Source organism: Roseovarius sp. MBR-154, assembly GCF_053628595.1.
This window is the reverse complement of the sequence record NZ_JBRJGR010000008.1, coordinates 1-110,347: the sequence shown is the minus strand read 5'-3', so window position 1 is coordinate 110,347 and position 110,347 is coordinate 1. Positions and strand designations below refer to the sequence as shown.

109 protein-coding genes, 1 tRNA gene and 1 other annotated feature (1 of these 111 cut by a window edge) are annotated in these 110,347 nt (G+C 65.4%); of the genes, 52 read left to right on the top strand and 58 right to left on the bottom strand.

Features of this window, described 5'->3' with window-relative positions; translation table 11 throughout:
* On the bottom strand, positions 1 to 960 hold the 5' portion of the coding sequence (locus ACSSV4_RS12175) for a DNA polymerase IV (RefSeq protein ID WP_454275442.1). Its footprint begins 294 nt before the window's first position; 960 of the gene's 1,254 nt are visible here — the first part of the coding sequence; its start codon is at positions 958 to 960; the stop codon falls past the left edge of the window.
* Positions 961 to 1,065: 105 nt separating this feature from the next.
* Between ACSSV4_RS12175 and ybgC the strand changes: the two genes are divergently transcribed.
* The 11 genes from ybgC (at position 1,066) to ACSSV4_RS12120 (ending at position 11,349) form a co-directional block, all read left to right on the top strand.
* Entirely contained in the window at positions 1,066 to 1,455 is a 390-nt protein-coding gene (ybgC, locus tag ACSSV4_RS12170) for a tol-pal system-associated acyl-CoA thioesterase (RefSeq protein ID WP_454275440.1), read from the top strand.
* 113 nt (positions 1,456 to 1,568) lie between these two features.
* The gene (gene tolQ / locus ACSSV4_RS12165) at positions 1,569 to 2,264 is read left to right on the top strand and encodes a protein TolQ (RefSeq protein ID WP_454275439.1); all 696 of its coding nucleotides are present in this window, start codon (positions 1,569 to 1,571) and stop codon (positions 2,262 to 2,264) included.
* A 3-nt stretch (positions 2,265 to 2,267) separates the two neighbouring features.
* Complete coding sequence (gene tolR / locus ACSSV4_RS12160) at positions 2,268 to 2,741, top strand: protein TolR (RefSeq protein WP_454275438.1); 474 nt, start codon at positions 2,268 to 2,270, stop codon at positions 2,739 to 2,741.
* 13 nt (positions 2,742 to 2,754) lie between these two features.
* Positions 2,755 to 3,903 carry an energy transducer TonB gene (locus ACSSV4_RS12155; protein ID WP_454275436.1) on the top strand — a complete coding sequence of 383 codons (1,149 nt, stop codon included), beginning with the start codon at positions 2,755 to 2,757 and terminating at the stop codon, positions 3,901 to 3,903.
* A complete protein-coding gene (gene tolB, locus ACSSV4_RS12150) occupies positions 3,900 to 5,225 on the top strand; it encodes a Tol-Pal system beta propeller repeat protein TolB (RefSeq protein ID WP_454275434.1) in 1,326 nt (441 codons plus the stop codon). The genes ACSSV4_RS12155 and tolB overlap by 4 nt, the downstream gene beginning before the upstream one ends.
* Before the next feature lie 77 nt (positions 5,226 to 5,302).
* Positions 5,303 to 5,818: a peptidoglycan-associated lipoprotein Pal gene (gene pal, locus ACSSV4_RS12145; protein WP_454275433.1), complete on the top strand. Its 516-nt coding sequence runs from the start codon at positions 5,303 to 5,305 to the stop codon at positions 5,816 to 5,818.
* 20 nt (positions 5,819 to 5,838) lie between these two features.
* Entirely contained in the window at positions 5,839 to 6,678 is an 840-nt protein-coding gene (ybgF, locus tag ACSSV4_RS12140) for a tol-pal system protein YbgF (RefSeq protein ID WP_454275431.1), read from the top strand.
* Positions 6,675 to 7,928, top strand: a complete 1,254-nt coding sequence (gene tilS / locus ACSSV4_RS12135) for a tRNA lysidine(34) synthetase TilS (RefSeq protein ID WP_454275430.1) — start codon at positions 6,675 to 6,677, stop codon at positions 7,926 to 7,928. Before ybgF ends, tilS begins: the two co-directional genes overlap by 4 nt.
* A gap of 78 nt (positions 7,929 to 8,006) precedes the next feature.
* Complete coding sequence (gene ftsH / locus ACSSV4_RS12130) at positions 8,007 to 9,929, top strand: ATP-dependent zinc metalloprotease FtsH (protein ID WP_454275429.1); 1,923 nt, start codon at positions 8,007 to 8,009, stop codon at positions 9,927 to 9,929.
* Between the two features lie 62 nt (positions 9,930 to 9,991).
* On the top strand, positions 9,992 to 10,711 hold the full coding sequence (locus ACSSV4_RS12125) for a methyltransferase domain-containing protein (protein ID WP_454275493.1): 720 nt from the start codon (positions 9,992 to 9,994) through the stop codon (positions 10,709 to 10,711).
* A 53-nt stretch (positions 10,712 to 10,764) separates the two neighbouring features.
* A complete protein-coding gene (locus tag ACSSV4_RS12120; RefSeq protein ID WP_454275427.1) occupies positions 10,765 to 11,349 on the top strand; it encodes an MOSC domain-containing protein in 585 nt (194 codons plus the stop codon).
* Between the two features lie 60 nt (positions 11,350 to 11,409).
* Here ACSSV4_RS12120 and ACSSV4_RS12115 read toward each other — a convergent pair whose 3' ends face one another.
* The gene (locus ACSSV4_RS12115; RefSeq protein WP_454275425.1) at positions 11,410 to 12,183 is read right to left on the bottom strand and encodes a hypothetical protein; all 774 of its coding nucleotides are present in this window, start codon (positions 12,181 to 12,183) and stop codon (positions 11,410 to 11,412) included.
* Between the two features lie 320 nt (positions 12,184 to 12,503).
* Here ACSSV4_RS12115 and ACSSV4_RS12110 point away from each other — a divergent pair, with 320 nt between their 5' ends.
* Both ACSSV4_RS12110 and folD read left to right on the top strand, forming a co-directional pair.
* Positions 12,504 to 14,180, top strand: a complete 1,677-nt coding sequence (locus ACSSV4_RS12110; protein ID WP_454275423.1) for a formate--tetrahydrofolate ligase — start codon at positions 12,504 to 12,506, stop codon at positions 14,178 to 14,180.
* 67 nt (positions 14,181 to 14,247) lie between these two features.
* A complete protein-coding gene (gene folD / locus ACSSV4_RS12105) occupies positions 14,248 to 15,138 on the top strand; it encodes a bifunctional methylenetetrahydrofolate dehydrogenase/methenyltetrahydrofolate cyclohydrolase FolD (protein ID WP_454275422.1) in 891 nt (296 codons plus the stop codon).
* Between the two features lie 12 nt (positions 15,139 to 15,150).
* Here the strand turns inward: folD and ACSSV4_RS12100 are convergent, their stop codons facing one another.
* The 3 genes from ACSSV4_RS12100 to ACSSV4_RS12090 form a co-directional block, all read right to left on the bottom strand.
* The gene (locus ACSSV4_RS12100; RefSeq protein ID WP_454275492.1) at positions 15,151 to 16,284 is read right to left on the bottom strand and encodes a carboxylate-amine ligase; all 1,134 of its coding nucleotides are present in this window, start codon (positions 16,282 to 16,284) and stop codon (positions 15,151 to 15,153) included.
* A gap of 87 nt (positions 16,285 to 16,371) precedes the next feature.
* Positions 16,372 to 17,601, bottom strand: coding sequence for a HAMP domain-containing protein (locus ACSSV4_RS12095; RefSeq protein ID WP_454275420.1), 1,230 nt, complete (start codon positions 17,599 to 17,601; stop codon positions 16,372 to 16,374).
* A 107-nt stretch (positions 17,602 to 17,708) separates the two neighbouring features.
* Positions 17,709 to 18,164 (bottom strand): iron-sulfur cluster assembly scaffold protein, encoded by a 456-nt coding sequence (locus ACSSV4_RS12090; RefSeq protein WP_454275491.1) that lies wholly within the window; start codon positions 18,162 to 18,164, stop codon positions 17,709 to 17,711.
* Between the two features lie 67 nt (positions 18,165 to 18,231).
* Between ACSSV4_RS12090 and hisI the strand changes: the two genes are divergently transcribed.
* A complete protein-coding gene (hisI, locus tag ACSSV4_RS12085) occupies positions 18,232 to 18,600 on the top strand; it encodes a phosphoribosyl-AMP cyclohydrolase (protein ID WP_454275419.1) in 369 nt (122 codons plus the stop codon).
* A gap of 82 nt (positions 18,601 to 18,682) precedes the next feature.
* On the opposite strand, the gene gluQRS is transcribed toward hisI, so the two are convergent.
* The 3 genes from gluQRS to ACSSV4_RS12070 are packed head-to-tail and all read right to left on the bottom strand — an operon-like array spanning position 18,683 to position 21,715.
* The gene (gene gluQRS / locus ACSSV4_RS12080; protein ID WP_454275418.1) at positions 18,683 to 19,516 is read right to left on the bottom strand and encodes a tRNA glutamyl-Q(34) synthetase GluQRS; all 834 of its coding nucleotides are present in this window, start codon (positions 19,514 to 19,516) and stop codon (positions 18,683 to 18,685) included.
* Between the two features lie 12 nt (positions 19,517 to 19,528).
* Positions 19,529 to 20,887 carry a methylenetetrahydrofolate--tRNA-(uracil(54)-C(5))-methyltransferase (FADH(2)-oxidizing) TrmFO gene (gene trmFO / locus ACSSV4_RS12075; protein WP_454275417.1) on the bottom strand — a complete coding sequence of 453 codons (1,359 nt, stop codon included), beginning with the start codon at positions 20,885 to 20,887 and terminating at the stop codon, positions 19,529 to 19,531.
* A 42-nt stretch (positions 20,888 to 20,929) separates the two neighbouring features.
* The gene (locus ACSSV4_RS12070; RefSeq protein WP_454275415.1) at positions 20,930 to 21,715 is read right to left on the bottom strand and encodes an enoyl-CoA hydratase; all 786 of its coding nucleotides are present in this window, start codon (positions 21,713 to 21,715) and stop codon (positions 20,930 to 20,932) included.
* Positions 21,716 to 21,773: 58 nt separating this feature from the next.
* On the opposite strand from ACSSV4_RS12070, the gene ACSSV4_RS12065 reads away from it, so the two are divergent.
* Positions 21,774 to 22,193, top strand: coding sequence for a PaaI family thioesterase (locus tag ACSSV4_RS12065; RefSeq protein ID WP_454275413.1), 420 nt, complete (start codon positions 21,774 to 21,776; stop codon positions 22,191 to 22,193).
* A gap of 58 nt (positions 22,194 to 22,251) precedes the next feature.
* On the opposite strand, the gene speE is transcribed toward ACSSV4_RS12065, so the two are convergent.
* A complete protein-coding gene (gene speE, locus ACSSV4_RS12060) occupies positions 22,252 to 23,097 on the bottom strand; it encodes a polyamine aminopropyltransferase (protein WP_454275412.1) in 846 nt (281 codons plus the stop codon).
* A complete protein-coding gene (gene speD, locus ACSSV4_RS12055) occupies positions 23,094 to 23,618 on the bottom strand; it encodes an adenosylmethionine decarboxylase (protein WP_454275411.1) in 525 nt (174 codons plus the stop codon). The genes speE and speD overlap by 4 nt, the downstream gene beginning before the upstream one ends.
* A 358-nt stretch (positions 23,619 to 23,976) precedes the next feature.
* Here speD and rplM point away from each other — a divergent pair, with 358 nt between their 5' ends.
* Both rplM and rpsI read left to right on the top strand, forming a co-directional pair.
* Positions 23,977 to 24,441, top strand: coding sequence for a 50S ribosomal protein L13 (gene rplM / locus ACSSV4_RS12050; protein ID WP_454275410.1), 465 nt, complete (start codon positions 23,977 to 23,979; stop codon positions 24,439 to 24,441).
* Positions 24,441 to 24,932, top strand: a complete 492-nt coding sequence (gene rpsI / locus ACSSV4_RS12045; RefSeq protein WP_454275409.1) for a 30S ribosomal protein S9 — start codon at positions 24,441 to 24,443, stop codon at positions 24,930 to 24,932. The genes rplM and rpsI overlap by 1 nt, the downstream gene beginning before the upstream one ends.
* A 67-nt stretch (positions 24,933 to 24,999) precedes the next feature.
* Here rpsI and ACSSV4_RS12040 read toward each other — a convergent pair whose 3' ends face one another.
* The 12 genes from ACSSV4_RS12040 to ACSSV4_RS11985 form a co-directional block, all read right to left on the bottom strand.
* Positions 25,000 to 25,368, bottom strand: coding sequence for a DUF2852 domain-containing protein (locus ACSSV4_RS12040; protein ID WP_454275407.1), 369 nt, complete (start codon positions 25,366 to 25,368; stop codon positions 25,000 to 25,002).
* A gap of 86 nt (positions 25,369 to 25,454) precedes the next feature.
* Positions 25,455 to 26,081, bottom strand: a complete 627-nt coding sequence (locus ACSSV4_RS12035; RefSeq protein WP_454275405.1) for a TetR/AcrR family transcriptional regulator — start codon at positions 26,079 to 26,081, stop codon at positions 25,455 to 25,457.
* Positions 26,074 to 26,943: a polyphosphate kinase 2 gene (gene ppk2, locus ACSSV4_RS12030; RefSeq protein WP_454275403.1), complete on the bottom strand. Its 870-nt coding sequence runs from the start codon at positions 26,941 to 26,943 to the stop codon at positions 26,074 to 26,076. The genes ACSSV4_RS12035 and ppk2 overlap by 8 nt, the downstream gene beginning before the upstream one ends.
* A gap of 36 nt (positions 26,944 to 26,979) precedes the next feature.
* Positions 26,980 to 27,954 carry an alpha/beta fold hydrolase gene (locus tag ACSSV4_RS12025; RefSeq protein WP_454275401.1) on the bottom strand — a complete coding sequence of 325 codons (975 nt, stop codon included), beginning with the start codon at positions 27,952 to 27,954 and terminating at the stop codon, positions 26,980 to 26,982.
* Positions 27,944 to 28,867 (bottom strand): homoserine O-acetyltransferase MetA, encoded by a 924-nt coding sequence (gene metA, locus ACSSV4_RS12020; protein WP_454275399.1) that lies wholly within the window; start codon positions 28,865 to 28,867, stop codon positions 27,944 to 27,946. The genes ACSSV4_RS12025 and metA overlap by 11 nt, the downstream gene beginning before the upstream one ends.
* Before the next feature lie 27 nt (positions 28,868 to 28,894).
* Complete coding sequence (locus ACSSV4_RS12015; protein ID WP_454275398.1) at positions 28,895 to 29,767, bottom strand: ATPase; 873 nt, start codon at positions 29,765 to 29,767, stop codon at positions 28,895 to 28,897.
* Positions 29,768 to 29,889: 122 nt separating this feature from the next.
* On the bottom strand, positions 29,890 to 31,008 hold the full coding sequence (locus ACSSV4_RS12010) for an OmpP1/FadL family transporter (protein ID WP_454275396.1): 1,119 nt from the start codon (positions 31,006 to 31,008) through the stop codon (positions 29,890 to 29,892).
* A 132-nt stretch (positions 31,009 to 31,140) separates the two neighbouring features.
* Complete coding sequence (locus ACSSV4_RS12005) at positions 31,141 to 32,049, bottom strand: DMT family transporter (protein WP_454275394.1); 909 nt, start codon at positions 32,047 to 32,049, stop codon at positions 31,141 to 31,143.
* On the bottom strand, positions 32,037 to 32,726 hold the full coding sequence (locus ACSSV4_RS12000; protein ID WP_454275393.1) for a hypothetical protein: 690 nt from the start codon (positions 32,724 to 32,726) through the stop codon (positions 32,037 to 32,039). The genes ACSSV4_RS12005 and ACSSV4_RS12000 overlap by 13 nt, the downstream gene beginning before the upstream one ends.
* Positions 32,726 to 32,998, bottom strand: coding sequence for a putative quinol monooxygenase (locus tag ACSSV4_RS11995; RefSeq protein ID WP_454275391.1), 273 nt, complete (start codon positions 32,996 to 32,998; stop codon positions 32,726 to 32,728). Before ACSSV4_RS11995 ends, ACSSV4_RS12000 begins: the two co-directional genes overlap by 1 nt.
* Positions 32,989 to 34,560, bottom strand: coding sequence for a glutamine-hydrolyzing GMP synthase (gene guaA, locus ACSSV4_RS11990; protein WP_454275390.1), 1,572 nt, complete (start codon positions 34,558 to 34,560; stop codon positions 32,989 to 32,991). Before guaA ends, ACSSV4_RS11995 begins: the two co-directional genes overlap by 10 nt.
* Before the next feature lie 60 nt (positions 34,561 to 34,620).
* The gene (locus tag ACSSV4_RS11985) at positions 34,621 to 35,883 is read right to left on the bottom strand and encodes an OmpP1/FadL family transporter (protein WP_454275388.1); all 1,263 of its coding nucleotides are present in this window, start codon (positions 35,881 to 35,883) and stop codon (positions 34,621 to 34,623) included.
* Between the two features lie 323 nt (positions 35,884 to 36,206).
* On the opposite strand from ACSSV4_RS11985, the gene ACSSV4_RS11980 reads away from it, so the two are divergent.
* Entirely contained in the window at positions 36,207 to 37,754 is a 1,548-nt protein-coding gene (locus ACSSV4_RS11980; protein ID WP_454275387.1) for a trimethylamine methyltransferase family protein, read from the top strand.
* Positions 37,755 to 37,775: 21 nt separating this feature from the next.
* Here the strand turns inward: ACSSV4_RS11980 and ACSSV4_RS11975 are convergent, their stop codons facing one another.
* Positions 37,776 to 38,072: a DUF6477 family protein gene (locus ACSSV4_RS11975; protein ID WP_454275386.1), complete on the bottom strand. Its 297-nt coding sequence runs from the start codon at positions 38,070 to 38,072 to the stop codon at positions 37,776 to 37,778.
* Between the two features lie 238 nt (positions 38,073 to 38,310).
* Here ACSSV4_RS11975 and ACSSV4_RS11970 point away from each other — a divergent pair, with 238 nt between their 5' ends.
* The 4 genes from ACSSV4_RS11970 (at position 38,311) to pgi (ending at position 43,300) form a co-directional block, all read left to right on the top strand.
* Positions 38,311 to 39,426, top strand: a complete 1,116-nt coding sequence (locus ACSSV4_RS11970) for a DUF6456 domain-containing protein (RefSeq protein WP_454275385.1) — start codon at positions 38,311 to 38,313, stop codon at positions 39,424 to 39,426.
* A gap of 153 nt (positions 39,427 to 39,579) precedes the next feature.
* Positions 39,580 to 41,034 (top strand): glucose-6-phosphate dehydrogenase, encoded by a 1,455-nt coding sequence (zwf, locus tag ACSSV4_RS11965; RefSeq protein WP_454275383.1) that lies wholly within the window; start codon positions 39,580 to 39,582, stop codon positions 41,032 to 41,034.
* Positions 41,031 to 41,702 carry a 6-phosphogluconolactonase gene (gene pgl / locus ACSSV4_RS11960; RefSeq protein WP_454275381.1) on the top strand — a complete coding sequence of 224 codons (672 nt, stop codon included), beginning with the start codon at positions 41,031 to 41,033 and terminating at the stop codon, positions 41,700 to 41,702. The genes zwf and pgl overlap by 4 nt, the downstream gene beginning before the upstream one ends.
* A 14-nt stretch (positions 41,703 to 41,716) precedes the next feature.
* Entirely contained in the window at positions 41,717 to 43,300 is a 1,584-nt protein-coding gene (gene pgi, locus ACSSV4_RS11955) for a glucose-6-phosphate isomerase (protein ID WP_454275490.1), read from the top strand.
* Between the two features lie 70 nt (positions 43,301 to 43,370).
* Here the strand turns inward: pgi and ACSSV4_RS11950 are convergent, their stop codons facing one another.
* Positions 43,371 to 43,535, bottom strand: a complete 165-nt coding sequence (locus ACSSV4_RS11950) for a hypothetical protein (RefSeq protein WP_454275379.1) — start codon at positions 43,533 to 43,535, stop codon at positions 43,371 to 43,373.
* Between the two features lie 272 nt (positions 43,536 to 43,807).
* On the opposite strand from ACSSV4_RS11950, the gene ACSSV4_RS11945 reads away from it, so the two are divergent.
* On the top strand, positions 43,808 to 44,086 hold the full coding sequence (locus ACSSV4_RS11945; protein WP_454275378.1) for a glycine zipper 2TM domain-containing protein: 279 nt from the start codon (positions 43,808 to 43,810) through the stop codon (positions 44,084 to 44,086).
* 61 nt (positions 44,087 to 44,147) lie between these two features.
* Here ACSSV4_RS11945 and eno read toward each other — a convergent pair whose 3' ends face one another.
* The 6 genes from eno to ACSSV4_RS11915 all read right to left on the bottom strand — a co-directional run bounded on the left by eno (position 44,148) and on the right by ACSSV4_RS11915 (position 49,026).
* Positions 44,148 to 45,425, bottom strand: a complete 1,278-nt coding sequence (eno, locus tag ACSSV4_RS11940) for a phosphopyruvate hydratase (RefSeq protein WP_454275376.1) — start codon at positions 45,423 to 45,425, stop codon at positions 44,148 to 44,150.
* A 75-nt stretch (positions 45,426 to 45,500) separates the two neighbouring features.
* On the bottom strand, positions 45,501 to 46,400 hold the full coding sequence (locus ACSSV4_RS11935; protein WP_454275374.1) for a DMT family transporter: 900 nt from the start codon (positions 46,398 to 46,400) through the stop codon (positions 45,501 to 45,503).
* Positions 46,401 to 46,470: 70 nt separating this feature from the next.
* Positions 46,471 to 47,355, bottom strand: a complete 885-nt coding sequence (locus tag ACSSV4_RS11930) for a cation diffusion facilitator family transporter (RefSeq protein ID WP_454275372.1) — start codon at positions 47,353 to 47,355, stop codon at positions 46,471 to 46,473.
* 36 nt (positions 47,356 to 47,391) lie between these two features.
* On the bottom strand, positions 47,392 to 47,808 hold the full coding sequence (locus tag ACSSV4_RS11925; protein WP_074784207.1) for a Fur family transcriptional regulator: 417 nt from the start codon (positions 47,806 to 47,808) through the stop codon (positions 47,392 to 47,394).
* Between the two features lie 82 nt (positions 47,809 to 47,890).
* Positions 47,891 to 48,229, bottom strand: a complete 339-nt coding sequence (locus ACSSV4_RS11920; protein ID WP_454275371.1) for a DMT family transporter — start codon at positions 48,227 to 48,229, stop codon at positions 47,891 to 47,893.
* A gap of 329 nt (positions 48,230 to 48,558) precedes the next feature.
* The gene (locus ACSSV4_RS11915) at positions 48,559 to 49,026 is read right to left on the bottom strand and encodes an Lrp/AsnC family transcriptional regulator (RefSeq protein ID WP_454275370.1); all 468 of its coding nucleotides are present in this window, start codon (positions 49,024 to 49,026) and stop codon (positions 48,559 to 48,561) included.
* Between the two features lie 122 nt (positions 49,027 to 49,148).
* Here ACSSV4_RS11915 and ACSSV4_RS11910 point away from each other — a divergent pair, with 122 nt between their 5' ends.
* The 6 genes from ACSSV4_RS11910 to ACSSV4_RS11885 all read left to right on the top strand — a co-directional run bounded on the left by ACSSV4_RS11910 (position 49,149) and on the right by ACSSV4_RS11885 (position 54,701).
* Positions 49,149 to 49,352, top strand: a complete 204-nt coding sequence (locus ACSSV4_RS11910; protein ID WP_454275369.1) for a DUF6356 family protein — start codon at positions 49,149 to 49,151, stop codon at positions 49,350 to 49,352.
* 109 nt (positions 49,353 to 49,461) lie between these two features.
* The gene (locus ACSSV4_RS11905; protein WP_454275368.1) at positions 49,462 to 50,178 is read left to right on the top strand and encodes a response regulator; all 717 of its coding nucleotides are present in this window, start codon (positions 49,462 to 49,464) and stop codon (positions 50,176 to 50,178) included.
* Positions 50,179 to 50,182: 4 nt separating this feature from the next.
* Positions 50,183 to 51,340 (top strand): FIST N-terminal domain-containing protein, encoded by a 1,158-nt coding sequence (locus ACSSV4_RS11900; protein ID WP_454275367.1) that lies wholly within the window; start codon positions 50,183 to 50,185, stop codon positions 51,338 to 51,340.
* Positions 51,337 to 53,580 carry a PAS-domain containing protein gene (locus ACSSV4_RS11895; RefSeq protein WP_454275366.1) on the top strand — a complete coding sequence of 748 codons (2,244 nt, stop codon included), beginning with the start codon at positions 51,337 to 51,339 and terminating at the stop codon, positions 53,578 to 53,580. The genes ACSSV4_RS11900 and ACSSV4_RS11895 overlap by 4 nt, the downstream gene beginning before the upstream one ends.
* A 78-nt stretch (positions 53,581 to 53,658) precedes the next feature.
* The gene (locus ACSSV4_RS11890; protein ID WP_454275365.1) at positions 53,659 to 54,339 is read left to right on the top strand and encodes a hypothetical protein; all 681 of its coding nucleotides are present in this window, start codon (positions 53,659 to 53,661) and stop codon (positions 54,337 to 54,339) included.
* The gene (locus ACSSV4_RS11885; RefSeq protein WP_454275364.1) at positions 54,336 to 54,701 is read left to right on the top strand and encodes a hypothetical protein; all 366 of its coding nucleotides are present in this window, start codon (positions 54,336 to 54,338) and stop codon (positions 54,699 to 54,701) included. Before ACSSV4_RS11890 ends, ACSSV4_RS11885 begins: the two co-directional genes overlap by 4 nt.
* 18 nt (positions 54,702 to 54,719) lie before the next feature.
* On the opposite strand, the gene ACSSV4_RS11880 is transcribed toward ACSSV4_RS11885, so the two are convergent.
* Entirely contained in the window at positions 54,720 to 55,445 is a 726-nt protein-coding gene (locus tag ACSSV4_RS11880) for a hypothetical protein (protein ID WP_454275363.1), read from the bottom strand.
* A gap of 137 nt (positions 55,446 to 55,582) precedes the next feature.
* Between ACSSV4_RS11880 and ACSSV4_RS11875 the strand changes: the two genes are divergently transcribed.
* A complete protein-coding gene (locus tag ACSSV4_RS11875; protein WP_454275362.1) occupies positions 55,583 to 56,614 on the top strand; it encodes a fatty acid desaturase in 1,032 nt (343 codons plus the stop codon).
* Between the two features lie 12 nt (positions 56,615 to 56,626).
* Here ACSSV4_RS11875 and ACSSV4_RS11870 read toward each other — a convergent pair whose 3' ends face one another.
* The gene (locus ACSSV4_RS11870) at positions 56,627 to 59,095 is read right to left on the bottom strand and encodes a penicillin acylase family protein (RefSeq protein ID WP_454275489.1); all 2,469 of its coding nucleotides are present in this window, start codon (positions 59,093 to 59,095) and stop codon (positions 56,627 to 56,629) included.
* A 107-nt stretch (positions 59,096 to 59,202) separates the two neighbouring features.
* Between ACSSV4_RS11870 and ACSSV4_RS11865 the strand changes: the two genes are divergently transcribed.
* Positions 59,203 to 60,075 (top strand): NAD(P)-dependent oxidoreductase, encoded by an 873-nt coding sequence (locus tag ACSSV4_RS11865; protein WP_454275361.1) that lies wholly within the window; start codon positions 59,203 to 59,205, stop codon positions 60,073 to 60,075.
* 10 nt (positions 60,076 to 60,085) lie between these two features.
* On the opposite strand, the gene ACSSV4_RS11860 is transcribed toward ACSSV4_RS11865, so the two are convergent.
* The 3 genes from ACSSV4_RS11860 to ACSSV4_RS11850 all read right to left on the bottom strand — a co-directional run bounded on the left by ACSSV4_RS11860 (position 60,086) and on the right by ACSSV4_RS11850 (position 62,896).
* Positions 60,086 to 60,472, bottom strand: coding sequence for a hypothetical protein (locus ACSSV4_RS11860; RefSeq protein ID WP_454275360.1), 387 nt, complete (start codon positions 60,470 to 60,472; stop codon positions 60,086 to 60,088).
* Between the two features lie 61 nt (positions 60,473 to 60,533).
* A complete protein-coding gene (locus tag ACSSV4_RS11855; RefSeq protein WP_454275359.1) occupies positions 60,534 to 61,751 on the bottom strand; it encodes an MFS transporter in 1,218 nt (405 codons plus the stop codon).
* A gap of 62 nt (positions 61,752 to 61,813) precedes the next feature.
* Positions 61,814 to 62,896, bottom strand: a complete 1,083-nt coding sequence (locus ACSSV4_RS11850) for an acyltransferase family protein (protein WP_454275358.1) — start codon at positions 62,894 to 62,896, stop codon at positions 61,814 to 61,816.
* Between the two features lie 153 nt (positions 62,897 to 63,049).
* Positions 63,050 to 63,109 (top strand) — a sequence feature (sul1 is cis-regulatory element that is thought to sense ions involved in sulfur or methionine metabolism; They are found in Alphaproteobacteria).
* Between the two features lie 63 nt (positions 63,110 to 63,172).
* Between ACSSV4_RS11850 and ACSSV4_RS11845 the strand changes: the two genes are divergently transcribed.
* Together ACSSV4_RS11845 and ACSSV4_RS11840 are read left to right on the top strand one after the other, a co-directional pair.
* Complete coding sequence (locus ACSSV4_RS11845) at positions 63,173 to 64,663, top strand: SulP family inorganic anion transporter (RefSeq protein ID WP_454275357.1); 1,491 nt, start codon at positions 63,173 to 63,175, stop codon at positions 64,661 to 64,663.
* Between the two features lie 13 nt (positions 64,664 to 64,676).
* Positions 64,677 to 65,531: a universal stress protein gene (locus ACSSV4_RS11840; RefSeq protein WP_454275356.1), complete on the top strand. Its 855-nt coding sequence runs from the start codon at positions 64,677 to 64,679 to the stop codon at positions 65,529 to 65,531.
* Between the two features lie 13 nt (positions 65,532 to 65,544).
* On the opposite strand, the gene ACSSV4_RS11835 is transcribed toward ACSSV4_RS11840, so the two are convergent.
* Positions 65,545 to 66,726: an alpha/beta hydrolase gene (locus ACSSV4_RS11835; RefSeq protein WP_454275355.1), complete on the bottom strand. Its 1,182-nt coding sequence runs from the start codon at positions 66,724 to 66,726 to the stop codon at positions 65,545 to 65,547.
* Positions 66,727 to 66,913: 187 nt separating this feature from the next.
* On the opposite strand from ACSSV4_RS11835, the gene ettA reads away from it, so the two are divergent.
* Positions 66,914 to 68,569 (top strand): energy-dependent translational throttle protein EttA, encoded by a 1,656-nt coding sequence (gene ettA / locus ACSSV4_RS11830; RefSeq protein WP_454275354.1) that lies wholly within the window; start codon positions 66,914 to 66,916, stop codon positions 68,567 to 68,569.
* A gap of 213 nt (positions 68,570 to 68,782) precedes the next feature.
* Positions 68,783 to 68,971: a hypothetical protein gene (locus ACSSV4_RS11825; RefSeq protein WP_454275353.1), complete on the top strand. Its 189-nt coding sequence runs from the start codon at positions 68,783 to 68,785 to the stop codon at positions 68,969 to 68,971.
* Positions 68,972 to 69,070: 99 nt separating this feature from the next.
* On the opposite strand, the gene ACSSV4_RS11820 is transcribed toward ACSSV4_RS11825, so the two are convergent.
* Both ACSSV4_RS11820 and ACSSV4_RS11815 read right to left on the bottom strand, forming a co-directional pair.
* Entirely contained in the window at positions 69,071 to 69,529 is a 459-nt protein-coding gene (locus tag ACSSV4_RS11820) for a DNA polymerase III subunit chi (protein WP_454275352.1), read from the bottom strand.
* A complete protein-coding gene (locus tag ACSSV4_RS11815) occupies positions 69,529 to 71,001 on the bottom strand; it encodes a leucyl aminopeptidase (protein WP_454275351.1) in 1,473 nt (490 codons plus the stop codon). Before ACSSV4_RS11815 ends, ACSSV4_RS11820 begins: the two co-directional genes overlap by 1 nt.
* Positions 71,002 to 71,148: 147 nt before the next feature.
* Between ACSSV4_RS11815 and ACSSV4_RS11810 the strand changes: the two genes are divergently transcribed.
* From ACSSV4_RS11810 to rsmA, 6 genes are read left to right on the top strand one after another with little or no spacing between them, the layout of a single operon-like run.
* Positions 71,149 to 72,276 (top strand): LptF/LptG family permease, encoded by a 1,128-nt coding sequence (locus ACSSV4_RS11810; RefSeq protein WP_454275488.1) that lies wholly within the window; start codon positions 71,149 to 71,151, stop codon positions 72,274 to 72,276.
* Entirely contained in the window at positions 72,273 to 73,364 is a 1,092-nt protein-coding gene (gene lptG / locus ACSSV4_RS11805; protein ID WP_454275350.1) for an LPS export ABC transporter permease LptG, read from the top strand. Before ACSSV4_RS11810 ends, lptG begins: the two co-directional genes overlap by 4 nt.
* Positions 73,361 to 75,538 carry an LPS-assembly protein LptD gene (locus ACSSV4_RS11800; RefSeq protein WP_454275349.1) on the top strand — a complete coding sequence of 726 codons (2,178 nt, stop codon included), beginning with the start codon at positions 73,361 to 73,363 and terminating at the stop codon, positions 75,536 to 75,538. Before lptG ends, ACSSV4_RS11800 begins: the two co-directional genes overlap by 4 nt.
* Positions 75,526 to 76,791, top strand: a complete 1,266-nt coding sequence (locus ACSSV4_RS11795; RefSeq protein ID WP_454275348.1) for a peptidylprolyl isomerase — start codon at positions 75,526 to 75,528, stop codon at positions 76,789 to 76,791. Before ACSSV4_RS11800 ends, ACSSV4_RS11795 begins: the two co-directional genes overlap by 13 nt.
* Entirely contained in the window at positions 76,788 to 77,759 is a 972-nt protein-coding gene (gene pdxA, locus ACSSV4_RS11790; protein WP_454275347.1) for a 4-hydroxythreonine-4-phosphate dehydrogenase PdxA, read from the top strand. The genes ACSSV4_RS11795 and pdxA overlap by 4 nt, the downstream gene beginning before the upstream one ends.
* Entirely contained in the window at positions 77,756 to 78,607 is an 852-nt protein-coding gene (gene rsmA, locus ACSSV4_RS11785; RefSeq protein WP_454275346.1) for a 16S rRNA (adenine(1518)-N(6)/adenine(1519)-N(6))-dimethyltransferase RsmA, read from the top strand. Before pdxA ends, rsmA begins: the two co-directional genes overlap by 4 nt.
* A gap of 18 nt (positions 78,608 to 78,625) precedes the next feature.
* Here rsmA and ACSSV4_RS11780 read toward each other — a convergent pair whose 3' ends face one another.
* The 5 genes from ACSSV4_RS11780 to ACSSV4_RS11760 all read right to left on the bottom strand — a co-directional run bounded on the left by ACSSV4_RS11780 (position 78,626) and on the right by ACSSV4_RS11760 (position 83,406).
* Positions 78,626 to 79,192 (bottom strand): PqiC family protein, encoded by a 567-nt coding sequence (locus tag ACSSV4_RS11780; protein WP_454275345.1) that lies wholly within the window; start codon positions 79,190 to 79,192, stop codon positions 78,626 to 78,628.
* A gap of 3 nt (positions 79,193 to 79,195) precedes the next feature.
* Positions 79,196 to 81,262, bottom strand: a complete 2,067-nt coding sequence (locus ACSSV4_RS11775) for a PqiB family protein (protein ID WP_454275344.1) — start codon at positions 81,260 to 81,262, stop codon at positions 79,196 to 79,198.
* Complete coding sequence (locus tag ACSSV4_RS11770; RefSeq protein ID WP_454275343.1) at positions 81,259 to 81,912, bottom strand: paraquat-inducible protein A; 654 nt, start codon at positions 81,910 to 81,912, stop codon at positions 81,259 to 81,261. Before ACSSV4_RS11770 ends, ACSSV4_RS11775 begins: the two co-directional genes overlap by 4 nt.
* On the bottom strand, positions 81,891 to 82,508 hold the full coding sequence (locus ACSSV4_RS11765) for a paraquat-inducible protein A (RefSeq protein ID WP_454275342.1): 618 nt from the start codon (positions 82,506 to 82,508) through the stop codon (positions 81,891 to 81,893). The genes ACSSV4_RS11770 and ACSSV4_RS11765 overlap by 22 nt, the downstream gene beginning before the upstream one ends.
* 601 nt (positions 82,509 to 83,109) lie before the next feature.
* Positions 83,110 to 83,406, bottom strand: coding sequence for an FtsB family cell division protein (locus ACSSV4_RS11760; protein WP_454275341.1), 297 nt, complete (start codon positions 83,404 to 83,406; stop codon positions 83,110 to 83,112).
* A 133-nt stretch (positions 83,407 to 83,539) separates the two neighbouring features.
* On the opposite strand from ACSSV4_RS11760, the gene ACSSV4_RS11755 reads away from it, so the two are divergent.
* Both ACSSV4_RS11755 and ACSSV4_RS11750 read left to right on the top strand, forming a co-directional pair.
* Positions 83,540 to 85,162, top strand: a complete 1,623-nt coding sequence (locus tag ACSSV4_RS11755) for an acyl-CoA dehydrogenase family protein (protein WP_454275340.1) — start codon at positions 83,540 to 83,542, stop codon at positions 85,160 to 85,162.
* Positions 85,163 to 85,280: 118 nt separating this feature from the next.
* A complete protein-coding gene (locus tag ACSSV4_RS11750) occupies positions 85,281 to 85,718 on the top strand; it encodes a hypothetical protein (protein ID WP_454275339.1) in 438 nt (145 codons plus the stop codon).
* 30 nt (positions 85,719 to 85,748) lie between these two features.
* Here ACSSV4_RS11750 and hemA read toward each other — a convergent pair whose 3' ends face one another.
* The 14 genes from hemA to bchF all read right to left on the bottom strand — a co-directional run bounded on the left by hemA (position 85,749) and on the right by bchF (position 101,210).
* A complete protein-coding gene (gene hemA, locus ACSSV4_RS11745) occupies positions 85,749 to 86,963 on the bottom strand; it encodes a 5-aminolevulinate synthase (RefSeq protein WP_454275338.1) in 1,215 nt (404 codons plus the stop codon).
* Positions 86,953 to 87,765, bottom strand: coding sequence for a putative photosynthetic complex assembly protein PuhE (gene puhE / locus ACSSV4_RS11740; RefSeq protein ID WP_454275337.1), 813 nt, complete (start codon positions 87,763 to 87,765; stop codon positions 86,953 to 86,955). The genes hemA and puhE overlap by 11 nt, the downstream gene beginning before the upstream one ends.
* Before the next feature lie 64 nt (positions 87,766 to 87,829).
* Complete coding sequence (acsF, locus tag ACSSV4_RS11735) at positions 87,830 to 88,954, bottom strand: magnesium-protoporphyrin IX monomethyl ester (oxidative) cyclase (protein ID WP_454275336.1); 1,125 nt, start codon at positions 88,952 to 88,954, stop codon at positions 87,830 to 87,832.
* Complete coding sequence (locus ACSSV4_RS11730) at positions 88,951 to 89,247, bottom strand: hypothetical protein (protein WP_454275335.1); 297 nt, start codon at positions 89,245 to 89,247, stop codon at positions 88,951 to 88,953. Before ACSSV4_RS11730 ends, acsF begins: the two co-directional genes overlap by 4 nt.
* A gap of 15 nt (positions 89,248 to 89,262) precedes the next feature.
* Complete coding sequence (gene puhC / locus ACSSV4_RS11725) at positions 89,263 to 89,730, bottom strand: photosynthetic complex assembly protein PuhC (protein WP_454275334.1); 468 nt, start codon at positions 89,728 to 89,730, stop codon at positions 89,263 to 89,265.
* 17 nt (positions 89,731 to 89,747) lie between these two features.
* A complete protein-coding gene (gene puhB, locus ACSSV4_RS11720) occupies positions 89,748 to 90,380 on the bottom strand; it encodes a photosynthetic complex putative assembly protein PuhB (RefSeq protein ID WP_454275333.1) in 633 nt (210 codons plus the stop codon).
* Positions 90,381 to 90,391: 11 nt separating this feature from the next.
* Entirely contained in the window at positions 90,392 to 91,165 is a 774-nt protein-coding gene (gene puhA / locus ACSSV4_RS11715; protein ID WP_454275332.1) for a photosynthetic reaction center subunit H, read from the bottom strand.
* A 27-nt stretch (positions 91,166 to 91,192) separates the two neighbouring features.
* A complete protein-coding gene (locus ACSSV4_RS11710; protein WP_454275331.1) occupies positions 91,193 to 92,647 on the bottom strand; it encodes a PucC family protein in 1,455 nt (484 codons plus the stop codon).
* Positions 92,644 to 93,324, bottom strand: a complete 681-nt coding sequence (gene bchM, locus ACSSV4_RS11705) for a magnesium protoporphyrin IX methyltransferase (RefSeq protein WP_454275330.1) — start codon at positions 93,322 to 93,324, stop codon at positions 92,644 to 92,646. The genes ACSSV4_RS11710 and bchM overlap by 4 nt, the downstream gene beginning before the upstream one ends.
* Positions 93,324 to 94,220 (bottom strand): ferredoxin:protochlorophyllide reductase (ATP-dependent) iron-sulfur ATP-binding protein, encoded by an 897-nt coding sequence (gene bchL / locus ACSSV4_RS11700; protein ID WP_454275329.1) that lies wholly within the window; start codon positions 94,218 to 94,220, stop codon positions 93,324 to 93,326. The genes bchM and bchL overlap by 1 nt, the downstream gene beginning before the upstream one ends.
* Positions 94,221 to 94,332: 112 nt before the next feature.
* The gene (locus tag ACSSV4_RS11695; protein WP_454275328.1) at positions 94,333 to 97,902 is read right to left on the bottom strand and encodes a magnesium chelatase subunit H; all 3,570 of its coding nucleotides are present in this window, start codon (positions 97,900 to 97,902) and stop codon (positions 94,333 to 94,335) included.
* Positions 97,892 to 99,442 carry a ferredoxin:protochlorophyllide reductase (ATP-dependent) subunit B gene (gene bchB / locus ACSSV4_RS11690; RefSeq protein ID WP_454275327.1) on the bottom strand — a complete coding sequence of 517 codons (1,551 nt, stop codon included), beginning with the start codon at positions 99,440 to 99,442 and terminating at the stop codon, positions 97,892 to 97,894. Before bchB ends, ACSSV4_RS11695 begins: the two co-directional genes overlap by 11 nt.
* The gene (locus ACSSV4_RS11685) at positions 99,439 to 100,725 is read right to left on the bottom strand and encodes a ferredoxin:protochlorophyllide reductase (ATP-dependent) subunit N (RefSeq protein ID WP_454275326.1); all 1,287 of its coding nucleotides are present in this window, start codon (positions 100,723 to 100,725) and stop codon (positions 99,439 to 99,441) included. The genes bchB and ACSSV4_RS11685 overlap by 4 nt, the downstream gene beginning before the upstream one ends.
* The gene (gene bchF, locus ACSSV4_RS11680; RefSeq protein WP_454275325.1) at positions 100,722 to 101,210 is read right to left on the bottom strand and encodes a 2-vinyl bacteriochlorophyllide hydratase; all 489 of its coding nucleotides are present in this window, start codon (positions 101,208 to 101,210) and stop codon (positions 100,722 to 100,724) included. Before bchF ends, ACSSV4_RS11685 begins: the two co-directional genes overlap by 4 nt.
* 405 nt (positions 101,211 to 101,615) lie before the next feature.
* On the opposite strand from bchF, the gene ACSSV4_RS11675 reads away from it, so the two are divergent.
* From ACSSV4_RS11675 to idi, 6 genes are all read left to right on the top strand, one after another.
* Positions 101,616 to 102,353: a cobalamin B12-binding domain-containing protein gene (locus ACSSV4_RS11675; protein WP_454275324.1), complete on the top strand. Its 738-nt coding sequence runs from the start codon at positions 101,616 to 101,618 to the stop codon at positions 102,351 to 102,353.
* A gap of 30 nt (positions 102,354 to 102,383) precedes the next feature.
* Positions 102,384 to 103,808, top strand: a complete 1,425-nt coding sequence (gene ppsR, locus ACSSV4_RS11670; RefSeq protein WP_454275323.1) for a transcriptional regulator PpsR — start codon at positions 102,384 to 102,386, stop codon at positions 103,806 to 103,808.
* A gap of 182 nt (positions 103,809 to 103,990) precedes the next feature.
* Complete coding sequence (gene chlG / locus ACSSV4_RS11665; protein WP_454275322.1) at positions 103,991 to 104,902, top strand: chlorophyll synthase ChlG; 912 nt, start codon at positions 103,991 to 103,993, stop codon at positions 104,900 to 104,902.
* The gene (locus tag ACSSV4_RS11660; RefSeq protein ID WP_454275321.1) at positions 104,899 to 106,194 is read left to right on the top strand and encodes a BCD family MFS transporter; all 1,296 of its coding nucleotides are present in this window, start codon (positions 104,899 to 104,901) and stop codon (positions 106,192 to 106,194) included. The genes chlG and ACSSV4_RS11660 overlap by 4 nt, the downstream gene beginning before the upstream one ends.
* A 2-nt stretch (positions 106,195 to 106,196) precedes the next feature.
* A complete protein-coding gene (locus ACSSV4_RS11655; RefSeq protein ID WP_454275320.1) occupies positions 106,197 to 107,375 on the top strand; it encodes a geranylgeranyl diphosphate reductase in 1,179 nt (392 codons plus the stop codon).
* Positions 107,372 to 107,887: an isopentenyl-diphosphate Delta-isomerase gene (gene idi, locus ACSSV4_RS11650; RefSeq protein WP_454275319.1), complete on the top strand. Its 516-nt coding sequence runs from the start codon at positions 107,372 to 107,374 to the stop codon at positions 107,885 to 107,887. The genes ACSSV4_RS11655 and idi overlap by 4 nt, the downstream gene beginning before the upstream one ends.
* 108 nt (positions 107,888 to 107,995) lie before the next feature.
* Here idi and ACSSV4_RS11645 read toward each other — a convergent pair whose 3' ends face one another.
* A complete protein-coding gene (locus ACSSV4_RS11645; protein ID WP_454275487.1) occupies positions 107,996 to 109,066 on the bottom strand; it encodes an AI-2E family transporter in 1,071 nt (356 codons plus the stop codon).
* 214 nt (positions 109,067 to 109,280) lie between these two features.
* On the opposite strand from ACSSV4_RS11645, the gene ACSSV4_RS11640 reads away from it, so the two are divergent.
* The 3 genes from ACSSV4_RS11640 to ACSSV4_RS11630 all read left to right on the top strand — a co-directional run bounded on the left by ACSSV4_RS11640 (position 109,281) and on the right by ACSSV4_RS11630 (position 110,230).
* A tRNA-Ser gene (locus ACSSV4_RS11640) sits at positions 109,281 to 109,370 on the top strand.
* 183 nt (positions 109,371 to 109,553) lie between these two features.
* Complete coding sequence (locus ACSSV4_RS11635; protein ID WP_454275486.1) at positions 109,554 to 109,883, top strand: helix-turn-helix transcriptional regulator; 330 nt, start codon at positions 109,554 to 109,556, stop codon at positions 109,881 to 109,883.
* A 50-nt stretch (positions 109,884 to 109,933) separates the two neighbouring features.
* Positions 109,934 to 110,230: a hypothetical protein gene (locus ACSSV4_RS11630; RefSeq protein ID WP_454275318.1), complete on the top strand. Its 297-nt coding sequence runs from the start codon at positions 109,934 to 109,936 to the stop codon at positions 110,228 to 110,230.
* Positions 110,231 to 110,347: the final 117 nt, after the last annotated feature.

Sequence of the window (110,347 nt, the reverse complement as noted above, 5' to 3'; positions counted from 1 at the left end):
GAGCTTGAGCGTGGCGACGCGGCCCGCGATGCCCTTGGCCTTGGCGCGGTCCGCGACTTTTTCCGACAGCCGCCAAAGATGCCCGTCGAGCAGGTCGAGATCGGCGGTGTCGTCGGAAAACGTGGTCTCGTTGGAGATCGACTTGACCGGCGCGTTGGCGGCGACGCGGCGGCGGTCCTGCCCGCGCGCGAGATGCCAGAGCCGGTCGCCCATTGACCCGAAGCGCGCGATCAGGTCGCGCTGTTCCCACCGCAGCAGATCGGCGAAGCTATGGATGCCCGCGCCGTTCAGTGCCTTCAAGGTCGATTGGCCGACGCCCCAGATCAGGCTCACGGGCTTGTCGCGCAGGAAATCATCCGTTTCCCCCGCGCCGATCACCGAAAAACCCTGCGGTTTGTCGAGATCCGAGGCGATTTTGGCGAGAAACTTGTTATGGCTGAGGCCGATGGAGCCGGTCAGCCCCAACTCATCGCGCATCCGCCGCACGAGACGGGCGAGCATCACGGCAGGCGGCGCGCCGTGCAGCCGCGCGGTGCCGGTGAGATCTAGAAACGCCTCGTCGAGCGAGAGCGGTTCCACCGCGGGCGTGAGGTCGAGCATCATCGCGCGGATGGCGCGCGATACCTCCGCATAGACCTCCATCCGGGGGCGGATCACCACCGCCTCGGGGCAGAGCCGCAGCGCCTGGAACATCGGCATGGCCGAGCGCACACCGCGAATGCGGGCGATGTAACAGGCGGTCGAGACCACGCCGCGTCGCCCGCCGCCGATGATCAGCGGCTTGTCGGCGAGATCCGGGTTGTCGCGTTTCTCGACGCTGGCATAGAAGGCGTCGCAATCCATATGCGCGATCGACAGATCCCAGAGTTCGGGATGCGCCACGATGCGCGGGCTGCCGCAGGCGGGGCAGCGGCGGGCAGCGTCGAATCGGGTCAGGCAATCGCGGCAGAGGCTGGGCATGATGGGGACAGGATATCTCAGTTCGGTCGGCTTGGCAGCCATTTGATGATGCTTGTCAGTCCTGGATGCGCGGCCTAGGGTCCGCGCGACCAAGGAGCGCCCGCCATGACCCACCGTTTCCCCGTCCGCGTCTATTACGAGGATACCGATATGGGCGGTATCGTCTATCACGCCAATTACCTCAAGTTCATCGAGCGCGCCCGCAGCGCCTGGGTGCGCGATCTGGGGGTAGACCAGAACGCGATGCGCGAGCGCGACGGGGTGATCTTTGCCGTGCGCCGCATCGAGGCGGATTATCTGGGGCCAGCGAAGTTCGACGACGCGCTCGAGGTCGAGACGAGCACGGTGCAGGTGACCGGCGCGCGGCTGGTGATGGAACAGGTGGTGATGCGCGGAACCGTGCGGCTGTTTCAGGCGCTGGTGACGGTGGTCTGCGTGACCGAGGCGGGGCAGCCGGCGCGGCTTCCGGCGAATATCCGCCTGCAACTTCACTGATCGGGGCTTTCACGCCTGTTTTGATCGGGATATGTTGGCTTTCCCTCTGGAAATAGGGTAGGTTCTCCCGCAATAAGGCGGGTAAACCGGCCAAACCTATAAAGAGCAGGCAGATGGAAGCAGAAACCCTGGCATTGGCACAGGAGATGGATTTCTCCATGTGGGCGTTGTTCGCGCGCTCCACCCTCGTTGTGAAACTCGTGATGTTGTTGCTGATCGTGGCCTCGTTCTGGGCCTGGTCGATCATCATCCAGAAACTCATTACATATCGCAAGGCCCGGCGCGAGGCCGAAAACTTCGACCGGCGGTTCTGGTCGGGTGAGCCGCTCGATGGCCTCTTTGACGAGATCGGGCCGGAGCCTGCCGGGCATTTCGAGCGGATTTTCGCGGCGGGCATGATGGAATGGCGGCGCAGTCACCGCACCGATGGCGCGCTGATCCCCGGAGCTACGGCGCGGATCGACCGCAGCATGGATGTGGCCATCGCCAAGGAATCCGAGAGCCTGCAAAGCGGCTTGCAGGTGCTGGCGACAGTAGGGTCCACCGCACCGTTCATCGGGCTCTTTGGCACGGTCTGGGGGATCATGCATTCCTTTATCAATATCGCCGAGCAGCAGAACACCAATCTGGCCGTGGTGGCGCCGGGCATCGCCGAGGCGCTGCTGGCGACCGGTCTGGGCCTGCTCGCGGCGATTCCGGCGGTGATCTTCTACAACAAGCTGAGTGCGGATGCCGACCGGATCGTGGCCAGCTATGAGGCCTTTGCCGACGAGTTTGCCACCATCCTCAGCCGTCAGCTGGACAGCTAGGCCATGGGGGCGGGGGTCGTTCAGAAATCCGGCGGTCAGGGGCGGCGCAGGCGCGGGCGGGGACGCTCGCGGCCGATGGCCGAGATCAACGTCACGCCGTTTGTCGACGTGATGCTGGTGCTGTTGATCATCTTCATGGTGGCCGCCCCGCTGATGGTGGTGGGCGTGCCGGTGGAATTGCCCAAGACCGCCGCCAATTCGCTGCCGGGCGAGGATGAAGAGCCGCTGACGGTGACGGTCACGGCGGATGGCACGGTGATGATCCAGACCACCGAGGTGCCGCGCGGCGATCTGGTGGCGCGGCTGCGCGCCATCGCGACCGAGCGTGACAGCACGCGGGTGTTTCTGCGGGCCGATGGTGCAGTGCCCTATTCCGACGTGATGCAGGTGATGGGCGCGCTCAATCGCGGCGGTTTCGGCAATATCGGGCTGGTGACGGAAGCTGGCGGGCCCGCGCTTGACGGGCAGGGCGGCTAGGGGCGCGGCTGGTGTGAATACCGGGCAGATCATATCGGGGGCGGGTCATCTGGCATTGATCGGATGGGCCCTCATCGGAGGTGTGTTCCAATCCGCGCCGCCGCCTTTCGAGGTGGTGCAGGCGACGGCCATTTCCGAAGAGGAATTCGCGGTCATCATGGACCGGGAGCGCGCACCGGAGGCGGTGGCCGATGTCGACACGCCGGAGCCGCCGGCACCCGGCGAGGCGGCACCGAGCCTGAGTTCCGAGGCCGATACGCCGCCCGAAGCGGCACAGCCCGATGCCAATGAGGCCTCGCCGCCCGATCCCGCGCCGGATGTGTCGCAAATCACGCCGCCCGCGCCCGCCGAGGTCGAGGATGCGCCCCCGGTGATGGAGGTTCCGCAGGAGGATATGGCTGTGATGGTGCCCGAGGTCTCGCCCCGCCCGCAGCCGCGCCCGGCGCCGCGCGTCGCCCCCGAAGCGGTGGAGCGCCCCGAGCCGGATGTGCGCGTGGATGACGTGGCAAGCCCCGAGGTGACACCCGACGAGGGCGCCGAGACCGTTGAGGAGCCGTCGGAGGCCACGGCACCGGAAGAGGCCGCGACCGAGATCGTGACCGAGGCCGAGGAACCGGCGCAGGCCGCGCCCTCGGCCTCGGTCCGGCCCCGGTCGCGTCCGGCGCGCCCGGCGGCGACCGCCGAGGCCCCTGTCAAACCCGAGGCCCCCGCCAAGCCAGAGGCCCAGCCCGACACCAAGCCCAAGCCTGAAACCCCCGCGACCGATCAGAGCGCCGTCAACGACGCCCTCGCGGCGGCCCTGGGGCAGGCGCAGCAAAGCACCGAGGCCCCGAGCGGCCCGCCGCTGACGGGGGGCGAGAAGGACGCGCTGCGCGTCGCCGTGCAGCGCTGCTGGAACGTCGGCAGCCTGAGCTCCGAGGCGCTGGGCACAACGGTTGTGGTGGGCGTGAAAATGGCGGAGAATGGCACGCCCGAGATCGGCACCATCCGGATGCTGAGTGCCTCGGGCGGTGGCGATGCGGCGGCGAAACAGGCGTTCGAGGCCGCCCGGAGGGCGATCATCCGCTGTGGGAATGACGGGTTTGATCTGCCGGTCGAGAAATACGATCACTGGCGTGATATCGAGATGACATTCAATCCGGAGAAAATGAGGATCAAATGATGCGGTATATGATGAGCCTCCTTGCGGCGCTGATGCTTTGGGCGGTGCCCGCCCTTGCGCAGGATGGCGGCCCGCTTCGGATCGAGATCACCGAGGGTGTGATCGAGCCGATGCCCTATGCAGTGCCCGATTTCGTGGGAGAGAGCGCCGAGGCCTCCGAGATGGGGCGCAATCTGGCACGCGTCATCGCCTCGGATCTGAGCGGCACGGGTCTGTTCCGGGAAATACCGGCGGAGGCGCATATCAGTCGGATCACCAGCTTTCAGAGCCCGGTGCAGTATGCCGACTGGCGCGCGGTCAAGGCGCAGGCGCTGATCACCGGTGCGGTCAGCGTCGAGAGCTCGGGTCGGCTGGTGGTGAAGTTCCGCATCTATGATGTCTTTGCGGGTCAGGAGCTGGGCAACGGGCTGCAATTCGTGGGCACGCGGGACGGCTGGCGGCGGATCGCGCATAAGGTGGCCGATCAGGTCTATTCCCGGATCACCGGCGAGGGCGGGTATTTCGACAGTCGGGTGGTCTATGTGGCCGAGAGCGGCCCCAAGGATCAGCGCGCCAAGCGGCTGGCGATCATGGATTACGACGGCGCGAATGTGCAGTATCTGACCGACAGTTCCAGCCTCGTCCTTGCACCGCGCTTTTCGCCCACCGGCGACCGGGTGCTTTATACCAGCTACGAGTCGGGCTTTCCGCGCATCTATGTGCTCGACGTGGCCAATGTGGGCCGCCGTGTGCTGCCGACGATGGATGGCACGATGAGTTTCGCGCCGCGTTTCGCGCCGGATGGGCGCACGGTGGTCTATTCCATCTCGCAGGGCGGCAATACCGATCTTTACCGCATGGATATCGGCACGGGGGAGAGCACGCGGCTGACCACTGCGCCCTCGATCGAGACCGCCCCCAGCTATAGCCCGGATGGCCGTCAGATCGTGTTCGAGAGCGACCGCTCGGGCACGCCGCAGCTTTATATCATGTCCGCAGGCGGCGGCGATGCGCAGCGCATCAGCTTCGGGCAGGGCCGCTATGGCACGCCGGTGTGGTCGCCGCGCGGTGATCTGATCGCCTTTACCAAGCAATCCAAGGGCCGCTTTCATATCGGCGTGATGCGCGTGGATGGCAGCGAAGAGCGGTTGCTGACCGCCTCGTTCCTCGATGAGGGGCCGACATGGGCCCCGAACGGCCGGGTGATCATGTTCACCCGCGAAACCCAAGGCGCGCAGGGGCAGTCGCGGCTTTATTCCGTCGATATCTCGGGCCGCAACCTCAAGCAGGTGCAGACCAGCGGCGGCGCGAGCGACCCGGCCTGGTCGCCGCTTCAGGACTGACGATGCACGGCCTGCGTTTCCTTGGGGCGCGGGCTGTGGTAAACAAGACCCGAGGCCATGAAACGAATGGGGCAAGAATGACCTATCTGAGCAAGACACTGATCCTGTGTGCGGGGCTGGCGCTGGCCGCCTGTACCAATCCCGACCGGTTTGAAGACCAGAATTCCGCCGGCCTTGATGGCGCGGGCGCAGGCGCGGGCCTGTCGGGCTCGGCGCAGGACCCGAGATCGCCGGCTTATTTTCAACAGGCGATCGGCGACCGGGTTCTCTTTGCGGTCGATCAATCCACCCTGAGCAACGAAGCACAGGCGACGCTGGACGGGCAGGCGAACTGGTTGATGACCAATTCCGATTACATCGCGACGATCGAGGGCCATGCCGATGAACAGGGCACGCGGGAATACAACCTCGCGCTGGGCGCGCGCCGGGCCAATGCCGTGCAGGAATATCTGGTCAGCCAAGGCGTCGCGTCGAACCGTCTCAAGGTCGTGAGCTACGGCAAGGAGCGCCCGATCGAGATTTGCAGCGCCGAGAGCTGTTACGCGAAAAACCGCCGCGCCGTGACGGTGCTTGCCGCCGGTCTGGGTAGCTGATCCGACCTCGGGAGGGCCATATGCGCTATCTTGCTGTAACACTCGCGCTCACGCTTGCCCTCGCCCCCGCCGGGGCGGGGGCGCAGAATACCGAGACGCTGGCCGATATCCGGCAGGAGCTGTCGGTGCTGTTTGTCGAGCTCAAGAAGCTGCGGCGCGAGCTGAGCACCACGGGCGGGGCTGGACAGCTATCGAGCGGTGGCTCGATCCTCGACCGGGTGAACGCCATCGAGAGCGAGGTGCAGCGCCTGACCGCCAAGACCGAGGAGCTTGAATTCCGCATCGACCGGGTGGTGAGCGACGGCACCAACCGGGTCGGCGATCTGGAATTCCGGCTGTGTGAACTGGAGCCCGATTGCGATATTTCCGGGCTAGAGCCGGGTGATACGCTGGGTGGAGTGGCGCCTGCCACGGGCAGCGGCGGGGCGATTGCCGCCGCGCCCGACGAGGGCAGCGACGACGGTGGCCCGCAGCTTGCCGTGGGCGAGCGCGACGATTTCGAGCGCGCGCGGGCGGCGCTGGACGCGGGCGAGTACGCGGCGGCGGCAGAGCAGTTCGCGGCCTTTCGACAGGCCTATCCCGGTAGTCCGCTGAGCGGGCGGGCGGGGCTTTTGCGGGGGGAGGCGCTGGATGGCGCGGGCCGCAAGAGCGATGCCGCGCGGGCCTATCTGGAGACCTTCAGCGCGGCCCCCGGTGGCGAGGATGCAGCCGAGGCGCTGTTTCGTCTGGGCCGTGCGCTAGGGCAGCTTGGCCAGACCGAGGAGGCCTGCGTGACGCTCGGGCAGGTTGGCGCGCGCTATCCCGATGCGGCGGTGGTGTCGGACGCGCAGGCGGAAATCAACCGGCTCGGCTGTTCGTGACGACGGACGGGTCGGACAGTCTTTACAGCCTCAAGCGCCATTTCGCGCCCCCTCTGCCGGGGGTGATCGGCGTGGCCGTGTCGGGCGGCAGTGATTCCCTTGCCTTGTTATACCTGCTGCATGACTGGCAGCGCGATGGCGGCCCGGATGTACGGGCGGCGACGGTCGATCACGGGCTGCGGGCCGGGGCCGCGGCGGAGGCGGCAGAGGTCGCGCGGCTTTGTTCGGGGCTGGGGATCGTCCATGACACACTGGCATGGCGGGGCTGGGACGGCGCAGGCAACATGGCCGACCGCGCCCGGCGCGCGCGCTATGCGCTGCTGGCCGAGTGGGCGCGGGATCAGGACATCGCGGATATTGCCGTGGGCCATACCGAGGATGATCTGGCCGAGACCTTCCTGATGCGGCTGGCGCGCGGCGCCGGGGTGGACGGGCTGGCGGCGATGCGGGATCGTTGGTCGCAAGCCGGTGTGACCTTTCATCGCCCTCTGCTCGCGCTCCGACGCGAGCATCTCAGGGAATTACTGCGCGCTCGCGGTGTGACCTGGCTAGAGGACCCGACCAACAGCGACACTGCCTATGAGCGCGCGCGCACCCGTGCCGCGCTGGGCGCGCTGGCCCCGCTCGGCATCGACACGGCAACGTTGGCCGCAGCGGCGCGGAAAATGGCCGGGGTGCGCGCGGCGCTGTATCATCACGCGCATGCCTTGGCGCAGACGCATGTGCGGATCGAGGCGGGCGATGTGCTGATCGCGCGCGCCGCGGTGCAGGCGATGCCGGACGAGGCGGCGCGGCGCATCCTTCAGACCGCGCTGCGCTGGATCAACGGGGCGGAGTATCCGCCGCGCGGGCCCGCCATGACGCAGTTTCTGGCGGCGGCGCGGGGGGGCGAGGCGATGACCCTGCAAGGCTGTTACATGCAGGCGCAGGGCGAGGCGCTGCGCATCGGGCGGGAATATAATACGGTGGCCGGGCTGCGCGTCCCGCAGGGGCAGGTCTGGGACGGGCGCTGGCGCATCGACGGGCCGGAGGTGGCGGGGGCGGAGGTTGCGGCACTTGGCCCCGAAGGACTGCGCGCCTGTCCCGAGTGGCGCGCGGGCGGGCTGCCGCATGGGGCCGCCATGGCGAGCCCGGCGCTCTGGCGCGGGCCGGAATTGCTGGCCGCGCCGCTGGCGGGACGGCCCGATGGATATGCCTGCCACCTTGCCCGCGACGCGGAGCATTATCACGCCGCGTTATTATCTCATTGAACATGGGGGCGTGATGTCTATTTTAGACCGGTGCGCCCCGTGCTATGAGCCGGGCAACCGATTTTTGGGAGAAAACTCTTGGGCAACGCAAGAAATATCGCCTTCTGGCTGGTTCTGTTCCTGTTGATCCTCGCGCTGTTCAATCTGTTCAGTGGCTCGGGCAACACGCTGCAAAGCCGCTCTGTCCCCTATTCCGAGTTCGTGGCGGCGGTTGACGACGGCGCGGTGAGCCAGGTCACGCTGGATGGCGAGACGGTGCGCTATCGCGGCGCCGACGGGCAGGATTACACCACCATCCGGCCCGAGGATGCCGAGATCACGCAACAGCTGATCGACCAGGGCATTCCGGTCAAGGCCGAGAGCCAGGAGCAATCCGGGTTTCAGACCTTCCTCGTGTCGCTGCTGCCCTTCCTGCTGCTGATCGGGGTGTGGATCTATTTCATGAACCGCATGCAGGGCGGCGGCAAGGGCGGGGCCATGGGCTTTGGCAAGTCCAAGGCCAAGATGCTGACCGAGAAGCATGGCCGTGTCACCTTTGACGACGTGGCGGGCATCGACGAGGCCAAGGAAGAGCTGGAAGAGATCGTCGAGTTCCTGCGCAACCCGCAGAAATTTTCGCGTCTGGGCGGCAAGATCCCCAAGGGTGCGCTGCTGGTGGGCCCGCCGGGCACCGGCAAGACGCTGCTGGCGCGTGCCATCGCGGGCGAGGCCGGTGTGCCGTTCTTCACGATCTCCGGCTCGGACTTTGTCGAGATGTTCGTGGGGGTCGGTGCCAGCCGTGTGCGCGACATGTTCGAGCAGGCCAAGAAGAACGCGCCCTGCATCGTCTTCATCGACGAGATTGACGCCGTGGGCCGCCATCGTGGCGCGGGCTATGGCGGTGGCAATGACGAACGCGAGCAGACGCTGAACCAGTTGCTTGTGGAAATGGACGGGTTCGAGGCCAATGAAGGCGTGATCATCATCGCGGCGACCAACCGCAAGGATGTGCTTGACCCCGCGCTTCTGCGCCCCGGCCGGTTCGACCGTCAGGTGACGGTGCCCAACCCCGACATCAAGGGCCGTGAGAAGATCCTCAACGTCCATGCCCGCAAGACGCCGCTTGGTCCCGATGTGGACCTGCGCCTGATCGCGCGTGGCACGCCCGGCTTTTCCGGTGCGGACCTTGCCAATCTCGTCAACGAGGCGGCGCTGATGGCGGCGCGCGTCGGCCGTCGCTTTGTCACCATGGTCGATTTCGAGAATGCCAAGGACAAGGTGATGATGGGGGCCGAGCGCCGCTCGATGGTGCTGACCGACGACCAGAAGGAAAAGACCGCCTTTCACGAGGCCGGGCATGCGGTGGTGGGTCTTGCCCTGCCGAAATGCGATCCGGTCTACAAGGCCACGATCATCCCGCGCGGCGGCGCGCTGGGCATGGTGGTCAGCCTGCCGGAGATCGACCGGCTGAACTGGCACAAGGCCGAATGCGAGCAGAAGCTGACCATGACCATGGCGGGCAAGGCGGCGGAGATCCTCAAATACGGCGAGGGCGATGTGTCGAACGGGCCGGCGGGCGACATTCAGCAGGCCAGCGGGCTGGCGCGCGCGATGGTGATGCGCTGGGGCATGTCCGACAAGGTTGGCAATGTCGATTACGAGCAGGCGCATGAAGGTTACATGGGCAACGGCGCGGGTGGCTTTTCGATCTCGGCCCATACCAAGGAACTGATCGAGGAAGAGGTGAAGCGCCTGATCGACGAGGCCTATCAGAACGCCAAACGCATCCTCGAGGAGCGTCGCGACGAATGGGAGCGGCTGGCCGAGGGTCTGCTCGAATACGAGACGCTGACCGGAGAGGAGATCAGCCGTGTGATCCGCGGCGAGCCGCCCGAGGCCGGTGACGGCGATGGCGGGGCCGCAGAGGCGGCAAAACCGTCGGTCACCGCGATTCCCAAGACCAAGCCCAAATCCTCGCCCGGGTCGGGCAAGGGCGGGCTGGAGCCCGAGCCCTCGACGTGAGCGCGACGCTGACAAAAGCAGACTGGAATCCCGGGGCCTATGCGAGGTTCCGGGATCAGCGTTTGCGCCCCGCGCTCGACCTGCTGAATGCGGTCGGGCAGATGGGGGCCGGGGAGGTGGTCGATCTGGGCTGCGGCAACGGGGTGATGGCCGAGGCGCTGCGCGCGCGCGCCAGCGGGCGCGGGTTGACGGGGGTGGATGCCAGCCCCGCGATGCTGGAGAAGGCGCGTGCCAGCGGGGCCTATGACGCGATCCAGCAGGCCGATATCGCCGACTGGCACCCGCGACAGGCGCCGGGGCTGATCTATTCCAACGCGGCCCTGCATTGGGTGGGAGATCACGAACGCCTGATGCCGCGGCTTGCCGCGATGCTGAGCAAGGGCGGCACCCTCGCGGTGCAGATGCCGCATCAGAACAAGGCGCCCTCGCACCGCGTCTGGCTGACGCTGGCCGAGGAGCTTTATCCCGGACGGGTCGAGACGATGGGTACGCCCGGTGTCATGGCCCCGGTGAAATACGAGGAATTGCTGGCGCCCCTGGGGCAGTTCCGCCTGTGGGAAACCGATTACTACCAGCGCCTGACCGCCGAACCGGGCAGCCATCCGGTGCGCCGCTATACCGAGAGCACCTATGCGCGCCCGGTGCTGGCGATGCTGGATGCGGAGGAGAAGGCCGATATCATCCGGCGATACGAGGAGGTGATGCACACCGCCTATCCGGTGCGCGCCGATGGCACCGTGCTGTTCCCGTTCCGGCGGATGTTCTTTACCCTCACGGTCTGAGCCTGTGGCCGCCGTTGCATGGATATTTATGGCAAGATGAAGCGGGGGCGGGCATGCCGGCATTGAGACCGACGGACTATGCGGGGCGGATCACCTGGATCGGGCGCGTCGCGGACCGGGCGAGCAGCCTTGCGGCGGAGCGGTTGAGCGAGGTCGCCGTCAGTTTTGCCGGGATCGCGGGGGAAGAGCATGCCGGGCTGACGCGCCCGTCGTGCAGCCGGGTGGTGGCGCAGCATCCCAAGGGCACCGAGATCCGCAACGTGCGGCAGTTCTCGATCCTGTCGGTCGAAGAGCTTGACAAGATTGCCGAGAAGATGGGCGTTGAGCGGATTGAGCCGGCCTGGCTCGGGGCGTCGCTGGTGATCGAGGGCATTCCGGATTTCAGCCATCTGCCGCCCGCGTCGCGGTTGCAGGGGCCGGACGGTGTGACGCTGGTGGTGGATATGGAAAACCGCCCCTGTCATCTGCCCGCCAAGGTGATCGACGCATACTTGCCCGGGGCCGGCGGGCGGTTCAAGGCGGCGGCAAAGGGTCGGCGCGGCGTGACCGCCTGGGTCGAGCGTGAAGGTCGACTGGCGCTGGGGGAGACGCTGAGGTTGCATGTTCCGGACCAACCCGACTGGCGACCGCACCTCTGACATGCCCGCGCACCGCCACGACACGACGCGGCGATGCGCAGGCCCTAGAGCGCCTCGGATTCAGAGGACTTCGATATAATAGTAGAAGACTGGCACAGCGACCGTGCCGCCTGCGTCAGCGCCTTCGTTCTCGGTTGTTCCGGTATCACTGGCTTGCGTGTCAGCCTGCCCCGGCTGGGGTGCCCAAGTGCCGGCCCCGCGAAATTCTGTCGGGGAAATACCGCCTGAGCCGTCGGCGTCCAGGTCGTCGAACCGGGCATTCAGGGCCTCTTCGCTCCACCGGCCCTCTGTCACGACATGATTCTCATATTCGCTCTTGGTGAGAATTCCATCGTCATCGGCATCAAACGCGCGGAAGCGGTCCACTGCGGCCTTGGCGAAGGATTCGCGGCTGCCATCCTGCTGGCCGGAACTCAGCGCGGCCTGCATCTCGGTATCCTTGTTGGTCCACGCGCGCTCGGCCAGTTCGGCGAATTCCTGGGCACTCAGCTGGTCTTTCTGCGGGATCTTCAGGTCGCTCCACTTGCCGACGGTGAAGCGGCCATCTTTCCTGGCCTCCTGCATGTCCTGCGCCGATTTCGATTCCTTGGCGCCGACGCAGTTGACGTATTCCTCGCGGTCGATCGAGCCGTCCTTGTTGGCGTCAAGCTGTTCGTAGACCGCATCGCGGTGGTTCTTGATTTCGGTCTTGGTCAGCGTCCCGTCATTGTCCTTGTCGGCGGGGTAGAAGGCGTTCTGGCAGATCGTCGCCGGTTCGGCCTCTGACTGTGCGAGCGCCGGGGCTGCGACAAGAAGTGACGTGCTGGCAAGAAGCGTTGCGTAGAAGCGTTTCATCGGAATGCTCTCCCTTGGTCTGTGCCGACGGCATCGGCGGTTTCAGGGGCAGGGCATGGGCCGCACGGTCAGGCCGCGCGGATCAGATGCCGCCCCCTCGTACAGGGATTCAACGCCGTCTGCCGACAACTGTTCCAAAGCCGGGTCCGCGGCGGCGTGGCGGAGCCTCCGCGCGGGCTGTTTCCGATGTGAAACCGTGCCGCGACATGCCGCCGCAAGCGGGGCGGGATGTGTCGGATTTGCATGCTGCGGGATGCCGCAAACTGGATATAGCCGGTTCAGACCCACCCCTTGCCCTGCGCAATGCAAAAGGACCGATCATGAGCTACAAATCCGATATCGAGATCGCACGCGAGGCGCAGAAGCGCCCGATTCAGGAGATCGGTGAAAAGCTGGGGATTTCCAGCGATCACCTGCTGCCCTACGGCCATGACAAGGCCAAGGTGAGCCAGGCGTTCATCAACTCGGTTCAGGGCAACAAGAGCGGCAAGCTGATCCTGGTGACCGCGATCAACCCGACGCCTGCGGGCGAGGGCAAGACCACCACCACCGTGGGTCTGGGCGACGGTCTGAACCGGATTGGCAAGAAGGCCACGGTCTGTATCCGCGAGGCGAGCCTGGGGCCGAATTTCGGCATGAAGGGCGGGGCCGCGGGCGGTGGCTATGCGCAGGTCGTGCCGATGGAGGACATGAACCTGCATTTCACCGGCGATTTCCACGCCATCACCAGCGCGCACAGCCTGCTGTCGGCGATGATCGACAACCATATCTACTGGGGCAACGAGCTTGATATCGACGTGCGCCGGGTGCAGTGGCGGCGGGTCGTGGACATGAACGACCGGGCGCTTCGTCAGGTCAACGTGAGCCTTGGCGGCGTCGCCAACGGCTTTCCGCGCGAGGGCGGGTTTGACATCACGGTGGCCTCGGAGGTCATGGCGATCCTGTGTCTGGCCCGCGATCTCAAGGATCTCGAAGAGCGGCTTGGCGCGATGATCGTCGCCTATCGCCGCGACAAGACGCCGGTGTTCTGCCGCGACATCAAGGCCGAGGGCGCGATGACGGTGCTCCTCAAGGATGCGATGCAGCCCAACCTCGTGCAGACGCTGGAGAACAACCCGGCCTTCGTGCATGGCGGGCCGTTCGCCAATATCGCGCATGGCTGCAACTCGGTCATCGCGACCACCACCGCGCTCAAGCTGAGCGAGTATGTGGTGACGGAAGCCGGGTTTGGGGCAGACCTCGGGGCCGAGAAATTCATGAACATCAAGTGCCGCAAGGCCGGGCTCGCGCCGGATTGCGTGGTGCTGGTCGCGACCGTGCGCGCGATGAAGATGAATGGCGGCGTGGCCAAGGCCGATCTGGGGGCGGAGAACGTGGATGCCGTCAAGGCGGGTTGTCCGAACCTCGGGCGGCATATCGAGAACGTCAAATCGTTCGGCGTGCCGGTGGTCGTGGCGATCAACCATTTCGTCACCGATACCGAGGCCGAGGTTGCGGCGGTCAAGGACTATGTGGCCAGCCACGGTGCCGAGGCGGTGCTGTCGCGGCATTGGGAACTGGGCTCGGAAGGTTCGGAGCCGCTGGCCAGGAAGGTGGTCGAGATGGCCGAGGCCGGCACCGGCAATTTCGCCCCGCTCTACGCGGACGAGATGCCGCTGATGGAAAAGATCGAGACCATCGCCAAGCGCATCTACCGCGCCGACGAGGTGCTGGCCGATCAGAAGATCCGCAACCAGCTGAAGGATTGGGAAGAGCAGGGCTATGGCCATCTGCCGGTCTGCATGGCGAAAACCCAGTACAGCTTTACCACAGACCCGACCCGGCGCGGCGCGCCGACGGGCCATTCGGTGCCGGTGCGCGAGGTGCGGATTTCGGCCGGTGCGGGCTTTATCGTGGTGGTTTGCGGTGAGATCATGACCATGCCCGGACTGCCCAGCAGACCGGCGGCCGAGACGATCCGCCTCAACGATGCGGGCCAGATCGAAGGCTTGTTCTGAGCCAGGAAGCGGTGACCTGCCCGGTGCGCGCCGGGCGGGTCGATCCGTTGTCAGGAAAGGGAAAGACATGACGGCAGATATCATCGACGGCAAGGCCTTTGCCGCGTCGATCCGCGACAAGGTGGCCGGTCACGTGACGCGGCTCAGGGAGGAGCACGGGATCACGCCGGGCCTTGCGGTGGTGCTGGTGGGCGAGGACCCGGCGAGCCAGGTCTATGTGCGATCCAAGGGCAAGCAGACGGTCGAGGTGGGGATGAACTCCTACGAGCACAAGCTCGAGCCGGACACCTCGGAGGCGGATCTGCTGGCGTTGATCGAACAGCTCAATACCGACCCTGCCGTGCATGGCATTCTGGTGCAGTTGCCGCTGCCCGGGCATCTCGATTCCGATCTGGTCATCAACAGCATCGACCCGGCCAAGGATGTCGACGGCTTTCATATTTCCAACGTGGGCCTGCTGGGCACCGGGCAAAAGAGCATGGTGCCCTGCACGCCCTTGGGCTGTCTGATGATGCTGCGCGACAAGCTGGGCAATCTCAGCGGCATGGATGCCGTGGTGCTGGGCCGCTCGAATATCGTGGGCAAGCCGATGGCGCAGCTTTTGCTGGGTGACAGCTGCACCGTGACGATCGCGCATAGCCGCACCAGGGATCTGCCTGAGGTGGTCCGCCGGGCCGATATCGTGGTGGCGGCCGTGGGCCGCCCCGAGATGGTGCCGGGTGACTGGATCAAGCCGGGGGCGACGGTGATCGACGTGGGCATCAACCGGATCGAGCGGGACGGCAAGGTCAAGCTGGTGGGCGACGTGGATTTCCAGTCGGTTCAAGCGGTTGCGGGTGCGGTGACGCCGGTGCCGGGGGGGGTGGGGCCGATGACCATCGCCTGCCTGCTGGCCAATACCGTGACCGCCTGCTGCCGCGCGAACGGGCTGGCGGAACCCGAGGGGCTGACGGCCTGATCGGCTGGGGGGCTAGAGGTCGGCGTGATACTCCTCGATCAGGTGGCGCACCACAGATTGCAACGCCTCGGCCTCGGTCTGGCCGGTGTCGCGCGCGGCGATGAAGACCGCGCGCTGCCGCTCTGAACTGGTGCCGCGCGCGAGCATGTCGCGCGCGTGCTCGACCTCGGCCACCGCGTCGAAGAATTGCGCGTCTTCGGCGATCAGGTCGAGAATTTCCTCGACCAGCGTGGCCATGTCCACGATCTCGTTGCGGCCAAAATCTATCAGCCCCTCGCTGGTGCCGTAACGCTGCGCGCGCCAGCGGTTTTCCGAGACCAGAAACCCGTCATAGATCCGCCAGCGCTGATTGTGGATCGCGAGCCGCCACAGCATCCGCGCCAGCGATTGCGTCAATGCTGCCAGCGTCAGCGCATCCTCGAGCCGGGGCTGCACGTCGCAGATCCGCGATTCCAGCGTCGGAAAGCGCGACGAGGGGCGCAGATCCCACCAGATCTTGCTGGCGTCCTCGATCACCCCCAGATCGACCAGCGCCTGCACCGAGCGGTCGAACTCGCCAAAGCTCTCCATGCGCGGCGGCGGGCCGGTGCGGGGCAGGTTGTCGAAGACGGTGAGCCGGTAGCAACTGAGCCCGGTATCCTGCCCCTGCCAGAACGGCGATGAACAGCTGAGCGCCAGCAGATGCGGCAGGAAATAGCTCAGTTGATTCATCAGGTCGATGCGCCGGTCAGGCGGCTCGATGCCGACATGCACATGCATGCCGCAGATCAGCATGCGGCGCACCACGCCCGCGAGATCGTGCTGCAAGTCGTTATAGCGCTGCTTGTCGGTATGGGTCTGGCTGCGCCAGTCGGAGAACGGGTGGCACGAGGCGGCGATGGGGGCGAGATTATGCGCCTTGGCATGTTTTGCGACCGTGCTGCGCAGGCGCTTGAGATCGTCGCGCGCCTCGCCGATGGTGCGGCAGACGCGGGTGCCGATCTCGATCTGGCAATTGAGGAATTCGGGGCTGACCTGATCCTGCAAGTCCTGCTCGCAGGCCGTCATCAAGGCCTCGGGCGCATTGGCAAGTGCGAGGCTGTCGAGATCGACGAGGAGATATTCCTCCTCTACGCCGATGGTGAACTCGGGGCTGATATAGGCCATGCGCGTCGCTCTCCCGCCGTGATCGGTGCCGTTGAGGTACTTCAGCACGGTTTTCCGCGCGCGGGCAAGAAGAACGGGCGGGGCCTGCTATTCGGCGCGGTCCGTCGGCCGGATGCGTTGCACCAGCACGCTGCCGGTCTCGACAATGCCTTCCATGCGCTCCTCCAGCCGGATCATCTCGGCCATGGCGCGTTTGAGCTTTTCGCTCTCGTCGCCCAACTCTCCCAGATCGGCAAAGACCCGCTCGCTGGTTTCGATCTGCGCCTCGGCATTGGTGACCACGGCGCGCAGATCCTCGACGATGCCGCCGATATCCTCCTCTCCGGGGCCCGCGCGGCGGCGCGTCTCGAGGTCGCTGACCGCGCGGCGGGCGGCGTCGAACCAGGCCTGCGAGAGGCGCGGCTCGGCCTTGGCGCTGAGCATGGCGGAACGTTCCAGCCGCCGGATGCGGCCGGTCAGGCTGTCGATCCGGTCGCGCAGGTCGCTCTGGATCTTGACGATATCGGCATTGACCGAGACCACCCGACCGAGCACGGCATCAAGTTCCTCGATCAGGCGGCAGATGCGGTCGAGAAAGAGGTTGAGATCACGCGCCAGCACGCCGAATTCATCCGCCGTGCGGATCTCGGCCCGGTGGGTCAGCCCGCCATAGGCGCGCGCGAGGTTGCTGACCACGGCACGCAAGCCCAGAAGCGGCTCCAGCCGGGCGCGCAGGATCAGGAACAGCAGAAAGGAATGCAGCACGATCTTGCCGAGCGAGAGCATTCCGGTCAGGCGCATGTCCTCGGCCCATTGGGTGAAATCGGTGGCGAGATCGCGGCGCACGGTGACCTCGCCCAGCACGTCGCCGACATCGGCCTCGGTATGACAGGCCAGGCAGAACGGCTCGGCGGTGATGGCGACATGGCCGAGATTGTGGGTCCTGTCGGGCCAGTCGCCTTGCGGGATGCCCTCGGGGGTGAAGTCGAACCCCTCCTCGATCGAGCGGATGGTGACGGGGGAGGGCGTGATCGCGATGCGGTAGCCCAGATCGTCCCAGTTGCGCCTCAGGATCGGGTAAACCGTCCGCGCCGCCACCGGCCCACCCTCGTTGCGCATGATCGAGCGGACATTGTCGGCGATGCCCTCGGCCACCTCCTGCGTGCGGTCGGGGCCCGAAACGCGGAAGCTGTAATAGACCAGCCCGGCCTTGAGGGTGAATTCCAGCACGGTGACGGCGACGAGGATCACGAAGAAATCGCGGATCATGTGGATGAGAAAGGACTGATCGAAACGCCCGATCAGGGGGCTGTTCTGGTCGAGTTTCTGGCGTGCCATGAGCGCTGTCCCTGCGGTTCATCCCCGCAAGATAGGGCGTTTTGTCGCGATGGATAGGGGGCAGGCCCTCACGACCCTTCGCTTTGGCGCGACGGGGCTGTCACATGTCACGCGCAGGAGGTCTGCGCCTGCACCTCTTCCATGGCCTCGACCAGTGCCTCGAGCGTGAGCAGGATCGAGGCATGCCGGTTCTTGTAGTCGCGCGCCGGGCGCAGCACCTCGAGCCCGTCGAACGGCGCGGGCGGCGTCGGGCCGTCGGATTTGAGCATGTCTTTCAGCGCGTCGCGCGCCGCGCGGACCTGCGCCAGATCGCAGCCGATGATATTGGCGCCCACCACGCTGGCCGCCGCTTGCCCAAGCGCGCAGGCCTTGACCTCGGCGGCATAGTCGGAAATCCGGCCCTGATCGCAGGCGATATCCACCGTCACGGTCGAGCCGCAAAGCGGCGCGCGGCGCTTGACGCTGGCCTGTGGCGCATCGAGCCGCCCGTGATGCGGGATGTCGGCCGCGAGTTCGAGGATGCGCGCGGAATAGAGCTTGATCAGGTCGGTCTCGCCGGACATGGCTTTCCCTTTCGTGTCGTTCTCCATAAATAGGCTCGCACGCGCCAGATGCAAAAGGAAATCCGTCATGGAATTCGACCCAAGCCGACTAAAGTATGATGCCAACGGGCTGATCCCGGCGATCGCGCAGGACGCGGAGACCGGCGAGGTGCTGATGATGGCCTGGATGACTGCCGAGGCCGTCGCGCGCACGCTGGAGACGGGCCGCGTGACCTATTGGAGCCGCTCGCGGCAGGCGTTCTGGATCAAGGGCGAGACCTCGGGCCATGTGCAGGACCTGGTCGAGATGCGCATCGATTGCGACAGCGATTGCCTGCTGTTGCTGATCCGTCAGACGGGGCCCGCCTGTCACACCAACCGGCGGTCGTGCTTTTACCGGGCGGTGCGCGAGGGCGCGGAGATCGAGATCATGGCGCCGATGTCGGTGTCGGAATGAGTATTTTTGGCAAGATGAAACGCTCAAGCATGTTGCTCAAAAGTGGGAACCGGTTTTGAGCTCCTCGAACATGCGACATACCCTAGAGTCCGACGAGCCTGCGGATGTCCTGCGGGCTGGCCCCGTCGGCGCGATAGGTGGCGATGGCGCGGGCGTCGTCGCGTTTGGCAAGGCGCTTGCCGTGGTCGTCGCGGATCAGCCGGTGGTGGTGATAGGCGGGGGTGGGCAGGCCGAGCAGGCGTTGCAGCAGGACGTGGATTTGCGTGGCGTCCTGCAGATCCTGCCCGCGGATCACATGGGTAATGGCCTGATCGGCGTCGTCGAGCACGACCGAGAGGTGATAGGAGGCGCCCATGTCGCGGCGGGCAAGGACCACGTCGCCAACGGTGGCGGGCAGGTTCTGCGGCGTGATGGTTTCACCTTTTTCATTGTATGTCAGATGGTTGGCGAGTGTTTTGCAGGCGCGGGCGATGTCGAGGCGCAGGGCGCTGTCCTGCGGCATCGGGCCCGTGGGCGGCGTCGCGGGGCGGCAGGTGCCGGGATAGATCACCCCGTCTGGGCCGTTGAGCGGCGCCCCTTCCTGCGGGGCGGAGGCGGCGGCGCGGATATCGCTGCGACTGCATGAACATGGGTAGAGAAAGCCCTGATCCCAAAGGAAATTCAGGGCGGATTGGTACTGAGGCAGGCGGGTGGATTGATGCAGGACAGGCATAGGCCAGGACAGGCCGAGCCAGGTCAGATCGTCATAGATCTGAGCCTCCCATTCGGTTCGGCTGCGGCTTTGGTCAAGATCGTCGATGCGCAGAAGGAACGTGCCGTTCGCGGCCCGCGCCATGTCATGCGCCAGCATCGCCGAGAAGGCATGCCCCAGATGCAGCGGGCCGGTCGGTGAAGGGGCAAAGCGCGTTATGAACATGGATACAATGAGTTACGAGGCGCAGCTCATGTCTTGAGTGGCAAGCCAGTCGGACCATGCCGCCTTGGCGCGGTCGGTATAGGCCTTGTAACGGTGCACGCGCCCGCGCCGCCCGCCCTTGAGCCCCTCGACCGGGCGGAAGAGGCCGAAATTGACGTTCATCGGCTGAAAGGTCTTCGCCTCTGCGCCGCCGGTGATGTGATGGATGAGCGCGCCCATGGCGCTGTCTTGCGGCATGGGGGGCAGCGGGTGCCCCATGATCTCGGCGGCGGCGAGGCGGCCTGCAATCAGGCCCATGGCCGCCGATTCGACATAGCCTTCGACCCCGGTGATCTGCCCGGCAAAGCGGATGTGCGGGCGCGAGCGCAGGCGCATCTGCTCGTCGAGCAACGTAGGTGAGTTGAGAAAGGTGTTGCGGTGGATGCCGCCAAGGCGCGCGAACTGTGCATTCTCCAACCCGGGAATCGTCCGAAAAACAGCAGCCTGCGCGCCGTATTTCATCTTGGTCTGGAACCCTACCATGTTGTAGAGCGTGCCGAGTGCGTTGTCGCGGCGCAGTTGCACCACTGCATGCGCCTTGATGTCGGGCTGATGCGGGTTGGTGAGGCCAACAGGCTTCATCGGGCCGTGGCGCAGGGTTTCGCGGCCACGCTCCGCCATCACCTCTATGGGCAGGCAGCCGTCGAAATAACTGGCGGTTTCGCCGTCGTGAAACTCGGTCTTGTCGGCGGCGAGCAGCGCGTCGATGAACGCCTCGTATTGGTCGCGGTCCATCGGGCAGTTGAGATAGGCGGTGCGTTCGGCCTCGGTCTCGCCCTTGTCGTAGCGCGATTGCATCCACGCCTTCGACATGTCGATGCTGTCGTAATAGACGATGGGGGCGATGGCGTCGAAGAAGGCGAGCGCGTCGCTGCCGGTCTCGCGTGCGATGGCCTGGCCGAGCCCTTCGGAGGTCAGCGGGCCGGTTGCGATGATCCAGTGGCCCTCGGTGGGAAGCTGCGTGATTTCAGCATGTTGCACGGTGATCTTCGGGTGATCTGTGAGGTGCTGCGTGACCGATTGCGCGAAGGGGTCACGATCCACGGCAAGCGCACCACCGGCGGGCAGGCGGTGGCGGTCGGCCATGGCCATGATCAGGCCGTTTGCGGCGCGCATTTCCCAATGCAGGAGGCCCACGGCGTTTTGTTCGTCATCATCCGAGCGGAACGAATTGGAGCAGACCATTTCGCCGAGATCGCCGGTACGATGCGCGAAGGTTTTAACCTTCGGGCGCATCTCGTGGATCACCACGTCGATGCCCAGATTGGCGGCCTGCCATGCCGCCTCGGACCCGGCCATGCCGCCGCCGATGATGTGCAAACTCTGTGTCATGGGCTGCGATCTAGGCGATTGCGCGGGGTTTGGAAAGGGGTGTCACTGCTGCCAGTCCGGCGGGCGCTTGGCGAGAAAGGCGTTGATGCCCTCGTCGGTGTCGCGGTCGAGCATGTTCTCGACCATCACCGCGCCGGTATGGGCGTAGGCGGCATCGAGCCCCAGTTCAAGCTGTTCGTAGAAGGCGCGCTTGCCGATGCGCACCGCCGAGCCAAGCTTGGCGGCGACGGTTTCGGCGAGCGCCATCGTCTCCGCCTCCAGATCCTCCATCGGGACGGCGCGGTTGATCAGGCCCAATTCCTGCGCGCGGTCGGTTTCGATGAACTGGCCGGTGGTCAGCATCTCGAACGCCTGTTTGCGCGGGATGTTGCGGCTGAGCGCCACCATGGGGGTGGAGCAGAAGAGCCCGATATTGACGCCGTTGACACCGAAGCGCGTGCCATGGGCGGCGACGGCCATGTCGCAGGAGGCCACAAGCTGGCACCCGGCGGCGGTGGCGATGCCGTGGGGGGCGGCGATCACCGGCTGCGGCAGGTCGCGGACCGCGGTCATCACTTCTGTGCAGCGCGAAAAGAGATCGGCGAAATAGGCGCGGCCATTGTCGGGCGATTGCCGGGCGGCCTGCATTTCCTTGAGATCGTGGCCCGCGCAGAATGCCTTGCCTGTCCCTGCCAGCGTGACCACGCGAATGCCGCGATCCTCGCTCAGTCGCGCGAATTCGGATTTGAGCGCGGCCAGCATCGCGTCGGAGAGCGCGTTGAGATTGTCGGGCGAGTTGAGCGTGAGGCGCGCGATCGCGCCCTCGTCTGTGCGGTCGAGAATTGCCATCTTGTAACCCCTTTTGCGTTATGGCCATTCTGGCACGGAAGAGGGCAGGGAGGGAAGCATGAGACTGAAGATGAGTGCCGATGAATTGATGGAGTTTCTCGAACGGGAGTTTCCGCAGGTCATGGGCGAATTCGCCATCGAGGAGCTGGGCGAGTTGCGCATCCGCACCCGGCTTTTGGTGGGAGAGCGGCATTTGCGGCCCGGTGGCACGGTGTCGGGCCCGTCGATATTCTCGCTGGCGGATGTGTCTGTCTACCTGGCCGTGCTGGCGATGATCGGGCCGCAGGGGCTGGCGGTGACCACCAATTGCAGCATTGATTTCATGCGCAAGCCGGCGGCGCGGACCGATCTGATCGCGGAATGCCGGTTGTTGAAGCTGGGGCGGGTGCTGGCCGTGGGCGAGGTGCTGGTGTTTTCCGACGGCGTGACGCAGCCGGTGGCGCGGGCGAGCCTGACCTATTCGATCCCGCCCGCCTGAGCGCCGGGGGGCTGTCTGCCCCCCGGACCCCCCGAGAGTATTTGTCGAACGATGAAGTTCAGGGCAGGAGTTTGGCGACATAGCCGGGCAGGGCGAAGGCTGCCTGATGGACCTGTGGTGTGTAGTATCCCGGCGTGATTCCGGCGGCGTCGAACCGGCCTTGCAGCACCTCCAGCAGCGTGTTGCGCGCCGGGCCGTCGGTGCCCCAGCCAAAGGCCATCGGCCCGCCCGCATAGGTGGGGATGGTCGCGAGATAGCAGGTGGCATCGACGAAGAGCGCGGTGAAGGCGCGCATGGTGTTGTGCAGCTCTTGGCCTTGCAGGAACGGCACGCCGTTTTGCGTCACAAGTATGCCATCCTCGGTAAGGGCGCGCTTGGCGTGCCCGTAGAACGTGTCGGAAAAGAGCACCTCGCCGGGGCCGATGGGGTCGGTCGAATCGACGATGATGACGTCGTAGCCGCCCGCGGTCTGGCGGATGAACTCGGCCCCGTCGGCGATGACGAGATCGAGGCGCGGGTCGTCAAAAGCGCCATCGCTCAGCATCGGCAGGTATTCCCTGGAGAACTCCACCACGCCCGCGTCGATCTCGACCATGGTCACCTGCGCGACGCTTTCGTGACGCAGCACCTCGCGGGCCATGCCGCCATCGCCGCCGCCTATGATGAGCACGCGTTTTGCAGCGCCATGCGCCAGGATCGGCACATGGGTCAGCATCTCGTGATAGATGAAATTGTCGCCCTCGGTGGTCTGCACCACGTCGTCGAGTGTCAGCACCCGACCGAAGGTGCCGTTCTGGAACACCTTCAGCCGCTGATGGGCGGTCTTGCTGTCATAGAGCATCTCGTCCACGCGCAGCGATTGCGCGTAGTCGGGATGCAGGCTCTCGCGGGTCCAGTCATTCATGCTGCGATACCGGCCTCGGTCACGACATCCTCGCCGCGCAAAAGCTCCTTGACGCGGACATCCGTGGTGCCAAAGGCGGCTTTCAGCACATCGACGGCCAGCCAGGGCCGGGCCTCGCCGCACATGAACACATCGAAGGCCCCGTAGCCGATCTCGGGCCAGGTGTGGACCGAGATATGGCTTTCGGCCAGCACGGCCACGCCCGACACGCCCTGCGGGCTGAACTTGTGGGTGTGGATATGCAGCAGCGTCGCGCCACAGGTGTCGACGCAATCGCGAAACGCCTGTTGGATGCGGGCCTCGTCATCGAGCCCGTGGCCGTTGACCACCTCGATGATCAGATGGGTGCCCGCGAACACGGCGCCGTCGCGCCGGATGAAGTGATCATCGCGGCTCTCGTCCAGCACATCGCGGGGCAAAATGGTGTCGTCGTTCGCGGGGGTGATCCCGCGGGCGGTGTCTTCCTCTTGGGCGCCTGTCTCCAGACCGATCCCCAGTTGGAAGAGGTTGGCGTCTTTCATGGCGCTCCCCTTCGTTCCAGCAGATTGAATCCAGTCGGTCCCTTAGCGCCCCCCCAGAAAGACATCCGAAGTTGGGATCGGTCCCGATCAAGTGAGGCGCAGATAGGGGTGGATATCGAGTCGTGCAAGGCAATTCTGCGGCGCAGAGGGATTTTTCGGCGGAAATGCCACGAATTGCGCGGCATTCAATGGGGTAAAATAATACCTAATTTACAAGCCATTGAATATGCTTGCTTTATTCGGAGTAAGACCTGTTGACCCGGACGCGCCACTGACTATAACCCGTCCATCGCATCGGCGTGCCATGACCGGCCCGCCGGGACCAAGACCAAAGACCAAGCACAAGGTTTTGCCTGACATGAAAACATTCTCTGCAACGCCTGCAGATATCGACAAGAAATGGATCCTGATCGACGCCGAGGGCGTTGTTCTGGGCCGTCTCGCCTCGATCATCGCAATGCGCCTGCGCGGCAAGCACAAGCCGAGCTTTACGCCCCATATGGACACTGGTGACAACGTGATCGTCATCAATGCCGACAAGGTGCAGCTCACCGGCAACAAGCGCAACAAGCCGAACTACTGGCATACCGGCCATCCGGGCGGCATCAAGTCGCGCACCACCGGCGAGATCCTCGAGGGCAAGTACCCCGAGCGCGTCGTGATGCAGGCCGTCAAGCGGATGCTGCCAGGCAACCGCCTGAGCCGCACGCTGATGACCAATCTGCGCGTCTATGCCGGCGGCGAGCACCCCCACGAGGCCCAGAGCCCCGAGGTGCTGGACGTCAAATCCATGAACTCCAAGAATACGCGGGTGGCTTACTGATGGCTGAAGAAATCAAATCCCTCGAAGGTCTGGAAGCCGTCGCAGGTGACGTGGGTGGTGCCCCCGAGGCGATGGAAGCCCCGCGCGAGCCGGTTCGTGACGCGCTTGGCCGCGCCTATGCCACCGGCAAGCGCAAGGACGCGGTCGCCCGTGTCTGGATCAAGCCCGGCTCGGGCAAGGTTGTCGTCAACGGCAAGCCGATCAACGAGTATTTCGCGCGCCCCGTGCTTCAGATGATCCTGAAGCAGCCCTTCACCGTGTCGGGCACCGAAGGCGAGTTCGACGTGATGGCGACGGTCAAGGGCGGTGGTCTCTCGGGGCAGGCGGGAGCGGTCAAGCACGGCGTGTCCAAGGCGCTGCAGCTTTATGATCCCAGCTTGCGCGGTGCGCTCAAGGCCGCCGGGTTCCTGACCCGCGACAGCCGCGTGGTGGAACGCAAGAAATACGGCAAGGCCAAGGCGCGCAAGAGCTTCCAGTTCTCCAAGCGCTAAGCCTCGACCCGTTCGACATGCCGAAGGGCCGCTCGGTTGGGCGGCCCTTCGGCGTTTGCGTGGCGCGTCATCCGGTGGCCCGATCCGGGTCCGGGGTGCGGCGTTCGTCCATGAACTGATCGAATTCCGCCTTGTCGCGCGCATCGCGCAGGCGTTGCAGGAAGGCCTCGAACTGTTCCTGCTCTTCCTCCAGACGGCGCAGCGTGTCGGCCTTGTAGGCGTCAAAGGCGCTGTTGCCCGAGGGCGCGTGGCGGGTGAGGCGGGTGGATGTGCTGCGGCAGGACATGCGATTGCTCCAGATCATGTAGCCCAGGATGGCGAGGCCGATGGGCCAGAAGACGATGAAGCCCAGAACCATGGCGATGATCCAGGCGGGTTTGCCCTGCCGGTCGAGCCAGGTTTCGGCCCGTGCGGGCCATGCGGCGATGGTGGACATGGGAGCTCCTTTGCGGTGTGAATGTTTCTTACATTTACATAGATGGGAGCACTGGCCCGTCGCGCAAGAGGGCGCGGGAGAATTTTTCAGGTCTCCGGATCGTCAGGCGGGATGAGGCCGAGGCCGCGCAGATAGACCGCGATGCCCGATTCCAGCAGATCCTCGGGCGGGAAGGGCGCGCGCGCGCCGGGATTGCCGCGCGCGAAAAGCTCGACCACGCCGTGGCTCATGGCCCAGACATGGGCGGCGAACATCGCCGCCGGGGGGCGGCGGTCGGGCGGCAGATGGGCCGAGAGCGCCTCGGCCGCGCGGATGAGAATGGCCTGCGCGCGCCCGGCGGCATCCGCCAGTTCCGGGCTTGTATTCACCGACAGGCCGGATTCGAACATCGCCACGTAATGTCCGGCATTGCTGCGCGCGAAGTCCAGATAGGCGCGGCCCGTCGCCAGGAAGGCGGCGAGCGGATTGGGCTGGCCACCGTCAAAGGCCGTCTCCATGCGCGTCACGAAAATCTCGTAGCCCTGGCGCGCGGCCTCGGCAATCAGCGCCTCGCGCCCCGAGAAATGCCGGTAGGGGGCAGCGGGCGAGACGCCGGCCAGCTTGGCGGCCTCGGCCATGGTAAAGCCCTGCGGCCCGCGCTCGGCAATCAGGTCGAGCGTCGCCTCGACCAGCGCCTGGCGGAGGTTGCCGTGGTGATAGCCCTGTTTAGCCATTCCATATCTCGGGTCCGCCCGCGATGGCGGCGTCGCGTTCTCCGACGGCGCGGGGCTGCTTTCGGGTGTAATCGAGATGGCTGAGGACGTGCCGGATGGCGGCGAGCCGGGCGCGGCGCTTGTCATCGCTGCGAATGACGGTCCAGGGGGCGTGGGTGGTGTGGCTGCGGGCCAGTGTTTCCTCGATGGCGGCGCTGTAGGCGTCCCATTTATGCAGCCCGTCGACGTCGATATGGCTGAGTTTCCACTGTTTGAGCGGGCTTTGCTCGCGCTTGAGAAAGCGACGCAGTTGCTCGGCGCGGCCCACATTGAGCCAGAACTTGAAGAGGTGGATGCCCTCATCGACCAGCATGCGCTCGAAATCCGGCACCTGGTTGAAGAACGACTCGCGCTCGGCTTCGGTGCAAAAGCCGAAGACATGCTCGATCACCCCGCGATTGTACCAGCTGCGGTCATAGAAGACCATCTGGCCGCCGGCGGGCAGGTGGTCGATGTAGCGCTGGAAATACCATTGCGTGGCCTCGGTATCGGAGGGTTTGGGCAGCGCCACGACCCGCGCGCCCCGCGGATTGAGATGCTCGCGGAACCGCTTGATGGTGCCACCCTTGCCCGCCGCATCGCGCCCCTCGAAGACGATGGCCACCCGCGCGCCGGTCTCGCGCGCCCAGTGCTGCAACTTTACGAGTTCGATCTGGAGGTTTTCCAGCTCTTTCTCATAGGTCTTTCTGGCCATGCTTTCGGAGTAGGGAAAGCCGGGGTCGAGGATGTCGTCCTTGTCGGCCCGGCGGATGGCGTCGCGCACCTCGCGCGGGGCGTGGTTTTCGAAAAAGGTGCTTATCGCGCCGTCAAAGGGGAGCTCCATGCCGGGCCTCTTGGTGGTTTGCCCCACTATGGCCGCTCACTCCGGCGGGCGCAATCCGGCGCGGGCGGCGGCGCGGTGGATGGCGGCGATGACCGCATCGGTGGCGGCGTGGTGGGGCATGTGGCCGATGCCGTCGAGCGTGGTGAGGGTCGCGCCCTCGACTTGATCGGCGAGGGGCCGGGAGTGGATCGAGATCCCGACGGTGGTGTCGGCGGTGCCGTGGACGATCTCGACCGGCACCGTGATTTCGTCGTAACGGGGGTGCAGCGTCTCGATCTCCGAGAGCAGGTTGGCGCGTTGCAGGGCGTTGGCGCGCATGCTGTGACGCCGCAGGGTCAGCCCCGCGCCGATATGATCGAGATAGCCGTCGGGGGGCGCTTGCGGGGTGAAGATTTCCGACACCGCCTGTTCCACGCGGGCATCATCGACATAGGCCGTGATGAACGGGATCACCAGCGGCCCGAGCACGGGGTGCGAGAGCACGCGGTAATAGGTGGAAAGGCCGGTGTCCCAGGGTTTGGCTGCGCCGGAGACATCGACAAGCGCGGCGATATGATCGGGCTTTGTGACCGCCCAGGCGAGGGCGACCGCGCCGCCATAGCTGTGGCCGAGCACGAGGGGCCGATCTGCCCCGAACTGCGCGGCGGCCTTTTGCAGAAGTGCTGCCTGTTGGGTGATCGTGGCCCCTGTCCGGTTGATCCGCTCGGTATAGCCCAGACCGGGCCGGTCGAGCACGATGACGCGGTAGTCGTTTGCCAAGCGCGGGGCCAGATCAAAGGTCATGTCGCGGGTGTTGCCCGAGGCCCCGTGAATGAGCACCAGATCGGGGACCGAGCCGTCATCGGGGCCCATCACCACGCCATGCACTCGGGTGCCGTCCACCTCGATGATCCGGCCCTCGGGGGGAAAGGCGGCCTCGGCCCTGGCCTCGTGCAGGCGGGCGCGATGCTGTGTCCAGCCCCAGAGCGCGGCCAGGACAATCGCAATGACTATCAGGGATTTAACAGCCAATGTTCATCTGATCGAACGGGGTGGTCTGGTAGATCTGGTTGATCCAGTTGCCATAGAGCAGATGCGCATGGCTGCGCCAGCGGTTCTGCGGCGGGCGCGCGGGATCGTCGCCGGGATAGTAGTTGCCGGGCACGTTGATCGGGGCGCCGCCCGCCACGTCGCGGTCATATTCCTGTTTCAGCGTGTCGCTGTCATATTCGAAATGATTGAAGATATAGAGCGCGCGTCGGCCCGTATCCTCGACCAGACAGGGGCCGACCTCGTCGCTGTCGAGCAGGATGCGAAGCCCCGGCACGGCCTCGATCTCGGCGCGCTTCATCTCGGTCCAGCGGCTGACGGGAATCACGCACTCATCCGAGAAGCCGCGCAGATAGGGCGAGGCGGGATCGGTGTTGCGATGCCGGAAGCAGCCGAACGCCTTGTGGCCCAGCATATGTTTGCGCACGCCGTGGAAATGGTTGATCATCGCCATGCCGCCCCAGCAGACGCCGAAGGTGGAATGCACATGGGTCTGGGTCCAATCGAAGACGCGGCGCAATTCGTCCCAATAAGTGACGGCGTCGAATTCCAGATGTTCGATCGGCGCGCCGGTGATGATCAGCCCGTCATATTTGTCGCCCGAGGCGGCGACCTCCTCGAAGGGGCGGTAGAAGCTTTCCATATGCTCGGCAGCGGTGTTCTTGGTCTGGTGCTCGCTCATCCGGATCAGATCAAGCTCGATCTGCAGGGGCGTCGCCCCGATCAGCCGCGCGAACTGGGTCTCGGTCTGGATCTTCTTGGGCATCAGGTTCAACAGACCGATGCGCAGGGGCCGGATATCCTGCCGGGCCGCCTGATCCGGGTCCATCACCATCACCCCCTCGCGCGTGAGCACGGCATAGGCGGGCAGATCGGCGGGCATCTTGATGGGCATGGGGCAGGGGTCCTTGGTTGACTGGCCTCAGATAGGGGTATCGGTCCGGCGCTCAAGGGCGGTCGCGATCAGGTGTTCGAAATCGGCGCCATTGCGGACTTGCGCCACCTCGTCGGCGCTGACTGAAATGCCCCACTTGACCATTCGTTCGTAGCGTGGCTGACGGTGAGCGAGGGCGCGGGCATAGGTCCAGCGGATGAAGCTGTCTGGATCAACTTCGTCTGCCTGGCACTTGTTTTCCTTCAGGTATTCACTCCACGCGGCGCTGAGGAATTCGGGCTGGTAGGCCATCGGTTTGGGCGCGCGGTCGAAGCGGCGGATCAGTTCAGCGGTATGCGCCTCGGTGCCTTCGATATAGATCAGCAGGCAGTGGCGCGCGAGTTCCGTCAGCAATGGATCGTATGGGTCGTCACCATTCACCCATTCGCAGATCGACCCGCCGGTGTCGCAGATGAAATTCGGATAACCATAGAGCCGCTCGGCGCGCTCGATGAAATAGCCGGTATCCATCAGCGCGTTGATCTCGGCCTGACGGAACTGTTCCTGTCGGCGGCGGTAGTCCTCGATGGGCATGCCGCCCTTCTCGGGGTCGCCCGGCTTGCCCAGATAGGTCGAGACCGGGGCGAGATTGTGAAAGGTGATGTTGGAGCCGATATAGATCGAATCCGACAAGAGCAGGTCGCGCAGGAACGGCACCTGCATGGCATGCGCCTTGGCGTTGTCGACAATGAGCTCGCCCATGTAGCGGGTGCCGATGCGGTAGTCGATGGAGTAGTGGAACCACCCGCCCTGATCGCGCAGCAGGTTGGAGACATGGGTCTTGCCCAGACCCGACATGCCGTAGAACAGCACCCGTTTATGCGTGGCCTCTCGCCAGTCCTGCGCGGTCTGATAGATCATCGCCTGTCCCCTTTGGTCACGGTGCTACAAAGCGCGCGCGGGGGCGTCAAATGGCAAAATGCAACGCCTAAAGAAAAACCCCGCCCAAATGGGCGGGGCCTTGTCGTGACGGGTCGTTCCGCTCAGAACCGGAACGCGACTTTCGTGCCAAACGCGATGGCGTCGTTCCCGGTAAAGGTGGTGACGTTGGAGTTCGTGTTGCCGATGTCGAAATACTTGAAACCGGCCGTGATCTCCCATTCTTCGGTCTCATAGGTTGCGGCCACCCCGTAGCTGATGAAACCGTCCTTGCCGGAAAGGTTGCCGACCACATCGCCCCGGTCTTCCTCATAGCCAAGGATGAGCGCGCCGCTCCAGTTTTCGTTGAACCGACGACCGACCCCCAGCTCATAGGTCCAGATATCGCTCGGGCCGCTGGCGATCGGCACGTTGACCGGCGCGCCAGTGGCGAGCGAGAAGAAATCGAGCGGCTGCACATCGAACTGCGACCATTCGCGCCACCTGACCGAGCCGAAGAGCAGCGTATCCGCGGCAATGCCGGTTTGTGCGTGCAGCGTCACAGCCTGCGGCAGCTCGACCTTGAAGGGGTTGCCATTGTTATCGTCGAATTCATGCTCGGTCTTGGATTCGTAGGTCAGCGCCACGCGCAGCGCGATGTCGGGGATTTCATACGCGGCCCCGAGCAGGTAGCCGAGCCGGAAATCCTTGTCGACACTGAGCGCGTAAGGTGCCGGCCCGGCCAGCGGATTGCCGGTCGTGGCGGGCGACAACACGAAGATATCGCCGGAAAGGCCGATGTACCGCAGCCCGCCATAGACGCTCACGCGGTCGGTCGCCTTGTAGCGCACAAGTCCGGTGAAGGCGATTGAATTCACGTCGGCGTTTGACGTGCCGAAAAAGGACCCGCCCCCGAAAGCGGACGGCCCCTGGTAATCGACAGACGCACCGACCGGCTCGTCTATCACCAGGGCGAGGGTAAATCTGTCGTTCAGGTCATGCTTGTAGCCGCCCGCGTAAGACCGGTAGCTGCCCTGGATGTTTCCGGTCGCACCGACCGGCGGCGTGCCCGCGCGCGGCACGCCCGAGACCGACGGATCGACGTGAGAGGCCGAGAACTCCAGATAGTTCTTGCCTTTCTCGAACAGGATCATTGACGGGTCGCCGCGCCGTTCTATTTCACCAGCATGGGCGGCACCTGTCGCGATGGCCGTGACGACCGCAGCGCGTGCGAGATTTTTCATGATTTTTCTCTCCTCCAGAGTTATTGGAGGTCACATTACTGTTACAGGAAGATCGGTCAATATTTGACGCCGCGTCACAGCTGGCCAAGGATCCGGCGGTGGCGTGGGGGACACACTTTTGACGGGAAAGGGCTAGGTTTTGGGTCTCTTGCGGGTTTCGTGCCATAGATTGAGGTAATTCCCGCTGAAGATCACCGCCGCGCCGATCAGCACAAGCGCGTCCACAGACTCGCCATAGACCATGAGGCCGATCACCGCGATCAGCGGCAAGCGCAGGAAATCCACAGGCGTGATCACCGTGGCGGGCGCGATGGAGAGCGCGGTGGTGAGGCACAGATGCGCCATCAGCCCGGCGCAGCCGATCAAGAAGAGCCAGGGCAGGGACGCGGCTGACGGCAGGGCGATATCGCCGTCGAACCCGGCGCATATGAGGCCAAAGACGATCTGCGTGCCGGTCATCCAGAAGAGGATGCAGGTCAGCGTCTCGGTGCGCGTGAGCCGCTTGGTGGCAAGGATCGACCCGGCAAAACCGATGGCGGCAGCGGCAGCGGCGAGGGTGCCTGCGTTCAACGTCTCGGGGCTGGGCCGCGCGACGATCAGGATACCGGAAAAGCCAATGATCGCGGCGAGAGCGCGCACCTTCGTCATCCGCTCGCCCAGCACCAGCGGCGACAGCACCAGCACCCACAGCGGCGCGGTGAATTCCAGCGCGAAGACCTGCGCCAGCGGGATCATGGTGATGGCGTAGAACCACAGGTTCTGGCCGGTGAAATGGCTGATGTTGCGGATCAGGTGCAGGCCCGGAGAGCGTGTTGTGATGCCGCTTATATGCCCGGTCAGCCGCGCCACGGTGACCACGAGCACGAAGCCCACGATGCTGCGATACATCATGATCTCGAAGGTATCGAGCTCGAAACTGACCGCCCGGCCCGCCACCGCCATCGACGAGAACGACACCACCGCCCCCAGCATCCAGAGCGCGGCGCGCAGCACCATGGCGCCCGAGGGTGCGGGTGTTCCGGGCGGGGTCAGGACAGACATGCGCGCGCCTCGGGCGAAAAGGCCGGGTCGTCGGGGATGTCGCGGACATGCGCGTGCATCTCGGGGCCCGCGACAAAGGCATCGGGCAGCCGGTCGATGATCGCGTCGAGCGGGCGGTAAACCGCCTCGGCCCTCTGTCTCAGGCTCTCGGGCAGATCGGGGGCGGCGCGCGGCGTTCTCGGGGGCAGGCGGAGCGGGTAGCCGGTGAACCGGGCGATCCGGGGCAGGTTGTCCCAGAGCGCCCCATAGCGCAGGCACAGCACCGGCAGCGCCTCGGTGACCGCCCAGGCCTTGACCTGTTGCGCCATGCCGAGCGCGTCACGGTCATAGAGATCGTCGGGGCTGGCCGTGCTTTGGCAATTGGCAAAATGCTCTGCCACCCAGGCCGCGCCGTCGCGCGCCCGGCAGGCATGGACCGAGAGCGCCGCCGCATAGGTGGAGCCGAAGATAAACAGAGCCTTGGCGGGCGCGCGCCGCGCGGGCAGCGCGTCGGGGTAATCATGGGTCTTGACGATCTGGCCCCGGCGCAGGCGGGTGCGGGCAAGGCTTGGTGCGAACGACGCCGGATCCCGCCCGAATCGCCCCATCGCCGCCTCACGCAGCGCCGCGTAGCACAGCGTGCTGCCCGAACGCCCCATGCTCGCGACGATGATGGCCGGTTTGCGCCGCCAGAGCATCACGCCTCGCTCAGCTCGAAATCCCGCGTCATGTGGGCGGTGACCTGCCACCAGTCGGACGCGCGGGTGCGGCTCTGATGGGCGTCAAAGGCGGCGCGGTCGGCAAAGCATTCGGCGACGGTGAAGACGCCCGGCGCGGTTTCGGTCACGTCAAAGGACAAACAGCCCGGCTCCGCCCGCGTCAACCTGACATGCGCGGGCAGGGCGGCGCGCACGCCTTCCGCCTCCTCGGGGGCGCAGGCGAGCGTGCCGGTGAGACGGATCACTCCCATTCGATGGTGCCCGGCGGTTTCGAGGTGATGTCATAAGTGACGCGGTTGATGCCCTTGACCTCGTTGATGATGCGGGTCGCGGTCTCGCCGAGGAAGTCGTGGCTGAACGGGTAGTAATCCGCCGTCATCCCGTCGACGGAGGTTACCGCGCGCAGGGCGCAGGCGAAATCATAGGTGCGCCCGTCGCCCATCACGCCGACGGTGCGCACCGGCAGGATGGCGACGAACGCCTGCCAGATTTCATCGTAAAGCCCGTGCTTGCGAATCTGGTCGATATAGACCGCGTCGGCCTTGCGCAGGATCTCCAGCTTTTCCCGGGTGATCTCACCGGGGCAGCGGATGGCGAGGCCGGGGCCGGGGAAGGGGTGACGCCCGATGAAACGCTCGGGCAGGCCCAGTTCGCGGCCCAATGCGCGGACCTCGTCCTTGAAGAGCTCGCGCAGCGGCTCGACCAGTTTCAGGCCCATCTTTTCGGGCAGGCCGCCGACATTGTGGTGGCTTTTGATCGTGACCGAGGGGCCGCCCGAAAAGCTGACGCTTTCGATCACGTCCGGGTAGAGCGTGCCCTGCGCCAGAAACTCTGCGCCCTCGATCTCGTTGGCGTGGTTCTGGAATACGTCGATGAACAGACGCCCGATGATCTTTCTCTTTGTCTCAGGATCGCTTACGCCGTCAAGCTCACCCAGGAACAGCTCTGATTCATCGGCATGGATCAGCGGGATGTTGTAATGGTCGCGGAACATCGAGACCACTTCCACCGCCTCGTTCTGGCGCAAGAGGCCGTGATCGACGAAGACGCAGGTCAACTGATCGCCGATCGCTTCGTGCAGCAGCATCGCCGCGACCGAACTGTCTACGCCGCCCGAAAGGCCGCAGATCACCTTGCGGTCGCCGACCTCAGCACGGATCTTGGCGATGGCCTCCTCGCGATAGGCGCCCATTGTCCAATCGCCCTTGAACCCCGCCAGTTTCACGAAATTCTCATAGAGCCGCTTGCCGTCGGGCGTGTGGTGCACCTCGGGGTGGAACTGCACCGCGTAGTAGCGGCGCGCGCGATCGGCGGTGATGGCGAAGGGGGCGCCGGGCGAGGTGCCCAGCACCTCGAATCCCGGCGCGATTTCAGAGACATGATCGCCATGGCTCATCCAGACCTGCGCGCGGCCCGCGCCATCGGTGAACCAGCCCTCGATCAATTCGCTTTGCAGCCCCGAGGGCGTGACCCAGGCGCGGCCGAATTCGGCGGTGGCATGCTCGCCCGCCTCGACGCGGCCGCCCAGATCCTGCATCATCACCTGCTGGCCGTAGCAGATGCCGAGGATCGGCACGCCCAGATCGTAGACCGCGCGCGGCGGGCGGGGCGAACCCTCGCGCGTGACGCTGTCGGGGCCGCCCGAAAAGATCACCGCGCGGGGCCGCATCTCGGCGAGCAGCGCCTCGGTCACCTTCTGATAGGGATGGATTTCGCAATAGACGTTCAACTCGCGCAGGCGGCGGGCGATCAGCTGCGTCACCTGGCTGCCGAAGTCGATGATCAGGAGGCGGTCATGGGATATCTGGCTCATGCGCTGCCTAGTAGAACGCGCGCCGCATCGGCGCAAGAGAAAGCGGCGCGCGCCGCGCCGCTACCAGCGATAGCTGACGCCGGTGACAACCTCGTTCTGATGCATGCGGATGCGCACCTGCTGCGGCACGCCTGTCAGTGTCGGGTTGACGCCGGTGAAGCCGCTGGAAAAGGCGTGTGTGTAGGCAAAGGTCAGCTCCCACCGGTCGTTGATCGCATAGCTGGCCCCAGCCGAGAGATGCCATTGCGGGGTGCCGGGGGCGATGGTGTTGATCACCACATCGCCGGTGTTGCCGATGAAATCGCTGGAATAGCTGACACCCGTGCGCAAGGTCAGTTGTTCGGATTTACGCCAGATGGCTGCGAGGCGCAGAATATCGACATCGTCCCAGCCAAAGCCGATGCCCCCTGCCGAGCCGAGCGGGCCGCCGGGGGTGACGCTGGAATTGGCGATGGCGTCGATATTGCTATAGAAAATCCGCTGATATTCGCCGGTGATCGTCCAGTCCGGAGCGGCGCGGGGGGTGAAGGCCGCACCAAGCGTCACCATCGCCGGAATGTCGAAATCGCCGCCCTGCGCGAAGAGGCCGCGATACTTGTCGAAGTTGGACATCTGGATGCGGCTGCGGAACGCCGCGCCCAGGGTCCATTCCGGGCTCGCGTCATAAAGCAGGCCGAGATTGACGCCGAATCCGGTGGACCAGTCATGCCCCCGATTGGTCACGTTGCCCGGGCTGACCGAAAGCGGCGCGAAAGCCTCGAGCCCCTCGGCCTTGAAGCGCTGCACCGCGAGGATGGGCGAGATCCCGATGCTGAGCCGGTCACTGACCTGACGCGCGTAGTTGAGGGAAAAGAACGCCTGTTCGAGATTGACCCCGAGCGGGGCGGATCCGGCGCCGAATCCGGCAAAGAAATTGCTGTCGAATTCGGTATTCATGCCGCCATTGCCAAAGACGAAAAGCCCGAGCGACGAGCGGTCGTCCAACTGCCAGTTGGCGCCGCCACAGGGAATGAAGAACACGTCGTTGTCACTTTTGAATTTGCCGGGGGTCAGCGGGCCGCCGGGCTGGATGGTCACGTCGCGATTGGGGGCGAAGGTGGTCAGGCAGAACGCTGCCCGGTTGCCGACCTTGACGCCGGTGGCGGGGTTCTGTGCCATGCCGAGAACGCCGGTCGGCACCGCCACGCCCGCGCCCGCCATGCCCTTGGATTTTCCGCCGTAGCCGTTGGCAAAATAGCCGTTCGTGGCCTGCGCCGGGTTGGCCAGCAGGCTGGCCCCGACAAGGGCGCAGACCGCCGCGCGGCGCGTCCATGAATTGATCATGCAAATGTCCCTTTTCAATTCACGCGGTTTGCCCGCTATTGTCTGATAAAGGTGGCCCGGGCCAGACCCGGGAGCGTGTTTCGGGACGGCTGCAGCATTAAATCCACAGATTAGCTTTTGAGAATATCAGGCGTCAGTCACATTTTCGTGTGTTCCGGGCGGTCAGCACCCGCCGCGAGACGGGAAGGGACATGTCGCTTTTACCCCCCATGCGACGGAATCCGCGCCTGTCCTGTTGGCGTGAGACGTTAAAACGACGCAAATGCCCGCCGGACTGCGGGCGAAAAGGCGACTCAGAAACCACGCAATCAAAGGGTGCATCCATGGCAGAAGCAGCAGAGCGCAGCAGACGGGCCCGGGGCGGCGGCGGGGCCGCACGCCGTGCGGAACGCACCGCCGTCAGCGTCGAGACCGCGCGCTATATCGAGCGCAACATCCCGAATTTCGAGATCCTCAGCGAAGAGGCGCTCGACATCATCGAGACCAATGCCGAGACGATTCTCGAAGAGATCGGGGTGAATTTCGTGGAGAACCCCGCCGCGCTGGAGCGTTGGCGCGAGGCCGGCGCAGAGGTCACCGGCGAGCGGGTGCGCATCCCGCGCGGTCTGGCGCGCAAGCTGATTTCCACGGCACCGTCGCGGATCACGCAGCACGCCCGCAACCCCGAGCGCACCGTCGAGATCGGTGGCAAGTCGCTCGTGCTGGCCCCGGTCTACGGCCCGCCCTTCGTGCATGACATGGAGAAGGGCCGCCGTTATGCGACGCTGGAGGATTTCCACAATTTCGTGAAACTGGGCTACATGTCAAAGTGGCTGCACCATTCGGGCGGCACGGTGTGCGAGCCGACCGACGTGCCGGTCAACAAGCGCCATCTGGACATGCTGCTGGCGCATATGACGCTGTCGGACAAGCCGTTCATGGGCTCGGTGACGGAGCCAAGCCGTGCGCAGGACAGTGTCGACATGTGCGGCATCCTGTTCGGCGAAGAGTTCGTGCAGCAGAACACGGTGATGACCTCGCTGATTAACGTCAACTCGCCGATGACCTTCGACGATGTGATGATGGGATCCCTGGAGGTTTACGCGAAGAATAATCAGGCCTGCATCCTGTCGCCCTTCATCGTTGGCGGTGCGATGGCCCCGACCACGGTGGCGGGCACGCTGACGCAGGTGCTGGTCGAGGTGCTGGCGGGCATCGCCTATTCGCAGATCGTGCGCCCCGGCGCGCCGATGATCTTTGGCGCGTTCGTGACCTCGATCGACATGAATTCCGGCGCGCCCACGTTCGGGACGCCGGAGGCGGCGCATATCACCTATGGCGCGGGGCAACTGGCCCGGCGTCTGGGGCTGCCCTATCGCTCTGCGGGGTCGTTCAACGGCTCCAAGCTGCCCGACGCGCAGGCCGCCTACGAGACCGCCAACAGCCTCAATGTCGGCCTTCTGGCCGGGGTGAACTTCATGCTGCATTCCTGCGGCTGGATGGAGGGCGGTCTGGTCGCCTCGTTCGAGAAATTCGTGATGGATGCCGATCAGTTGGGGACGCTGCATCACCTGGCAAAAGGCGTCTACATGGACGAGAACGGCCAGGCGATGGATGCTATCCGCGAGGTCGGTCCGGGCGGGCACTACCTGGGCTGCGCGCATACCCAGGCCAATTTCAAGAGTGCCTTCTGGCGCTCGGATCTGTTCGACTACAAACCCTACGAGACCTGGTCGGAAGAGGGCGGGCGCGATACCATGTCGCTGGCCAACACACGCTACAAGAAGCTGCTCAACGACTATCAGCAGCCCGCGCTCGACCCCGGCATTCACGAGGCGCTCAAGGCCTATGTCGCCAAGCGCAAAGCCGAAATGCCGGACGCCTTCAGCTGACGTGATCCACACCGCGCCCGTTCAGGCGGGCGCGGTCTGACCGGCGCGCAACAGCCGGGCCTCGCCGAGAATGGCGATCAGCACGTCCACGTGACGCGCCGCCCGGTAGCCGGTGGCGCGTTCGCTGCGGCCCCGCTCCAGCCCCGCCTCGATCTCCATCAGCCGCAGCAGCGCCTCGCCCGGGCGGGGATATGCCGCGTGGCCAAGGTGGCGCGGCAGGTGTACCGCTCTGTTGTAATCGCCGACCCCGATCCGCGCCGCGCGGATCAGGAGGGGCGGGCGGCGCAAGGCATCGAGGGCGCTGAGAATATCCTGCATCATGAAACTCCTGTCGGTTGTGCAATGCCGGTTCTTGCACGGCTTTGGCCCCGTTGCGCGCTGCGCCGGTCTTGCGCACGCAGCACGTTGAAATTGTTTACCATTTGTCAACAAAGGTTGATTTTGTGGAAACAGTTAACGAACCGGTAATCTTTGCACGCCTAAGTTGTGGATAACTCTGTGGATAAAAAGCACCGATGGGACCGGTGCCCTGTTCACGGCAAAGTGGGGGTTGGTGATGCGCGATCAGATCATGAGCAAACCGGACATGCAGATGGTGCCGTCATGGGTGCCCGAAGCGGCGCTGCATTATCTTGCCCATATCGAGAGCGGCATGCCGATCCGGGCCTTGGCGCGGCGGTCGGGGCGGCATGCCTCGACCGTGCTGCGCCAGATCCGGGCCTGCGAGACGCGGCGCGACGATCTTCTCGTCGACGAGGCGCTGCGTCGGCTTGGGCAACGTGTTGGCGGTGCGAAGGCGATCGGTTCTCCTGCCAAGGAGGCCCAGATGACAGTTCAGACCAATTCCGAGAGGACCGACGATCACGGCACGCTGAGCAATGCGCGCCTGCAGGCCGAGGCCCGGCGCGTGCTGCGGCGGCTGTGCGAGACCGGCGCGCTGCTGGCGGTGTCGGTGGACATGGACAAGGCGGTGGTGGTGCGCGATGGCGGCGCCGGTCAGCCCTCGCGCACGGCGGTGGTGGATCGCGAGGTGGCCGAGGCGCTGGCGCTCAAGGGCTGGATCGCCTGCGACAATCCGGGCCGGATCGCGCGCTATCACATCACCGGCAAGGGGCGGGCGGCGCTGGGCGAAATGCTGGCTGCCGCCGAGAACCTGGCCAGCGGCCTGCGCGAGCCGCCGGTTGTGCTGCGCGGCACCGAGGATGTCGAGGGCCCCGAGGCGCGCCGACGGATGCGCTACGGGCTGGCCGAAAGCCCGCTGATCGCGCTCGCCCGGCGGCGCGACAGGGACGGCAGCCGCTTTCTGTCAGCCGATCTGGTGCGCGCGGGCGAACGGCTGCGCGAGGATTTCGAACTGGCGCAGATGGGGTCGCGCGTCACCCAGAACTGGGACCGGTTTCTCAGCCATGTGGATGACAGCGGCCCCGCCCCCGGCCCGCTGGCCTACAATGCCGAGGCCGCGCGCGCCCGCGTCATCGCCGCGCTGCGCGATCTGGGGCCCGGTCTGGGCGATGTGGCGCTGCGCTGCTGCTGCTATCTCGAAGGGTTGGAGCGCGCCGAGAAGAAAATGGGCTGGTCGGCGCGGTCGGGCAAGATCGTGCTGCGCATCGCTCTGCAACGGCTCAGGCAGCATTACGACGGGTTGGGCGAGGCGGGCAACATGATCGGCTGACGGGCGGGCGGCGACACGCCTTTCCGGAGACTCCGTAAACTCTGACCACCGACGTGTGCCGATGCCATTGTGCCGACGCGGCGACATGTTACAGTTGCGCCGACACGCGTACCGCCCGAGAGTGGCGCGCGCGGCAATCTGAGGAGACAGGGCATGGCGTCTCGGGTGATCCCGGTCGATCCGTTCGATCTGGTGGTGTTCGGCGGCACGGGAGATCTGGCGCGGCGCAAGATATTGCCCGCGCTCTTTCGCCGCTATGTCGCCGGTCAGATCGAGGGCGATGCGCGCCTGATCGGGGCCGCGCGCAGCGAGATGGACGCAAAGGCGTATCGCGAGATGGTGCGCGAGGCGATCGTTGAATTCGGCGGCGAGGAGGCGGGCCGCAAGAAGGATCTGGCGGCGTTCCTCAAGATGCTCGATTACGTGACGCTCGATGCCAAGGGCACGCAGGGCTGGGCGGATCTGGCCGACAAGATGCGCGCCGACCGCATTCGCGCCTTCTATTTCTCGGTCGCGCCATCGCTCTTTGGTGATCTGGCCAAGCGGTTGCAAAAGCACGGCATGGCCGATGACGACAGCCGCATCGTGGTGGAAAAGCCCTTCGGTCGCGACCTCGGCACCGCGCGCGCGCTCAACGCCGTGCTGGCGCGGCATTTTCACGAGAGGCAGATTTACCGGATCGACCATTACCTCGGCAAGGAAACCGTGCAGAACCTGATGGCGATCCGCTTTGGCAATGTCCTGTTCGAGCCGCTGTGGAACAGCCAATATGTGGATCATATCCAGATCACCGTGGCCGAGAGCGTGGGTGTCGGCGGGCGCGGCGATTACTATGACACCTCGGGCGCGATGCGCGATATGGTGCAGAACCACCTGATGCAGCTTTTATGCCTCATCGCGATGGAGCCGCCCGCCAAGTTCGAGCCCGACGCCGTGCGTGACGAAAAGCTCAAGGTCATTCGCGCGCTCGATCCGGTGGAACCCGAGAACGTCGTGCGGGGCCAATACGAGGGCGATGACGCGCAACCGGGCTATCGCGAGCAGATCGGCAATGCCGACAGCCTGACCGAGAGTTTCGTGGCGCTGAAGGTGCATATCAGCAACTGGCGCTGGGCGGGCACGCCGTTCTACCTGCGCACCGGCAAGCGCCTCAAGGAGCGCGCGAGCGAGATCGCGGTGATGTTCAAGGACGCGCCGCATTCGATCTTCGGGGCCGATGCCGGGCGGCATCACAACATCCTGACGATCCGGTTGCAGCCCAATGAGGGGATCGAGCTGGGGGTCACGATCAAGGAACCGGGACCGGGCGGCATGCGTTTGATCGACGTGCCCTTGGACATGACCTTTGCCGAGGCATTGGGGCCCGAGGAGGCCGATTTCCCCGATGCCTATGAGCGGCTGATCATGGATGTGATCCGGGGCAATCAGACCCTCTTCATGCGCGGTGACGAGGTCGAGGCGGCTTGGGCCTGGACCGATCCGATCATCGCCGCGTGGGACGAGCAATCAGACGCGCCGCTGTCTTATGCGACCGGCTCTTCGGGGCCGGACGATGCGCTCATGCTGATGCATCGGGATGGGCGGCGCTGGCGGGAGATACGACCATGAACATCATCGACTATCCAGATGCCGACATGCTGGCCGTTGGCCTTGCCGACACGCTGGCAAGTGCCTTGCGCACGGCGCTGGCCAATGCCGATCGCGTGCTTTTCGTGGTGCCCGGCGGCACCACGCCGGGGCCGGTTTTCGACGCGCTCTGCGACACCAGCCTCGACTGGGACCGGGTGGATGTGCTCCTGAGCGACGAGCGCTGGCGCCCCGAGGTGCATGTGCGCTCCAACACGCGGCTCTTGCGTGAGCGGCTGCTCACGGGGCGCGCGGCGGCGGCGCGGTATCTGCCGCTTTATGCCAAGGCGGAGGAGCCCGAGGAGGTGCTGGCGGAACTGGAATCCAACATCTCCCCCGCGCTGCCCATCGACCTGTGCCTGTTGGGCATGGGTGAGGACATGCACACCGCCTCGCTCTTGCCTGGGGCCGACAATCTTGAGGCGGCGCTGGAGCGGCGCGCGCCGATCCTCGTGCCGATGCGAATCGAGGGTGCCGAGGAGCCGCGCGTGACACTCTCGGCGCGGGTGCTCAATGGCGCGGTGGTCAAGCATCTGGTGATCATCGGCGACAAGAAGCGCCGCGCGCTGGAACGCGCGCAGCACACGCGGCCCGAGGAGGCCCCGGTCGCTGCCGTGCTGGATGACATGACGGTGCATTGGGCTCCATGACAGGAGTGTGCGAGATGTGGACCGAGGTCGAACATGCGGCTGAGGCCGCGGTCGGGCGCAGCATCGCGGGGCTGTTCGAGCTGCCGGGCCGGGCCGAGGCGTTTTCCGTGCGCTTTGACGGGATGCTGCTGGATTATTCCAAGACCGCGATGGATGCGGCGGCGCGCGATGCACTGCTGCGTCTGGCCGGGGCGGCGGGGGTTGCAGAGCGCCGTGCGGCGATGTTCGACGGGCAGCCGATAAACGAGGCCGAGGGGCGCGCGGTGCTGCATACCGCGCTGCGCAATCTCTCGGGCGGGGCAGTCACCGTGGAGGGCGCGGATATCATGCCCGGCATCCACGCCACCCGCGCCCGGATGGCGGCATTTGCCGAAGAGATCCGGCAGGGACCGATCACCGATGTGATCAATATCGGCATCGGCGGCTCGCATCTCGGCCCCGAGATGGCGGTGCGCGCGCTCAAGCCTTATCACGACGGGCCGCGCGGTCATTTCGTCTCGAACGTGGACGGGGCGGATATCGCCGACACGCTGCGCGGGCTCGATCCGGTGACCACTTTGGTGATCGTCGCCTCCAAGACCTTCACCACCATCGAGACGATGACCAATGCCGCCACCGCGCGGGCGTGGATGGAGGGCGCGGGCGTCGATCCGGGGCCGCACTTCGCCGCCGTCTCCTCGGCGCTGGAGAAGACTGCCGATTGGGGGATCGACCCGGAGCGCGTGTTCGGCTTTGGCGACTATGTGGGCGGGCGCTATTCGGTCTGGGGGCCGATCGGGCTGCCGCTGATGATCGCCATCGGGGCGGAGCGGTTCGAGGAGTTTCTGGCCGGTGCCGAGGGGATGGACCGGCATTTCCGAGATGCCGCACCGCTGGAGAACATGCCGGTGATGCTGGCGCTGGTCGGGCTCTGGCATCATCAGGCCATGGGGTATGCCACCCGCGCGGTGCTGCCCTATGATCAGCGTCTGGCGCGGCTGCCCGCCTATCTGCAACAGCTGGAGATGGAGAGCAATGGCAAGCGGGTGCACATGGACGGCACCCCGCTTACGCGTCCCGCGGGGCCTGTGGTCTGGGGCGAGCCCGGCACCAACGGGCAGCACGCCTTCTATCAGCTGATCCATCAGGGCACCGCCGTGGTGCCCTGCGAATTTCTGGTGGCGGCCGAGGGACATGAGCGGGATCTGGCGCATCATCACCGGCTGCTGGTGGCCAATTGCCTGGCGCAATCCGAGGCGCTGATGCGCGGCCGGAGCATGGACGAGGCCCGCGCGCTGATGCGCGAGGCCGGGCTCACCGGCGCGGAACTGGAACGGCAGGCGGCGCACCGGGTGTTTCCGGGCAACCGGCCTTCGGTGACGCTGGTCTATGACCGGCTGACGCCCCGGCGTCTGGGGCAGATCGTGGCACTTTATGAACACAGGGTCTTTGTCGAGGGGGTGATCCTGGGGATCAACTCCTTCGATCAATGGGGGGTGGAACTGGGCAAGGTGCTGGCCAATGAACTTGCCCCGGTTCTGAGTGGCGCGGCGGACGGCGCGGGCAAGGACGGCTCGACGCGCGCGCTGGTGGCGTATGTGCGCGCGCGGACGGGCTGAAAACGGCCCGCCCGCGCCCAGAAGAGGGTGGGGCATCGCGGATCTGATCTATTCTCTCCGCGCCGTCCTGTCAGGAGGCTGCGGGGACGCAACTGCTGATCGAGCCGTCGATGGTCTTCACGGGGTCGTCGGGGCCGCATTCCTCGCCCGACACGGGATAACGGTTCGGATCTTCGCAAGCCGACAGCATGAGGGTTGCGAAGAGGACCAGGGCCAGTCTTGAAAACGTCGTCATGGCGGAATTCCTTTTTTGCCATCCGCGCGGCTGTGCCCGGACGCTTAAAACTCCTAAAGCAGGGTCAGCATCTCGCATTGACGCAGATCAACGCGGACCTGTGACGGAAAGGGGCGCATTGCGGCTGCGCTGCGCGTGATTATTTTGTCCGGCTTGGAACAATGGCCGCAGCCTGCGCGTTGTGCAGGTGTGAAACAAACTGAGGCGCTGTTCCGGCGGCCATGATCTTTGCGTGTGGTGCTGAGCAGGCGTCCGACATCAAGGAGAGAATTATGAGGATTTTGATGATGCCCGCAGCAGGTCTGTCGATGCTGGCCCTCGTGGCCTGTCAGGGCATGTCGCCGGAAGGGCGCACGGTGGCTGGTGCCGCCGGCGGGGCCGCAGCCGGCCTGATCACCGCCGAGGCTCTGGGGGCGAGCGACGAGTGGCGCCTGATTTCCGCCCTTGGTGGCGCGGCGGCCGGGACGGTCGTGGCCCAGAATCAACAGACCGGAACCTGCGCCTATTCGCGCGGCGACGGCACCTATTACCGGGCCGCATGTCCGAATTGATACGCTCGGACAGAGACGCGATAGCGGGGCGCATCGGTCGATGCGCCCCGTTTTCGTCTGATCACCCGCGCAGGATCGAGCGGCCCGCATAGACTGCCGTCTCGCCCAGCATTTCCTCGATCCGGATCAGCTGGTTGTATTTCGCCAACCGGTCCGAGCGCGCGAGCGAGCCGGTCTTGATCTGCCCGCAATTGGTGGCCACGGCCAGATCGGCGATGGTGGCATCCTCGGTCTCGCCCGAGCGGTGCGACATGACATTGGTCATGCGCGCGCGATGCGCCATCTCGACCGCTTGCAGCGTTTCAGTGAGCGAGCCGATCTGGTTGACCTTGACCAGCATGGAATTGGCCGCGCCCTTCTCGATGCCCATGGCGAGGCGCGTGGGGTTGGTGACGAAAAGATCGTCGCCGACGAGTTGCACGCGGTCGCCGATCGCCTGCGTGAGCGCCACCCAGCCGTCCCAGTCATCCTCGGAACAGCCATCCTCGATCGAGATGATCGGGTAGTCGTTCACCAGGCTTTGCAGATAGGCCACGTTCTCGTCGCTCGACAGGCTCAGCCCCTCGCCGGACAGCTCGTATTTGCCGCCCTTGTAATACTCGGTCGCGGCGCAATCGAGCGCGAGGCAGATGTCGTCACCCGGCGTGTAGCCCGCCTTTTCGATGGATTTAAGGATGAAGTCGAGCGCGTCGCGGGTCGAGGAGAGGGCGGGCGCAAAGCCACCCTCGTCGCCCACACCGGTGGCGAGGCCCGCCGCCGACAGTTCCTTTTTCAGGGTGTGGAACACCTCGGCCCCCATCCGTACCGCGTCCCGGATATCGTCCGCGCTCATCGGCATGATCATGAATTCCTGAATGTCGATCGGGTTGTCGGCATGCTCGCCGCCATTGATGATATTCATCATCGGCACCGGCAAGGTGCGCGCCGAGGTGCCGCCGACATAGCGATAGAGCGGCTGGCCGGAATAATCCGCCGCCGCCTTGGCGACCGCAAGGCTGACACCGAGGATCGCGTTCGCCCCCAGACGCCCCTTGTTGGGGGTGCCGTCGAGTTCGATCATCGTCATGTCGACGGCGACCTGCTCGGTGGCGTCCATGCCGAGAAGTTCCTCGGCAATCTCGCCATTGACCGAGGCACAGGCCTCCAGCACGCCCTTGCCGAGATAGCGCGCGGCATCGCCGTCGCGGCGTTCCACCGCCTCATGCGCGCCGGTCGAGGCCCCCGAGGGCACCGCCGCACGGCCCATCGTGCCGTCCTCCAGGGTCACGTCCACCTCGACCGTGGGGTTGCCCCGGCTGTCGAGAATTTCGCGGGCGTGGATGTCGATGATGCTGCTCATGGGCGGGAATCCTTGGATAGAATTGCGTTGCGCGTGGCTTAGCAAGTTTTGCGGCGGCTGCAAACGGCTCAATGCTCAGCCGCGCGGGCTGATCGGGGCCGAGGGCGCAGGGCTGCGCCGCGCCAGCCGCCGCTCGCGCCAGAAGGTGTAGATCCCAGAGGCGATGATGATCGCGGCCCCGGTCAGCGTCCAGATATCCGGGCGCTCGTCAAAGAGTGTCACCCCGATGATCAGCGCGAAGATCAGCCGAGAGTAGCGGAACGGCGTGATCACTGCCACATCGCCCAGGCGCATCGCCGCGACGATGGCGTAATAGGCCGCGACCCCGCAGAGAAGCGCCAGCACCAGATCGCGACAGTTGAGGCCCGAGGGCAGCGCAGGCGTGCCGCTGAACGCCAAGAGGATCAGCCCGGTGGGCACCAGCGTGGCAAAGGCATAGGTCGAAAGCTGCATCGAGGAGATGCTGCGCGGCACCGCGCGGGTGGCCAGATCGCGGATCGCCAGACCGATTACGCCCTGCACGGCGAAAAGCGAGGCGGGCTCGAACCCTTCCAGCCCCGGACGGATCACCATCAGCACGCCTAGGAACCCCACCAGAATGGCGCTCCACCGCCGCCAGCCCACGGCCTCGCCGAGAAAGAGCGCCGCGCCGAGCGTGACCGCCAGCGGCGTGGCCTGAAGGATCGCCGAGGCCGAGGACAAGGGCGTGAGCGCAATCGCGGTGACAAAGCCCAATGTGCCGACAATCTCGCCGAAATTGCGCAAGAGCACCGGGCGCGACAGCAGATCGCGCGACCAGAGCCTGCGGCCTTGGCTCATGGTGATCGCCCCGAAAATGAGCGCGCCGCCGAAGCCGAGAAAGATGATGATCTGACCCACCGGCAGCGCATCGGCCAGCCGCTTGATGAACATGTCCTCGAGCGCGAAACCGGCCATCGCGAGGACCATCAGGATGCTGCCGCGCAGGTTTTCCATGTCATGGGACTTTCGTGTCAGGGTGCCTGACCCTGTTAGCGCAGGTCAGGTGCACAGAGAAGCAGCAGAGCTATGACAGCACGACAATGCCGCTATGCTTGGCCTTGTGCTCGGGCTCCACATGGATGGTGACGCGGGCATCGGGCAGGGCGTCCATCAGCGCCGCCTCGATCCGGTCGCAGAGGTCATGCGCGGTCTCGACCGTGGTGTCGCCCGGCATCACGAGGTGAAAGTCGATGAAGGTGACTTGGCCCGCGTGGCGGGTGCGCAGGTCGTGGGCTTCAAGGGCGGCGTCATCGCTGGCGGCGTCCGAGATGACACGGCGGATGGTGGCCATTTCCTCGTCCGAGACGGCCTCGTCCATCAGCCCGCTCAGTGATCCCTTGATCACCACCCAGCCCGACCACAGGATGTTGAGCGCGACGAGCAGCGCCATCGCCGGATCGAGCCACCACCAGCCGGTGAGAAAGGCGAACGCGACGCCGATCAGCACCCCCACCGAAGAGACCACATCGGTCATCAGGTGCCGCCCGTCGGCCACCAGCGCGGGCGAGCGGTGGCGGCGTCCGTTGCGAATGAGGATAGTGGCCCAGACCCCGTTGATCAGGCTGGCCCCGGCATTGATCGCAAGCCCCATCAGCGGCGCATCGAGCGCGCGGGGGCTGAGGAACCCGGCATAGGCCTCGCGCAGGATGAAGAGTGCGGCGATCACGATCAGCACGCCTTCGAGCACCGCCGAGAAAAACTCGGCCTTGTGGTGGCCGTAGGGGTGATTGTCATCCGCGGGCCGACGCGCCACCCGCAGCGCCACGATGACGGCCAGCGCCGTGGCCACGTTCACCAGGCTTTCGAGCGCGTCCGACATCAGCGCGAGCGAGCCGGTGAGCTGCCACGCGACGGCCTTGAGCGCCAGCACGGCCAAGCCAACGACAACGCTGCCGATGGCAATCCGCATGATGCGTGTTGCGGGAGGTGTTGTCATCCGCCCGGCCTATTTGCCGGATTTCAGCGGCACGCCGTATAGTTCCAGCCGGTGACCGATCAGGCGATAGCCCAGCTTTTCGGCGATCTTCTCCTGAAGGGCCTCGATCTCGGGATCGACGAATTCGATCACCTCGCCGGAATTCATGTCGATCAGGTGGTCGTGGTGGTCGCGCTCGGCATCCTCGTAGCGCGCGCGCCCGTCGCCGAATTCGAGCTTGTCGATGATCCCCGCTTCCTCGAACAGCTTGACGGTGCGGTAGACCGTGGCAATGGAAATGCGCGGATCGACGCCCGAGGCGCGGCCATAGAGTTCCTCGACATCGGGATGATCGTCGGAGGCCTCGAGCACCGTGGCGATGGTGCGGCGCTGGTCGGTCATGCGCAGGCCCTTGGCCTCGCAGCGTTCGGTGATGGTGTCGCGCATGGGCGGCCTCATGTGGTCTTCGGTCGCTGCAATAGCGGCAAGCGGGGGCTGTTGCCACCCTTTTTGCCCGCGCGTTGGCAGTCTAATGCGGGGCTGAGCGCGAGAATAGCTGGATCACGACGATTCCGGCAAGGATCAGCCCTGTCCCGAGGACCGCGGGCAGGTCGAGTTTCTGGCCGAAGATCACGTAGCCGATGGCGGCGATGAAGACGATGCCGAGACCCGACCAGATCGCATAGACCACGCCCACCGGCATGGTGCGCAGGGTGAGGGCCAGCAGGTAGAAGCTGATGCCATAGGCCACCACGACGATGACCGAGGGCAGGGGTCGGGTGAATTGCTGGCTGGCCTGAAGCGCGGTGGTACCGGCGGTTTCGGCAAGGATCGCGAGAAAGAGGATGACGTAGACCGTGGGGATCATGGTGCGCTCTTGGTTTCGGGTGGCTTTGGGGTCAGGCTTACGCGAGGGGCGGGTTCGGGTCTACCGGGAAAGATGTGGTGGTGTTGGCCTTTTGCGGACCTTGCCGGATTCAGGAATTAGCCGCGCGGTGCCCGACCGCGGGTGGGCGCTTCAACCCTGCCGGAACGCACTTTATATCAGCCACATATTTCTGCGTTTTCAATTACTTGATACGTTGCAAAAGCGCCCGCCCGGGGGGCGGTCGGGCGCTGCGCGGCGGTGCCTGCGGCACCTCGATTCCGCGCATTGGTGCTAGAGGCCAACGACCACTCCAGGCCAAACGTCGCCCATCACCCCTCGAATAGCGGCAATTCCGTGCTGTGCTTGATCTCTTCCATCACGAAACTCGCCGAGACATCGCCCATCGGCACCCGCGCGATCAGCGTCTGGTAGAGCCGGTCGTAATCGGCCATGTCCGCGACCCGCGCGCAGATCAGGTAGTCGAGATCGCCGGTCATGCGGTAGACCCCCTGGATCTGCGGCATGGCGCGGGTTGCGCGGGCGAATCTGTCCAGCCAGTCGGCATCATGCGCCGCCGCGCGGATCTGCATGAAGACGGTGAGCGGCAGGCCGACCTGTGTGGCATCGAGCAGCGCCACCCGGGCGCGGATGACGCCCGCCGCGTCCAGCGCCTTGATGCGCCGCCAACAGGCATTGCGCGACAGCCCCACCTTCTGCCCGAGCGCGTCGAGCGGGGTATCGGCACGGCGTTGCAATTCCGTCAGGATCTTGCGGTCAAACTCGTCAAGGATTGTCATTTAGCAGCCTGAATGGTGGAAAATTTCCCAAAGTTACGCTTTCATGCAGGAAATTTGGGAAAATGTCATGCGGCGAGTGATCTAAGATCTCGCAAAACGACGAACAGGAGACCGAACCGATGATGTCCAAGCTGTTTCTGGAGCACCCGCGCAAGGTGGAGGAAAGCTATCTTCAACATGCCGGATTCGCGGGTGGTTTTGCGCTGCGGCTGTTCGCGGCCGGGTTTGCCGCGCTGATCCATGCCATGCTGCCCTGCCTGTTCGAGACGACCGCGAGCCGGATGATCGCGCGGATGCACGCGCAGACCCGCAACCGGGCGGGCTAGCCAAGCGCATCACCTCTGCGCGGTCGGTCGCGCAGATCGTGGATGCCCGTCACTGGCACCTTGCAAAACGCGGGCGAGGGGGTAGACTTTTCCTCAGGGAGGAAATGTCATGAAGCTGGGATCCGAACTGCGTCCGCGCCGTCGGGTGACCTCGGTACTTATCGTGGACGATCATCCGCTTTATTGCGATGCGCTCGCCTCTGCGATCTCCGTGGTCTTTCCGGACTGCGTGGTCGAACAGACCGCGAGCCTGAAGGATGCGCTGTCCCGTCTCGAGACCGGGTTCCTGCCCGATCTGGTGATGTTCGATCTCAAGCTGCCGGACGTGTCCGGCATCTCGGGCTTCATCACCATGCGCGACAGGATGCAGGGCGTGCCGATCCTCGTGATCTCGGCGCTGTCGTCCGCTGAACTGGTCCGCACCCTGATGGAGGAGGGCGCCGCCGGGTTCCTGCCCAAGGAGACCTCGGCGCAGGAATTGCGCCGGGTGATCGCGCGGGTGGGCGCCGGGGGCACCTACCTGCCCAAGGCCTATGCCGAGCGGATCGCGCGCGACAGCGGTGCGCCGCGCGCCGCGCCCGCGCATCCGTCACTGGCGGCGCTGACCCCGCAGCAACAGAAGATCATGAAACTGATCTGCGCGGGCAAGGCCAACAAGCAGATCGCCTATGAGCTGTCGCTGGCCGAGGCCACGGTCAAGGCGCATATCACCGGGCTTCTCAACCGGCTGGGCGTCAAGAACCGGACGCAGGCGGCGGTGCTGATCAAGGGGGCCGTCACCGGCGGGGCCGATGACCCCGAGACCCGCGCGTTTCTGAGCGGCTGAGGACATGCGCGACACCCCCGCCGGCCCGCGCTTTGTGACGGTCTCGCATTCGCACGCGACCGAGGCAGCCCCCGCCGTGGCCGAGGCGGCGGCGGGCATCAGCCTGCGCGACACCTGTTTCGTGCTGGCCTTCGTGCCGAACGGGCTCTGCCTCGATGACGTGGCGCGCGAATTGCAGGCGCGGCTTGGCGGCTTGCCGGTCTTCGGCTGCACCTCGGCGGGGCAGATCACGCCCGAGGGCTACAGTTCCGCCGCGCTTTTGCTGCTGGCCTTTCCCAAATCGCATTTCCGCTGCGCCTCGGTGCTGATCGAGCAGTTGCGCCCGTTCTCCTTCTCAGCCATCGCCGCCGCTGCGGAACGGCAGGACGTGCAGTTTCAGCACACCGCCGGGTGGAACCGTCTGGCGCTGCTCTTTACCGACGGGCTGTCCAAGCAGGAGGATTTGCTGGTCTCGACGCTGGAGACGGTGCTGCCCGACATTCCGGTGTTTGGCGGCTCGGCCGGAGACGGGCTGGATTTCAACGAGACCTTCGTGTTGCAGGGCGGCAGGTTTCACAAGGATGCGGCGCTCTTGCTGATCATCGAAACCGCGCTCGGCTTCGAGGGGTTCAGCTTCGACCATTTCCAGCCGACCGACGCGCAGCTCATCATCACCGGTGCCGATCCCGAGGACCGGCTGGTCTTCGAGATCAACGGCGCCCCCGCGGCGCAGGAATATGCCCGGCTCGTGGGCTGCGCGCGCGATGCCCTGTCGCCGCGGATCTTCGCGGAAAACCCGATCCTCGTGCATCACAAGGGTCGCTATTTCGTCCGCGCCATTGCCGATGCGACCGAGGATGACGCGCTTTCCTTCATGGCGGCCATCGACGACGGGGTGATCATGACGCTCGGGCGCGGCAAGGAAATGATCGAGACGCTGCGCGCCGGGCTTGATTTCGAGACCCGCAAGGGCGAGCCGCCGGATTTCATCCTCGGTTTCGATTGCGTGCTGCGGCGTCTTGAGGTGGAGCAGAGGCAACTCACCCGTGAGGTCTCGGAGATTTTCCGCGAGGCGCGGGTGCTGGGCTTCAACACCTATGGCGAACAGCATTGCGGCGTCCACATGAACCAGACCTTTGTCGGCGTCGCCTTTTTCGGGCTCGATGGTCCGAGTCTGCTGTGAACCTGATCGACCCGAGCCAGCCGTCCGATATCCAGATCGAGCGGCAATCGCGGATCATCGCGGCGCTGATGCGGCGCGCGGACCGGCAGAACGAGTTGAACGTCTCGGCCTATAGCGCGTTTCAATCGGCCATCGAATTGCAGGCGCAGGTCGCCGCCAAGACCCGCGATCTGGAACGCGCCGCGACCGAGCTCGAATCCGTGCGCGGCGACCGCGAGCGCACCCGGCGCAACCTGCACGAGGCGCTCTCGGCGATGCATGAGGGGTTCGCGCTGTTTACCGACGGGCGGCTCGACGTGTGCAACGAGCTCTTCCGCAAGGTGCTGCCGGATATGGCCGACGACATCGTCTCGGGGGTCACGCTCGACGATTATTTCGACCTGATGGTGCGCAGCCGTCACCTCGTCTCGACGGATCGCAAGATCCATCATCCGGCGGCGCAGTTGAAGAAGGTCGATGACGGGGCGATGGCGATGTCGCTGCTGATCGAGGTGACCGGCGATATCTGGTATCAGCTTGGCTTGCAGCGCACCTCGTCGGATAATGTCGTGCTGTTGCTGACCGAGATCACCCCGATCGTGCGGCAGAACCGGTCCGAGAAAAAGACGCTGATCGACCAGCAGGCGGATTACCTGCAAGCGGTGTTCGAGAACATGACATCGGGTGTCTGCACCTTTTCCGCCGAGGGCACGGTAATGATGCAGAACCGGCAGTTTCGCCAGATCCTCGGCGTGCCCTATACCGAGTTGCAGCGCGGCACCACGCTGGCGCGGCTTCTGGCCTTCATGCAGGCCAATGATCTGGTGCGCGACGATGCCTTTCTGGAGATTGCCAACTGGCAGGAGCAGTTGAAGAAAAACGGCTGGCTGCGGCGGCGGGTGCGGCATGGCAAGGGCAGGGTGCTCGACGTGCAGGCCAACGGGCTGCCCGATGGCGGCTTTCTGGTGGAGTTGAAAGACGTCACGCTGGAAAGCCGCGCCACGGAAATGCTGGAAAACCGGGTGCTGGAGCGCACCGCGGAACTCACCCGCGCCAACCAACGCCTGACCGAGCAATTCGAGGAAATGGCCCGCGTCGAGGAGGAATTGCGCCTCGCCAAGGAGCGCGCCGAGGCGGCGGTGTCGTCGAAGACCCGTTTTCTGGCGGCGGCGAGCCATGATCTCTTGCAGCCGATCAACGCCGCCAAGCTGCTGATTTCCACCCTTCAGGAGGCGGCACAGGAGTCGCCCCTGTTGCCGATGGTGGACCGGTTGCACCGCGCCTTCAGCTCGACCGAGCAGTTGTTGCACGCACTGCTCGATATCTCGCGGCTCGACAGTGCCGACCCGGATGCGGTGACGCCCACCGATGTCAATCTCGGCCGATTGATGGAGGGGGTCTTTGCCGATCAGTTGCCGCTCTCGGAATCAAAGAACGTGCGGCTCGACGTGGTGCCCTGTCATCTCTTCGTGTGGTCCGATCCGGTCTATCTGCAACGCTCGATCCAGAACCTCGTGGTGAACGCGATCCAGTATACCGAACCGGGCGGGCGCGTCTTGCTGGGCGCGCGGCGGCGCGGCGGCGCGGTGGTGCTGGAGGTGTGGGATACCGGCATCGGCATTCAGCGCACCGATCAGAAGCGCATCTTCGAGGAATTCGCCCGCGCCGAGAACGCCGCCTTCGGCACCGGCATGGGGCTGGGTCTGTCGGTGGTGGATCGCGCCTGCCGTCACTTGGGGCATGCCCTGCGCGTGCGCTCGGCCCCCGGGCGCGGATCGGTGTTCAGCATCGAGATGGAGGTGATCGAGGGCCACGTGGCGCAGGATGATCCGGCGGCGCTCATTCAGGCCAAGGGCGACGTGCCGTTCGATTACCACGTGCTGGTGATCGAGAACGACGCGGACGTGCTCTTTGCCACCACGCAGCGGCTGGAACGGTGGGGCGCCCGGGTTCTGGGGGTGCAGTCGGCCTCTGCCGCGCTCGTTTTGCTGGAAGAGACCGGCGCGGTGCCCGATATCGTGCTGGCCGATTATCATCTCGACGATGGCGAGACCGGGCTGGACGCCGTGGCGGCCCTGCGCGACTGGTCCGGCCATCATCTGCCCGCGATCCTGATCACCGCCGACCGCTCCGAGACGCTGCGCCGCAAGGCCGCGCGCGACGATATCTCGGTCATGCCCAAGCCGGTCAAGCTGTCGCGGCTGCGCCCGCTGATCGACTGGGCGATTCACTGGAACACCGGCGGGGCACCGTTTGGCTGAGCGGTGTGCGATACCGACAAAAGTCGGCCATGACAGGGCCTGCGGAACGCCTAGGCTGGAGGGTGGGAGGATTTGAGAATGATGACACGCGCAGCCTTGGCACTGGGCCTTGCCCTGACGCTCGCGGCGGGGCCGGGCCTTGCCACGTCGGTGAATGGCGAGGCGACCTATGACCTTCTCTTTCGCGACGGCACGCTCGATCCGGTCAGCCGCGATCATGCGCTGGTCTATCGGCGCGAGGTCACGAATACGCTCAACCCCGATGCGGCGGCGCGCGACAGTGGCGAGATCGGCCTGCGGATCGAGCGGGCCGAGGACATGGAGATGGTCCGCCTGGAGTTCCGCCGCGACGGCAAGCATCGCGGCATGGGCTCGTTCCCGGCGAGCGTCGGAAATCCGATGATCATGGTGTTCTACGAATCGGTTGTCCGCGACATGGCGGAAACGGCGGGCGGCAGCCCGTTCTACATCCGTAACCGGGTCAAGGACGCGCTGGTGCAGCCCTCGGAGGTGGAGCCGGGCACGGCCATGGTCGACGGCGAAGAAGTGGCCACGAGAACGATCCGCATGCGGCCCTTCGAGGGGGATCCGAATGTCGACCGGATGCGCGGCTTTAGCGCGCTGGAACTGAGCGTGACCATGTCCGAGGCGGTGCCGGGCTGGTATCTGTCGCTGGTGGCAGAGGCCCCGGCCCCCGATGGCACGGGGCTTATGTATCGCTCCAGCCTGCACTTCGACGCAGAGGAGGCGCTGCAATGATCCGGGGATTGGGCTTGGCGTCGGTCGTGGCCGGGGCCGTAACCGTGGCCGGTGGCATGGCGGCGGCGCAGGACATGGCCGAACGCTTCAACGACTACCCGACCGAGGCGCGCGCCGATTATGTCTTTGCCTGCATGGCGACCAATGGCCAGAACCGCGAGATGCTGCACCGCTGTTCGTGTTCCATCGACGAAATCGCGGCGATCCTGCCCTATGAGAAATATCTCGAGGCCGAGACCGTCCTGTCGATGCGCCGCGTCGGCGGCGAACGCATGGCCTATTTCCAGAGCGCCGCCGTGTCTCAGGCGATGGTGGCCGATCTACGCCGGGCGCAGGCCGAGGCCGAACTCGTCTGTTTCTGAGGCACGCGGCCCGTTGTCTCACTGCGCCGGGTGACCGCCACGCCGGAACCCGCGCAGGCCAAGCACGCCGACCAGCACCGCACCGACCGCCGCCAGCCCCAGGATCGTGCCGCTGCCGCCGCCCGCGTTCTGCACGATGACGCCGATCAGCGCCCAGACGACGCCCACGGCATAGCTTGGCGTCGCCGGGCGCAGCCGCAGCAACACAGCCCCCGAGATCCCCAGCGCCAGCAACAGCGCCAGAACGGCGGCGGTGACCTGCGTGGTCCAGCCATAGCCCGCCAGCACCAGCCCGAGCGCCACCGAACTTGCCGCCGTAAGCCACCCGGCATAGAGACCGACCGGCCCCGACAGCCAGGCCGCATCGCCGCGCGGCGTGCGCAGCAGCGCGGCGAGCGCCGTCACCAGCATCGCCCAGATCATCACCGTCGCCCAGGGCACCGAGTCATTGGCCACCGGAATCCACGCCACCCCGATCACAAGGCTGACGATGAGCGGCCCACGCGCGGGCCTCCAGCCCGCATCCCCGGCCCGCCGCCAGAGCCCGTATCCCGCCCCGGCAATGAGCCACAGATAGATCACCCCCCAGAGCGCAAAGGCATAGCCCGCAGGCTGCACCGGCGGATTGTCCTGCGGCACCGGAAACTGGTCCGGGCGAAAGCCGTTGAAGCCGTCGCTCAGATAGGGCGAGGCGGCAAAGCCGAGGGCGGCGGCAAGATGAGCGATGGCAAGGGCGCGGTTCATCCCTCCTGCATCCGCCCTTGCATGGCCCGCGTCAATCCCCGGCGTCGAAAATTCCGGCACCCCCTTGCATTGCGCCACGATACGTTCAAATCTTGAGGGGTGAAGGTAGCGAGGCCCTTTTCCGACGGAGATCGCCCATGTCCACCGCCCCAGACCAGTCCCTGCGTGCGTTCCTCAGACCCTACACCGCCAAGAGCGATCTGCGCGGCGCGCTGTCCTTCCTCGTCACCCTTGCGGTCTATGCCGCAGCCCTCATCGGCGGCGCGGTCCTTGCGGGGCAGGGGATGTGGCTTGCCGCTGCCCCGCTGGTCATTGTGCTCGCCTTCGCCTCGGTGCGGCTCTACGTGTTGCAGCACGATTGCGGGCATTATTCGCTCTTCGCCACACGCTGGCTGAACGATGCGGCGGGTTATCTCCTGTCGATCTTCTCGCTGACGCCGTTCCGGGTCATGCAGTACAATCACAACCTGCATCACGCCTATCTCGGCAATCTCGACCACCGCGAGACCACCGAGGTCTATACCATGACGTTGCGCGAATGGCAGGTGGCGCCGTGGTATACAAGGGCGTGGTATCGTCTCTACCGCAACCCGGCGGTGATGCTGTCGCTGGGCGGGATCGTGACCTATTTCTTTGCCTATCGCTGGCCGCGCAACACCCGCAAGGTCGGCATGCGCGGGGTGATCGCGCATAACCTGATGCTGGCGGGCTTTGTCGCGCTGGTCTGGCTCACGCTCGGCTGGGCGGGGGTCGGCGTGCTGGCGCTCAGCGCGGTGATCGCCGGGGTGATCGGGGTGTTCCTCGTCTACCTCCAGCACAATTTCGAAGAGACCTACTGGGATCGCAAGCCCGATCTCGATTTCCGCAAGGCGACGCTGGTGGGGTCAAGCTCGCTCGATCTCGGCTGGCTCTGGGATCTGGGCACCGGCAATATCGCCTATCACGATCTGCACCACTACAATCCGGGCATCCCGTCCTACAACCTGCGCCGCTGTCAGAACGATCTGCCCGATCCCCTGAAATCGCATGACGTGATCCGCTGGTCCGAGGCGATGAACAGTTTTCGGCTCAAGCTCTGGGATGAAGAGGCCGAGCGTCTTGTGCCCTTTCCGACAGACCGCCAGCCGCGCATGGCCTATCGCGCGCAGGATGCCCGGCTCGACATCTGACCTCTGCGCGCCTCACTCGCTCGCAGGCAGCAGCGTCGTCACGCCCACGGTCGCGGCGCGCGCCAGATCGGGATCGAGCGACATCGGGATATATTCCCCGCGCCGCCAGATCTGCGCCAGATCGTCGTAATGGCGGCTCAGGAAATGGCCGGATTGCCCGGTGGCGATGATGAAGACGCTGCTGTCGGGATCGGCGAAATCATAGACCCCGCGAAAGCCTGCGCCATGCACGTTCTGGAACGGATCGGGCCCGTCACCGCCGCGCGTGCGCCCGCGCAAAAGCGTGTTGTCGCCGCCCGATGTGGATTGCCGGATATTCACGAAGTAGCGCAGGAGCGGCACCTCTCCCAGCACCTGATGGTCATGCGTCGCCTGATGCGCATCGCCCCATCGCAGGCTTTCAAGCGAGGTGCCGTAGCGTTCCTCGATCCAGATCAGCGCATCGTCAAGCGCCATGCGCGAGATGTCCGAACAGGTCTCCTGCGCCGCTGACTGCTTGACGTTGCACCATTCGGCGGCCCCGTCGATATCGCGAAAGACGCGCTCGATAAAGACCGGATCGGGATGGTCGAAGTCGCGCGACAGCGGGCCGAGGTCGTCGCGAATGAGCCGGTCCATCAGCGCCCGCATCCAGGCGGCATAGATCAGCGGCTCGGGCAGATGCTCGTTCATCTCGCCGTTCCAGTCGGCGAGCATGGTAAGCGCGCGCTGGCGCAGGCGTTCGGGCGTGCCTTCGGGGGCGGCCTCGCCGGTGAACCACAGATCGGCCCCGATCAGCGGCAGGATCGAGCGGGCGGTAAAGCTGACGGTATCGAGCTGCGCCTCGATAAAGCTGTCGCGGGTATGCACCTCGCGGCTCTGCATCAGGCGGCGCCAGCGATGCACCCGCTGCGTGTCACCCCACAGATAGCTGACATGCATCGGAAACGGGCGATCCACCACCTTGTTGTTGGTATTGCCGAGGATGCCGCCCTTGGGGGCCACGAATTCAGGATTGGCCGCAAAGGGCAGCATGCCCTGCCAGCGGTTTTCCGGCAGCCAGCCGCGCGAGGGCATGCGCCCCTCGCTCTCGTGCCGGGCGCTGCGCCGGGGCATCGCGCCGATCAGGCGCAGGGCGATGGTGTCCTGATCGACCAGCGTCAGGTTCTGCGACGGCGCAATATAGAGTCGGCTCAACTCGATCGCCTCTTCCACCGACTGCGCGCGCATCAGCCCCATCGCCGAGGTCATCGTCGTGTCCTCACCGCTGAGTGCTGTCCAGGCGACCGAGGCCACGTGACCGGACGGTGTCACCTCTGAAAGCTTGTAGTGGCTGCCCGGCAGGACCGGGCCATTGTCGGTCCAGCGCAGGGTCAGGGTGACCGGATCGGCATCCTTGATCTCAATGATCGAGCGGGAGGTGCGAAAGCTCTTCCAGCCATCGGGCGTGCGATACTCGTCGGTGTTGTCGGGGTTCAACGCCTCGATGAACACGTCCTGATCGTCGAGATAGGACGAGGTCACCCCCCATCCCAGCCGCGCGCTGCGCCCGGTCAGGATTGCCGGAATGCCGGGGATGGTGCCGCCGATCACGCCGCCCGATTGCAGCTCCATCCGCGCCAGATACCAGATGTTCGGGGCCGAAAACCCCAGATGCGGATCATTGGCCAGCAGCGTGCCGCCCGCCGCCGACCGCGAGGGCGCGGCGGCAAAGGCGTTCGAGGCCCCGGCAAAGGCGCGCCGATTGAAGGGCGAGAGCGGATCACCGGTCAGGTCCGTCTCGGCCGCAGCATGGCGAAACTCGGCGCCGGGGAAGAGGCTGGCATATTCCGGCAGGGCGGCGATGCCGCTGCCCGGCGCGAGCGGCATGATATCCTCGAGCCGCGCGGCCTCGTCGAGCGCCAGCGAGGCGCGCGCGAAAAGCACCTCGTTCTCGAGATGACCCGAGAGTTGCACCGCCATCAGCTTGAGCATGGCAAGCGAATCCGCAGGCTGCCAGGGCGCGATCGGGGCATTGAACAGGAACTGCTCGGGCGCGCCGCGGCCCAGAGCCTCCTGATTGATCTCGGTGATCCGCGCATTGACGCCGTCGGAATAGGCCTTGAGCGCCGCCAGCGTTTCCGCGTCCTGCGCCGCCACCGATTGCCGCGCGAGGTTATAGAGATCGAAGCGGCGCATCGTGCTGTCGATCTTGACGGTGCGCGCGCCGAACACTTCCGACAGACGCCCCTGCACCGTGCGCCGCATGGTCATCATCTGCCACAGCCGGTCCTGTGCATGCGCATAGCCCAGCCCGAAGAAGGTATCGGCATCGTTGCTGCCGAAAACATGCGGCACATTGGCATTGTCGCGCACGATCTCGACCGGGCCTTCGAGCCCGCGCACCGCGAGCCGCTTGTCATAGTCGGGCAGCGAGCGCGACAGCAGCATATAGGCCAGCAGCACTGCCACCAGCGCCAGCACCACCACCGCGCCCGCCACGCGCAACAGCCCTTTGATCATCACCGCCACGGGGGTCGCCTCATCCGGGTTTCTGCTTGCATCTCCTGCGGGGATAGTCAGAAATCCCCCCTGAGACAATGGCAACACGCGATCAGGAGGAGAGAAGAATGGCAAAGCTGGCATTTCTGGGATTGGGCGTCATGGGCTATCCGATGGCGGGGCATCTTCAGGCGGCGGGCCATGATGTCTGCGTCTACAATCGCACGGCGCCCAAGGCCGAAAAATGGGCAGCCCAGCATGGCGGGCGGCACGCGCCGACCCCGCGCGAGGCGGCGCAGGGCGCCGAGTTCGTGATGGCCTGCGTCGGCAATGACGACGACCTGCGCAGCGTCTGCCTTGGCGGTGACGGAGCCTTTGCCGGGATGAGCGATGGCGCGATCTTCGTCGATCACACCACGGTCTCGTCCAAGGTCACGGCAGAGCTTTATGCCGGTGCCCGCGCAGGGGGGCAGCAATTCGTCGACGCGCCCGTGTCGGGGGGACAGGCGGGGGCCGAGAACGGCCAGCTGTCGATCATGTGTGGCGGCGATCAGGCGGCTTATGAGGCCGCCGAGCCGATCATGACCACCTATGCCAAGCTATGCCGCCGCATCGGCGAGAGCGGGGCGGGTCAGATGACCAAGATGTGCAACCAGATCGCGATCGCGGGACTGGTCCAGGGCCTCAGCGAGGCGCTGCATTTCGCCGAGAAGGCGGGGCTTGACGGGCGCGCGGTGGTCGAGGTGATCAGCCAGGGGGCGGCTGGCTCGTGGCAGATGAACAATCGCTACGAGACCATGCTCGATGACAAATGGGAGCACGGCTTCGCCGTCGACTGGATGCGCAAGGATCTGGGCATCTGTCTGTCGACCGCCGACGAGACCGGGGCGAGCCTGCCGATCACCGCACTGGTCGATCAGTTCTACAAGGACGTGCAGAAGATGGGCGGCGGGCGTTGGGACACCTCCAGCCTCTTCGCGCGCCTGCGCAAGCTGGGCTGAAACACCTGCGTCAGGCGATCTTGCGGTCGCCTGACAGCCATCTGCGGGTGTCGGTCACGTCGAAGACCAGCGAAATCGCATCGACCGCCAGAAGGATCAGCAGATACATCCGGTAGGCAGGCGCGATGTCCTGCGCCAGAAGCCACAGCACCAGCCCCAGCATCGGTGTCCAGATCAGCACATGCGGCAGCGCCATCAGCTTGGAAAAGCCGCGCTCGACCAGCATGATCACGCCGTTGAGCAGGATCGCCCCCACTGCCAGCACCGCGATCCAGAGGCCAAAAGGCTCGGACAGAAACGCCAGTGACGCGGCATTCACCGGCACGAGGATGAACGACACCCAGGCCTGCACCCAAAGCGGCAGGCGGCGATAGCTGTTCAAAATCTCCGAAATCATTGCGCCCCCTTGCTGTTTCTTTATGGCAAAAATACTCAAAAAGCCCGGCTGACGCCAGCAATCACGCCGTGCGCGGGCGCATCACCAGCCAAATGAGCGCCGCCCCCGCCAGCATCAGAAACGGCGCCATCGCAAGGTTGACCGCGGTCCAGCCCGCCTGCGCGGAGCTGCCCGAGCAGTTCATCAGCCCGCCCGAGGCGAGCGAGGCAAAGGTCACCCCGCCAAAGACCAGCAGGTCATTCAGCCCCTGCATGCGCCCGCGCTCATGCGGGGCATGCGCACCGGCGAGCATTGTGGTCGCGCCGATAAAGCCGAAATTCCAGCCCAGACCGAGCAGGATCAGCGCCACGAAGAAATGCTCCAGCTCCACGCCCGAGAGCGCCACCGCGCCCGCACCGGCAAGGATGATCAGCCCGGTGGCGACGATCTTTTCCACCCCGAAGCGCACGATCAGATGGCCGGTGAAGAACGACGGGATATACATCGCCAGCACATGCGCGGTGACGATATCGGCCGCGTTGCCCTCGTCAAAGCCGCAGCCCACCACGGCAAGCGGCGTCGAGGTCATCACCAGGTTCATCAGCGCGTAGGAGACCATGGCGCAGATCACCGCCACCGCGATGCGCGGGGTCTTCAGCAATTCCATGCGCGAGCGCCCGCGCGGCGCGTCCTCCGACGGAACGGGCGGCTTGGGGATGTCGAGCAGCAGGAACAGGAACGCCCCCGCAAGATTGAGCGCAATGACCGCCAGATAGGTGCCGAAGAACGAGATCACCATCGCCTGCGACGTGAGCTTGACCAGCTGCGGCCCGATGATCGCGCTCAGAAGGCCCCCGGCCATGACATAGGAGATCGCCTTGGGGCGGAAGGTTTCGCTGGCGGTGTCGGCGGCGGCGAAGCGGTAGAAGCCCTGCGCCGACATGTAGGTGCCGGTGATGAAACTGCCCGCCAGAAAGATCGGGAACGACGCCACGTAGAGGCCATAGGCCCCGACAAGCCCGCCAATCGCCCCCGCAAGCGCCCCGATCATGAAGCCTGCGCGGCGGCCATAGCGCTGCATCATATGCGACACCGGCGTGGCCGAGAGCATCGAGCCCAGCACGATCAGCGAAATCGGCAATGTGGCGAAACAGACATTCGAGGCCAGCGATTGCCCGGCGAGGCCGCCCACCACGAAGATCATCGGCATCTGCGCGCCAAGGATCGCCTGTGCCGCCACCAGAACGGCCACGTTGCGCTTGGCGCGACTGTCGTCGATATGCAGGGCGGCATCGGTCATGGCCAGATTGCTAGACCCGGGGCCGAGGAGGTGCAAGAGGCATTGCGGCGTGGCTGCGCGGATCACCCCGGCTGCGGGGCCGGGCCCGGTTTCGGGCGAAAGCGGCGGAACCACGCCTCGAGCGTGCGAAAGCTGATCTCGGCGATCAGGACCGATAGCAGGCTGTAGGCTGCAAGCAGCGCCCAGTCATTCGCGACCCCGGCAAGACCAAAGGCGCGGTTGGCGATGTCGAGCGCGATCAGGTGATAGAGATAGATACCATAGCTGATGGCGCCGACGCGGGCGATCAGGGGCAGGCGCAGCAGGCGCAGCCCGGCATTGTCCTCGCGCAGGACGAGCGCGGCGAGGGTCGCGGTCATCAGCGTGTGTATGAGCAGGTTGGGCCAGCCGCGGATCTCGACCGGGGTGAGGTGGATGGCGAGCGCGAGCAGCATAAAACCTGCCAGCGCGGTCCAGCGCCCACTCAGCACGCGGGCGGCCAGCGCATGACCGCGCCGATCATCGAGCGCGAGCGCCAGCAGCGCGCCCATGACGATCGGCGCATAGGTGGCATTGGGCAGCTTCAGGATCAGCGGGCCAATCTGTGGCGCGGTGAGGCCGAAAATCCCGATGCTGCCCAGCACATTCGCCGCCGCCACGATCAGCGCCAGCCAGACCAGCGGGCGGCGGGTGAACAGCAGCATCAGCAGCGGCCAGATCAGGTAAAACTGCTCTTCGACCGAGAGCGACCAGGTGATCGACAGCGTCGGGATGTGGTCGGTCAGGAAGTTTGACAGGAAGAGGTAGTAAAACGGCACCAGGTCGGCGAGATCTGAGCGCCCCTTGAGCCCGACATAGAAGAACGACACCGCCGAGACCACGACGACATAGACCGGCAGGATGCGCAGCGCGCGGCGGAAGTAGAAATCACGGAGCGAGAATTGCCCGTATTCACGCGCCTCGCGCAGCAGGAGCGTGGTGATCAGAAAGCCGCTGAGCACGAAGAAGAAATCGACGCCGAGAAAGCCGCGCGAGAGAATCTGTATCGCTTGCAGGTCGCCGGGGGTGGCATGATGCCAGAGCACCATCGAGATGCAGACGAAGCGCAGCCCGTCGAGATTGGCGAAATGGCGACGCTCCAGATAGCCGCGAAATTCCAAATGCATCTTCCCGCGTGTCAGCGCCCCCGAAATCAGAGCCTACTGTGACGCGGCTGTCCGGGCAAGCGCGACCGGGGGGTTGCACCGGAAACAATGCTGCAATGCGGCAGAAACAGGTTGGCTTTTGGCCTGGGGGCGGCTAAAGACTGCCCCCAATCAACCGGACCGCGGGTGCAAGTCCTGCGGTGGCTCTTCCGGCCGCTTATCCGCCGGATCATTTGAACCTGCACATGACGCGCAATCGGGCCGGGTACGGCTGGCCGGATCAGGGACGGATTTCACATGATTTCACTCGATGCCTATCGGGCACAATGGTTTGGCAATCTCCGGGGCGATGTGCTCTCGGGTCTGGTGGTGGCGCTTGCGCTGATCCCCGAGGCGATTGCCTTTTCGATCATCGCAGGCGTAGACCCCAAGGTCGGGCTCTATGCCAGTTTCTCGATCGCTGTGATCACGGCGATCACCGGCGGGCGGCCGGGCATGATTTCGGCGGCGACGGCGGCGACGGTGGTGCTGATGGTGACGCTGGTGCGCGATCATGGGCTGGAATACCTGCTCGCGGCGACGGTGCTTGCGGGGCTTATCCAGATCGGGATGGGGGTGCTGCGGCTGGGGTTCGTGATGCGCTATGTGTCGAAATCGGTGATGACCGGGTTCGTCAACGCGCTGGCGATCCTGATCTTTCTGGCGCAATTGCCCGAGCTTGATCCGCGCACAGTGACGTGGATCACATATCTGCTGGTCGCCGCCGGGCTTGGGATCATCTATCTCTTTCCGCTCTTGACCAAGGCGGTGCCCTCGCCGCTGGTGACGATCATCGTGCTGACGGTGTTGGCCTATCTGCTTGGCCTCGATGTGCGCACGGTGGGTGATATGGGCGATCTGCCCGACACCCTGCCGGTGTTCCTCATTCCCGACATTCCTCTCAGCTTCGAGACGCTGATGATCATCCTGCCCTATTCGGTTGCGGTGGCCGTTGTGGGCCTGCTCGAAAGCCTTATGACGCAGAACATCGTGGATGATCTGACAGACACCAAATCGAACCGCTCTCAGGAGATGGTCGGGCAGGGGATCGCCAATACCGCGACCGGTTTCATCGGCGGCATGGCGGGTTGCGCGATGATCGGGCAGTCTATCATCAACGTCAAATCCGGCGGGCGCGGGCGGCTGTCGAGCTTTGCCGCCGGTGTGTTCCTGCTGATCATGGTCGTGGGGCTGGGCGATGTGGTGAGCATGATCCCGATGGCGGCGCTTGTGGCGATCATGATCATGGTCTCGATCGGCACGTTTTCCTGGTCCTCGATCAGGAACCTGCGCGAGCATCCGCGCTCATCCTCGATCGTGATGATCGCAACGGTGGTGACGGTGGTCTATACCCACAACCTCGCCATCGGGGTGCTGGTGGGGGTGCTCTTGTCGGGCATCTTCTTTGCCGGCAAGATCGCGCAGCTTTTCCGGGTCACCAGCGAGGCATCGAAGGATGGGCGGATACGCACCTACCGGGTCGAGGGGCAGTTGTTCTACGGCTCGGTCGAGGACTTCATGAATGCCTTTGATTTCAAGGAGGCGCTGGATAAGGTCGTGATCGACGTGAGTGCTGCGCATATATGGGATATCTCCTCGGTGCAGGCGCTCGACATGGCGGTGCTGAAATTCCGCCGTGACGGGGCCGAGGTGGAGATCAGGGGCATGAACGAGGCCTCGGAGACGATTGTCGACAAGCTGGCGGTCCATGACAAGCCGGGTGCCATCGACACCCTGATGTCGCATTGAGGGAGGGTAAGTCATGACGGAAAAGGTGATCGCACTGGTGGATGGGTCGGTCTATTCGGCCTCGGTCTGCGAGCATGCGGCCTGGATCGCGCAGCGCACCGGCGCACCGGTGGAACTGTTGCATGTGCTGGGGCGGCGCGAGGCGGTGGACAAGCAGGATCTCTCGGGCTCGATCAAGCTGGGCGCACGCACGGCGCTGCTCGAGGAACTGGCGGCGCTGGACGAACAGCGCGCCAAGCTGGTGGCGCATCGCGGCCGGGCGATCCTGGAGGATGCGCGCGCCATTCTGGAAAAGGCCGAGGTCAACGAGATCACCACCCGGCTGCGTCATGGCGATATCGTCGAGACGGTGGCCGAGGTCGAGAAAGACGCGCGTGTCATCCTGATCGGCAAGCGCGGCGAGGCCGCCGATTTCGCCAAGGGCCATCTGGGATCGAATCTCGAACGCATCGTGCGCGCCAGCCACAAGCCGGTTTTCGTGGCCGCCCGCGCCTTCAAACCCATCGAAAAGGTGCTGGTGGCCTATGACGGCGGCACCTCGGCGATGAAGGCGGTGGACCATATCGCGCGCAGCCCGCTTTTCGCCGGGCTCAAGGTGCATGTGGTGACCGTGGGCCATACCACGCCTGAGATCAAGAAAGGGCTGGAAGATGCCCGCGCGCTGCTCGAGGCGGCGGGCATCGAGGCCGAGACCGGCGTGGTCGCGGGCCAGCCCGAGACGGCATTGGGCAAGCTGGTGGACGAGGCCGATTTCGACATGGTGGTGATGGGCGCCTATGGCCATAGCCGCATCCGCAGCCTGATCATCGGCTCGACCACCACCGAGATGGTGCGCTCGTGCAAGGTGCCGGTGGTGCTGATGCGCTGAGGCCGAACGGGGCTTAGCGATCGGCGCGCAACTGGTCGAGAACCGGATCGCGCGCCAGCACCAGACGCCAGAAATTCGCCTCCGCGTGCACGAGATTGCGCGCCGGGCTGTCGGGGTCCGCGCCGGTGGTGATGACCTTGGCCATATCGGCCAGAACCTCGGGGTTCTGCCGGAAATAGCCGTGGCTCGACTGCGCGGTGACCGCGCTCACATTGATGAAATGCACGTTCCGGATGCGCCGGAAGATCTCGCGCTCGGCCTCGCCCAACTGGTCATAGGACAGTCGGCCAAAGCGGGTGCCCGCCATCAGGAGCTGGGCAAAGCCAAGCGCGCTGTCGTCGGGGTTCATGTAGACCGTGATCCGGCCAAAGGCGGGGCCGAAGCGTTCCGCGATCAGCCGCTGCCGAACCACCGAGAAATCGAGATCGGGCGCCGCGAGGATCAGCGTCTGGACCCGCAGGCTGTCACGCGGATTGCGCCCGGCGGCACGCGCCTCGATCACCAACTCGCGCAGCGCGGTGGTCACCACGTCGCTGCCCCGGCTATGGGCCACGATATGGATGCGCCCCAGCCCGGGCAGGCTGCTCAGCAGGCGCAGCGTTTCCTTGAGGTGAAAGATCGAGAACTCGCCGCTCTCGCGGTCCTTGAAATAGCCGAACGGGCCGGGATTGCCCGAGGGCCAGCTATAGGCCACCGGCAGCGCCTGCCGGTCGGTCGCCTGCCAGAGCCGGGCCGTGGTCTCCAGCGTGTTCTCGAAACTGCTGTTGAAGCCGTGTACATAGAGCAGGATGTCGCGGTCGGGCGTGGCGCGCAGGGCCTGCCCGAGCGTGGCACGCATCTGGGCGCTTGCGGCCTCGTAGCGGCGGCTGGCCTCCGGGTCGGGCACGATCACGCCCGCCGCCTGCGAAAACGGCAGGGGCGTCGCCGGAAAGCGCAGCAGCTCGCGCACTGCGCGCAACTCGGGACGGGGGCTCTCGGTGTCGATCTTAGCGATGCCAAAGCCCATGGCCGCATCGCGGCGCGGCGTATAGGTGATCACCCCCGCCTGCGTGGCCGTCGTGGCGCGGTCGGTGACATAGAAGAGCGGCGCTTGCGGGTCCGCATCCCCCGGCATCACCGGCAGCGCCGTGGTTCCGCCACAGGCCATAAGCCCGCACAGGGCCATGATCGAGACAAGACGCGCGCAAAGACGCATGATCGACCCCCCGCGATGCTCCGACGCCGTCCACTATGACGCATCCCGCGCCCCGGACAAGGGGCGATGCCCCGGAGGGCGCCGATCTGACTGTGGCTCTCGAACGCGTGCAGACCATTGCCCCTGCCGCCCATGACGGCTATCACCACCCCCGATCCACCCCCCAACCCAGCGGAGCGGCACGACCATGGCAGCCTATCAATACGTCTATCACATGCAGGGCGTCTCCAAGACCTATCCCGGCGGCAAGAAATGCTTCGAGAACATCCATCTCAGCTTTCTGCCGGGCGTGAAGATCGGCGTCGTCGGTGTGAATGGTTCGGGCAAATCCACGCTGATGCGGATCATGGCCGGCATCGACACCGATTTCACCGGCGAGGCCTGGGCCGCGACGGGGGCAAAGGTCGGCTACCTGCCGCAGGAGCCGCAGCTTGATGAGAGCCTCACCGTGCGTGAGAACGTCATGCTGGGCGTCGCGGGAAAGAAGGCCAAGCTCGACCGTTTCAACGAGCTGGCGATGAACTACTCCGATGACACCGCCGACGAGATGGCCGCCCTTCAGGACGAGATCGACAGCGACAACCTGTGGGATCTCGACAGCCAGATCGACGTTTCGATGGAGGCGCTGCGCTGCCCGCCCGATGACGCCGATGTCACCACCCTCTCGGGTGGCGAGAGGCGCCGCGTGGCGCTCTGCAAGCTGCTGCTCGAGGCGCCCGACATGCTGCTGCTTGACGAGCCGACCAACCACCTCGACGCCGAAACCATCGCCTGGCTGCAACAGCACCTGATCGAGTACAAGGGCACGATCCTGATCGTCACCCATGACCGCTATTTCCTCGACAACATCACCAGCTGGATTCTCGAGCTAGACCGCGGCCGCGGCATCCCCTACGAGGGCAACTACTCGGCCTGGCTGGAGCAAAAGGCCAAGCGGCTGGAGCGCGAGGCCAAGGAAGACAAGTCCAAGCAGAAGACGCTGGAGCGCGAACTGGAATGGATGCGGCAGGGCGCCAAGGCCCGCCAGGCCAAGCAGAAGGCCCGGATCAACGCCTATAACGAACTGGCGGGCCAGTCCGAGCGCGAACGCGTCGGACGCGCGCAGATCGTCATCCCCAACGGGCCCCGTCTGGGCAGTAAGGTGATCGAGGTCGAGGGGCTGAAAAAGGCCATGGGCGACAAGCTCCTGATCGAGGATCTCAGCTTTTCGCTGCCCCCCGGCGGCATTGTCGGCGTGATCGGCCCCAACGGGGCCGGCAAATCGACGCTCTTCAGGATGCTGACCGGGCAGGAGAAACCGGACGAAGGCCGCATCGAGTATGGCGATACGGTCGAGCTGTCTTACGTCGATCAGTCCCGCGACGACCTCAAGGCCGATGAGACGGTGTGGGAGGCGATCTCGGGCGGCGCCGAGATCATTCAACTGGGCGATGCCCAGATGAACTCCCGCGCCTATTGCGGCGCGTTCAACTTCAAGGGCGGCGACCAGCAGAAAAAGGTCTCGCTGCTCTCGGGCGGCGAGCGCAACCGCGTCCACATGGCGCGGCTGCTGAAAGACGGCGGCAACGTGCTGCTGCTCGACGAGCCGACCAACGACCTCGACGTCGAAACCCTGCGCGCCTTGGAAGACGCCTTGGTGGATTTCGCCGGCTGCGCCGTGGTCATCTCCCACGACCGCTTTTTCCTCGACCGCATCTGCACGCATATGCTCGCCTTCGAGGGCGACGCGCATGTGGAATGGTTCGAGGGCGATTTCTCGGCCTACGAGGAAGACAAGAAGCGCCGGCTGGGGCCGGATGCGCTCGAGCCGAAGCGGGTGAAGTACAAGAAGTTTGCGAGGTAATCGTCATCCCGACTTGATCGGGGATCTGTTGGCCATGGAGATCCTCGGGTCAAGCCCGAGGATGACATCCAAACGGCGCGGCATGCTGGAGGCATGCTTTCAGCATGACGACCGCGCGGCGGCCTGCGACCTTGATTCCGCGCGGGCTTCGCGTATGACTACGGTCCGGTTCGCGAGAGGTGCCGTTCAAACACGTGAAAGGTGGGCGCCGATATGAAACTGCATTTGATCCCCGACATGACAACCGATGAGGAGGCCGAAGCCATCCTTGAGCAAGACCTGTTCAACCTCGATTTCACCCAATTCCGGCCACTGGACCGGAACCGGCAGAACGACCCCGCCGGAGAACGGGAAGGAGACCCGTGCAACGCGACCCAAACTCCCCGTCATCCTCGGGCTTGACCCGAGGATGACATCCAAACGGGACGACGCTCGCGCACTCCCTTAGGGTGGGTTTCCAACCCACCGGTCCCGCAGCCTCACCGCAGGATGAACGCCCGCTCACGCCTCGGCCTTCTTCTCCCATTTTCCGGACGCCTCGGACCAGTATTGCGCCGAACAGCCCGCTGCTGTCAGGGCCTTCCACTGGCTTCGGGCAACGGTGACCGCGCCCGGGTCATTGCCATCAAACAGGATGCAGACCCGTTCCAGCGCCTGCACGTCGTCCGGGGCCACCTCGGCCCCGTCCACCGCCATCACGCAGACCGCGCCGTTGGGCCGCTCGACCCCGGTGGTCAGCAGCACGGGCTGGTCGGCGTCATGCGGGCCGCCCGCCAGACCGTGCGGCAGAAAGCCGTCCTCGGGGCCAAGCCACAGCTTTTGATCGAGCCAGCCCATGCGCCCGGGGTCGCGCCCGCGTACCGCCACGCGCCAACCCGCCTGAAGCGCCTTGCCCAGAAGCAGGGGCAGGGTCACCTCGAGCGGGCGTTGCGTCAGGTGATAGAAATAGGCCGCGCCCATCAGCCGCTCTCAAGCATGTCCGCGACCAGACGGTTGAGCGCCATCACGCCCCAGCCCGAGGCGCCCTTGGGGCCGTAGGGTGTGTCGGATTTCACGCTGGCGACGCCGGCGATGTCGAGATGCACCCAGGGCATGCCATCCTGAATGAAGCGGTGCAGGAATTCGGCGGCGGTGATCGTGCCCGCAGGCCGCCCGCCGGAATTCTTGATATCGGCGATCTGGCTTTTCATCATGTCGGCATAGGCCTTGCCCAGGGGCAGCCGCCACGCGCCTTCGCCCTCGGATTTCGCGGCCTTGAGGAACGCGTCGCAGAGCGCGTCGTCATTGCTCAGCACGGCGGCGTTTTCATGGCCGAGCGCCACGATGCAGGCCCCGGTGAGCGTGGCAAGGTCGATCACGCCGCGAGGGCGATAGGTTTCCTGCGCGTACCACAGCACGTCGGCGAGCAGGAGACGGCCCTCGGCATCGGTGTTGATCACCTCGATGGTGTCGCCCTTCATCGAAGTCACCACGTCGCCGGGCCGCGTGGCGCGGTCCGAGGGCATGTTCTCGACCAGGCCGACGAGGCCTACCACGTTGGCCTTGGCCCCGCGCCGCGCCAGCGTGCGCATGACGCCCGCCACGACGCCCGCGCCGCCCATGTCCATGGTCATGTCCTCCATGCCCTGCGCGGGTTTGAGGCTGATGCCGCCGGTATCGAACACCACGCCCTTGCCGACGAGCGCGAGCGGGGCCTCGCCCTTGGGCCCGCCCTGCCATTCCATCACCGCGAGCTTGGTCGGGCTGATGCTGCCATGTCCCACCGACAGGAGCGCGCCCATGCCGAGTTTCTCCATGTCCTTTTCCTCGAGCACGGTGATCTTGAGGCCGAGGTCTTTCATCGCGGCGATGCGGTTGGCGAATTCGGTGGTGGTGAGGTGATTGGCGGGCTCGCTGACCAGATCGCGGGTGAAGAACACGCCCTCGGCCACGGCGAGCGCCGGGGCGGCCTCGGCCTCGACCTCGGCGGGTTTGGCGACCATGACGGTGATCGGCCCGGCCTCGGTCTTGTCGCCGGACTTGTGCGGGGTGAATTCATAGGCGCGCAGCACCGCGCCGAGAACCACCTCGACCGGGCGTTTCAGCGAGCCGCCCAGGATCGTCAGAGCCTTGTCGCCCTTGGCCCGGCCAAGCGACACACCGGCGCGGCGGCTGTCTTCGACATTGGCGTTGCGCGGCAGCACGACGATATCGAGCGCCTCGGCAGCCAGGCCCACGGGCCAGGCCAGCGTGATCAGATCGCCTGCTTTCTTCTTGTCCAGCCCGCCGCCTTCGGCGAGGCGCGCCAGCGTGCCCTTGGTCAGCCGGTTGACCCGCCGGGCGGCCTGATCGAGCTTGCCGTCGGGGGGCAGGATCACGGCCACGCGCCCCTCGGCATGCGCGATGGCGTCGAGGTCGGTCTCGGTGAAGGAAACGGAAACGGGCGTGGTCATGAAACGGCTCCTCTCTTGGTTCGCTCCAGACCTAGCGCGGCTGGCGGCCGATGACCAGTTAGCAGTTTTCCCGCCCGGCCAATTCGGCTAGGTTGCACCCCACGATGTCAGCGGCGGGGGAAGACAGTGACCAGATTCGACAGATACATGCTGTCGCAATTCATGGTTCTGTTCGGGTTCTTCGCCCTTGTCCTGATCGCCATCTTCTGGATCAACAAGGCGGTGCGGATGTTCGACCGGCTGATCGCCGACGGGCAATCGACATGGGTGTTCATGGAATTCACCGCGCTCACGCTGCCGGGGGTGATCGGTGTGATCCTGCCGATCGCGGCCTTTGCCGCCGCAGTCTACGTCATGCACAGGCTGGTGGTCGAAAGTGAACTGACGATCATTCAGGCGACCGGCTCTTCGCCGTTGCGACTGTTGCGTGCGGTGCTGGTCTTCGGGGTGATCGTCGCGGGTCTGATGTCGGTGCTGGCGCATGTGCTGATCCCCAGCAGCCTGAGCCAGTTGCGCCTGCGGCAGGACGAGGTGTCGCGCAACATCTCGGTGAAGCTGCTGAGCGAGGGCGAGTTCCTGCATCCCGCCCCGGGTATCACCTTCTACATCCGCGAGATCACGCCCGAGGGCGAGTTGCGCGACGTGTTCCTGTCGGACCGCCGCGATCTCGACAGGACGGTGACCTATACCTCGGCGCGCGCCTATCTGGTGCAGGAGGCGCAGGATGTGCAACTTGTCATGGTGTCGGGGCTCGCCCAGACCGTGCAGCGCGACGGCAACCGGCTCTTTACCACGCATTTCGACGACTTTTCCTATGATATCAGCGACCTCATCGAGCGGGCGGCGATCAACCTCAACCGGGTGGCATTCGCGGCGACTGGCGAGATGCTGCGCGACCCGCAGGCGGTGGCCGAGCGGACCGGCCGCAGCCTCGGCGCGGTGATGGCGGAGCTGCACGGCCGCTTTACCGCGGCGCTGATGTGCGTGATCGCCGCTCTTGTGGGGTTCTGCACGCTGCTTGTTGGCCGGTTCAGCCGGTTCGGGATCTGGCGGCGCGTGGTGCTGGCCTTTGGCCTGCTGATCGCCCTCAAGGTGGTCGAAAGCGCCGTGCTGACCCCGGTTCTGGTCAATGCCGCGCTCTGGCCGTTGCTTTATCTGCCGGTGCTGAGCGGTCTTGTGATGACGCTGTCGCTGCTGTGGCTGGCGATGCATCCCGAGATGCCGGGCCGTCTTGCCCGGCGCGCCTGGCGCGGTCTGGCGGGGGCGGGCGCATGATTCTGCATCTCTATTTCGCGCGGCGTTTCCTGACCAGTTTTGCCGCCGTGGCGGCGGCCCTTGCGGTGCTGATCGTGATGATCGAACTGATGAACGAGCTGGGCGATTTTCCGGGCCAGCCGTTCCGCAACGTGCTCGGGATCGTGCTGCTCAAGATGCCCTGGTCGAATTACGAAATCCTGCCGCTGGTGATGATCCTCGCCTCGGTGGCGATGTTCCTGCGGCTGTCGCGGTCGTCTGAACTCGTGGTGCTGCGCGCCTCGGGGTGCTCGGCCATTCGCGGCCTGATGGCACCGGGCCTGGCCGCGCTCGCGATTGCGCTGGTTGCGCTGGCGGTGGGCAATCCCATCGTTGCCGCCACGTCCAAGCGCGAGCACGACCTCAGCAATCGCTACAGTGGACAGGAGACCGCCGCGCTTGCCATCGCGGCGGAGGGACTGTGGCTGCGGCAGGGGCGGACGGAGGGGCAGACCGTCATATTTGCGCTGCGCGCCAGTTCCGATCTCGGTACGCTTTTTGAACCGACTTTTCTGAATTTTGCCAGTGACGGCACGCCGCTGCGTCGGATTTATGCCGCCGAGGCGCGGCTTGGGCAGGGCCAATGGCATCTGCGCGGTGCCAAGATCTGGGACCTCGCCCGCGGCAGCAATCCCGAGGCTGCGGCCCGGCAGGTCGAGAGCCTGACCATCCCGTCGGACCTGACACAGGACCGCATCATCGACAGTTTCGGGCGGCCCCGCTATGTCTCGATCTGGGAATTGCCGAGCTTTATCGCGGCGTTGGAGGGGGCGGGTTTCTCGGCCCGCCGCTACGCCGTGTGGTATCACAGCGAGCTTGCCCGACCGGTCTTTCTGGTGGCTTTGGTGCTGATGTCGGCGGCCTTCACCATGCGCCACATGCGCGGGCGCAGTGCCGGGCTCATGGTCATGACGGCGATACTTGTTGGCTTCGGGTTGCATTACATCCGCAACTTCGCGCAGATACTGGGTGAGAGCGGGCAGATTCCGGTGCTGCTGGCGGGCTGGGCGCCACCGCTGGCGGCGCTGTGTCTCGCCATTGGGCTCTTGTTGCATCTGGAGGATGGATGACGCGTGCGGGCTCGATACTGGTGGCTTTCCTGCTCTGGGTGGGGGCGGCGCTGGCGCAGGAGGGCGCGGCGCGCGATGCGGCGATGCTGGTGGCCGACGAGGTGCGCCTCACGGCCGATGAACGCCTGATCGCCACCGGCAATGTCGAGACGCTGCACCGTGGTCGCCGTCTGACCGCGCAGGAAATCGTCTATGTCCGCGCCACCGACCGGCTGTTCATCACCGGCCCGATGACCCTGACCGAAGAGGATGGAGAGATCGTGGTCGTCGCCGACAGTGGCGAGCTTGACCGTGATCTGACCGACGGTATCCTGCGCGGGGCGCGGATCGTGATGCGCGATCAGCTGCAACTGGCCGCTCATCAGATGCGCCGCACCGACGCGCGCTACAACGAGCTTTACAAGGCATCCGTCACCTCTTGCCGGATCTGCAATTCGGGGCAGCCGCCGCTCTGGCAGATCCGCGCCGAGCGGATGGTCCACGATCAGCAGAAACGTCAGATCTATTTTCACAACGCCCAGTTCCGCATTCTCGACGTGCCGGTCTTTTATCTGCCGCGCCTGCGGCTGCCCGATCCCACGGTCGAGCGCGCGACCGGTTTTCTGGTGCCGACGATCATCAATTCCAGCCTGCTGGGCACCGGCGTGCGGGTGCCGTTCTTCATCCGCATGGGCGATCATCGCGATCTGACGCTGGCACCGTTTTACGGCACTGATTCACGACGGCTCGAGCTGCGCTATCGTCAGGCGTTCCGGACCGGCGAGATCGAGTTCAATGGCGCCATCTCGGATGACGATTTCAGCCCGAAGGACACAAGGGGCTATATCTTCGGCGAGGGGCGGTTTGATCTGCCGCGCGACTTTACCCTGCGGTTCAACGTCGAATGGACCAGCGACGATGCGTTTCTGCTCGATCACGGGTTTTCCAGCAAGGACCGGCTGGAGAGCGAGATTTCCATCGAGCGGGCGCGCCGTGACGAATTCATGCGCGGGGCGTTCACGCTGGTCGATTCGCTGCGCGTGGGCGAGCGCAATGCGACGCTGCCGACGATCATCGGCAATGCCGAATACGAACGCCGGTTCTTTCCGTCCCGTCTGGGTGGCGAGTTGCGGTTTTCCGCCACGGCGCATAGCCACGCGAGGACCTCGGATCTGATCACCGACGGGCCCGACCCCGACCGTTTTGCCGATGGCCGCGATGTCACGCGCTTTACCTCGAGCCTCGACTGGCAGCGTGACTGGATCCTGGGGGCGGGGGTGCGCGCCGATATCCGCACCGGGCTTACGCTCGATCATTTCGAGATCAACCAGATCGGCACCACCGCACGCGATCAGGCCACCGAGATCACGCCGAGTGCGGCGGTCCGCCTGCGCTGGCCGCTGATGAAGACCGGCTTGGGCGGGGTCAGCCATGTCATCGAACCGGTGGTGCAACTGGCCTGGTCGGGCGGATCGAATCCCGATATCCCGCAGGATGAGACCACCGCGATCGAATTCGACGAGGGCAATCTCTTCAACGTGTCGCGATTCAACGCCCCCGACCGGCGCGAGCGTGGCTATAGCGGCGCCTATGGCCTGAGCTATTCGCGTATCGACCCCACCGGCTGGGAGGGCAGGCTCGCCCTGGGCCAGGTGTTCCGCGACGAGCGGCTGTTCGAATCCGATGGCAGCACCAGTTTCACCCGCTCCTCGGGTTTGCGCGACCGGAGCTCGGATCTGCTGATCGCGGCGCAGTTGCGCACGATGGGCGGGCTTGTCCTGACCGGGCGCAGCCTGTTCAACGAGATGTTCGACGCCACCAAGGCCGAGGCCCGCGCCAGTTGGCGCAATGACCGCACGGATATCGGCGCGACCTATATCTGGCTGGTCAGCGACCCGCGCGAGGGCCGCAATTCGAGCGTGTCGGAATGGTCCATCGACGGCAGCTATCGCTTTGCCCGGCATTGGACCGCCAGCGGCGAGTGGCGCTACGATACCGCTGCTGATCGCAGCGTGCGCGCGGGTGCGGGGATGACCTATTCCAACGAATGCGTGGATATCACGCTTTCCGTCTCGCGCCGGTTCACCTCGTCGACTATCCTTGAACCCGAGACCAACATCGGCTTTACGGTGGCGCTACAGGGCTTTTCGGCCGCAGCGCGGAACCAGAGCTTTACACGCAAATGCAGGAACTGATCAGCATGACCCCGACTTTCCGCCGCCTCACGGCCCGCCTGGCCCTGACCGTTGTCGTGGCCGTTATCGGCATGGCGCTTCCGGGCGTGCCGACGGCGGCGCAAAATCTGTTTGAACCGGTGATTTTCGTGAACGATCAGGCCATCACCCGCTACGAGTTGCAGCAGCGCGCGCGCATGCTGACGCTGTTTCGCGCGCCGGGCGACCCAGGTCAGCTGGCCCGCGAGCAGCTGATCGAGGAGCGGATCAAGCTCGATGCGGCGCGCGGCGTGGGGCTTACCCTTGACGACGAGGCGGTGCGCACCGGCATGGAGGAATTCGCCGGGCGTGCGAACATGACCGGCGAGCAACTGATCGCGGCGCTTGAACAATCCGGTGTCTCGGAGGAATCCTTTCGCGAATTCGTGCGCGCCGGGATCACCTGGCGCGAGTTCACCCGCGCGCGCTTTGCCTCGCGCGTGTCGGTCAGCGAGTCCGATCTTGAGCGTGCGACACAGGCGCTGACCGGCGGGTCTTCGGTGCGGGTGCTGCTGTCGGAGATCATCCTGCCGATCAACAGCCTGGAGGAGGCCGAGGCGCAGCAGGATCTCGCCGCGCGCATTGCCACGGCCGATACCGAGGCCGAGTTTGCGGCCCTTGCACGGCAGCATTCCGCCGCCGGTTCCGCTGGCCAGGGCGGGCGGATGAACTGGACCCAGGCCAGCGACCTGCCGCCGGGGCTGCGCCAGATCGTGCTTGCGCTGGCCCCGGGCGAGGTGTCGGACCCGCTGCCCATCGACGGGGCGATTGCGCTGTTCTTCCTGCGCGACATCGAGGAGACCGCCGTCTCTACACCGGAATTTTCAGCGATCGAATACGCCGCATATTACATTCCGGGCGGGCGTCGGGAGGAGGCGTTGCGACGAGCAGCGGAGGTGCGCGCCGAGGTCGATACCTGTGACGACCTCTATGGCGTGGCCAAGGATCAGCCGCCTGAGGTGCTGGAGCGCGGCTCCAAGGCCCCCGAGGAGATCCCCGCAGATATCGCCGCGGAACTGGCGCGGCTCGATCCCGGCGAAACCTCGGCCAATGTCACCCGGTCGAACGGGCAGACGCTTGTCTTCCTGATGCTTTGCGGCCGCACGCCCAAGCTGGATGGCGAGCAGCCCACGGTCGAGGATCTGTCGAACTTCATCCGCAACCAGCGGATCGAGTCCTTTGCCAACGGCTTTCTGGAGCAGCTGCGCGCCGAGGCGCGGATCGTCGAGCGATGAGCGTTCCGGTCGCGCTCACCTGTGGCGAGCCGTCCGGCATCGGCCCCGAGATCGCCGCCGCCGCCTGGGGCGCGCTGAGGGATGACCTGGCGTTCTTCCTGATCGGCGATCCGGCGCATCTGCCCGAGGACACGCCGCATGTGGTGATCGACCACCCCGCCGAGGCGATGGCGGCCTGCGCGCAGGCCCTGCCGGTGCTGCGGCATGATTTCGCCGGGGCCCGCACCCCGGGCACGCCACAGCCTGCGCAGGCGCAGGGTGTGATCGACGTGATCGCGCGGGGGGTGCGGTTGGTGCAGGCGGATGAGGCGCTTGCGCTCTGCACCGCGCCGATTCACAAGCAGGCGCTACAGGAGGGGGCGGGCTTCGCCTTTCCCGGCCATACCGAGTATCTGGCGCATCTGGCGGGGGTCGAGCGTGTGGTGATGATGCTGGCCTCGGATGCGTTGCGCGTCGTGCCCGCGACGATTCATATCCCGCTGAAGGACGTGCCGCAGGCGCTGACCGCCGAGGTGTTGGAGCAGACGATCCGTATCACCCACGCCGCGCTGATTCGCGATTTCGGTATCAGTGCCCCGCGTCTTGCTGTCGCCGGGCTGAACCCGCATGCGGGTGAGGGCGGGCGCATGGGGGCTGAGGAGATCGAGGTGATCGCGCCGGTGCTGGAGCGGCTGCGTGGTGAGGGGATTGATCTGCGCGGGCCGCTGTCGGCGGATACGATGTTTCATTCCGGTGCGCGGGCGGGGTATGATGCGGCCATCGCCATGTATCATGATCAGGCGCTCATCCCGATCAAGACGCTGGATTTCGACCGGGGCGTGAATGTCACGCTCGGGCTGCCGTTCATCCGCACCTCACCCGATCATGGCACTGCACTCGACATTGCGGGGAAGGGGGTGGCCAACCCGACCTCGCTGATCGAGGCGCTGCGCATGGCGCAGGCCATGGGCCGGGCGCGGCGGGGATGAGCCGGCTTGACGACCTGCCGCCGCTGGCACGCGTGATTGCGGCGCATGGCCTGTCGGCGCGCAAGTCCTTGGGGCAGAATTTCCTGCTGGATCTGAACCTGACCGCCAAGATCGCGCGGCAGGCGGGCGATCTGACGGGCTGCGATGTGCTCGAGATCGGGCCCGGGCCCGGCGGGCTGACGCGCGGTCTGCTGACGGAGGGCGCGCGCCGGGTGCTGGCCATCGAGAAGGACGCGCGGTGCCTGCCTGCCCTGCAAGAGATCGCGGCGGTTTCGGACGGGCGGCTTGAAGTGATCAATGGCGATGCGCTCGACATCGACCCGCTGGCGCATCTGACGCCGCCGATCCGGGTGGTGGCGAACCTGCCCTATAATGTAGGTACGGAGTTGCTGATCCGCTGGCTGACGCCGCGAGACTGGCCGCCGTTCTGGCAATCGCTGACGCTGATGTTCCAGCGCGAGGTGGCCGAGCGGATCGTTGCTGTGCCCGGATCGAAAGCTTATGGGCGGCTCGCCCTGCTGGCGCAATGGCGGGCAGAGCCGCGCATCGTGATGCACCTGCCGCCCGGGGCCTTCACGCCGCCGCCCAAGGTGTCGAGCGCGGTGGTGCATCTGACGGCGCTGGCCGCGCCGCGCTATCCGGCCGATCCGAAGATCCTCGAACAGGTCGTGGCGCGCGCCTTTAACCAGCGCCGCAAGATGTTGCGCGCGGCGCTCAAGGGCGCGGCCCCGGATATCGAGGATCGGCTCCGGGCCGCCAGGATCGAGCCCACCGACCGCGCCGAGACAGTCGATCTGGAACGGTTCTGCGCCCTTGCCCGGCGCATGCCGGGTGGCGCGGAGGCCTGATCGGGGCGCGGGCGGCCCTTAACGCAAGCCGCGCTTTGCCAGATCGAGTGCCAGGTCGCGCATCAACCGGGCGCGCGCGGCAGCAAGCGCCTCGGGGGTGGTCTCGGCCCCGATCCCGGTTTGCAGATCGAAGAGGCGCGCGCGGTCCGGCCCGTCCTCGGCGCTCACGAAATATTGACCCGAGAGGCGAAACGCGCCATCCGCGCGGGCGAGCATCTCTTCGACGCGGATCTCCACCTCGGCAGCGGCGGGGTCGAGAAAGGGCCACGGCTCTGATGCGACGCGTGCGCCGGTGATCTCGGTCAGAAGACGCGCCAGTTCCAGGGTCATCGCGCGGCTTGGATCGTCGGCCCACAAGAGCCCGCCGCTGTCGCGCAGGCGGCCTGTGGCATCGGCGGTAAAGATCGCCTCGCCCGCCGCATAGGTGGGCAGCGAAACATTGCGCAGGGCGACGGTCGCATGCGCGATGCGCTGTGTCTCCGAAACCTCCGCGCGCGGGACGGCGAGGCGCTCTTGGGGGGCCGAGGCGCAGGCGGCCAGCAGGGACAGGGCGGCGAGGCAGGTGATGGAAAGGGATTTGAACATGGCTCAGCGTCCTCGGATCAGGGAACTTGGGTTGCGCTCGAGCGCGCGGGCGAGCGAGGCGACGGCCTTGGCGGCGGCCTCGACCTCGCGCAGGGCGGCGCGGGCGTCGCGCCCGACCCCGCCCTGTGCCTGATAGCCTTCGAGCGTGGTATTGGCGCGCGAAAGCACGCCGCGCGCCTCGGCGATGAGGCCGGGAAGATCATTTCCGGCCTCGGCGAAAGTGTCGGCGGCGCTGCGGGCCGAGTCGAGGGCTGCGACGGCATTGTCGACGACGCCGCCCGCGCGCAATTCTTCCAGCACGAGGGCCAGTTCGCCAAGCGCGCTGTTGAGTTGGCCGGGTAGGGCGCGGGTGTCCTCCTGCCCGATCAGGCGCTCGGCGCTGGCCAGCAGCGCCGAGAGATCGGCGGCCAGCACATCGAGTTCGACCTCGCCTGCACGCGCGGCGACGGCATCGAGCCGGTCGATGAGCCGGGGCAGGCCTTCGGTCGCGCTACCGACGCTGCGCGCGGCCTCTGCCGCCTCGTCCAGCAGGCTGGAAACGCGGGCCGCGAGCGCCTGCTCGTTGATCTGCGCGATCAGCGTTTCCAATTCGGCCAGCGTGGCGTCGAGCCGCGCGGGCAGGGCCTGCGCCTCGGTCAGCAGCGCGTTGACATTGCCGGGCACGGCGCGGGTGTCGTCGCTGGCAATCAACGTGTTGGCGTTCTGCATGAGGGTGATGGCCTGCGCCATGACCTCCTCGACCGGCAGGGCGTTGATCCGCTCGAACACGCCCTCGGCGGTGGCCGAGACATCGGAGATCTCGCTGTCGGTGGCGGGCAGGACCGGCGGTGCGCCTTCGGTCTGGGTGATCTGCGCCTCGGGGGCATTCGGCACCTCGATCAGTTCGACCTTGAGCCCGCCTGTCAGGATCGACGCGGTGGCCAGCCGCGCGCGCAGGCCCTCGGCGACCCGCTCGCGCAGGAAATCGAGCGCGTTCTCGGTGCCATTCTCGCCATCAAGGCCAAGCCGTCCGGGCCGGATCGCCAAGGTGACGGCAAGGCGCACGTTGCCATCGCCGAACCGCGCCTCGTCCACCATGCCGTTGAGCGCTTCGACCTCGCCGATGCGCAGCCCGTTCAACTCCACCGGCGCGCCGGTGGACAGGCCGGTGATGTTCTCGTCGAAGATCACCGAGAGCGTCAGCGCCTCGCCCTCGTTGCCGGAAAAGATGCTGGCCCGCGCCTCTGATTCCTCGGCAAAGACGGTAAATCGCGCGCCGGGGTCGACGGAAGTGCCGCCCGACAGCATCGTATCGAACGTGATGCCGCCCGAAACCAGCGAGGCAAGGGACGAGAAATCGACCGAAGCCCCGCCCGGACCGAAGGAAAACGAGAACCCCGAGGCATCCCAGAACCGCGTCGCGCTGTTGATCAGTCGGTCATGTGGCGCGAAGATCACCGCCTCGGCCTCGGCGGTGCTGCCCTCGGAGGAAATGACCGGTTTGCCAATGCGGCCCACCTCGATCCCGCGATAGAGGATCGGCGCGTTCTCGGTCAGGGCAGCCCCGCCCGCGGCGCGCAGTGTCAGCCGCAATCCGGGATCGCCCAGGCGTTCCAGCGGGGCATCGGCCAAACCTTCGAAGCGCGTGGCCGCCGTGCCCGGCTCGGCATCCCAAAGCCCTTCGATGAAGACGCCCGACAGCACGGTGTCGAGGCCGGAGACGCCCTGCGTCGTGACCTGCGGGCGCACCACCCAGAAGCGCGCATCGTTGTCCACGTAAGGTGCGACACCCTGATCCAGCCGCACCTTGACCAGCACCTGGCCCAGGCCATCGGCAAAACCCACCTCCTCGACCAGCCCGATCTTGACGTCGCGGTAGCGCAATTCCGTCGCGCCGGCGCGCACGCCGCTGGCGTTCTCAAACCCGATCTCGATCAGCGGGCCGCGATCCGCGTAGTTCCGCCAGGCGATGGCCAGCACCACGACGAGCGCCACGAGCGGCACGATCCAGACAATCGACAGCCGTTGCCAGACCGGGCGGCTGGCCGCAGAAACCGGGGCCTCGGGCGGGGATGTGGTTTCGTCACTCAAGCGGTACGCTCCTTCGGTTTGCGGGCGGGCGGCGCGCCCTCGGCGCTGTCCCAGATCAGGCGGCTGTCAAAGCTCTGCGCCGACAGCATGGTGAAGATCACCGAGAGGGCGAAGAACAGGCTTGCCCGCCCCGGCGTGATCGTTGCCAGCGCCTGAAGCTGCACCAGCGAGGACAGGATGGCCACCACGAAAACGTCGATCATCGACCAGCGCCCGATATATTCCACCACCTCATAAAGCCGGTGCCGCCACGCCTCGGAGATCTGCGGCCCGTGCCGGACCCCGATGGCGAGCCCGGCGAGCACCACGAACTTGCCCACCGGGATGAGGACGCTGGCGATCAGGATGATCGTCGCCACCCCCCAGTTGCCATGTCTTGCCAGGTCAACCGCGCCGCCGACGATGGTGTCGCTCTGCGTGCTGACCAGGGTGCGGGTTTCCAGCATCGGATAGATATTGGCCGGGATATAGCAGCCCAGCCCGACCAGCCACCAGGCCCAGACCTTTTGCAGTGACATCGTATCGCGCGACTGCAAGCGGCTGCCGCAACGCGGGCAGTGCGCGGTGCCTGCGGGCGCGGGGCGGGTGCAGCGGGTACAGCCTACGAGCCCCTGCTCCCGCGCGGTTTTCACTCCTTCAGGGAGGCCCATATCGAATACCTGCACATCAATCGGTCACTCGCCACCACGACCACCACAAGCGCGGCGAAGAGCCAGGCGGCGGGGCCGAAGAACACCTCGGCCAGATCGCTCAGTTTGACAAGGGCCACGGCACAGCCAAGCGCGAAAATCTCGGCCATCGACCAGGGCAAAAGCTCCTCCGAGAAGCGGAACGCATTGCGGGCATGCGGTGCGGGCGGCCGGTCGCGGATGATCGGGGCGAGCACATAGATCAGCAGGATCAGCCGCAGCGCCGGGATGATCACGATGAACAGGAGCACCGCCACCGCAAGCACCGACAGCAGCCCCGAAAAGGCAAAGGCGGTATCGAGCACCGACGCTTCATTGCGCACCCCGCCCGCGCCGATGGCGAGAAACGGAAACACCGTCGCCGCCGCGATCAGGATCAGCACCGTCAGCGCGAGCGCGATCAGCTGCGTGCCCGCCTTGCGCCGGGGCGCGATCAGCACGGTATGACAGCGCCCGCAATAGGCCCGCTCGCGCGCGGCCACGGGCGGTGCGCGATAGACCAGATCGCAGGTCGGGCAGACGATCATCGCGTCCAGATCGGTGTCGGTGGCGTGCATCGGCTGTGATCCTCTTGCCAGCATCCCGGGCAAGGGGTCAGAGTGGGGTATGCAGTGCTGGAACTCAAGCCCTGTGCCCCGGACCGGCGGCGACATGTCGCCTTTGACGGCGTGGGTTGCGTGGCTTTGGACGCGCTGTGCCCGGTCTGCTCTTGGTTGCTTGGGCGACGGGCTGAGGGGAGGATTGCGGACTTTGCTGGCGATTGCCGAACTTGCCTCACGGTTGATAATGGCCTGAAGCAGTCATAGCACCCCGCCAGAAGGTGTTGCGCGGTCGCAGGGCCGGGGACTGGCGATGCAACGTGTGTGGCAGGTACTTTATCCCGGCAAAACCCGTGTAACCCCAACACGTTGCGCAACCCCTCAAATCGCCAGGCCGCGGGACGGCCCGGCGATCGCGCGGCACCTTCGGTGCGTTTCGCGCGGGATGCGGCAAAGGCAGATCAAGGCCAAAACGCCCACCGCCTCAACGCGCCGCTATGGGCAAGTCGGGCTTCGAGCTGTCATCTGACCGTTCCGCTCAAGGATGCCGGACCAGCGCCCGCGCGTCCGCTGCCCCCGCGCCCGCTGCCATTGTGCATCTCATGCCGGGTGGGCACGACTACCGGATGATGATCTCGTCGCTGCGCATCACGCCCAACACGTCGCGGGCCTGTTCGTCGAGCAGGTCGAGATCGAGATAGTCGTCCGAGAGCCGCTGCGTCAGGTTTTCCATCCGCGTGACGCGGGCCTCGAGCGTGTCAAGCTGGGCGCGCAGTTCGGCGCTTTGCGCCTCGATCTCGGCGCGGCGGAAGAGGCCGAAATCGCCCTGCACGGCGGCAAAGGTGAAATAGGCCCCCATGAAGAACGCCACGGTGAAGAAGATCAGCGTGCCCCAGGGGCGGTTGCGGGGGGTCATGATGTGCCTTGCCTCGTTGCGCCGCCTCTTGCCGGACGATCGCGCGTAGCATGCCACAGGCCATTTGCTTTGTGAATCCCCTTTCGCCCGGAATTCCAGCGCTTTAGCATTGCAGGATAAAAGGAGGCCCGCCATGTCCCAGATCCCTGCGCAGGACGCGCTAGCCACCCATGAGGTCCTGAACCAGCCCGCGCCGCGCGGCGATCTGGATCTGTGGGGCGATGATCCGGCGGTGCAGACCCATGCCGTGGCGGCGGGGGCGGATGCGGCGCATCTGGCGGGCTATGGTGCCAGGATCGGGACGCAGGCGATGCGCGCGGCGGGGCGCGATGCCAACCGGCAGCCGCCCGAATTGCTGCTGTTCGACGCGGGCGGGCGCAGGCTCGACGAGGTGCGTTTTCACCCCGCCTATCACGATCTGATGCAGACGGGGATCGGCGCGGGCTATGCCGCGCTGCCGTGGGAGGGGGCGCAGGGTGGCCATGCCACCCATGCCGCGATGGTCTATCTTACCTCTCAGGTGGAGCCGGGCGTGTGCTGTCCGATGACCATGACCTATGCCGCGATCCCGGCGCTGCGGGCGGACAAGGCGCTGCTGGGCGAGTGGGTGCCGAAGCTGACGGCGCGCCTCTATGATCCCGCCGCCCGACCGCTGGCGCGTAAGGCGGGGGCCACCCTGGGCATGGCGATGACCGAGAAACAGGGTGGCTCGGACATTCGCGCCAATGCCACGCGGGCGGTGGCCGAGGGCGATCATTACCGGCTGACCGGGCATAAATGGTTCTGCTCCGCGCCGATGTCGGACGGGTTCCTGACGCTGGCGCAGGCCGAGGGTGGGCTCACCTGTTTTCTGGTGCCGCGCTGGCTGGAGGGGGGGCGCAACGGCATTCATATCCAGCGATTGAAGGACAAGCTGGGCAACCGCGCCAATGCCTCTGCCGAGATCGAGTATCACGGCGCGCTTAGCTACCGGCTGGGCGAGGAGGGCGCGGGGGTGCGCACGATCCTCGAGATGGTGCATCACACAAGGCTCGATACCGCGATGGCGCCTGCGGGGCTGATGCGCGCCGCGCTCGATCATGCCGGCCATTGGGCGCGGCATCGCAGCGCGTTCCAGAAGCAGTTGATCGACCAACCCTTGATGCGGTCGGTGCTGGCCGATCTGGTGCTCGATTGGGAGGGGACGCTGGCCTTGGGGATGCACGTGGCGCGGGCGTTTGACGGCAGCAGCCCGCGCGACCGCGCCTTTGCCCGGCTGGGCGTCGCGCTGGCCAAGTTTCTCGGCAACAAGCTGTGCCCCGGGCTGGTCTATGAGGCGATGGAGGCGATGGGCGGCATGGGCTATGTCGAGGACACGCCCCTGCCGCTGCTCTATCGCGAGGCGCCGCTCAATTCGATCTGGGAGGGGTCGGGCAACGTGATCTGTCTCGATATCCTGCGCACGCTGGCGAAGGAGCCGCTGGCGGGCGAGGCGCTGTCAGAGGAGCTGGCGCAGGTGGAAGGGCAGGACAGGCGCTTTGACGCGGCGCTGCGCGCGCATATGCAAATCTTTCCCAAGCCCCCCGAGGAGGCGCAGGCGCGCTGGTATGCCGAGAGCCTCGCCACATTGCTCACCGCTTCGGTGCTGCTGCGCCACGCGCCGGATGCCGTGGCCGGGGCCTATATCGCCACCCGTCTGAGCGATCCGCGCGGGCGGGTCGCGGGCGCGATTGGCGGGATTGATACGGGCGCGGTGCTGTCGCGGCTGGGGAGTTAAAATAAATTCCCAAATGTGAATATGTTTGATGTAGATCAAGGCTGCGTGGGACGAGGCGCTTTTAGGGTGCCGGTGTGAAAGAGAGATACTGAATTCACCTTAAACCCGAGAGGTTCCCATGCGTAAATTCCTGACCGCCGCCGCCCTTGGACTTGCCACGCTGGCCGCACCTGCAGCCGAGGCCGAAGAGGCCAAACAGATGGTCACCATCCTGACCAGCGAAGAGCCGCAGACGCAGCTCATGTCGATGGTGCTGACCATGCAATCCATGCAGGCGGGGGCCGGGGCCTATGTGCTCTTGTGCGGCCCGGCGGGCGATCTGGCACTCAAGGACGCGCCCGAGGCCGCCACCGCGCCGCAACCGCCCAAGGGGATGAGCCCGCAACTGCTGATGCAGAAGATCATGGAGCAGGGCGCCACGGTTGAGGTCTGTGCAATCTACCTGCCGGGCAAGGGCGTTGCGCAGGACGCGCTCCTCGACGGGATCGGCGCGGCCAAGCCGCCTGCGGTGGCCAAGCGCCTTTTGGCGGATGACACGCGGATCATGTCGTTCTGAGCGATCCCGGTGCCGGTGGCCGGGCGTTCGTCAGGCCACCGCATGCGCCAGCGCGCATTGTTTCCACAACGTCGTGAGCGCCGTCACCAGATGGTCGATATCGGCATCCGAATGCAGCGGGCCGGGGGTGAAGCGGAGCCGTTCGGTGCCCTTGGGCACGGTGGGATAGTTGATCGGCTGCACGTAGATGCCCCAGTCGCGCATCAGGATATCTGCGAGCATCCGGCATTTCACCGGGTCCTTGATCATCACCGGGATGATGTGGCTGTCGTTGTCGAGATGCGGGATGCCACGCGCGTCGAGGAGGCTACGCAGCCGGGCCACTTGCGCGCGCTGCGCCTGCCGCTCGTCGTCCGACTGCTTGAGATGCGCGATGCTGGCGGTCGCGGCGGCGGCCACGGCGGGGGGCAGGGCGGTGGTGAAGATGAAGCCACTGGCAAACGAACGGATGAAATCGCACAGGCTGGCGGAGCCGGTGACATAGCCGCCCATGCAGCCATAGGCCTTGCCCAATGTGCCTTCGATCAGGGTGATGCGATCCGCGAGGCCGCGTTCCTCGGAGACGCCACCACCGCGCGGCCCATAGAGGCCCACCGCGTGCACCTCGTCGAGATAGGTCAGCGCGCCGTGTTTCTCGGCGACTTCGACGATCTCCTCCATCGGGCTGATGTCACCATCCATCGAATAGACGCTCTCAAAGGCGACGATCTTGGGCGCGTTGGCGGGCAGGCGGGCCAGCTTGCGGTCGAGATCCTCGGGGTCATTGTGCTTCCAGATCACCTTTTGCGCGCGGCTGTGGCGGATGCCCTCGATCATGCTGGCATGGTTGAGCTCGTCCGAGAGGATCACCGCGTCGGGCAACCGGCTGCCAAGCGTCGAGAGGGCCGCCCAGTTCGACACGTAGCCAGAGGTGAAGAGGAGCGCGTCCTCCTTGCCATGCAGGTCGGCCAGTTCACGCTCGAGCAGCAGGTGGTGGTGATTGGTGCCCGAGATGTTGCGGGTGCCGCCCGCGCCGGTGCCGCATTGGTCGATCGCGTCTTTCATGGCCTGCCGCACCACCGGGTGCTGCCCCATGCCGAGATAGTCGTTGGAGCACCAGACGGTCACTTCGTCAGGGGCCTCGGCATCATGGCTCTTGGCCTTGGGAAACGCGCCACAGCGCCGCTCCAGCTCGGCGAAAACGCGGTAATTTCCTTCTTCGCGCAGGGTGTCCAGTTGCGCGTCGAACATGGCGTCAAAATCCATGATGTCCCTCCGGTCTTGTCTTTTTAGGTGCATGTTTGGGCGCGGGCAGCATCCAGCGCCAGAGTTTCGCGTCAGGCACCGGCAGCACCATCAGCCAATGTTCGAGAAGCGCCAGCGCGGTGATCGCCGACAAGAGCGCAAAGCCCACCACCTCGGCAGGTTGTCCCGCGGAGTAGAGCCGCTCCAGCCAGCAGGCCACGGCGAGGCTGAGCGCGGTGACTGAGCCGGGGAAGAACCAGCCCACGGGCGCGATCCGGAAATGGCTGCCCAGATGCGAGAGCGCGCGGGGGATGAACTCGGTATTGATGCGCGGCACGCCGAAATAGAGGTTCAACTTGGCGGTGACGCGCGCGAAATAGAGCACCGTGAACGTCCAGAGTCCGACGCTGTTGGCGGCCTCATGGCCGAAGATCCAGACAAGGATCAGCACGCCCGTGAGCAGCATCTCGTGATAGGCGACGGTGCCCCAGGCGCGGAGGAACCGCTCCCATTCCGGCAGATGCGCGGGGCAGGGGCGGCGGTTCGGCCCGGTGATGGCGCCGGTGAGAAAGCTGAGCTCGATCCAGCCCCAGATTGCCAGTGCCGAGAGGAACGCGCCATAGGTCGCACCCACGCCGGTCAGGCCCGATGTCGCCTCATAGCCCCAGATGCCTGCGCCCAGCACCGGCAGCGCCAAGATCACCGGGCGGCGGCCCGCCGCATCACCCCGCCGTTCGCAGAGGCGGACGATCAAAAGGATCACCCCGGTGGCGAACCACCAGAGAAAAAGCGCCATCAGGGCTGCGATCCAGGGGCTATGCACGTCTATTCCTTCATCTTGCCAGAAATATTCCGGGGGGTGTGGGGGGCTGGCCCCCCCACCTTTCTCAGTAAGCAGGCTCCAGCCGGGTGCTGGCGGGCACCACGTGTTTCTTGGCCGGGATGGTATAGAGCCCGACAAAGGCCGCCGCCGCCCGTGTCTGCGCGCCGAGGCTCCTCAGCCATGCGCCCACCCCCTTCTCCGCCTTGGCGCGGGCCAGATCGGCATTGGCCTTTTGCAGCCGCACCAGACCCGCCTGCCAGCGCGGGTTGTCGATATCGAGCGTGATCGGGAAGATCTGCTTGGTGAGCTCGGAGGTCTTGGTGAAGACCTCGTTGGCGTACCAGTCCGGATCGACGCCGAGGGCGGCGTGGAACTTGGGCCGCTGGTGGTCGCGGACATACATCGTGGCGTAAACGGCGGTGAGGAAAAACTTGATCCAGAGGACGTTCTTGCCGGAGGTCAGCTTGGGGTCGGTCTTCATCAGCAGGGCAAAGGCCTCGCCGTGGCTGAACTCGTCATTGCACCACTCGTGGAACCATTTGAAGATCGGGTGAAAACGGTGCTCGGGATGCTGTTCCAGATGCCGGAAGATCGTGATGTAGCGGGCATAGCCGATTTTTTCGCTGAGATAGGTGGCGTAGTAGATGAATTTGGGCCGGAAATAGGTGTATTTCTTCTTCTGGGTCAGGAACCCGAGGTTCACCGCCACCCCCGCCTCGCGCAGGGCGTCGTTGATGAAGCCCGCGTGCCGGGCCTCGTCGCGCGCCATAAGTTGGAAAAGCTGCGTGATGTCCTTGTTGTTGCCGCGCCGCTTCATTTCCTTGTAGAGCACGCAGCCCGAGAACTCGGCGGTGCAAGAGGAGATCAGGAAGTCGATGAACTCCTTCCTCAGACCCGGCTCCATCCCGTCCCAATCGACGTGGTCCCAGTCTTCGTTCTTCTTGAAATGGCCCTTGTTGGGGTCAGACTCCATCTGGTCGATGAGCTTGTCCCAATCGGCGCGGACGGAAGAGACGTCGATCGCGTCAAGTTCGTCGAAATCGGTGGTATAAAAGCGCGGCGTCAGCAGCGTGTTCTGCATCGCCACCTCGGTCGCGGCCTTGCTGTCGAATTTGGCCTGTTCTTCCTGGATGGCGAGGCCTTCTTCGACCGTGGTCGCGTCGGCGGAATGTTTCACAAGGGCATTCATAGCGTCACCTCCTCGGAGAACGAGAATTCGCAAAGCTCCATCACCTCGAAATCCCCGGTCATCCGGGTCCAGAGGCGCTCCAGCCCGCTGGCGCGGATGATGGTGGCGTCGCGGTCCTCGATCACGATCTCGCCGAAGGGCGCCATGATCTCGGGGCCGTGCACCTTCACCTCGTCGCCCGGATAGACCGTGGCACCGTTGTTGAAGCGCACATGCGCGTGGAGCGATTCAAACTTGTGACTGATTTCAACCGTACAGGGCGCGTGTTCGATTTCCTTGGTAAGCCATCCCATTATTGGCCTCCTTTCTCAGTTTGCCAGCAGCTTTGCGAAGGCTGCGGCGTTATCCGCGCCGAACCCCATGAGGTCGGCGCGCCAGCCTGTGCTGGGGTCGTGGATCGAGAGGCGGCCGTTTTCGTGCTGCCTCACGGTGACGGGCCCGGTGCGGGCCACGTCGTGCTTGATGCGTTCGCGGTTGATCACCCGCTCGACACCGGCGATGAAACCGCCCTCTTCTGGGGACAGCTTGGCGATGACGCTGCCATTGGCGTCGAGCACGGTGGCGCGGCCGCCCACGTCGCCCGAGAGGAACATCTGCCGTTCCAGCAACACCGGGCTTTGGGGTGGGGTCGAGACGAGCGGCGCGTCGGTGAGCCGCGCGTAGCTGACGATGGCCAGCACCGACAGCACCAGCACCAGCATCGCGCGGACCATCATCCGCGGGACAAGGTCACGGTCGCTCGGGGTCTTGTATCTCGGGGCGCTTGCGTCACTCATCGTCTGGGCTCCTGTGGTTACTCAGCCGCCATCGCGGGCTGCGGTGCGGCGCGCTCGACGCGGGGCGTGGCGATCCACGTCTCGGCGGCCTCGGAGATCATCGCGGCGATGCGATCGGCCTCGGGGATGCAGCGCAGCGCGGGCTGCGTGCGGCGCATCACCCAGGGGCGCACATGTGGCCAGCACACCAGATACGACAGGCGCGTGTCGCCCATCAGGTCAAAGGCGATGGTGCCGGTGCCGCGCTTGCCGGGCTTGTAATCGGCGCGTCCGATCTGGGTGTAGGGCAGGTTGAGCGTCACCGTGAGCGCCGCCCCGATCCGCATGGCCACGCGGCGGTTGGTCACCGTGTAGACGGTGGCGCGGGCCTGCACATAGCCCACGATCATCAGCATCGCGCAGACCACCGCCCCCATGATCACGAGTGGCAGCGCGGCGGCAAAGGCGGTGACCAGCGGCATCTGGTCCATCAGCGTGATGAACCGCCACGCCGCCAGCACCCCGAAATAGCCCGCGACCCAGGGCAGGCTCAGCGCCTCGACGCTCAGCCGCCACCAATCGGGCTTGCCCTGCCACAGGATACGCTCGCCCTCGGGCGGGGTCTCGGGCAGGCCGGGGACGGGTTCAACGGCAAAGTCGTCATGGCTCATGGTCTTGGTCCTTATCCCAGTTGCGGCTCGAGCCGCGCCTCGGAGGCGTAAAGCGTGCCGCCGCCGTAATAGCCCGCGATCTTGTCCTCTTCGAGCAGCGTCACCTGGCGCGGTGAGGCATGCACCGGCACGCCCGCGAAATGCTTGCCGAAGATCGAGCGGATCTGCACCCGGTCGGAACGGATGCGCGCGAAGGTCATCGGCACCAGCCGCTTGCCCTCGCCCCAGGGGGCCTGCAATTCGATCTCGAGATAGCGCACCAGCTGCTCGGGTTCGTCAAGCCACATGTCGGTGACGGTGCCCACGACCTCATGATCGCCGGCCTGCACCTCGAGGCCGCGTGGATCACGGCCGGCGGCCACCACGAAATGCTCGGTCGCCGACATCGGCACGATCTTGGGGTGGCCGTGGCCGTCAAGCTCGGGGATGTCGCGGCGCGGGGCCCAAGAGGCAGGGCCGACACCATCGGCCAGCGGATCGCCCGTTGGCACGAAGGGAAAGCCGTTGCCATGGGCGGTCTTGGCGAGTGCGATATCGGTGCGGTCGGGGTTCTGGCCCGAGGGCACGGTCACCTCGCCACGGCCATGCGGCAGTTTGAAGGTCTTGTCGCTCGGCACCGGGAACAGCCCCTGATTGGCCGACGGGTTGCCGTCGTCATCCTCGAGCGGGTAGCCCTCGCGCATGTTCTCGCGCTGAATGTAGAAGATCAGCACCACGAAGAAGCCGTAGAACAGCCAGAGCGAGAGGCTCGCGAGGTCGAAATTTCCAAAGAATGGCTCGGTCATGTCAGACTCCTTTCGAGCGAACATTGGTCATGAGGGGAACTCGGCCAGCCCGATGCGGCCGCCCTCCGATTGCGAAATGCTGCCGCGCGGGGTCAGCCGGACGAGCGGCCCCAGCACGACAAGGGTGAGAAAGAGAAGCGCGATTTCCGCGTGATAGACGAGGGAATAGCCGGTGGCGTTGGTCGCCAGTGCCTCGCCCCAGGCGCCTGAGAGCGCCACGTGATTGACCACGTCGCGCAGACCGCCGCCGATGGCGATCGAGAGCCCCGCCGCCGTGGCCTGTGCGGCACCCCATGCGCCGAGGGCGAGGCCGTGGCCGCTACCGCCCTCGCGTGCCAGCCCCATGGCGGCGGTGAGGGTCGAGACAGCAAAAAGCCCGCCGCCGAGGCCGATGAGCCCCGCCCCGGCAAAGAACAGCACCGGCGATTGCATGGGGGCGGCAAAGATCACCGTGGCGAAGGCCACGATCCCGACCAGCAGACCGGTGCCGGCCATGCGGTAGGTGTTGGCACCTTTCAGCAGCGCACGCCCGGCAAGGACAAACCCCGCGAGCGCGCCTGCGGCCCAGATCGCCGTCAGCACCGTGGTGGCCGAGACCGAGAGGCCCAGCACCTCGCCGCCGTAAGGCTCGAGCAGAACGTCCTGCATGTTGAAGGCCATGGTGCCGAGGAACACCACCGCCAGCAGCCGCCCCGCCGTGCCACCCTTCATCAGGTCGGCCCAGGCATCGCGGAACTGCGGGCGCGGGGCCTCGCGTTCGGCGCGGCTCATCGGGCTGAGCTTTTCCTGTTTCCAGAGCGCAATGAGATTGAGGATGATACCGACCGAGGCCGCGCCCTGCACCACACGCACCAGCGTGAAGGGGGCGAAATCGCGCAGGAGCCAGCCGATCACGATGGCCGAGAGCCCCATGCCCAGCAGGAACATCACGTAGAGGAGGGCGACGACGCGGGGGCGGGTTTCATCGGTGGCGCGATCCGAGGCGAGCGCCAGACCGGCGGTCTGAGTCATGTGCAGCCCGAGGCCGGTCATCAGGAAGGCGATGGCGGCCAAAACTTCGCCCGCCCATGTCGGACCGACCTGTTGCTGCCCGCTCAGCACCAGAAGCGCGAAGGGCATGACCGCAAGGCCGCCCATCTGCCAGAGCGAGCCGAACCAGAGATAGGGGATGCGTTTCCAGCCGAGGGCGGAGCGGTAGGTGTCGGACCGGAACCCCAGAAGGGCGCGGAAGGGGGCAATGAGAACCGGCAGGGCGATCATCACGGCGACGATGACGGCGGGCACCGAAAGCTCCACGATCATCACGCGGTTGAGCGTGCCCAAAAGCAGCACCGTGGCCATGCCGACCGAGACCTGGAAGAGCGACAGGCGCAGAAGTTGCGAGAGCGGCAGGCCCTCGCTCGCCGCATCGGCAAAGGGTAGCCAGCGGGTGGTGACCGCCATCAACTGCGCGTTGGTGCGTTTCCAGGCCGGTCCGATCATCCCCGCACCTCCATCGCCTGTGAGATGTAAAAGCCGCGCGAAATGCGGTCGAGCGGGGTGAGGCAGGCGTTGCTGCCCGCCGCGCGCAGGCCCTGTGTCAGCCGAGCCGAGGAATGCGGTACCATCACCGGCGAGCGGTCGGCGCGCGGAAAGAGCTTGCCCACACGCCACATCGCCATCAACAGCGGGGTGCGCGGGGCGACCGTAAAGATGATCCCGCCGCGTGTGCGCGCGGCCAATTCGGCGAGCGCGTGCGCGAGATCAGGGGCGGTGTAGTAGATCAGGCTATCCATCGCGAGGACATGATCGAAACGCCCGAGGCTCTGCGCCAGCATGTCGCCGGAGTGAAAGGAAACCTGTATCTGGAGCCGGTCATCCAGCCGCTTTCGCGCGATGTCTACAAGCGCGGGGGAGATATCCACCGCCACCACATCGGCCCCGCGCGCGGCGAGTTCCGCCGTCATCTGCCCCGCGCCGCAGCCCGCATCAAGGATGCGCGCGCCGCGCAGGTCGTCGGGCAGCCGCGCCAGCATCTGTGCGCGCATGGCGTCACGCCCCTCGCGCACCGTCTGGCGGATTTTCGACACCGGCGCATCGCTGGTCAGCGCCTCCCAAGCCCGGGTGGCGGTGCGGTCGAAATAGGTCTCGACCCGCGCGAGTGTCTGGTCATAAGACATCAATCGAACCCCAGAAGCTCGAATATATCGCGGTCTTCCATCGGCGCGGGGGCCAGCGGATCGGTGCCGTTCCAAAGATGCTGCGCCAGCCCGGTATAGATATCGCGGACCATCTGTACCTCCTCGTCCACCTCCATCTCGAAGAGCGTTTTCTTCTTGAGGCGCGAGCGGCGGATGGCGTCGATATCGGGCATATGCGCGATCCGGTTGAAGCCCACCACATCGCAATAGCGGTCAACCTCGTCGGTGTCGCGGGAGCGGTTCGCCACGCAGCCCGCCAGCCGGACCTTGTAATTGGCCGATTTCGCCTGCACGGCCGCGATGATCCGGTTCATCGCGTAGATGCTGTCGAAATCATTGGCGGTCACGATCAGCGCCCGGTCGGCATGTTGCAGGGGGGCGGCAAAGCCGCCGCAGACCACGTCGCCCAGCACGTCGAAGATCACCACATCGGCATCGTCGAGCATGTGGTGCTGTTTCAGCAGCTTCACCGTCTGCCCGACCACGTAGCCGCCGCAGCCGGTGCCGGCAGGCGGTCCGCCGGCCTCGACGCATTGCACGCCGCCCCAGCCTGTCGTCACGAAATCTTCCGGGCGCAACTCCTCGGAGTGGAAGTCCACCTCCTTGAGAATGTCGATCACCGTGGGCTGCAACTGACCCGTCAGCGTAAATGTGCTGTCATGCTTGGGGTCGCAGCCGATCTGCAGCACCCGCTTGCCCATGGCGGCAAAGGCCGCCGAGAGGTTCGACGAGGTGGTCGATTTGCCGATCCCGCCCTTGCCATAGACCGAGAACACCTTTGCGCCCTCGATCTTCATCGAGGCATCCTGATGCACCTGCACCGATCCCTCGCCGTCCTGTCCCCGAAGGTTCGGGATGTCGTCGCGCGGGCTCATATAGTCCTCCAATCGGTGGGCGTCATCGCCCCCTGTTTCTTCTGGCCGTAAATATCCCGGGGGTGTGGGGGCTGGCCCCCACGCGCGCCTTGGCCATATGCGCTCCGGTTCGTCATTCTGCCGCCACCCCTTCCATCCGGTCCTCGATCGCGTCGGCGGCGGCGCGCAGGGCGTCGAGCGTGGCGGCGTCGGGGCTCCAATAGGCGCGCTCATGCGCCTCGATCAGCCGGTTCGCCATCCGCGAGGAGGCGACGGGGTTGAGCGCGCTCATCCGCTCGCGCATCGCCTCATCCAGCACAAAGGTCTCGGAGAGGCGCTGATAGACCCAAGGCTCCACCTGTCCGGTGGTGGCCGACCAGCCCATGGTGTTGGTGACACTCGCCTCGATCTGGCGCACGCCCTCGGCCCCATGCTTGAGCAGGCCTTCGTGGAATTTCGGGTTGAGCGCGCGTGAGCGCGTCTCCAGTGCGACCTGATCGGCCAGTGTGCGGACCTTGCCCGCGCCGCGCGTGGTGTCGGAGATATAAAGCGCAGCCTCCTGCCCGCCGCGGGCGCGTTTCACCGCGCGGGCGATGCCGCCGAGCGTGTCGAAATAGTGGTCGACCGTGGTGACGCCCAGTTCGATCGACTCGAGGTTCTGATAGGCGAGGTCCACGGTGCGCAGCGTTTCCTGCAGAAGTGCTGTCTGCTGTTGCGCCTTGCCGTTGACGCCGTAAGCAAAGCTCTTGCGCGCCTCATAGGCATCTGCAAGCTCGTCCTCTTCGCCGAAGGCGGAGCTGTCGACCAGTTGGTTGACGTTCGAGCCGTAGGCGCCCTCGGCATTGGAAAAGACGCGCAGGGCGGCCTCGTCCATGGTGCAGCCCGTCCGCTCGATATGCGCCAGCGCATGGGCGCGGATGAAATTCCTCTCGACCGGCTCCTCGGCAGAGGCGGCCTTGAGCGCGGCCTCGGCCAGAAGCCGGGTCTGCAGGGGCAGCAGGTCGCGGAAGATGCCCGAGAGCGTCATCACCACGTCGATGCGGGGGCGGCCCAGTGTCTCCAGCGGGATCAGGTCCGCGCCGCAAAGCCGCCCGAAGGCGTCAAAGCGCGGGGTCGCGCCGATCAGCGCCATGGCCTGCGCCAGCGGCGCGCCGTCGGATTTGATATTGTCCGAGCCCCAGAGCACCAGCGCCACGCTGCGCGGCAGGCTGTGATGGGTGTCGAGCAGGAGCTGCGCCTGTTTCGCGCCCTCACGGCAGGCGAATTCCGAGGGCATGCGGAACGGGTCGAACGCGTGGATATTGCGCCCGGTGGGCAGGATGTCGGGCGAGCGGATCAGGTCACCGCCATGCACCGGCGGGGTGAAGCGGCCCTCGAGCGCATTGAGCAGCGCGGGAATTTCGCTGTCCTGCTGCAGGTGCAGGTCGGCCTGTGCGCGGGTCGCGTCATCGGCATCGGCCATCAGGTCGAGATACTCGGCGCGGGCCGCAGCGGTCATTTTCCGGCCGACAATGTGAAGCCCCTCGGGGATGAGCGCCTCTTCGGTCTCCAGCAGGCGCAGCCAGAGCGCCGCGATATCGCCGCCGTCGAGATCGACCGCCGCCGCCTGTTCAGTGATCAGCGTCTCCAACTCGGCGCGCTCGGACGCGTCATTTGCCATCTCGCGCCAGCGGGTCAGGCTGTCCTTGAGTTCCGTCAGCCCCTTGTAGAGCCCGGCCACCGCCAGCGGCGGGGTAAGATGGGTGACAGTCACAGCCCCTGTGCGCCGCTTGGCCAGTGTCGCCTCGGAGGGATTGTTGGCGGCATAGAGATAGATGTTGGGCATGTCGCCGATCAGCCGGTCGGGCCAGCAGGCATTGCCCGGCCCGGCCTGTTTTCCGGGCATGAATTCGAGCGCGCCATGCATGCCGAAATGCAGGAGCGCATCGGCGCGGAAGGCGTTTTTCAGCCAGAGATAGAATTGCGTAAACGCATGCGTCGGGGCAAAGCCGCCCTCGAAGAGAAGGCGCATCGGGTCGCCCTCATAGCCAAAGGCCGGTTGCAAGCCGACAAAGACATTGCCGAACTGACGGCCGAGGATATAGACGCCGCGCCCGTCGGATTGCACCTTGCCGGGGGCGGCACCCCATTGCGCCTCGATCTCGGTCAGCCAGGGCGTGCCGCGCACGATCTCGTCGGCGCTGACATGGGCGGCGATATTCGCCTCCTGCCCGTATTGCGCGGCATTGCCGCTGAGCACCTCGGCGCGCAGATCCTCGACCGTCTCGGGGGGCGTGAGGTCATAGCCGCGCGCGGCCATGGCGTGCAGCGTGTTGTGCAGCGATTGGAACACGTCGAGATAGGCGGCCGTGCCTGCGGCACCCGCATTGGGCGGAAAACCAAAAAGGATAATGCCGACGCGGCGTTCTGCCACGCGCGAGCGGCGCAGTGCGACCTGTTTTTCGACCCGTGCCGCCAGAACCTCGATCCGTTCGGGGCAGGGGGCCATTTCCTTGACGGTGGACTGTGCCGCGCAGTTGCGCGCGCAGCCGTGGCAGCCTTCATCCCCGTGCCGCCCGGCAAAGACGGTCGGGTTGGTCGCGCCGTCAAGTTCCGGCAGGGCGATGAGCATGGTGGTCTCAATGGGCCCAAGCCCCTGCTTGGAGTCCGCCCATTGCCCCAGCGTCTGGAATTCCAGCGGATGGGCTGCGATATAGGGAATATCGAGCGCGTCCAGCACCTTAAGCGCCGCGCCGGTGTCATTATAGGCCGGACCGCCCACGAGGCTGAAGCCGGTCAGCGACAGCAGCGTGTCGATCTTCGGCCCGGTCTCATCGGTGAAGAACGCCTCGATGGCGGGCCGTCCGTCAAGACCGCCGGCAAAGGCGGGCAAGACGCGCAGCCCGCGCGCCTCGAGCGTGCGGATCACCGTGTCGTAATGCGCGGTATCGCCCGCCAGCACATAGCTGCGCATCATCAAGAGGCCCACGGTGCCCTTAGCCGCCGTTGGGGCAGGCAGGTCGGCGGGATCGGTGGTGATCCGCTCGGCCAGGTCGGGGTGATAGAGGCCGGTATCGGGATATTCGATGGGCGCGGGGGCGGTGACACCGCGCCAATCCGCGCGGCGGCAATAGCGTGACAGCAGGAACCGCACCATCGCCTCGATGTTGTCATCCGAGCCGCCGAGCCAATATTGCATGATCAGAAACCATGCGCGCAGGTCCTGGCTCTTGCCGGGGATGAGGCGCAGGATCTTGGGCAGGCGGCGCAGCATGCGCATCTTCTTGGCGCCGGATTCGGTCGAGGGCTTGCCCGAGCCGCGCAGTTTCTTGAGCAGCTTCATCGCGCCTGAGGCGGGCGCGTCCATGTCGAGCGTGCCCATGCGAGTGAGTTTCACGATCTGCGCATCGGCGATGACGCCCGCCATCGCGTCGCAGTCGGCGCGGCGCGCCTTGAGGTCGGGCAGGATCGCGTTGATATGCTCTTCTAGGAACAGCAGGTTGGCGATGACGATGTCGCCCTTGGCAATCGCCGCCTTGGCCTCGGCCAGGGCCTCGGGGCTTTCGCCCCATTCGGCGGCGGCGTGGACGCTGAGTTCCAGCCCCGGGAAATCGCCCGCCAGCCGCTCGGCCACCCGCGCACAGGGGCCCGCCGCATGGGCATCGAGCGTGAGGATCACCACGCGGTAGGGAGCAGGGGCGGATATGTCGCGATCAACGTGCATAATGCGCCTTTGCCTCATATAGCGTGTCGATGCCGATCTCGTGGACGCCCTGATTGGCGGCGAAAGTTTCGGTGTTGCGCCGCGCCTTGCCGCGCACGAAGAAGGGGATCTTCTTCAATTCGCGCTCGGCCTCGTCGAGCCAGACCACCTCGCCGGGTTTCTTCTGGCCTGAAATATCCCGGGGGGAAGCCGCAGGCTGGGGGGCTGGCCCCCCTGCATCATTGGCCGCATGGTGGCCGCCGTGATGGCTGGCCCCGGCGGCGTCGTTGAATTCGAAATCGTCGCGGAACATGTGCAGCAGGTGTTCTTCCAGCCCCATGACCAGCGGATGCACCCATGTGTCGAAAATCACGTTCGCGCCCTCGATCCCCATCTGCGGGGAGTAGCGGGCGGGGTAGTCCTGCACATGGACGGGGGCGGAGATCACGGCGCAGGGGATGTTGAGGCGCTTGCCGATCATCCGCTCCATCTGGGTGCCGAGGATCATTTCGGGGGCGAGCGCCTCGATGGCGGCCTCGACCTCTAGGTAGTCATCGGTGATGAGCGCCTCGACGCCGTAGTCCTTGGCCAGCTTGCGGATGGGGCGGGCCATTTCGCGGTTGTAGCAGCCCAGGCCCACCACCTCGAAGCCCATCTCGTCGCGGGCGATGCGGGCGGCGGCGGCCACATGGGTGCCGTCGCCGAAGAGGAACACGCGCTTGCCGGTCAGGTAGGTGCTGTCGACGCTGGCCGAGTACCACGGCAGGCGCAGGCGGCTCTCGTCGATCTGAGGGGTGAGACCGGTGAGGGAGGCCACCTCGGCCATGAAGTCGCGGGTGGCGCCGACGCCGATGGGGACGGTCTTGGTGAAGGGCAGGTCCAACTCGCGCTCCATCCAGCGGCAGGCCGCCTCGCCGGTTTCGGGATACATCAGCACGTTGAAATGCGCGGCCCCCAGACGGGCGATGTCGGAGGGCGAGGCCCCGTAGGGCGCGCAGACATTCACCGCCACGCCCATATCGGCGAGCATGCCGGTCAGTTCGGTGATGTCGTCGCGGTGGCGGAAGCCGAGCGCCGTGGGCCCGATCAGGTTGCAGCTGACATGGGCGGTCTTCTCAACCGGCTTCGCGAGCGCGCGGGTGATCTGGAAGAACGTCTCGTCCGCGCCGAAATTTTCCTTGCGCTGGTAGCTGGGCAGTTCCAGCGCAATGACCGGGACGGGCAGGCCCATCGTCTCGGCCATGCCGCCGGGATCGTCCTGAATGAGTTCGGCGGTGCAGGAGGCGCCGACGATCATCGCCTCCGGCTTGAACCGGTCATAGGCGTTCTGGCAGGCGGTCTTGAAGAGATTGGCGGTGTCAGAGCCCAGATCGCGCGCCTGAAAGGTGGTGTAGGTCACCGGCGGGCGGTGGTTGCGCCGCTCGATCATGGTGAAGAGCAGATCGGCATAGGTGTCGCCCTGCGGCGCGTGCAACACGTAATGCAGGCCGGTCATGGCGGTGGCGACGCGCATCGCGCCGACATGCGGTGGGCCTTCATATGTCCAGAGGGTCAGCTTCATTCCGCCGCCTCCAGATGCAGGGCCGCGCGGCGGCGCAGGGGGCGCGAGAAGAGCCCGGCGAGATCGCCCGCCTGTTCGTAGAAATGCACCGGGGTGAACACCAACTCGATGGCCCATTTGGTGGTCAGGCCCTCGGCCTCGAGCGGGTTGGCGAGGCCGAGGCCGCAGACCGTGAGATCGGGGCGCGCAGCGCGGCAGCGTTCGAGTTGCAGATCCACGTCCTGGCCTTCGGCAATCTGCGGGCCTTCGGCCAGCAGGTCGAGATCGGGGCCGAGAATGGCCTTGTGCAGGTAGGGGGTGCCGACTTCCAGCGCCTGCATGCCGCATTCGCGGGTCAGGAACCGGGCCAGCGGAATTTCAAGCTGGCTGTCGGGGAAGAAGAAGACGGTCTTGCCGGCGAGCGTTTCCGCCGCCTGTTTTACCGCACGGCGGGCGCGGGCGCGGGGCGCGTCAGTGACGGCATCAAAACGCGCCCGTTCGACACCGAATTCCTGCGCGAGAGCGGCCAACCAAGCGGTCGTGCCCTCCTCGCCGAAAGGTAGCGGTGCAGGAACATGACGCGCCCCGCGCCGTTCAAGGGCGGCATGGGTGCCCCCCAGGAACGGCTGGGTGAGGGCGAACACGGTGTTCGGGCCCACAGCAACCGGGTCATCGGCATGGCGCGCAGGCAGGACCGTGACCTTTTCGATCCCCATCTGCGCCAGAAGGTCAAGCGCCTGATCCTCGACCACGTCGGGCAGCGCGCCCACCAGCATAAGCTGGCGCTCATCGGTCTGCGGCAGGGCCGGGACCATCGAGGCGAGGCAGGCATCCTCGCCCTCGGTAAAGGTCGTCTCGATGCCCGAGCCGGAATAGTTGAGCACCCGCACCTTGGGGGCGTGGCGCATGGTCAGACGCTCCGCAGCACGCGCAAGATCGAGCTTGATCACCTCGGACGGGCAGGAGCCTACGAGAAAGAGCTGCCGGATGTCAGGGCGGCGGGCGAGCAGGCGCTCGACCTCGCGCTCGAGTTCGACCTGCGCGTCGGCCAGCCCGGCGAGATCGGTCTCCTCGAGAATCGCGGTGCCGAATCGGGGCTCGGCAAAGATCATCACGCCAGCCGCGGATTGCAGCAAATGCGCGCAGGTGCGTGATCCGACGACCAAAAAGAAGGCATCCTGCATTTTGCGGTGAAGCCAGATGATGCCGGTCAGGCCGCAGAACACCTCGTGTTGTCCGCGCTGTTTTAGGACCGGCGCCTCGCGGCAGCCGCGCGTCGGCGGGGGGGCGTCGTGGCGGGTCATACAGCCCCCTCCATCTGCCGCCGGGCGGCGCGCAGCTTGAGCAGGAACTGCCCGGCATTGATCACGTAGGCGGCATAGGCGGCGAGGGCGAGTGCCATCAGTTCGACCGGCGCCAGCGCCCCGGTGTAGAGCGCCCAGACATAGGCGGTGTGCAGCGCGATCACCGCGAAGCTGAACACGTCCTCCCAGAAAAACGCAGGCGCGAAGAGGTATTGGCCGAAGACCACCTTTTCCCAGATCGCACCGGTCACCATGATGAGATATAGCAGCCCGGTCTTGGCGAGGATCGAAACGGTCGCGGCCTCGTAGCCGGTTCCTGTCAGCAGGTAGCGGATGACCAGCATGAGTGACACCAGAAACACCAGAAACTGCAATGGCGCGAGCAACCCCTGGACCAAGGTCCAGACCGTCGCATCGCGGCGCGCGCGCTGTTCATCGGTGTAAAGCGCGCCTGAAGCGTTGGTGGTCTGCGCGTGTGGCGCCATTTGTCCCCCCTAACAGGCAAGTGCGTTAAGGTTCATGCTAAGTGCGGGGCGGGCAAAGTGTCAATTATAATTTACACATGACGCTTCAGTAAATGTCAGCAGACATGGACGGCCTCTCAGAATCGCTTAACGGCGCAGATCTTGTTGAAATGGCTATCTGCATGAGGCCTCTGTGAAAATATTGAGCCGCGATTTCAGGGTTCTAGCGATTATGCTTCCGAGCCTGTCAGAATTTTTTGACATTTGACCTTCGCGCGCGCACACTAAATCTACCTAAGTGGCCGTGGTGCATGGAATTGCATGCTGGGCGGCTGCGGCGGCCTTGGAGGAGGGGACAAGATGCGCGACGGAGGACAGGAAGGACAGGCCGATTTATCGGACGGTCAGGGTAAGGGAATACGCTTTTTGGTTGAATCTGCTCTTCGCTCCGTCGCCTCTGCCAGCCAGAGCACGGAACCCAAGACGCGGGACGAATGGATCACCCAGCTCTGTGCCGCGCTCGTGTCGGATTCCGAAACCAGCCACAAGGCGGTGATCTCGTCGCTGATCGCAAAGGGCGTGACGCAGCGCGAGGTATTCCAGTCCTACATACCCGACGCCGCGCGGGTGCTCGGCGAGATGTGGGTGCAGGATCGTGCCAGCTTTGTTGATGTGACGCTCGGCGCGTCGCGGCTTCAGGCGCTGTTTCGCAGCTATGGCGAGGACGGGTTCGACCGATGGCTCGACCGCAGCATCCCGCTTGGCCAGTCGGTGCTGATGATCATCCCCGAGTTCGAGCATCACTCGCTCGGGGCGTTTGTCGCTGCAGACCAGTTCCGCCGTCACGGACTCTGGGTGCATATGGGAATCGGCCTCAATCGCGAGGAATTGACCAAGCTTGTCGCGAGCGGACGGTTTTCCATGCTAGGCTTGAGCGTGGCAACGCGAAAAACGGTTGAAAAGGTGACGGAATTAATAGATTACATCCGGGCCGACAATCCTGACTGCCCGCCGATTGTCATTGGTGGTCGCGTCGTGGACGATGCACGGATGATAGAACGCCGCACTGGCGCCGACCATGCCGTGAAATCGATCCGCGAGGCAATCGAAAGATGCGGTCTGGCTGCTGTCGGGCAGGAACTGCCCTTCGACTCGGCTCTCTAGGGGCGGAGGACGTAAAACCGGAGTATGGGTGTGACCAAACAGGAACGAACATCGGAACGACTGTGCGCTGGTGCTCTTCCTGATCCGGGGATCGTCGAGAAACTCATCGAGCAGGCGTCGGACATCGCCGTCATGGTCGATGAGGCTGGCATCGTGTCGGGCATTTCGGTAAATTCGGATTGTCCCTCGCTGGGGTGCCTCGACCATTGGGTCGGACGCGAGTTCACGAGCTTCCTGACCTCCGAGAGCGAGGAAAAATATACCGCGCGCCGCCGACAGATGCTGGGGGATCCCAAGAGCGTGCCGCGTCCGGTCGAGCTCAACCATATCGACAACGCCACCTGGGAATTTCCCGTGCGCTATACGCTGCACCGCGTGGAGGGGCAGGGCGTGCTGCTTCTGGGGCGCGACATGCAGCCCGTTGCCGAAGTGCAGCAGCGGCTGCTGCGCGAGCAGCAGGCCCGCGAGCGGGACCAGCAGCGGCTGCGCGGCGGCGAGACGTATTACCGCGTCGTGCTGGAGGCCTCCGAGACGCCGATGGCGCTGATTGATCCCGAGAGCGGGCGTATCCGCGACATCAACAGTGCGGCGGCGCATCTTCTGGGATCCAAGTCCGACACGCTGGCCGGTACCGCCTTTGCGCAGGCGTTCGAGGGCCGCCGACGCGGCGAGTTCATGGAGGCGGTGCAATCCGCGGCCCAGGCCGACGAGACGAAGGGCGTTGAGGTGGTGGCGCGCCGGAACGGGCGCGTCGTGATGATCTTTCCGGAGTTCTTCCGCGCGTCGGGCGATCTGGTGGTCTTGTGCCGCATCGCGCTGGTCGATGAAAAGGACGCGGGCGGACCGGAATTCACCCAGGCGCTCGCCGCTCTGTTCGCGGCCTCCAGCGATGCAATCGTGCTCACCGACGCCAAGGGCGTGATCCGCGACGCCAATGAGGCGTTTCTGATCATGGCCGATGCCGCGCAACTGCGCGACGTCAAGGATCAATCGCTGTCGGAATTCCTGTCCCGTGGAGCGGTTGATCTCAAGCTGATCCTCGAGACTGCAGCCAAGTCGGGGCGCATGCGCAGCTATGCCGCGCAAGTCAAGAGCATCGTCGGCACGCGTGCCTCGGTGGCGATATCCGCCGCCCGCCTGCGCCATCGCGGGGGCGATCTGGGCTTTGGCCTGATCCTGCGTGAGCAGACGCCGGGCGATTATCCGGCCGCTGAGGGCGCGGTCGCGGTCAGTGACGAGGCGATGAAGAACGTGATGGATCTGGTCGGCACGGCGTCGCTGAAAGAGCTGGTCTCGGCCACTTCCGATGTGGTCGAGAAGATGTGCATCGAGACGGCGGTGCAACTGACCGGCAACAACCGTGTCGCGGCGGCGGAAATGCTCGGTCTGTCGCGCCAGAGCCTTTACGTCAAGCTGCGCAAATATGGGATGCTGAACTCCGACAGCGAGGGGTGAGGTTTGATCTGGGGTCGGATGCTCTGGTGAGGGTTTGGCCCGTTGCGAACTTACGACTACCTTCGGTGCGTTTCGCGCGGGATGCGGCAACGGCGGCTCCAGCCCAAAACTGACAGGCCATATCCCCCGTCACCACAACAAAACCCTTTATCCGACTCGCAATGTATAGTTTAGTTGACACTATGAGTGTCACATATTCATTACGCGATGCGCGCCGCCTGCCGAAACCGCGCGCAATGCTCACGCTGATCAAGCCGATCACGTGGTTTCCACCGATCTGGGCCTATCTCTGCGGGGTGGTCTCGTCGGGCGTGCCTCTGACATCTGCCCCTTGGCTGGTTCTCATTGGCATGGTGCTGGCCGGGCCGGTGGTCTGCGGGATGAGCCAGGCGGCGAATGACTGGTGCGACCGGCATGTGGACGCGATCAACGAGCCTGATCGGCCGATCCCCTCGGGGGCCATACCGGGCCGCTGGGGGTTGTGGATCGCGCTGGCGATGAGCGGTATGGCGCTCTTACTTGGCGCCACGCTCGGGCCGTGGGGCTTTGGCGCGACCGTCTTCGGGGTGCTTGCGGCCTGGGCCTATTCGGCGGAACCGGTGCGGCTCAAGCGGTCGGGCATATGGGGGCCGGGCCTTGTGGGGCTGTGCTACGAGGGGTTGCCATGGTTCACCGGGGCCGCCGTGCTGGCCGCCGGTGCGCCTGCCTGGCCCGTGGTGATCATAGCGGCGCTCTATGCGCTTGGCGCGCATGGCATCATGACGCTCAACGATTTCAAGGCGCTGGAGGGCGACCGGCAGACCGGGGTCAATTCGCTGCCCGTCACGCTTGGGCCCGAGCGCGCGGCGCGGGTGGCCTGCGCGGTGATGGCGGTGCCGCAACTGGCGGTGATCGGCCTCTTGCTGGGCTGGGACCGTCCATATCATGCCGCCGCGATTGGTTTGCTTGTTCTGGCGCAACTCTGGGCGATGCGAATCCTGTTATCCGATCCCAAGGGCCGCGCGCCCTGGTATAACGGCACGGGCGTCACCGCATATGTCTCCGGCATGATGATCGCCGCCTTTGCCATTCGCACGATCGGAGGGGCGGGATGAACCTGAGTTGGCTGCAAATCTTTCGCATGGGTCTGGTGCAGATGTGCCTCGGCGCGGTGGTTGTGCTCACGACCTCGACGCTGAACCGGCTGATGGTGGTGGAACTGGCGTTGCCCGCAGTGCTGCCGGGGCTGCTGGTGGGGCTGCATTACGGGATTCAGATCACCCGGCCGAATTGGGGCTTTCTGTCGGATACCTCGGGCAACCGCACGCGCTGGATCATCGGCGGCATGGCGGTGCTGGCGGCGGGCGGCGGGCTGGCCGCGCTTGGCGTGGTGATGATGGAGACGCAGTTCGGCGCGGGGCTGGCGCTGTCGATCCTGGCCTATGCGCTGATCGGTCTGGGGGCGGGGGCGTCGGGCACCTCGCTTCTGGCGCTGTTGGCCACGGCCTGCACGGCGCGCCGCCGGGCGGCGGCGGCGACGATCACCTGGCTGATGATGATCGCGGGGATTGCCATCACGGCGGGCACCGTAGGCGCATTTCTTGACCCCTACAGCCCGGCACTGCTGTTGCGGATCGTCGGCATCGTGAGCCTTGGTGCGGTGGTTCTGACCGCGCTGGCGATCTGGGGCATCGAGGCGCGCACGGGCGCGCAACCGCTCAAGGCCGACGGGCCGGTGCGGTTCCGCGAGGGCCTGGCCGAGATCTGGGCCGAGCCCGAGGCGCGCAATTTCACCATTTTCGTGTTCCTGTCGATGACCGCCTATTTCATGCAGGAACTGATCCTCGAGCCTTATGCCGGGCTGGTCTTCGGCATGACGCCGGGACAGTCCACGCAGCTTTCGGGCGCGCAGAACGGCGGCGTTTTCCTGGGCATGCTGACGGTGGGCATCGCGGCCACGGGTCTGCGGCTCGGCTCCATCCGGCATTGGGTGGTGGCGGGCTGTCTTGGCTCGGCCATGTCTTTGGGGCTGATCACCGCGCTCGGGGCGTCGGGCGTGGCGGCGGCGCTGGTGCCGGCGGTTGTGTTGCTGGGGTTCTTCAACGGCATGTTCGCGGTCGCCGCCATCGGCGCGATGATGGCGCTTGCCGGGCAGGGCCGCGGATCGCGCGAGGGTACGCGCATGGGTCTGTGGGGCGCGGCTCAGGCGATGGCCGCAGGCTTTGGCGGGCTGGTCGGTGCGGCGGCGGTCGATGTGATGCGCCGGGTAATGGTGACGGATGCCCCCGCCTTCGGCGCGGTCTTTACCTTCGAGGCCGCTCTTTTCGTGCTCTCGGCGCTCTTGGCGCTAAGGGTGATTGATCACGGTCGCGACCGCGGTGCTGCGACCCTCGTTCCGGGAGAATGAGCATGTATGATGTTGTTATCGTGGGCGGTGGCCCCTCGGGGGCTACGGCAGCCGAGGATCTGGCGCGCTCGGGTCACAGCGTGGCGCTTTTGGACCGGGACGGGCGGATCAAACCCTGTGGCGGGGCGATCCCACCGCGTCTGATTGCCGATTTCGATCTGCCGGATGAGCAATTGGTCGCCAAGATCACCACCGCGCGGATGATCTCGCCGACGGGTCGGCATGTGGATATCCCCATCGAGAACGGTTTTGTCGGCATGGTGGATCGCGAGCATTTCGACGAGTTCCTGCGCGCCCGCGCAGGCCGCGCCGGGGCCGAGCGCGTCACCGGCACCTATCTGCGGATCGACCGCGCGGGGGGTGCGCCCGCCGTGATCTACCGCGACAAGGCGAGCGGTGAGGAGCGTCGGCTTGAGACCCGGCTGATCATCGGCGCGGATGGCGCGCGTTCGATCGTGGCGCGCGACGAGGTGCCGGGCGGCGACCGCATCCCCTATGTCATCGCCTATCACGAGATCATCGAGGCCCCGCAGGCCACCGGGGCCTATGACCCGGCGCGCTGTGACGTGATCTATGACGGCGCGATCTCACCGGATTTCTACGGCTGGGTGTTTCCGCATGGCAAATCCGCGAGCGTCGGCATGGGCTCGATGGTCAAGGGGGTGGATCTGAAACAGGCGACAGCGGCGTTGCGTGTTTCCAGCGGGCTGACCGATTGTAAGACCATTCGCCGCGAGGGTGCGCCGATTCCGCTCAAGCCGCTGGAGTGCTGGGACAATGGCCGCGACGTGGTGCTGGCGGGCGATGCGGCGGGGGTGGTGGCGCCGTCCTCGGGCGAGGGGATTTACTATGCTATGGTCGGCGGGCGCGTGGCGGCGACGGCGGCGGCGGCCTGTCTGGCCTCGGGACGCGTCAAGGATCTGCGACTGGCCCGACAGCTCTTCATGCGTGAGCATAAAACCGTGTTCCGGGTGCTGGCCTCGATGCAGAATGCCTATTACAAGTCGGATGAGCGGCGCGAGCGGTTCGTCTCGCTCTGCCATGATATCGACGTGCAGCGCCTCACCTTCGAGGCCTATATGAACAAGAAACTGGTGAAGGCCCGCCCGATGGCGCATCTCAGGATCGGATTGAAGAACCTCGCGCATCTGACCCGGCTGGTGCCGGCGGGTTATACATGAGCGTGATGATCCCGACATGGGTGGGCGGCGATCTGGTCGCTGTCGAGAAGCTCGAGGTGCATCGGCGCGGGCTGCGGCACAAGGCGGTGTCGGTCTTCGTGATGTGCGGCGAGCGGGTGCTGTTGCAGCGGCGGGCTTTGGGCAAGTATCACACGCCGGGCCTGTGGGCGAATACCTGTTGCACCCATCCGCATTGGGGCGAAGAGCCTGCGGAGTGCGCGCGCCGTCGGCTGGATGAAGAATTGGGGGTCAGCGGGTTGCGGCTGAGCTATCGTGACCGGGTGGAATACCGCGCCGATGTGGGCGGTGGTCTTATCGAGCATGAGGTGGTCGATATCTTTATCGCCGATGTTGCGTCGCGCATCCCCGTGCAGCCTGACCCGGATGAGGTGATGGAGGTGGAGTGGTGCGCCATGCACGATCTGCGCGCGCGGATCTCGGCAGAGCCTTCGCGGTTTACCCCGTGGCTGCGGATCTATCTCGAAGAGCACCGGGCGCAGATTTTCGCCTGAACGCGGGGACAGCGCGCGTCAGCGTCGGGCATGGTCACGGCAGTGGCTCCGGGCTCGGCTTCACCAGCCGAGCCAGGCCGTCCGTGCAGGACGCCAGCAGGGCGCCGCTCACAAGGCGCGACGTTTGTCCACCTTGGGACGCGCTATGTCGAGATCCGAGTCGGTCTCGGGCAGGCCCTCGCGCGACAGGAGCACCGCCACCGCGCGCAGCCCCGGCACATGGCTGCACACGATCATCAGCGCCACCATGATCGGCACCGCGAGGAACATCCCCGGAATCCCCCAGACCGCTGCCCAGAAGGCGAGGCTGATGATGATGCCAAAGGACGACACCCTGAGCGCGCGGCCCATCAGCATCGGGTCGATGATATTGCCGAAGAAGAACTGGATCGCCCCGACCAAAAGGAAGATCGCCAGCGTCAGTGTGCCATCGGCCAGTTGCACGAAGGCCACCAGCGCCACCAGGACCGTCGCCACGATGGAGCCGATCGAGGGGATGTAATTCAGCACGAAGGTGAGAATTCCGAGCGCCCCTGCCAGTTCGAGATCGAAGAACCGGGCGATTCCGTAGACCAGGAGCCCCGTGACTCCGCTCACCAGTGTCTTGACCAGCAGGTAATAGTTCACCCGGTGGATGATCGAGCCGATGATGCGGCTGACCTTTTCGGCCTGCACGGCGTCGCCGAACAGGCTCTCCAGCTTGGTGCCGAACCAGACCCGTTCGGCAAAGAGAAAGCCGACGAAGAGAATGATCAGCACCGTGCCCTGCATCAGGCCGCCCGCCTGTCCCGCGATGGTGCGCAGGTAACCCGCCACGTCGAGCGTCGCGACCGAGTTGAACACCGCCTTTTCGGCATCGGGCCCGAGCCATTTGAACATCGCCGAAATCGCCTGCGGCGCGCGGTCGGTATAGGCCAGCGTGGTCGAGAGCACCGTGTTGGCCTGGGACAGGATCACCGCCGTCAGGCTGAGCAATGCCGCCGAGATCATCAGCAGCGCCACGATGCTCGCCAGCCAGTTGGGCACCCGCACCGGCCCCACCCGCATCCGCGCGATGTAATTGATCGCGTCCGAGGTCAGGCTGAACAGGATGATCGCGGTCGCCAACGAGATCAGCAGGAACCGCGCCTGCACCAGCAGGAACAGGACCACCGCAAAGGCGATGATGATCTGCGCCACAGTGCGAATGCGCTGCAATTCGGGGGCGCTCGGGGTCTCGCGACCTGGTTTCTGGTTTGGGGATGTCACTTGGGGCTCGTCGCTGTCATCTTTGGCTGTCGGAGGACTATTCGCACTGAGTATCAGGAAATTGCGGGAAAGATACAATCATCACCGCATGGCGAAAGACAGCCCCTTGCAAATCCCCCGGTCCTGCGTCTAGAAACCGCGCAACGGAGAGGTGGCCGAGTGGTCGAAGGCGCACGCCTGGAAAGTGTGTAGGCGGGAAACCGTCTCGAGGGTTCGAATCCCTCTCTCTCCGCCATTTTTTATTTTAGTGCTTTGTTTTTAAACAATATTTAAATAGCACTCCAAATCTTGCCACGATAAATGCCACCAACCTGTGCGCCATTGGGTGCCATTGGGTGCAACAACCTGCATCTGTCGCTGGCGTTTCGATCAATCAGTTCATGATCATGATCAAGCTAGGGTCGGCGTGAATCGTGCCATGGTAGCTATACCGATGTATGGAAAATTCATTCGCGGTGCAGAGTCCTACGGCGATCCGAGAAAAAATCTGCTATACGCAAACTTACATCAACTTGCATATCGCCTAGCCGCGTCGGGAGCCTGGAAAACAGCCGACGGGGTAAAAAGTCGTGTGCTCAACGCAAGGAGACCTCGAGTGTCATTAACCTCTACTACCTACTATTTGTCCGTCGAGCAAGTCGCAAAGCGCTTCAGCGTCTCGAAGGACACGATCTGGCGCTGGAAGCGGAACGGCGAATTCCCGGCACCGGTCAAGCTGGGCGGGACGGCCACCCGCAGGGTCGGCTGAGGGCAGAGTCGAATGGGACGCTGCAGGCGCCGCAGCGGTGGCGTGTGCCCGTGCTTTCGAGCGGCGAGGTCTCGCTCGAAGAACACATGGCCAGCGCCGGGCGCAAGATGTTCGCAAGCCAGGAGGTGCGTCTGATCAATCTCGAAGCGGACTCTCGTGCGGAAGGCGCATTCAATGTGCTGCACGGATCGGAAAACAGCAAGATCTTTGCTGAATGTGTCGATTGTGCGTGCCTTGAGAATTATGGTCATGCCGGTCCTATCTTCGTGGAAAACGTGATGGGGAACATCGATAAGGTGGGAACTGGCGGGCGTTTATCGATGAATTCTGCCGCGTCACTGCGATGAAGGCGGATGTGCCGGCCAACGACGGTCAGGTTCAGCGTGTCCTGAAGCGTTTCGCGCTGGCGGCACTTGCCGGAGAACTGGCCACGAAGAATGGACTGACCGACTGGCCTGCAAATG

Excerpts from the sequence above, each read along its gene's own strand:
- ybgC (WP_454275440.1), top strand. The coding sequence starts at position 1,066 with ATGACCCACCGTTTCCCCGTCCGCGTCTATTACGAGGATACCGATATG.
- tolQ (WP_454275439.1), top strand. The coding sequence starts at position 1,569 with ATGGAAGCAGAAACCCTGGCATTGGCACAGGAGATGGATTTCTCCATG.
- tolR (WP_454275438.1), top strand. The coding sequence starts at position 2,268 with ATGGGGGCGGGGGTCGTTCAGAAATCCGGCGGTCAGGGGCGGCGCAGG.
- tolB (WP_454275434.1), top strand. The coding sequence starts at position 3,900 with ATGATGCGGTATATGATGAGCCTCCTTGCGGCGCTGATGCTTTGGGCG.
- pal (WP_454275433.1), top strand. The coding sequence starts at position 5,303 with ATGACCTATCTGAGCAAGACACTGATCCTGTGTGCGGGGCTGGCGCTG.
- ybgF (WP_454275431.1), top strand. The coding sequence starts at position 5,839 with ATGCGCTATCTTGCTGTAACACTCGCGCTCACGCTTGCCCTCGCCCCC.
- ACSSV4_RS12120 (WP_454275427.1), top strand. The coding sequence starts at position 10,765 with ATGCCGGCATTGAGACCGACGGACTATGCGGGGCGGATCACCTGGATC.
- ACSSV4_RS12115 (WP_454275425.1), bottom strand. The coding sequence starts at position 12,183 with ATGAAACGCTTCTACGCAACGCTTCTTGCCAGCACGTCACTTCTTGTC.
- ACSSV4_RS12110 (WP_454275423.1), top strand. The coding sequence starts at position 12,504 with ATGAGCTACAAATCCGATATCGAGATCGCACGCGAGGCGCAGAAGCGC.
- folD (WP_454275422.1), top strand. The coding sequence starts at position 14,248 with ATGACGGCAGATATCATCGACGGCAAGGCCTTTGCCGCGTCGATCCGC.
- ACSSV4_RS12100 (WP_454275492.1), bottom strand. The coding sequence starts at position 16,284 with ATGGCCTATATCAGCCCCGAGTTCACCATCGGCGTAGAGGAGGAATAT.
- ACSSV4_RS12095 (WP_454275420.1), bottom strand. The coding sequence starts at position 17,601 with ATGGCACGCCAGAAACTCGACCAGAACAGCCCCCTGATCGGGCGTTTC.
- ACSSV4_RS12090 (WP_454275491.1), bottom strand. The coding sequence starts at position 18,164 with ATGTCCGGCGAGACCGACCTGATCAAGCTCTATTCCGCGCGCATCCTC.
- hisI (WP_454275419.1), top strand. The coding sequence starts at position 18,232 with ATGGAATTCGACCCAAGCCGACTAAAGTATGATGCCAACGGGCTGATC.
- gluQRS (WP_454275418.1), bottom strand. The coding sequence starts at position 19,516 with ATGTTCATAACGCGCTTTGCCCCTTCACCGACCGGCCCGCTGCATCTG.
- trmFO (WP_454275417.1), bottom strand. The coding sequence starts at position 20,887 with ATGACACAGAGTTTGCACATCATCGGCGGCGGCATGGCCGGGTCCGAG.
- ACSSV4_RS12070 (WP_454275415.1), bottom strand. The coding sequence starts at position 21,715 with ATGGCAATTCTCGACCGCACAGACGAGGGCGCGATCGCGCGCCTCACG.
- ACSSV4_RS12065 (WP_454275413.1), top strand. The coding sequence starts at position 21,774 with ATGAGACTGAAGATGAGTGCCGATGAATTGATGGAGTTTCTCGAACGG.
- speE (WP_454275412.1), bottom strand. The coding sequence starts at position 23,097 with ATGAATGACTGGACCCGCGAGAGCCTGCATCCCGACTACGCGCAATCG.
- speD (WP_454275411.1), bottom strand. The coding sequence starts at position 23,618 with ATGAAAGACGCCAACCTCTTCCAACTGGGGATCGGTCTGGAGACAGGC.
- rplM (WP_454275410.1), top strand. The coding sequence starts at position 23,977 with ATGAAAACATTCTCTGCAACGCCTGCAGATATCGACAAGAAATGGATC.
- rpsI (WP_454275409.1), top strand. The coding sequence starts at position 24,441 with ATGGCTGAAGAAATCAAATCCCTCGAAGGTCTGGAAGCCGTCGCAGGT.
- ACSSV4_RS12040 (WP_454275407.1), bottom strand. The coding sequence starts at position 25,368 with ATGTCCACCATCGCCGCATGGCCCGCACGGGCCGAAACCTGGCTCGAC.
- ACSSV4_RS12035 (WP_454275405.1), bottom strand. The coding sequence starts at position 26,081 with ATGGCTAAACAGGGCTATCACCACGGCAACCTCCGCCAGGCGCTGGTC.
- ppk2 (WP_454275403.1), bottom strand. The coding sequence starts at position 26,943 with ATGGAGCTCCCCTTTGACGGCGCGATAAGCACCTTTTTCGAAAACCAC.
- metA (WP_454275399.1), bottom strand. The coding sequence starts at position 28,867 with ATGCCCATCAAGATGCCCGCCGATCTGCCCGCCTATGCCGTGCTCACG.
- ACSSV4_RS12015 (WP_454275398.1), bottom strand. The coding sequence starts at position 29,767 with ATGATCTATCAGACCGCGCAGGACTGGCGAGAGGCCACGCATAAACGG.
- ACSSV4_RS12010 (WP_454275396.1), bottom strand. The coding sequence starts at position 31,008 with ATGAAAAATCTCGCACGCGCTGCGGTCGTCACGGCCATCGCGACAGGT.
- ACSSV4_RS12005 (WP_454275394.1), bottom strand. The coding sequence starts at position 32,049 with ATGTCTGTCCTGACCCCGCCCGGAACACCCGCACCCTCGGGCGCCATG.
- ACSSV4_RS12000 (WP_454275393.1), bottom strand. The coding sequence starts at position 32,726 with ATGCTCTGGCGGCGCAAACCGGCCATCATCGTCGCGAGCATGGGGCGT.
- ACSSV4_RS11995 (WP_454275391.1), bottom strand. The coding sequence starts at position 32,998 with ATGGGAGTGATCCGTCTCACCGGCACGCTCGCCTGCGCCCCCGAGGAG.
- guaA (WP_454275390.1), bottom strand. The coding sequence starts at position 34,560 with ATGAGCCAGATATCCCATGACCGCCTCCTGATCATCGACTTCGGCAGC.
- ACSSV4_RS11985 (WP_454275388.1), bottom strand. The coding sequence starts at position 35,883 with ATGATCAATTCATGGACGCGCCGCGCGGCGGTCTGCGCCCTTGTCGGG.
- ACSSV4_RS11980 (WP_454275387.1), top strand. The coding sequence starts at position 36,207 with ATGGCAGAAGCAGCAGAGCGCAGCAGACGGGCCCGGGGCGGCGGCGGG.
- ACSSV4_RS11975 (WP_454275386.1), bottom strand. The coding sequence starts at position 38,072 with ATGCAGGATATTCTCAGCGCCCTCGATGCCTTGCGCCGCCCGCCCCTC.
- ACSSV4_RS11970 (WP_454275385.1), top strand. The coding sequence starts at position 38,311 with ATGCGCGATCAGATCATGAGCAAACCGGACATGCAGATGGTGCCGTCA.
- zwf (WP_454275383.1), top strand. The coding sequence starts at position 39,580 with ATGGCGTCTCGGGTGATCCCGGTCGATCCGTTCGATCTGGTGGTGTTC.
- pgl (WP_454275381.1), top strand. The coding sequence starts at position 41,031 with ATGAACATCATCGACTATCCAGATGCCGACATGCTGGCCGTTGGCCTT.
- pgi (WP_454275490.1), top strand. The coding sequence starts at position 41,717 with ATGTGGACCGAGGTCGAACATGCGGCTGAGGCCGCGGTCGGGCGCAGC.
- ACSSV4_RS11950 (WP_454275379.1), bottom strand. The coding sequence starts at position 43,535 with ATGACGACGTTTTCAAGACTGGCCCTGGTCCTCTTCGCAACCCTCATG.
- ACSSV4_RS11945 (WP_454275378.1), top strand. The coding sequence starts at position 43,808 with ATGAGGATTTTGATGATGCCCGCAGCAGGTCTGTCGATGCTGGCCCTC.
- eno (WP_454275376.1), bottom strand. The coding sequence starts at position 45,425 with ATGAGCAGCATCATCGACATCCACGCCCGCGAAATTCTCGACAGCCGG.
- ACSSV4_RS11935 (WP_454275374.1), bottom strand. The coding sequence starts at position 46,400 with ATGGAAAACCTGCGCGGCAGCATCCTGATGGTCCTCGCGATGGCCGGT.
- ACSSV4_RS11930 (WP_454275372.1), bottom strand. The coding sequence starts at position 47,355 with ATGCGGATTGCCATCGGCAGCGTTGTCGTTGGCTTGGCCGTGCTGGCG.
- ACSSV4_RS11925 (WP_074784207.1), bottom strand. The coding sequence starts at position 47,808 with ATGCGCGACACCATCACCGAACGCTGCGAGGCCAAGGGCCTGCGCATG.
- ACSSV4_RS11920 (WP_454275371.1), bottom strand. The coding sequence starts at position 48,229 with ATGATCCCCACGGTCTACGTCATCCTCTTTCTCGCGATCCTTGCCGAA.
- ACSSV4_RS11915 (WP_454275370.1), bottom strand. The coding sequence starts at position 49,026 with ATGACAATCCTTGACGAGTTTGACCGCAAGATCCTGACGGAATTGCAA.
- ACSSV4_RS11910 (WP_454275369.1), top strand. The coding sequence starts at position 49,149 with ATGTCCAAGCTGTTTCTGGAGCACCCGCGCAAGGTGGAGGAAAGCTAT.
- ACSSV4_RS11905 (WP_454275368.1), top strand. The coding sequence starts at position 49,462 with ATGAAGCTGGGATCCGAACTGCGTCCGCGCCGTCGGGTGACCTCGGTA.
- ACSSV4_RS11900 (WP_454275367.1), top strand. The coding sequence starts at position 50,183 with ATGCGCGACACCCCCGCCGGCCCGCGCTTTGTGACGGTCTCGCATTCG.
- ACSSV4_RS11890 (WP_454275365.1), top strand. The coding sequence starts at position 53,659 with ATGATGACACGCGCAGCCTTGGCACTGGGCCTTGCCCTGACGCTCGCG.
- ACSSV4_RS11885 (WP_454275364.1), top strand. The coding sequence starts at position 54,336 with ATGATCCGGGGATTGGGCTTGGCGTCGGTCGTGGCCGGGGCCGTAACC.
- ACSSV4_RS11880 (WP_454275363.1), bottom strand. The coding sequence starts at position 55,445 with ATGAACCGCGCCCTTGCCATCGCTCATCTTGCCGCCGCCCTCGGCTTT.
- ACSSV4_RS11875 (WP_454275362.1), top strand. The coding sequence starts at position 55,583 with ATGTCCACCGCCCCAGACCAGTCCCTGCGTGCGTTCCTCAGACCCTAC.
- ACSSV4_RS11870 (WP_454275489.1), bottom strand. The coding sequence starts at position 59,095 with ATGATCAAAGGGCTGTTGCGCGTGGCGGGCGCGGTGGTGGTGCTGGCG.
- ACSSV4_RS11865 (WP_454275361.1), top strand. The coding sequence starts at position 59,203 with ATGGCAAAGCTGGCATTTCTGGGATTGGGCGTCATGGGCTATCCGATG.
- ACSSV4_RS11860 (WP_454275360.1), bottom strand. The coding sequence starts at position 60,472 with ATGATTTCGGAGATTTTGAACAGCTATCGCCGCCTGCCGCTTTGGGTG.
- ACSSV4_RS11855 (WP_454275359.1), bottom strand. The coding sequence starts at position 61,751 with ATGACCGATGCCGCCCTGCATATCGACGACAGTCGCGCCAAGCGCAAC.
- ACSSV4_RS11850 (WP_454275358.1), bottom strand. The coding sequence starts at position 62,896 with ATGCATTTGGAATTTCGCGGCTATCTGGAGCGTCGCCATTTCGCCAAT.
- ACSSV4_RS11845 (WP_454275357.1), top strand. The coding sequence starts at position 63,173 with ATGATTTCACTCGATGCCTATCGGGCACAATGGTTTGGCAATCTCCGG.
- ACSSV4_RS11840 (WP_454275356.1), top strand. The coding sequence starts at position 64,677 with ATGACGGAAAAGGTGATCGCACTGGTGGATGGGTCGGTCTATTCGGCC.
- ACSSV4_RS11835 (WP_454275355.1), bottom strand. The coding sequence starts at position 66,726 with ATGCGTCTTTGCGCGCGTCTTGTCTCGATCATGGCCCTGTGCGGGCTT.
- ettA (WP_454275354.1), top strand. The coding sequence starts at position 66,914 with ATGGCAGCCTATCAATACGTCTATCACATGCAGGGCGTCTCCAAGACC.
- ACSSV4_RS11825 (WP_454275353.1), top strand. The coding sequence starts at position 68,783 with ATGAAACTGCATTTGATCCCCGACATGACAACCGATGAGGAGGCCGAA.
- ACSSV4_RS11820 (WP_454275352.1), bottom strand. The coding sequence starts at position 69,529 with ATGGGCGCGGCCTATTTCTATCACCTGACGCAACGCCCGCTCGAGGTG.
- ACSSV4_RS11815 (WP_454275351.1), bottom strand. The coding sequence starts at position 71,001 with ATGACCACGCCCGTTTCCGTTTCCTTCACCGAGACCGACCTCGACGCC.
- ACSSV4_RS11810 (WP_454275488.1), top strand. The coding sequence starts at position 71,149 with ATGCTGTCGCAATTCATGGTTCTGTTCGGGTTCTTCGCCCTTGTCCTG.
- lptG (WP_454275350.1), top strand. The coding sequence starts at position 72,273 with ATGATTCTGCATCTCTATTTCGCGCGGCGTTTCCTGACCAGTTTTGCC.
- ACSSV4_RS11800 (WP_454275349.1), top strand. The coding sequence starts at position 73,361 with ATGACGCGTGCGGGCTCGATACTGGTGGCTTTCCTGCTCTGGGTGGGG.
- ACSSV4_RS11795 (WP_454275348.1), top strand. The coding sequence starts at position 75,526 with ATGCAGGAACTGATCAGCATGACCCCGACTTTCCGCCGCCTCACGGCC.
- pdxA (WP_454275347.1), top strand. The coding sequence starts at position 76,788 with ATGAGCGTTCCGGTCGCGCTCACCTGTGGCGAGCCGTCCGGCATCGGC.
- rsmA (WP_454275346.1), top strand. The coding sequence starts at position 77,756 with ATGAGCCGGCTTGACGACCTGCCGCCGCTGGCACGCGTGATTGCGGCG.
- ACSSV4_RS11780 (WP_454275345.1), bottom strand. The coding sequence starts at position 79,192 with ATGTTCAAATCCCTTTCCATCACCTGCCTCGCCGCCCTGTCCCTGCTG.
- ACSSV4_RS11770 (WP_454275343.1), bottom strand. The coding sequence starts at position 81,912 with ATGGGCCTCCCTGAAGGAGTGAAAACCGCGCGGGAGCAGGGGCTCGTA.
- ACSSV4_RS11765 (WP_454275342.1), bottom strand. The coding sequence starts at position 82,508 with ATGCACGCCACCGACACCGATCTGGACGCGATGATCGTCTGCCCGACC.
- ACSSV4_RS11760 (WP_454275341.1), bottom strand. The coding sequence starts at position 83,406 with ATGACCCCCCGCAACCGCCCCTGGGGCACGCTGATCTTCTTCACCGTG.
- ACSSV4_RS11755 (WP_454275340.1), top strand. The coding sequence starts at position 83,540 with ATGTCCCAGATCCCTGCGCAGGACGCGCTAGCCACCCATGAGGTCCTG.
- ACSSV4_RS11750 (WP_454275339.1), top strand. The coding sequence starts at position 85,281 with ATGCGTAAATTCCTGACCGCCGCCGCCCTTGGACTTGCCACGCTGGCC.
- hemA (WP_454275338.1), bottom strand. The coding sequence starts at position 86,963 with ATGGATTTTGACGCCATGTTCGACGCGCAACTGGACACCCTGCGCGAA.
- acsF (WP_454275336.1), bottom strand. The coding sequence starts at position 88,954 with ATGAATGCCCTTGTGAAACATTCCGCCGACGCGACCACGGTCGAAGAA.
- ACSSV4_RS11730 (WP_454275335.1), bottom strand. The coding sequence starts at position 89,247 with ATGGGATGGCTTACCAAGGAAATCGAACACGCGCCCTGTACGGTTGAA.
- puhC (WP_454275334.1), bottom strand. The coding sequence starts at position 89,730 with ATGAGTGACGCAAGCGCCCCGAGATACAAGACCCCGAGCGACCGTGAC.
- puhB (WP_454275333.1), bottom strand. The coding sequence starts at position 90,380 with ATGAGCCATGACGACTTTGCCGTTGAACCCGTCCCCGGCCTGCCCGAG.
- puhA (WP_454275332.1), bottom strand. The coding sequence starts at position 91,165 with ATGACCGAGCCATTCTTTGGAAATTTCGACCTCGCGAGCCTCTCGCTC.
- ACSSV4_RS11710 (WP_454275331.1), bottom strand. The coding sequence starts at position 92,647 with ATGATCGGACCGGCCTGGAAACGCACCAACGCGCAGTTGATGGCGGTC.
- bchM (WP_454275330.1), bottom strand. The coding sequence starts at position 93,324 with ATGTCTTATGACCAGACACTCGCGCGGGTCGAGACCTATTTCGACCGC.
- bchL (WP_454275329.1), bottom strand. The coding sequence starts at position 94,220 with ATGAGCCCGCGCGACGACATCCCGAACCTTCGGGGACAGGACGGCGAG.
- ACSSV4_RS11695 (WP_454275328.1), bottom strand. The coding sequence starts at position 97,902 with ATGCACGTTGATCGCGACATATCCGCCCCTGCTCCCTACCGCGTGGTG.
- bchB (WP_454275327.1), bottom strand. The coding sequence starts at position 99,442 with ATGAAGCTGACCCTCTGGACATATGAAGGCCCACCGCATGTCGGCGCG.
- ACSSV4_RS11685 (WP_454275326.1), bottom strand. The coding sequence starts at position 100,725 with ATGACCCGCCACGACGCCCCCCCGCCGACGCGCGGCTGCCGCGAGGCG.
- bchF (WP_454275325.1), bottom strand. The coding sequence starts at position 101,210 with ATGGCGCCACACGCGCAGACCACCAACGCTTCAGGCGCGCTTTACACC.
- chlG (WP_454275322.1), top strand. The coding sequence starts at position 103,991 with ATGAGTGTCACATATTCATTACGCGATGCGCGCCGCCTGCCGAAACCG.
- ACSSV4_RS11660 (WP_454275321.1), top strand. The coding sequence starts at position 104,899 with ATGAACCTGAGTTGGCTGCAAATCTTTCGCATGGGTCTGGTGCAGATG.
- ACSSV4_RS11655 (WP_454275320.1), top strand. The coding sequence starts at position 106,197 with ATGTATGATGTTGTTATCGTGGGCGGTGGCCCCTCGGGGGCTACGGCA.
- idi (WP_454275319.1), top strand. The coding sequence starts at position 107,372 with ATGAGCGTGATGATCCCGACATGGGTGGGCGGCGATCTGGTCGCTGTC.
- ACSSV4_RS11635 (WP_454275486.1), top strand. The coding sequence starts at position 109,554 with ATGGTAGCTATACCGATGTATGGAAAATTCATTCGCGGTGCAGAGTCC.